Below are 115,001 nucleotides of genomic sequence, written 5' to 3' on the forward strand. Positions count from 1 at the left end.
TGGATTACGGCACCGGCGCGGTTATGGCGGTCCCGACCCATGATCAGCGTGATTTCGAGTTCGCCCGCAAATACGATCTTCCCATGGTGGTCGTGATTCAGCCCGAGGGGCAGGAGTTGTCCCCTGAAAAGATGACTGAGGCCTGGACCGGCGAAGGAAAGCTTGTCAACTCAGATCAATTCAACGGAGTCGACAACGAAAGCGCCAAGGAAAAGATCGCTGATTTTCTTGAGCAGCAGAATATCGGACGCAAGACGGTCAACTACCGCCTTCGTGACTGGGGCGTTTCCCGCCAGCGTTACTGGGGAACCCCGATTCCGGTCATCTACTGCGAAAAATGCGGCACCGTGCCCGTTCCCCGCGAACAGCTGCCGGTGGTTCTGCCGACCGATGTCGAACTCAGCGGGGAGGGGGGAAGCCCTCTGGCCCGCCATGAGAACTTTTACCGTACAGAATGCCCCAACTGCGGCGCCGAAGCGCGGCGCGAAACGGATACCTTCGATACCTTCGTTGAAAGTTCCTGGTATTTTCTGCGTTACGCCTGTGCGGGATATGCCGAGGGTCCTGTCGAACGAGATTCCGTCGATTACTGGCTGCCTGTGGATCAGTATATCGGTGGCATCGAGCATGCGGTTATGCACCTGCTCTATGCGCGCTTTTTCACCAAAGTGCTGCGCGACCTCGGATTTGTCGGTCTCGATGAGCCCTTCGAAAACCTGTTGACCCAGGGCATGGTCTGTATGGAGACGCTCTCCTGCCCCGAGCACGGTTGGCTTTATCCCGAAGAAGTGCAGGACGGCAAATGCTGCAAGTGCGGCTCTGCAGCAAAGACCGGCCGCAATGAGAAAATGAGCAAATCGAAGAAAAACGTCATCGATCCAGACACCCTCATTTCGACCTACGGGGCCGATACCGCGCGTTTGTTCATTCTTTTTGCCGCGCCGCCGGAGAAAGACCTGGAATGGAGCGATCAGGCCGTCGAAGGATGTTTCCGTTTTCTCAATCGCGTCTGGCGAGCTGTTTACGACAACCTTGACCTGGTGCGCCAGGCCGTGGCGACCGAACCGGTTGAAGGGGCGGCTCGCGATCTGCGCCGCGTGACTCATCGCACCATCAAGAAGGTCACCGAGGACATCGACGGGCGTTTCCATTTCAACACCGCTATCGCTGCGGTGATGGAGCTGGTCAACGCGGTCTATGGTTTCGATGAGAAACAGAAGTATCCCTGGGTATTGCGCGAAGCACTGGAAACCATCGTGCGACTTTTGGCGCCGTTTGTCCCGCATGTCAGCGAGGAACTCTGGGCCTGCCTCGGGAACGAGACGACCGTTGAGCAGCAGGGGTGGCCGGCATGGGACCCCGAGGCGTTGGTCCAGGATGAAGTCACCATCGTTGTTCAGGTCAACGGCAAGGTCAGAGGCAAGGTCAATGTCGCGGCGGATGCAGACGAGGCGCAGGTGCGGGAAACAGCCCTCTCAAGCCCCAATGTGAGCCGCTTTCTTGAAGGAGTGACCGTGCGAAAAGTGATTGTGATTCCCGGACGGCTTGTCAACGTAGTGGCCAATTGAGATGAAACGCCTGATTCTTTTGGTTCACCTGATCCTGCTGCTGGCAGGCTGTGGCTATCACACTGTGGGGCAAGGTAGTTTCCCTGATGGGGTGCGCGCCATCCAGGTGTCGCTTTTCGAAAATCGCACCTATGAGCCGTTGCTCGAAGATATTGTTACGAATCAGGTCATCGAGGAGTTTTCACGGCGTCGCCCTTTAAATGTCGTCTCCCTGGAAAGCGACGCCGATGCCCGACTTGAAGGTGCGGTAACGAGATTTCAGGTCAGCGCCATTTCCTATGATCAGGATGATCGCATCGGGCAGTTTCGCGCAACCGTAGCGATTGAAGCGACCCTCAGGTCCTTTGACGATGGGCGCGTGCTGTGGAAGGGGGGGCTTTCCTGGTCTCAGCACTATCCCATTGACGCTGACAAGAGTGTGCAGGAGGAGAATGAGGCTGCGGCGATCAGGATGATCGCTGAACGTCTGGCCCAGAACCTCTATTACCGAATGCAGCAGAATTTCTAAACGGCAGCAGAGGGGAGGCGCATGACCCCTGCGGAATTGAACAAGGCGGTGGAGTCCGGTCGGATTCCACCGCTCATTTATCTCTACGGTGACGAACCTTTTCTGGTCGACCAGGCCTGGCAGCGCATTGTTGCCCAGGCTGTTCCGCCTGAAGGGCGCGACTTCAATCTGCAGGTCTTCAACGGCCGCGATTTAAAGCCCGAAGAGGTTCTTGACAGCTGTCGGACTTTTCCCGTTTTTGCACCGCGGCGAGTTGTGTCGGTTAAAGACGCCGGGCAACTCGATGCAGACTCTCTCTCCCGTTTCATCCCCTATCTGCGAGACCCCCTGCCGGAAACCATTCTTCTCTTCCATGGCGAAAAAATCGACGGGCGCCTGGCTTTCTTTAAAGAATTCAAGAAACGGGGATCCCTTGTAGAATTTAAAAAACTGCGTGGCGAGCAGGTCGCCAGTTTCGTTAAAAGCCACGCAAGATCAGTCGATAAGAATTTCACCGAGGAGGCTCTGGCTCTTTTCTGCCGCAGGGTGGATGGCTCACTGGGGGAGATTCAGGCTGAACTCAACAAATTATGTACCTATGCCGGGGACAAACCCCTGATTGACGTTGACGACGTCCAACAGGTTGTGACCGACACGCGCAATGAGAATATTTTCGCCCTGGTGAACGCCATCGGCAGACGACGTCCACCTGAAGCTCTCAGGATTCTCGATCGAATGATCCAGGATGGAGAGCCTCCACTGAGAATTCTTGCGATGATCGTCCGGCATTTTCGCATGATCTGGCAGGCGGCTGAAATGGAGCGCCTCGGCGTTTCGCGTCGGGAAATGGCTTCCAGGCTGAAGATCAATCCATATTTTGTGGAAGGATTGATCGGCCAGGGCAAACAGTTCAGCCGTTCGGAATATCGTCAGGCGTTTGTTCACTTCCAGGAAACAGATCTGGCCTTGAAGTCCAGTGGAGCGCATCCCTTTGCAATTATGGAACAGCTGCTGATGAGTCTTGCGGTCAGGTCTGGAGGGAATGGAGAATAAAAAAAGCCCTCCCGCAGGGGAGGGCATGGAATTAAGCAAGAGCGAACTAGATTCAGGCGAGTTCGTTCACCAGTTTGGTCAGACGGGAAATTTTGCGGCTGGCCGTCGCTTTGTGAATAACCCCCTTGCTGGCGGCCTTATTGATAAAAGGCACGGCCCGGTCAAGAGCATTTTTTGCAGTTTCGCCGTCCTTTTTGCCGGCAGCTTCGCGCACCTGCTTGACCAGGTTACGCATGGTCGAGCGGATGTGGCGGTTGCGGGCAGTGCGTTTTTCCGATTGACGGATTCTCTTCAGGGCAGATTTGTGATTGGCCAAAGTTTTTATCCTCCATGTTGCAGTAAAAGTTGTTTTTGAGTTGATGAAGCAATCTTTTAACATTAAACATTCCGACTCGTCAAGTTAGAAAAAATTTAATCTAAATTGTAACTAACTGAAAATGCGTGACGATTTCCCCTGTTTGAAGGGGATTAAAAATAAATAATCCCGGATTTTGCTCATGTCGGAGAAAAAAACCATCAGCCGCGCCACCGGAGTCCTGGGTGGAGCCACCCTGCTCAGCCGCATTACCGGTCTGGTGCGCGATATGGTTGTCGGCCGAATTTTCGGGGCAGGTTTCGCCACGGACGCCTTTTTTATGGCGTTTACTCTGCCCAATCTTCTGCGTCGCTTTTTCGCCGAAGGTTCGATGACGGCTGCCTTTGTCCCCACTTTTTCAGCCGTTCTGCACAACCAGGGGGTGGATGAAGCCCGGCGCGTCGCACGCATCTGCTTTACCGCCCTGGGGACGGTGCTGCTGCTGGTGACCCTGCTTGGGATTCTCGCTTCCCCCTGGGTTGTTGGCCTGATCGGTCATGGTTTCGGTGATACTGCAGGCAAGCTTCTTCTGACCGATTTGCTGAACCGGATTATGTTCCCGTATATCCTGTTCGCCGGTTTACTGGCCCTTGCCTCGGGGATTCTCAATGTCAACGATCATTATTTCACTCCGGCTGTTTCCCCTGTCCTTTTAAATCTTGCGATGATTGCCGGTGCGGCCTGGCTGTCTCCATTGTTCGACCCTCCCATTGTCGGGGTGGCCCTCGGCGTTCTATTGGGAGGTTTTCTGCAGGTGTTGATGCAGTGGCCGGTTCTGGCGCGAAGAGGGTATGGGCTCGGGCTTGATTTCAGCTTTCGCGACCCGACCCTGCGTCGTATTGCCGCTTTGATGGTTCCGGGGATCGCCGGGGTCGCTATCTATCAGATCAATGTTGTGATCACCCGGCTGCTCGCATCCTTTCTTCCTCAGGGCAGCGTTTCCTACCTGTATTACGGTCAGCGGCTGTTCGAGTTTCCCCAGGGGGTCTTCGTCGTTTCACTGGCTCAGGCCGTTCTGCCCGCCATGAGTCGCCAGGCCGCCGCCGAGGATCTTGAGGGTCTCAAGCAGTCACTCGACTTTGCTCTGAAGCTCATTACGGTGGTGACCCTCCCTGCGGCTCTCGGGCTTATGCTGTGCGCAACTCCGATCTACAGCGTTTTTTTCATGGGAGGCGCTTTTGATTATGCCGCTGTCGAGCAGACCTCTCTGGCACTGATCGCCTATGCGCCGGGGCTGTTTTTCCTGGGGCTGGCGCGCGTTGTCGCGCCGACCTTCTATGCTTTGCAGGATACCCGGACACCGGTGGTGATTTCATTCTGGACACTTGTGATCAATGCTCTGCTGGGGGTTGCGCTGATGCAGTTTTACGGTCACGCCGGTCTGGCATTGGCGTTGACTCTGGCGACCTGCTGTAATGCCTTTTTCCTGGTGTTGGCCCTTCGTCGCAAGATCGGTCCGATTGGCATAAAATCCCTTTTTTCCTGCTATGTTCGCGTACTTGTTCCTTTAGCGGTCATGGCTGTTGTGGTGTTTTATATGCTGAGGCTGGGGCAGTGGGGTGCGGCTGATGAGCGGCTCCGGAACGGGTTGGTGCTGGGACTGACTGTTTTCAGCGGCGCCCTGGTATACGCGGTATCCGGCCTGGTCTGCAAGGTGTCAGAAATAAACGAAGGATGGGCGTTACTTCGCTCCCGCCTGAGGAGAAAAAAAAGGAGATGATATGCCTTCCCGGGACAGCAGCGCCTATCGCCTGATGGAGACGCCGGTTCTTTTTCTGGCTGTTGCGGTCGGCCCCAGTGGGATAAAAGGGGTCACCATGGCGCCCGACCCGGAGAAGCTTGTGCGGCAGTTTGATCCCCGATGGATCAGGGCCGAAGCGGGGGAGAATCCTGTTCTGGATCTGGCGGTCTCACAGCTCGGAGAATACTTCAGTGGAAAGCGGCGCATATTTGATCTGCCCCTTGATCTTGGCGCAGTTACTCCTTTTCGACAGCGTGTTCTGACGCTCTTGCCCGAAACCGTGCCTTATGGGGGCACCTGCACTTATGCCGAACTGGCCCGGCGGTGCGGCAGTCCCGGTGCCGCACGGGGGGTCGGAGGGGCAATGGCTGCCAATCCTCTTCCCGTTATCATCCCCTGTCACCGGGTTGTTGGTGCGCACAACAGGCTTGTCGGTTATTCCGGCGGCCAGGGAATTGCGACCAAGCAATGGCTTCTTGACTTCGAGGAATACATCCTCGTCAGTAGCGGCGGATGTGGATGCGCCCCTCGTCGATCTGACGTTTGAGATAGTCACTGACGGTTTTTTTGAGCAGGTCGCGTGTTGCGGGAACCAGCAGTGAAAAGCCCAGGATGTCGGTGCAGAAGCCGGGCGTGAGCAGCAGCAGACCTCCAGCCAGAACCATGGCGGCGTCAATGAGTGGGGCTGCCGGTAATTGCCCCTGATTAAGCTCCCCCTGCATGCGGCGCACGACTTCAAACCCCTGGGTGCGGGCAAGGTATGCCCCCGCCACGCCGGTCAGAATAATCAGGCCGATTGTCGGCAGCGCTCCCAGCAGTTCGCCGACCTGGAGAATGACATAAATTTCCAAAACGGGGATCAAGGTAAAGAGCAACAGCAGCTTTATAAACATGGGATGTTATTTTCCTCGGTGCAGGCGCCGGATTCTGTGTGCTTCTGAGAGTGGTGTCTTCCATAATCCGGTCGGCGTTTTTAACTACTTGAAATAAAAAGAAAAGAAGAGTCTGTATATTTTTTGATCAGTATGCCGCCACGTCCGCTCGACTCGCCTTTCGCAGGATGTTTCCACACAGCTTTCAACAGCCTTTCCACAGTCGGTGTGGAAAGTGCGGCTAACCGCCTTTCCCCTCAGGGGTTTTGACGTATTGCTGTGATTGGTTCAGATATTGTCGCAAGACCTGCTCGCTGTCAATGCCCTCCTGGTGGGCCAGATCAACCAGGCTGCAAAGCGCTGCTGCAATCCGCTGCGATCGCGGCTGCTGTGAAGCGGGCTCCTGCAGAATAAGTTTTCTAAGCGATTGGGCCAGCTCTGAATCGGCTTCCACGCGCTTCTTTGAGATCAGCTTCTGGGCCCGCATCAAGCCGGGCAGGCTGGGGGGGACCTCTGCAGGGCCGCGACGAATCGATTTGGTTCCAGTACTTTTTTCCTCCCTCTTGATGGCCTCCCACTGGGCTTTGAGATCGTCTGCCGATTCATAGGAGATCCCTTCGAAGACATGAGGATGGCGGCGAATCATTTTCGAAGTAATGGCGTGTGTCACGTCGTCAATGGAGAACTCACCCTGTTCGCTGAAGATCTCCGTGATAAAGACGACCTGCAGCAGAAGGTCTCCGAGCTCCTCGCAGATCTCGTCCGGATGTCCCCGGTCGATGGCCTCGAGAACCTCATGTGTTTCTTCGAGAAGGTAGGGTTGCAGCGACTGCGGCGTCTGTTCCCTGTCCCACGGGCATCCATCAGGTGCCCGCAGGCGTTTCATAACCCCAACAAGGTCGCGAAGCCGGTAAGGCGATGCGTTTTTCATGATGATAGGCTCCTTCACGCAGGTTTTGATGTCTGGTTCTAAAACAGGGGCGAACGCAATGCAAGTTAATCCCTCCAGTGTTTTCTCTGCATTTCCCCCAATTATCCCTTGCAAAACGACTTCATAATGGGCTAATACAAGACGTCCCCGTTGCCCTGCGGATCCTGAGGCATTTATCCTTGACAAAAGGAGGGGTGTCTTTATACTAACCGTTTTCGAGTTTATGGATGGGGGAGTATTGCGTCTTCAGGCAGAGAAGTTAAAAGACGAGGAGCTCGCCCTCGACGTCGCGGAGAAGGCTGAAGAATTTCCTGCCCTGCACGAGCTTCAGGAACAGGGACAGTGCCGCTTCACCCGGGATATATCGGGTCGCCTGCGGGCCTTCAGGGCAGGTGACTATGTTGAGGTTCAGGGGACTGTCGCCACCAGCGTCATTTTTGCCTGCAGCCGGTGTCTGGAGGATGTGGAAATCCTTCTCGAGGTTGAGGTTGACCTGACCTTCGTTCCTCACAGCGAAGATGAGGACCGGGAAGAGGAGGAAGAGGTCGAGCTTGAGGCCGAAGACCTCGGCTTGATCTCCTACCATGATGACGAAATAGACCTGCACCATGCGTTGCAGGAGCAGGTGGTCATGGCGTTGCCCCTGCGGCCTCTGTGCAAAGAAGAATGCAAGGGGCTGTGCCCACGCTGCGGCGCCAATCGTAATGTCGAGGACTGTGATTGTGCCGCCCCGATCATGAATAGCAAGTTTGCGGCATTGAAAGATTTTAAAGTCGACCGTTAAGTGAAGCTCTCTCTCGCGCCGCTTTTTCACCACGAGCCACACCTAAGTAAAAAATATCAGGAGATGATTAACCATGGCTGTACCCAAGAAAAAAACCTCTAAGTCCAAAAGAGATATGCGCCGTTCCCATGATGCTCTGAGTGCCCCTGGGGTCAGTGTCTGCCCCCAGTGCAAGGAGCCCAAGCAGCCCCATCGGGTGTGCGGCACCTGCGGCACCTACAAGGGGCGGGAGATCGTTCCCACGGAAGAAATTTAAGGGGGCGGGTGGTTGAAAAATCACAGTATCGTCGCCGTTGATGCCATGGGGGGAGATTCCGCCCCCGCAGTCGAGGTCGAGGGAGCGGTTGCTGCTGCCCGGCAGTGGGGGATCGGCGTGATTCTGGTGGGTGATTCGGAGAGAATCGCCGCCGAGTTGAAAAAGCACGATACCTCAGGGCTTGATCTGAACGTCGTGCACGCCAGTCAGGTTGTCGGCATGCACGACAGCGCCTCCGACGCGGTTCGCAAGAAAAAGGATTCCTCCATTCGGGTCGCTTTCCGCCTCGTCAAGGAGGGGGAAGCACAGGCTGTGGTCAGTGCCGGCAATTCCGGTGCGACGATGGCTGCCGGCATGTTCGTTCTCAAGCGGGTCAAGGGAATCGACCGACCTGCCATCGCCACCATCATGCCGAACCTCAAAGGACAGACCCTGATCCTCGATGTCGGTGGCAATGTAGATTGCAAGCCCGCGCATCTTGCACAGTTTGCTGCGATGGGTGAGGTTTATGCCCGCCATGTCATGGGGAAGGTCGATCCACGGGTGGGGTTGCTTTCCAACGGCGAAGAAGAGAAGAAGGGCACCGAGCTGACACGCAGAACACACTTGTTGCTCAAGAACTCAGGCTTCAATTACGGCGGCTACGTTGAGGGGCGCGATATCTTCAACGGTTCGGTCGATGTGGTTGTGTGTGATGGGTTTGTCGGAAACGTGGTCTTGAAGGTTTCCGAAGGGATCGCGGATGCCATGACTAAAATGCTGCGGGCCGAATTCGGCGAGCGTCTGCTGGCTCGCATCGGCTATCTTCTGGCGCGTCCGGCTTTCAAGGCGTTCAAGAAAAAGGTCGATTATGCCGAAGTCGGCGGCGCTCCTCTGCTGGGAATCGAAGGCGTCGGAATGATCTGCCACGGTGGGTCAACTTCTATCGCCATCAAGAACGCCATTCGCATGGCTCATGACTTCGCCGCTCAGGATCTGAATCGAAAACTGACCCAGCATCTTGAAAAAATAGGTGATGTGCCGGAGGAACAACAGGCCCTGGATGCCTATGGAGAGCCAACCTCCCGTACTGTCGAAGCCTGAGAGTGAAATCTCTTAACAGCCCTTTTCATGTTTTAATGCGGTGTTAACCCCATTCAGATTGAAAAGGGTTCTGTTCAATCAGCCATCACACGGGAGTTCCAGGTGAAAAAAGCGCGAATAATCGGAACGGGATCTTACGCCCCTGACTCGATCCTGACCAATCAGGATCTGGAAAAGAGGATTGACACCACCAACGAATGGATTATCAGCCGCACCGGAATTAAACAGCGTCGTATTGCTGCCCCTGAACAATGCACTTCGGATCTGGCCTCCGAGGCAGCTCGCAGAGCTCTTGATATGGCCGGAGTCAAAGCCGAAGAGCTTGATTTTATCGTCATGGGGACCATCACAGGTGACTATCCCTGGCCGGCAACTGCCTGCCTGGTGCAGAAGAAAATCGGAGCGACCAATGCCTTCGCCTATGACCTTTCTGCGGCTTGCAGCGGATTTGTCTTCGCCTTGGATGCCGCTGCTAAGCAGATCGCGACCGGATCCGCCCAAAAAGTACTGGTGATCGGGGCTGAAATTCTCAGCCGCATCATTGATTGGGAAGATCGCAATACCTGTGTATTGTTTGGTGACGGTGCCGGTGCGGTCGTTCTTGAGGCGACCGAGGGCGATCACGGGGTTCTTTCGACTCATCTGCATTCCGATGGCAATTATTGGGAATTGCTCTACCAGGCCGGGTTCGGTTCCAAGCACAGCGCTTCCGCGGCCGGAATCGACGAACGACTGCCCTTTTTGAAAATGCAGGGCAACGATGTGTTTAAGGTTGCGGTACGCATGCTGACAGAGGTCGCTCATGAAGCCCTTGACCACAATGGCATGACTTCTTCCGATGTTAATCTCTTTATCCCCCACCAGGCCAACCGGCGAATTCTTGAAGCCGTTGCCAAGCGCCTTAAATTCAGTGACGACCAGGTCTATATCAACGTCGATTTCTTCGGCAATACTTCAGGCGCCTCCATTCCTCTCGCACTGGACGAGGCCAATCGCGCTGGACGCATTCAGAGTGGAGACATTCTGCTGTTCGATGCTTTCGGCGGCGGATTTACCTGGGGCTCGGCCCTGGTTCGCTGGTAGTTTTTTCCTACAGGATTTGACCGGAGATTTGTTCAATGCTCGCTTTTGTTTTTCCCGGACAGGGTTCGCAGTTTGCCGGTATGGGAAATGACCTTGCTCGTAATTTTCCCGTGGCGCGACAGGTTTTTGAGGAAGCTGATGAAGCTTTGGGGTTCTCTCTTTCACGTCTCTGTTTTGAAGGGCCCGAAGATGATTTGAAGTTGACTCAAAACACGCAACCCGCCATTCTTACTGTCAGCATTGCCGCGCTGCGGGTTTTGCAGCAGGAAAGTGACTTTGTTCCGGATTTCGTTGCGGGCCATTCCCTTGGTGAGTATTCTGCCCTGGTTTGCGCCGGTAGCCTGCAGTTTGCCGATGCCGTTCGCACGGTGCGCAGTCGGGGCGAGTTCATGCAGCAGGCTGTTCCTGTCGGCGCCGGCGGCATGGCAGCGATTATTGGCCTTGACTCAGTTGAGGTCGAAAAGGTATGCGTTGAAGCAGCTCAGGGTGAGGTTGTCTCTCCTGCTAATTTCAACGGCCCGGGGCAGGTTGTCATCGCAGGTCATGTCTCCGCAGTCGAAAGAGCATGTACGCTTGCTAAAGAAAAGGGAGCAAAAAGGGCTCTACCGCTTCCCGTCAGTGCACCCTTTCATTGTCCTCTCATGGTGCCTGCGGGCGAAAAACTTGCGGAGGTCCTTGAATCAATCAGCATTTCCGCACCTCAGGTTCCCGTCGTGACCAACGTTGAGGCGCAGCCCAACAATGATGCTGTGCGGGTTGGAGATCTTCTTGTACAGCAGGTCAGCGAGCCCGTTCGTTGGCAGGAGTCGGTGCAGTATATGGCAGATCAGGCCGTTGATCGATTCATCGAAATCGGTCCAGGCAAGGTTCTTTCCGGTCTGATCAAGCGCATCGCCAAGAAAAGTGAAATCGGCAATGTTGAAGATTGTGCCAGCCTGCAGAAACTGATCTGACCATTACCGTAGGGAGAATCGCGTGTTTAAGGATAAGGTGGTTGTCGTCACAGGGGCTTCTCGCGGGATCGGTCGCGAAATCGCACTTAAATTTGCTGATCAGGGAGCCTGCGTGGTTCTTTCAGCGCGTGGTGAGCAATCCGTTGCCGAGTTGGCCGAAGATATCAACCGTCGTGGCGGTCACGCGTTGCCCGTTAAGGGCGATGTTGCCAATGGCGCCGACGTCGATCATCTTTTTGCACAGGCAATCGAAACCTATGGACGGGTCGATGTTCTCGTCAATAATGCCGGCATTACCCGAGACGGGCTCCTGGTCCGCATGAAGGACGAGGATTGGGATGCGGTTCTCGATACCAACCTTAAGGGTGCTTTTCTCTGCACCCGGGCGGCCGCGAAGTTGATGAGCAAGCAGAAGTACGGCCGCATCGTTAACATCTCCTCCGTGGTGGGGGAAATGGGCAATGCCGGCCAGGCCAACTACTGCGCCAGCAAAGCCGGCCTGATTGGGCTGACCAAATCTGTCGCCCGCGAGTTGGCCCGCCGCAACGTGACGGTTAATGCCATTACGCCCGGTTTTATTGAAACGGAAATGACTGAGGTGCTGCCGCAAAAAACCCGTGAAAGTCTGCAGGCGCAGATTCCTATGGGGACTTTTGGCAAACCTTCCGATATTGCACAAGCCGTACTTTTTCTCAGTTCCGATGCTGCAGCATACATTACCGGGCAGGTGCTCGGCGTCAATGGCGGCATGTACATGTAACAGCAACCCGAAAAGCGGTCATAATGATCGCCTGATACTTACTTAAAAGACCAAGGAGGTGAAGCAGATGGCTTCTATCGACGAACGAGTTAAGCAGATTGTGGCGGAACAGTTGGGTGTTGAGGAGGATCAGGTCACCACGGAAGCTTCTTTCATGGAAGATCTTGGCGCCGATTCCCTTGATACGGTTGAACTGGTTATGGCGTTGGAGGAAGAATTCGATATCGAAATTTCCGATGAGGACGCCGAAAAAATCCAGACTGTTCAGGACGCCGTCGATTATATCAACGAGCATTCCTGAGAGTTCAGGTAAGGGGAGGGGGGGGCAGAACTGCTCCCTCTTCCGCCTTCTGACCGCATTTGCAAGTATCTCTCTTGTTGCGCAATAAGCAATAAAGTCTTTCATCCGGAGGACTCCCACAACCATGCGTAGAGTCGTTGTAACCGGGATCGGTACAGTTTCACCCCTGGGCACGGGTACGGAAAAGAATTTTGAAGCACTGTCCGAAGGACGTTCTGGCATCGATACGATCACACGTTTCGATGCCTCTGATCTACCTTCGCAGATTGCTGGTGAAGTCCGTGATTTCAATGCAGAGGATTACATTGAAAAAAAAGAGATCAAGAAAATGGATCTCTTTATCCAGTATGCATTGGGTGCGGCGGACATGGCCCTGAATGATTCGGGGTTTGAGATCAACGAACAGAATGCCGAGAAGGTCGGTGTTCTCGTGGGGGCCGGCCTGGGCGGTCTGCCGGCCATCGAGAAATACCACGAAGCCATGCTCAATGGCGGCTATCGGAAGATTTCACCGTTTTTCATCCCCATGCTGATCATCAATCTCGCTCCGGGCCACATTTCCATCCGTTACGGTGCCAAGGGGCCTAATGTCTCTTCTGTCTCAGCCTGCGCGACCGGTACTCATTCCATCGGCGATGCCTATCACATGATCGCCCGTGGCGATGCCGATGCCATGTTCGCCGGCGGAACCGAGTCTACCATCACGCCCCTGGGAATCGCCGGCTTCAGTGTCATGAAGGCCCTTTCAACCCGTAATGATGATCCGACAGCTGCGAGCCGTCCTTTCGATAAGGGCCGCGACGGTTTCGTCATGGCTGAAGGGGCAGGTATCCTTTTTCTTGAAGAGTACGAAAGTGCCCGCCGTCGCGGTGCGAAAATCTATGGCGAAGTTGCCGGCTATGGCCTTACGGGCGATGCTCACCATCTGACCGCCCCCGCACCGGGTGGCGAAGGCGCTGCGCGCTGCATGAAGATGGCGCTGAATAATGCCGGCGTATCCACGGAGCAGGTCGATTATATCAATGCTCACGGCACTTCAACTCCCTTTAATGATTTGTACGAGACGATGGCGATCAAGTCGGTATTTGGGGACCATGCCCGTAAGGTTATGATCAGTTCCACCAAGAGCATGACCGGTCATACGCTGGGAGCTGCTGGAGGCCTTGAAGCGGCTTATTGTCTTCTCGCCATGGAAAGAGGCCTTGTTCCGCCGACCATCAATTACCAGGAGCCTGACCCTGAGTGCGATCTTGACTATGTTCCCAATGAAGCGCGGCAGGCGAAGGTCGATTTCGCCTTGAGCAATTCTTTTGGTTTCGGCGGGACCAATGCCAGCCTGCTGTTTCGCAAAGTCTGAGGACACGGGGAGAAGAATCAATGATTGCAATCGGAAGTGACCACGGTGGTCTTGCTCTCAAAGAGGCCGTCATTGATCTGCTGCGCCGCCGCGGTCTTGAAGTGACCGATATTGGTACCAACAACCTTGATTCGGTTGACTATCCTGATTTCGGCGAAAAGGTGGCGCGCATGGTTTCCAGCGGCGAGGCCGAAAACGGAATTCTTATCTGCGGCACCGGGATTGGCATGTCCATCGTCGCCAATAAGTTTCCCCGGGTTCGTGCAGCCCTGGTGACCGATGAGTTTATGGCGCAAATGGCCCGGGAACACAACAACGCCAATATCCTGGTTCTCGGAGGTCGTGTGGTCGACCCTGACCTGGCTTGTCGTATGACGACCGCCTGGCTCGATGCCTCGTTCGAGGGGGGGCGGCATCAAAATCGCCTCGATAAGATCTCGCGAATCGAACGCGAAATCGCTGCGCCCGACACTGTCGGCACAAACTGAAAAAAGGATTCTTCGGGCGGGCACTTTGCCTGCCCGTTGTTTTTCCAAGTCTATCTCTAGCGGAGCAGATTAATGTCTCAAAATCTTAATCAGTTTGATCCCGAGATCGCACAGTCGATTCAGGCCGAAACCAGACGCCAGGAGTTCAGCCTGGAACTGATTGCCTCCGAGAACTTTGTCAGTGAACGTGTTCTTGAGGCTCAAGGCTCGGTCCTGACCAATAAATATGCTGAAGGCTATCCCGGCAAACGTTACTATGGTGGCTGCGAATTCGTGGATCAGGCTGAGCAGCTTGCCATCGATCGTGCCTGCGCGTTGTTTGGTGCTGAACATGCCAATGTCCAGGCCCACTCCGGCTCCCAGGCCAATATGGCGGTTTATTTTGAGGTTTGCCAACCGGGCGATACGGTCCTTGGTATGAACCTCGCCCACGGAGGACACCTGACTCACGGTTCTCCTGTCAATTTTTCCGGCAAATTGTTCAACATCGTGCCCTACGGGGTACGACAGGACACCGCCACCATCGATTATGACGAAGTGGCCTCTCTGGCCCGCGAGCATCGCCCGAAGTTGATTGTCGTCGGGGCCAGTGCCTATCCGCGCATCATTGATTTCGAAGCCTTTCGAGCCATTGCCGATGAAGTCGGAGCAATGGTGATGGTGGATATGGCTCACATTGCTGGCCTGGTGGCCGCCGGGGAGCATCCCAATCCCGTCCCCCATGCTGAATTCGTGACCAGTACGACTCACAAGACGCTGCGTGGACCTCGTGGGGGAATGATCCTGTGTCGGGAAGAATTCGCCAAGAAGCTCAACAGCAATATTTTCCCTGGTATTCAGGGCGGTCCCCTGATGCACGCCATTGCCGCCAAAGCTGTGGCCTTCAAGGAAGCCCAGACTGACGAATTCAAAGCCTACGCGGCACAGGTCGTCAAAAACGCCAAGGCTCTGGCGGATGCTTTGTCGGAGCGCAATTTCAACCTTGTTTCCGGCGGCACCGACAATCATCTGATGCTGCTTGACTTTACCGGTACTGAATTGACCGGCAAGGTGGCGGAAGCCACCCTGGAGCAGGCCGGAATCACGGTAAACAAGAACGCCGTGCCTTTTGACACCCGTTCTCCCTTTGTGACCAGCGGCGTGCGGATCGGAACCCCCGCGACCACGACTCGCGGTTTCAAAGAAGCGGAAATGGTCCAGATTGCCGATTGGATCCGGAGGGCCCTGGATAATATCGACAATGAGCAGCAGTTAAAATCCATCCGTAATGAAGTCGAGGACCTTTGCCGACAATTTCCTCTCTACGCCCACCGACTCGACTGAGAAGGGCCACTGATGGAAAGACCTTCCTGGACTCAGTACTTCATGGACATCACCCGCCTGGTGGCGAAGCGCTCAACCTGCCTTCGCCGCCAGGTCGGCGCTGTCATCGTCAAGGATAAAAATATTCTTGCGACGGGCTACAACGGCACGCCCTCCGGGATCACCCATTGTTCCCAGACCGGGTGTCTGCGCCAGAAAATGCAGGTCCCGTCGGGGGAACGTCATGAGCTGTGCCGCGGTCTCCATGCTGAGCAGAATGCCATCATTCAGGCGGCCAAGCACGGCGTCAACATTGCCGGTGGAACCCTCTTCTGCACCAACACCCCCTGTATTATCTGCAGTAAAATGATTATCAATGCCGGCCTGTCCCGCGTTGTTTTTGACGATGGTTATCCCGACCGGCTTTCTCTCGAGATGCTGGCCGAAGCGGGAATCAAAACCCTGCGGTTTGCCGATCTTCAGGAAGATGATGGAGTGTTCGGCCCGTGAAGTGCCCTTATTGTGGATTCAATGATACCCGGGTGATTGATTCGCGCCTGGGGAAGGAAGGCAACAACATACGTCGTCGCCGTGAATGCGTTCAGTGCGAACGTCGCTTTACGACTTACGAGCGTGTGGAAGAGGTATTGCCTCTTGTTATAAAAAAAGACGGCCGGCGCGAGCCCTTCGATCGCGCCAAAATCATCGCGGGGATTCAAAGAGCCTGCGAAAAGCGCCCTGTTTCTATCGATACCATCGAAAAATTCGTTGATCGCCTCGAGCTTGAGCTTCAGGAAACCGGTGAAAAGGAATTTCCTTCCGCGCGCATTGGCGAAATGGTGATGAATGCCCTGCATCGGATCGATGAAGTGGCTTATGTGCGATTCGCCTCGGTTTACCGGCAATTCAAGGATATCAATGAATTCATGTCTGAGCTCAAAGATCTCCTGGCTCACGGCGGTCGAATTCCCGACTGATTTTTATAACCACTCCGGTCTTGATCTCGTGTTTGTTTTTCGCGTACCCTTCAATGCGTACAATCATGCGGGGTACCTCTCATGACGCACAATCCTGAATTTTTCATGCACCGCGCCCTGGAACTTGCGCGCAGAGGGGAGGGGCGCACCCGGCCGAACCCCCCCGTGGGTGCCGTGATCGTTCGCGAGGGGCACATCGTCGGTGAAGGTTTTCACCCGCGTGCCGGTGAACCCCATGCGGAAATCTTCGCTTTGCGTGACGCCGGCCAGGCTGCAAAAGGCGCTGATCTTTACGTCACCCTCGAGCCCTGCTCACATCAGGGGCGCACCGGGCCCTGTGCCGATGCGGTGATCGCCGCGGGCATCAGGCGGGTGTTTATCGGGTGCCGGGATCCCAACCCCCGGGTGGCGGGTAACGGAATCAGACGGCTGCAGGCCGCAGGGCTTGATGTGGTTACCGGTGTGCTCGAACCTGACTGCCTCTGGCTGATTGGTCCGTTTGCCTGCCATGTTAAAACCGGGCGTCCCCTGGTCATGCTCAAATCCGCCATGACGCTCGACGGCAAAACCGCCACCGCTATCGGCGACAGCCAGTGGATCAGCAATGCACAGAGCCGAACCTTCGTACATAAGGTGCGCAACCGAATCGATGCGGTCATGGTCGGGATCGGAACCGTTCTTCGGGACGATCCCAGCCTCAATACCCGCTTGCCGGAGGGCGGCCGCGATGCGGTGCGTGTCGTTGTGGACAGTCAACTGCGCATCGCCGAACATGCGCGGGTGCTGACTCTCGATTCCTCAGCGCCCACGGTCATCGCCACCACGGAAAAAGCTTCCTACGGCAAGATCAGAAGGCTGCGCGATCTCGGTGCGCGTATTCTGGTCCTGCCTTCAAGTAATCAGCGTGTCGATCCCGGTGCCCTGTTGACTGCCCTCGGGGAGATGGATCTGCAAAGCGTCATGCTTGAGGGAGGCGCCGTTCTCAGCGGGGAACTATTGCGTGCCCGCCTGATCGATCGAGTGATGATCTTTGTCGCACCCCGGCTCATCGGCGGAGATGACGGAAAGGGAATCTTCGCCGGGCCCGGCGTGGTCAGCCTTGGCGACGCACCAACGGTGCGAAATCTTCGCTGGCGCCATTTCGGCGATGATATTCTGTGTGAAGGAGAGATCGAGTATGTTCACGGGGCTGGTTGAAACAGTCGGGACCCTACGTCAACTCCACAGGAGCAGTGATTCCTGCCGCCTGACAGTCGACAGCGATTTACCCGTGGATGAGCTGACCCTGGGAGAGAGCATCAGTGTCAACGGCATCTGTCTGACCGTGGTTGATTTCGGTGCCGGCTTCTTCACCGCAGACCTGTCGCCTGAAACCCTGCGGCGTTCGACCTTTGAGCATCTTGCGCGCGGCAGCCGGCTCAACCTTGAACGCGCTCTACGACTTGGCGACCGATTGGGAGGACACATTGTCACAGGTCACATCGATGGACAGGGACGTGTGACTCGCATCGAGAAAGCCTCCAATGCGTATTTTTTCCGCATCGATGCCGCCCCGGAACTGCTGCGCTATATTGTCGCCAAGGGATCAGTGGCACTCGACGGCATCAGCCTGACCGTCAACGAGGTCGATTCGTCAGGGTTTTCGCTGGCCATCATTCCCCACACCCTTGACCGTACCAATCTGCACGCTTTGCGAGTCGGGGATTCAGTCAACCTGGAAACCGATATCCTCGGAAAATATGTGGCTCGCCTGCTGGGCGGGTCAATTCCGGATTCCGGCAAAAGCCGCATAAATCTTGAATTTCTTGCCAATAATGGCTATCTGTGACATAGTTTTTCGTTCTAGAAGGAAGGCACGCTCATGCCCACAGCTAAAATCGAAGAAGCACTTGAAGACATCCGCAACGGTAAAATGGTCATCCTGGTCGATGATGAGGATCGCGAGAATGAGGGTGACCTGACCATGGCCGCCGAGATGGTGACCCCCGAAGCCATCAACTTCATGGCCCGTGAAGGGCGGGGGCTGATCTGCCTTTCCATGACGGAAGATCGCGCCGATCAGCTTGAACTGCCGCTTATGGTACAGGACAATACCTCGTCGTTCAACACGGCTTTTACCGTTTCCATCGAAGCCCGCCAGGGGGTGACCACCGGAATTTCCGCGGCGGATCGCGCCCAGACCATTCGTGTCGCCATCGACGATGCCACCAAGCCGATCGATCTTGCACGTCCCGGTCACATCTTCCCCCTGCGCGCCAAAAAGGGTGGAGTGCTGGTGCGGGCCGGACAGACGGAAGGCTCCGTGGATCTCGCCCGGTTGGCGGGATTGAGACCCGCCGGAGTGATCTGCGAAATCATGAATGACGACGGCACCATGTCGCGCATGCCTGATCTTCGCAAGTTTGCTAAAAAGCATGATCTCAAGATTGTCACCATTGCCGATCTTGTCGCCTATCGCATGTGCAAGGAAATGTTGGTGCGCCGGGCTGCCGAAACGGTAATTCCGACCCCTTACGGTGGCGAGTTCAAAGCCATTGTCTATGAAAACGACGTCGATCAGGCCCATCACATCGCGTTGTATAAAGGGGAAATCTCTCCGGAAAGTCCCGTGTTGGTTCGAGTCCACTCCGAATGTCTGACTGGTGACGTATTCCATTCGCTGCGCTGTGATTGCGGTGATCAGCTTCACAGCGCCATGGAGAAAATCAACCAGGAAGGTGCCGGGGTTGTTCTTTATATGCGCCAGGAAGGTCGCGGCATCGGCCTGATCAATAAACTCAAGGCTTACGCTTTGCAGGATCGCGGCCATGACACGGTGGAGGCCAATGAGGTCCTCGGATTCAAGGCCGATCTACGCGATTATGGGATCGGTGCGCAGATTCTGATTGATCTCGGTGTGCGCAAAATTCGACTGATGACCAATAATCCCAAGAAAATCATCGGGCTTGAAGGTTACGGCCTCGAAATTGTTGAACGTGTCCCTATTGAGGTGGAAGCCAACCGCTCCAATCTCAAATATCTCAAGACCAAGCGCGAAAAAATGGGGCATCTGCTGGAAAATATCTGAATTTTCGGGTAACTGTTCAAGGAGAAGGTTCATGGGAAATACAATAGAAGGGCGCCTTGATGCCTCCGGACTTAAAATCGGTCTGATCGTCAGCCGCTTCAATAGCTTTATTACCGACCGTCTGGTCGAAGGGGCACAGGATGCCCTGGTGCGCCATGGGGCTGCCGAACAGGATATCGATATTATCCGCGCTCCCGGGGCGTTCGAGATCCCGCTGGTTGCCAAAAAAGCTGCTGCTGCCGGTCGTTACGACGCCCTGATCTGCCTGGGAGCCGTGATTCGCGGGTCTACCCCACACTTCGACTATGTCAGTGCCGAGGTGTCCAAAGGGGTTGCTCATGTTGGTCTTGATGCAGGGCTTCCCGTTATTTTCGGGGTCCTGACGACCGATACCATCGAGCAGGCTATCGAGCGTGCCGGAACCAAGGCCGGCAACAAAGGCTTTGAGGCGGCGATGAGTGCTATTGAAATGGCCGATCTTCTGAAGAAACTGTAAATCATGGTTTGTGCTGCTGATACCCAAAATACCCCGGATCAGAATTCCCGGCCCCCTCGACGGACTACGGACAAGCGCGGCGCGCGGCGTGTCGCGCGCGAGCTGGCGCTCAAAGTGCTCTTCGATTTTCAGCGGGGGGCTGATGTTCGCCAGGTTCTGGATCAGTTCTGGGCCAACTTTCGTTTTGCCGAGGATGAACTGGGTGAGCCCCTTGAAGAGGCATCGCTGCCGGTTCCGTTTGAGATCCAATCTTTTGCTGAAAGCCTGGTGACGGGAGTTTTCTCCAAACTGGATCGCATCGATGAGATCCTCAAGCAGTACTCCGCCAACTGGACTCTCGAGCGTATGGCTCGCGTCGATCGGGCGATCTTGCGCATCGGCATTTATGAACTGCTTTACTGCCCACAGGTGCCCGCCAGTGTCGTGATCAATGAAGCGATAGAGATCGCAAAGCGTTTCGGCAGCAAAGAGACCCCGGGATTTGTCAACGGGATTCTCGACCAGGTGGCCCGCTTGCGTGAAACGTCTTCGTAAAGGTTTAAAAGGAGTTAGTTGTAATGAAAGAGATTAATGTTGGATTGATCGGTTTCGGTACCATCGGGACCGGTGTCGTTCATATTTTTCAGCAAAACGCCGATGTCATGGAACAGCGCCTCGGCGCACGCCTGAATCTGAAGAAAATAGCCGATCTCGATGTGATCACAGACCGTGGCGTTACCCTTGATCCGTCAATTCTGACCACCGATGCCAACGAGATTCTGCACGACCCCGAGATCGATATGGTCATCGAACTGGTCGGCGGATATGAACCCGCGCGCACTTTCGTGATGGAAGCCATCAGCCAGGGCAAGCACATTATTACCGCCAACAAAGCCCTGCTCGCGCTGCACGGAGATGAAATCCTCGCCGCGTCTGAGGAGAAAGGCGTCAGTGTGATGTTCGAGGCGGCAGTGGCCGGCGGCATCCCCGTCATTTCTCCCATCAAGGAGAATCTGTGCGCCAATCGTTTCCGCACGGTGCTCGGCATTCTCAACGGAACCTGCAACTATATCCTGACCCGCATGAGTCAGGAAGGCGATGATTTCGCCGATGTTCTTAAGGATGCGCAGGAAGCCGGCTTTGCCGAGGCAGATCCAACCTTCGATATCGAGGGCGTGGACACGGCCCACAAGCTGGCCATTCTCACCTCTCTTTGCTTCGGGACCAAGGTTGACTTCGACAGCATCTACACCGAGGGTATTTCCCGCCTGAGCAGTCTCGACCTCCAGTTCGCGCGCCAGTTTGGCTATGAAATCAAACTTCTGGCGATCGGTAAGATCGGCTATGGCAAGGTCGAGGCACGCGTGCATCCGACAATGATTCCCATCAGCCACCCTCTGGCCGAGGTGCATGGTGTTTTCAATGCCGTACGGCTGCTCGGAGATTTTGTCGGGCCTGTCATGCTGCACGGGCAGGGCGCAGGTATGGAGCCTACCGCCAGTGCCGTGATGGGCGATGTCATGTCCGTCGCACGCGATATCCTCCATGGCAGCCCTCTGCGCACCCCGGCCATGGGCTGCTCGCAGAAGAATTTTGAGGATCTGCCGGTGCGGCCGATGGAGGAACTGATCAGCCAGTATTATCTTCGTTTCGGCGCCCTGGACCGCCCCGGCGTACTGGCCCAGATTTCCGGAATCCTCGGCAACCACGATATCAGCATCTCATCCATGATCCAGCCCGACCGTCAGATCGGCGGCACGGTCTCCATCGTGATCATGACCCATGAAGCACCGGAAGCCAACATTCGCGCCGCCCTTGCAGAGATCGACGAGCTTGAGGTCATGCGCGAGAAGAGCCTGTTCATCCGCATCGAGAACGACCTCGGGTAACGGCCCTGCTGTTCTGGAAAAGTCCCTGTCCAGCAGGGACTGCGAATCTTGCAAAAAAAGGCGCCCTCTTCCATGGTGAAGGGGCGCCTTTTTTCTTGTGGTTGCCGGTATTGCCGTTGGTTATGACGATTTGTTCTTGTTTCTGTTTTTGCGCTCGTGCTTGTTTTTCTCCCAAGTCCCGAAAGAGGAGGCAGGGATTTCGGCCTCAACGGCGAAGCGTTTAATCTTGCGGGTGGTTGTTTTAGGCAGCTCTTCTTCGCGCAGGGTGAATTTTCTCACCCGCTTGAAGTCCGCCAGGCGCCGGCAGGCTTTGACCACCTCCTCGCGGATGATGGCTTCGACGTCCTTTTCGTTCAGTGGGAAGCTGTCCGTTTCATGGGCATGAGCGTCAAGGTTTTCCTGGTCAGGAACGATGATGGCATGCACATCTTCGGCTGAAGGTGAAATTTTGTGTCCGTAGACCATCGCTTCGGCGATGAACGGGCTCTTGGTCAGTTCGTTTTCCACTTCTTCCGGATAGACGTTTTTACCGTTGGGGGTAACGATCAGGTTTTTAACCCGTCCGCGGATCGACAGATAGCCTTCCTCATCGATACTTCCCAGGTCCCCGGTGTGATACCATCCATCGGTCAGAACCTCCTGGGTGGCACGCTCGTTGTTGTAGTAGCCCTGCATGACATTGGAGCCTTTGACCCATATCTCTCCAACCCCTTCCTTGTTCGGCGATTCGATGCGGACTTCGACCCCGGGCAGGGGGAGGCCGACTGTGCCGAGCTTCTGATGTCCCGGTCGTTCTGCCGCTACAATGGGGGAGGTTTCGGTAATGCCGTATCCCTGGTAGATGTCGACGCCGAGCTGCGCCATGCCGGCAGCTGTGTCCGGATCGAGCGCTGCCCCGCCACTGACGAAAATCGTACCGTCACCCAGCAGGCGGCGAACCTTTTTTGCGACAATGGAGCGGGTAGGGGAAAACCGGAACAGCAGGCGGGAAACCGATTTGTCGTTGATTTCTTTGAGAATGCGGGCGTGAAGTTTTTCAAACACCGCTGGAACGCCAAGCAAAAATGTCGGTTTGACCTCTGCCAGATTGCTGCCGAGTTTTTTAAGGCTTTCGGCAAAAGAGACCGTGCCGCCGACAGAGAGCGGCAGAAGAATTCCGCACACCAGCTCATAAACATGATTGATGGGCAGAAAGGAGAGGGTGCGCATATCCTCATTGAGGGCAAAGATGCTTCTTGCCGCCTGTATGTTGGAGGTGACGTTGGCGTGGCTGAGGATCGCTCCCTTGGAACGCCCGGTCGTGCCTGAGGTATAAAGAATCATGGCGGGATCATCCGCCTTGCGCAACGATTCGGTGCAAAGGTCATCGTGCATGAATTCAGACAGGGCAATGGTCTTCGACGACAGACCACGATCGGATTTACCGATGCGAGGCAAAAGGGACTTTTTGCGTCCTTTGCGTTGCCGGCCGGCCTGCTCCGCACCGGGAAGGCCTTCTTCGATTTTGCGCAGCAACTCCTGCAGTTCCTCGGTGTCTTTCTCCTCGATTTCGTAACGTTGGGCCAGGTCCGAGAGGGTGCGAACCAGGGCATCGAGATCCTCCTGGATTTCGAGCCGGTCGCTTTCGATTCTGGATTGGTGGCGGTCCGCTCGCAGGTAGATAATGTGCTCAAGGTCAGCAAGGGCCGGCAGCAGTTCTTCCAGGGGGTCGTTGAAGGCAGGCTCGGCAAACAGCACCCGGGCCCGGCAGTCTGTCAGAACATGCCTGATTTCGGTGGTTTTGAGTTCCTTGTCGACGGGGACGACAACTCCGCCGGCTTTGAGAATGCCGAGATAAGCGCTGATCCAGTAGCTTGACGGGGGGGCCAGGATAGCGGCAGGGGCTCCCGCTTCAAACCCTGTGGCCAACAGGCCGGCGCCAATACGTTCGGACTGATCTGCGAGCTGCTCATAGGATGTTTCAATCCAGGCGCCGTCCTGCTTTTCGCGCAGGGCTATTTTCCCCGCAAGCCGCTTGCAGGTCTGTTCGATCAGTTGGTCGATGGTTTCCAAAAAAAAGCTCCCAATGACGGTGTTTTAAAAATGTGCTATGTTAATGGTTCCGGCGTTTTTGGATCAAGGAAAAAGGTGTTAAATTGATTCATCGTTTAAAAGTGCTTGACACCACAGAATCAGTTTTGATACAAGTTACCGGCATTGCGGCTGTAGGCACGTAGCTCAGTGGGAGAGCACTACCTTGACACGGTAGGGGTCGGCGGTTCAATCCCGCCCGTGCCTACCATTTTAACCCAATACAACCGCACACTGACGCTTGAGGCATCTTCGGATGCCTCTTTTCATTCGCGGAGAACGTCATGAGCATGGTTCAGGTCGAACTTCCGGACGGGTCCACGAAAGAAGTTCCCGAAGGCAGTTCCCCCAAAGATATCGCTTCCTCCATCGGCGAGCGCCTTGCGCGTCAGTCCGTGGCCGCCCGGGTCGACGGAAAGCTGGTCGATGTCACCTACCCCCTGCATCAGAATTGCCGTCTGGAATTGATCACCTTGAACAGCCCCGAAGGGTTGGAGGTCTATCGCCATTCGGCCGCCCACCTGATGGCCCATGCGGTTAAGGAACTCTACGGTGAAGAGGTTCAGGTCACCATCGGCCCGGCCATCGAAAACGGCTTCTACTACGACTTTTACAGCGATACTCATAAGTTCACACCGGAAGAGTTCGACAAGATCGAAGCGAAAATGGCAGAACTGGCGAAAATGGATCTGCCTGTCGAGCGTGAAGATATGAGCCGTCAGAGCGCGATCGAGCTTTTCCGTTCCATGGGTGAACAGTACAAGGTCCAGTTGATTGAGGATCTGCCTGAAGAAACGGTTTCGATTTACCGTCAGGGATCCTTTGTCGACCTCTGCCGTGGACCTCATCTGCCGTCGACCGGTTTTCTCAAGGCGTTCAAACTGACCAGCGTCGCAGGTGCCTATTGGCGCGGCGATGAGCGCAACGCCATGCTGCAGCGTGTCTATGCCACCGCTTTCCCAGACAAGAAGGAATTGCGCGCCTACTTGCACAAACTGGAAGAAGCGCGCAAGCGTGACCACCGTAAACTCGGAAAAGAACTTGACCTGTTCTCCTTCAGCGAGGAGGCCGGCGCCGGCCTCGTGATCTGGCACCCCAAGGGAGCCCTGCTGCGGACTCTGCTCGAGGACTTCGAGAAGCGCGAGCACCTCAAGCGCGGCTACGACATCGTCATGGGCCCACAGATCCTGCGTACCGACCTTTGGAAGACCTCGGGGCATTACGATAACTATCGCGAGAACATGTACTTTACCGAGGTGGAAGGGCAGAGTTACGGCATCAAGCCGATGAACTGCCTGTCTCACATGCTGATTTACCGATCCCACATTCGCTCCTATCGCGATCTGCCCCTGCGATTCTTTGAGCTTGGAACGGTTCATCGCCACGAAAAATCAGGTGTTTTGCACGGCTTGACCCGTGTCCGTGGTTTCACTCAGGACGATGCCCATATTCTCTGCACCCCTGAACAACTCGACGGTGAAATTAAAGGGGTCCTTGAGTTTGTGCGCGACGTCATGGGCAAGTTCGGCTTCGAATATGAACTCGAAATTTCAACCCGCCCTGAAAAGGCTATCGGCAGCGACCAGGACTGGGATCGTGCGACCAACGCCCTGATGAGTGCCTTGAAGGACACGGGGCTGCCGTTTGAAATCAACGAGGGTGACGGGGCTTTCTACGGGCCGAAGATCGACGTCAAGCTCAAGGATGCTCTTGACAGGCGATGGCAGTGTGCTACAATCCAGTGCGATTTTACCCTGCCAGATCGCTTTGACCTGACCTATGTCGGGCGCGACGGTGAAAAACATCGCCCCGTCATGGTGCATCGGGTTATTCTCGGTTCGATCGAGCGGTTCATCGGTGTGCTTATTGAGCACTATGCCGGTAATTTCCCGCTATGGCTCTCCCCGGTTCAGGCGGTTGTCGTCAATGTGACCGATAATCAGGCCGAATATGCCGAGGAGATTTTTCGCCGTTTGAGAGCCGAGGGCGTTCGAGTCAAAAAAGATCTGCGCAACGAGAAGCTCGGCTTCAAAATCCGCGAAGCGCAGCTTGAGAAAATCCCTTACATGCTGGTCATCGGCGATAAGGAAGTTGAGCAGGGAACGGTGTCTCCGCGGCATCGCTCCGGCCAGAACCTGGATTCCATGACGCCGGAGGATTTCGTCGCCTTTGTACGCCGTGAATGTATGGAATATCAGTAATTTTTCGGCATGCCTGAATTCTCAGGATGCGGGTGTGCTGATTAGTTGCGAATATCATTGAAAAGGAGGTCGCATCATAGCTAAGCAAGAAACCAACATCAACCGAGCCATTCGAGCCCGCGAAGTTCGGGTCATTGACGATGCATCCGAGCAGCTGGGTATCATGAGTCTGGCCGACGCCTTGGCCGCTGCTGAACAACAGGGTTTGGACCTGGTGGAAGTCTCCCCCAATGCCAACCCGCCCGTATGTCGCATTATGGACTACGGAAAATTTAAATATCAGCAAAGCAAAAAAGCCGCCGAGGCCAAGAAGAAGATGGCCCGCGTTGAGGTTAAAGAAGTCAAGATGCGGCCAAAGACCGAGGAACACGACTTTCAGACGAAAGTGCGCAATGCGCGCCGTTTCCTCGAAGATGGCAACAAGGTTAAATTGACCATTATGTTCCGGGGACGAGAAGTCACCCATCCCGAATTCGGGAAGGCGCTGCTTGAACGGGCCGCCACTGAGGTCAGCGACATCGGCCAGATTGAAGGCCGCCCCAATATGCAGGGGCGTTTCATGTCGGTCATTGTTGCACCCATTAAAAAAACTGTCTAGGAGATTGTCGGACTCAGTAGCTTCTCCCGAAGTCCGGCAGCCCCCCCTTAATTAGATCTGAAGGAGCAGCACTCATGCCCAAGATGAAAACCAACCGCGGCGCCGCGAAACGTTTCCGCAAGACCGGCACTGGAAAGATCCGTCGGGGCAAGGCGTTCAGAAGCCACATCCTGACCAAGAAAAGCACCAAGCGTAAGCGCAACCTGCGCTCTGCGACCATCATCAGTGGCCGCGACGAGAAGAATGTCAGTCGTCTGATCCCTTACCTTTAAGGGGGGATAAAAATCGGCTTTCTTAAATCCGCGAACTGAGGGGTTATTGTCTCCCCCTTCAGATCCGGTAGCGGCTGCGGCCGCTTATTTATTTTTTCAAGGAGTTTTACAAAATGCCGAGAGTCAAAAGAGGATTCAAAGCGAGACGCAGAAGAAACAAAGTCTTGAAGCTGGCTAAAGGGTACCGGGGCGCACGCTCTAAGTTGTTCCGCAGTGCGACCGAGGCCGTCGATCGTGCCCTGAACTATGCGTATCGTGACCGTCGTGTCCGCAAGCGGGATTTCCGTGCCTTGTGGATTGCGCGTATCAACGCAGCTTCCCGCGAGAACGGCCTGTCTTACAGTCGTCTGATCCATGGCCTGAAAAAGGCCGAGGTCGGACTTGACCGCAAGATTCTTGCTCAGCTCGCGGTGGAGGATCCCAAGGGATTTTCCGGGGTGGTCGAAAAGGCTAAAGCCCAGCTTCAGTAAAAGGTGTTTGGCCGTAAAAAAAGAGATGGGGGCGACCTCATCTCTTTTTTTACGTTCCGGCCTGATTCTGAGCCGGATAGGCCGGAGGTTGCTGGTCGGACGACCAGGCAGCCTTTCCGGTCAACTTCATCCTGGTGACAAACACCGTTGTTGCATGAAATGAGGATTGGTCATGAAGGATAAATTGAGGCAGATTGCGGAACAGGGACGCGAAGCATTGGCTGCTGCCGGCAGTGAAGCCGAACTGCAGCAGGCCAAGGCGCGTTTTCTCGGCAAAAAAGGCGAATTGACCTCTCTGATGAAGGGGATCGGCTCTGTGCCTCCGGAAGAGCGCCCTGCCATCGGAACCCTGTTGAATACCTATAAGGACGAGCTTGAAGAACTGTTCCAGCAGCGGCTCAACCAGGTCAGGGACGCCGATATCAAGGCTCGGCTCGAACGGGAGAAAGTCGATGTGACCCTTCCCGGGAGGCAGCGCTTTACCGGCAGCAAACATCCCATTACCCTGGTGACCGAAGAGATCTGTTCCATTTTTGCTTCGCTCGGCTTCGGTGTTGCTGAAGGGCCCGAGGTCGAGATGGATTTTTATAACTTCGAGGCTCTTAATTTTCCCAAGGATCACCCTGCTCGGGACATGCAGGATACCTTTTTCGTCTCTGACGATGTCTTGCTGCGGACCCATACCTCCCCGGTGCAGGTACGGACCATGCTGCGCCACTCGCCGCCGGTGCGTATTATTGCTCCAGGGACCGTTTACCGCCGCGATTCCGACATTACCCACAGTCCCATGTTCCACCAGGTCGAAGGTTTTCTGGTCGATCATCACGTCACCTTCGGAGACCTTAAAGGTATCCTGACCGCCTTTATCAACCAGTTTTTCGGGGATGATATCGGTGTGCGCTTCCGGCCTTCTTTTTTCCCCTTCACGGAACCCTCCGCCGAGGTCGATATTCAGTGCGTGATCTGCAAAGGGCAGGGGTGCCGCGTCTGCAAGGGCAGCGGCTGGCTCGAAATTCTCGGAAGCGGCATGATCGATCCAGAAGTATTCAAGTCGGTCAACTACGACCCCGAGGTCTATTCTGGCTTTGCTTTCGGCATGGGTGTGGAAAGAATTGCCATGCTGAAATACGGAGTCAATGATCTGCGTCTGTTTTTCGAGAACGATGTGAGATTTCTCAAACAGTTCTAGGAATAACGGAAAAGCAGAGACTTAAAATGCTATTTTTGATAAAGGACGTGAAGAAATGATCGTCACCTATAACTGGCTTAAAGAGTTTGTAGATTGTGACCTTGCGCCTGATGAGCTCTCCCATCGTCTGACCATGGCCGGTCTTGAAGTCGATGCGATGGACGTACTCGGGGAAGGTCTCGATACTGTTGTCGTTGCCCGCCTGCTCAGCGTGGAATCACATCCCGATGCCGACCGTCTGACCCTGTGTCAGGTCGATGCCGGCGGTGGTGATCCGGTTCAGGTTGTGTGTGGTGCGACCAACCACAAGACGGGCGACCTGGTTGCGTTTGCGCAGGTTGGGACTGTCCTGCCCGGTGATTTCAAGATCAAGAAATCCAAGATCCGCGGACAGGTCTCCTTCGGCATGCTCTGCTCGGAAAAGGAACTCGGTCTGGCCGAAGAGGCCGAGGGCATTATGATCCTTCCTGCCGATCTGCCTTTGGGAAAGCCTGTTTTTGACGCCCTGGGGCTCAAGGACGTGCGCTTCGAGCTGGGGTTGACCCCAAACCGGGCGGACTGCCTCAGTGTTGTCGGCGTGGCGCGTGAGGTCGCTGCCATCTGCGGCAAACCCATGCGGCTGCCGCAGGTGAGCGTGAAGGAGGAAGGGGAGCCCATAGCAGAGCGCACCTCGGTGACCATCGAGGAGCCTGGCATGTGCCCGCGTTACGCAGCCCGCCTGATTCGCGACGTTCGCATAGGTTCCTCTCCCGCGTGGCTCGTTCGCCGTCTGGAGTCCGTCGGACAGCGCTCCATCAACAACGTTGTCGATGTGACCAACTATGTTCTGATGGAGTTGGGGCATCCTCTGCATGCTTTCGACTTCCGTCTCCTGCGCGGCGGGCGCATCGTTGTGCGCAGAGCAGGCGACAATCAAAAATTCACCACTCTCGACGGCCAGGAGCGCATCCTCAATTCGGGAGATCTGACCATCTGTGATGCCGATGGGCCGGTCGCGCTTGCCGGCATCATGGGTGGGGAAAATTCAGAGATTCAACCAGATACGGTCGATATTCTGCTGGAAAGTGCCTATTTCAATCCGCCCACCATCCGGCGCACCAGCAAGCGCCTTGGAATTCACAGCGAGTCGTCCCACCGTTTCGAGCGCGGCGCCGATGTGGATATGGTGCCCATTGCCCTCGACCGGGCGGCCGAATTGATTCGCGAAACGGCAGGCGGCGCAATCTCCCAGGGAGCGCTCGACGTTTATCCTGCGCCCATCGCTGAAAAGAGCTTGCGCATTCACACTGACAAGACCCAGCGGCTGCTGGGTGTGCGTATCGACACTCTTGAAATCAAACGCCTGCTTGAAACAATCGGCTTTTCCTGCCATCTTGAAGACGGCGCACCGGAAGGAATCGTTCACGTCAATGTGCCGAACTGCCGGCCGGACATTGAACGGGAAGTCGACCTGATTGAAGAGGTTGCGCGTCTTAACGGCTATGATCAGATTCCCACCACCATGCCGGCCGGTCGGGTCGTATGCCATCCTGATTCGCCGCTTCGGCGCATCGAGCAGGCCCTGCGCAACGCCATGGTGGCCTGTGGTTTCTCCGAGGTAATTAATTATTCTTTCAACGCTCCGGCGGCGCTTGACAGGATTGCCCTGCCCGAACAGGACGAACGCCGTTCCCAGGTCCGTCTGCTCAATCCCCTTACGGAAGAGCAGTCCGTCATGCGCACCACATTGGTGCCCAGTGTCCTACAGAACGTCGCCCAGAATCTTGCCCGTCGCAGCGCCGGCGATCTGCGCCTGTTTGAACTCAGGCCAGTCTTTCTTCCCGACGGTGGGGACGATCTGCCCCGCGAAGTGCCTCATCTGGTCTTTGCCCTGAGCGGCAGGCGCAGTCCATTGGGGTGGGCGCAGAGTTCGGAACCGGTCGATTTCTTCGATCTCAAAGGGGTCGTCGAAGAGCTCATGGAGCAGCTGCGCCTCGATTCGGTAGAATATTCTCCAGACCAGGGCGAGTCGTTCCTGCATCCCGGCAAGTCCTGCGCCTTGACCTGCAACCAGGTGGTTTTAGGGTTGCTGGGTGAAGTTCATCCGCAGGTCCTGAAGGAATTTGAGATCGAACAGCCGGTCTATATCTGCGATCTGGATCTCAGTGCGATTGCCGATGTGGCAGGCAATCCCGTTGTTTTTAAAGAGCTTTCCCGTTTTCCCGGAGTCGATCGCGACAGCGCCTTGCTGGTGGATGAAGAGATCGAAGCGCGCCGCATTCTGGATGCGGCGCTCAACGCCAGGGCGCGCGATGTGGAAGATGTCGTTCTCTTCGATGTCTATCGCGGCAAAGGGATTCCGCAGGGTAAAAAGAGCATTGCCATCCGCGTACGCTATCGCCGGGCGGATAAAACTTTGACTGATGAAGAGGTCGCCAAGTCTCATTCGCGCATCATCAAAGCCCTCGAAAATGAGTTAGGTGCCGAAATTCGTTGAATAATTGGTTGCGGCATTCGATTTTCCATGTTATAAAATCAATAAATTCAAGGACATGGATTTGAATGACTGGAGGTAATATGACCAAAGCGGATCTGATCGAGAGTGTTTATTTGAAGACCGGTTTCTCTAAGAAAGAATCCGCTGAAATTGTTGAACTGGTCTTTGATCTGATAAAAACCACGCTGGAAAAGGGCGAGAAGATCAAAATTGCCGGGTTCGGTAATTTCGTCGTGAAAGAGAAAGATTCGCGTCGCGGTCGCAACCCGCAGACCGGAGATGAGATTGAAATCTCTTCCCGACGCATTCTGACTTTCAAGCCCAGCCAGGTTCTCAAAGGCGCTATCAACGACAGCAACGCCTGAATCTGATGCGCTGGACCGGGCTGTTGCCCGGAGTTGGCCGGAGCATGGACATCGAAATTCCCGACAAATTGTATTTCAAGATCGGGGAAGTTTCCCGCATTACCGGCGTGAAGCCTCATGTTCTGCGCTATTGGGAGAGCGAATTCGGTGCTTTCAGCCCGAATAAGAGCCGCAGTCGGCAACGCCTCTACCAGCGCAAGGATATTGAGCTCATCCTGCGCCTGAAGCGGCTTCTGTACCAGGAAGGGTATACCATCTCCGGTGCGCGCCGCAAACTGCGTGAAAAAGATGCGGCGGTCAATGCAGAGCCTCGTACTATTGCAGAGCCTGATAACGTACCTGGTTCTGAAAAAGTAGCCGGTGATGAGCCGCATGATCTTCTTAGTGAGGTTCGTAAAGACCTCAGAAATTTGCGCGAATTGCTGCGTCGTGACCCCCCCCGCCGGGGATAACACTCCCCGCCAAACCGATCGTTAGGCGCCATTGTTTACACTGCTGACCAATGATGACGGCATTCACGCTCCCGGGTTGAACGCTCTGGCTGAGACCATGCAATCCGTGGCCGAAGTTGTGGTTGCCGCACCTGATCGTGAGCGAAGCGCCACCAGCCACTCTCTCACGCTGCATTCCCCCCTGCGAGCCGAAGAAATCCGCAGCGGCTTTTTTTCCATCGACGGCACCCCGACCGACTGTGTCAATCTCGGCATCCACGGCTTGTTCAAAAGGCGACCGGATATCGTGATCTCCGGAATCAACAGCGGTGCCAATATGGGCGATGACATCACTTATTCCGGGACGGTTGCTGCGGCAATGGAAGCAACCCTGATGGGCGTTCCTGCTTTCGCCATATCTCTTGCTCGCGAAGGTTCCAAACCCGCCGATTATCGGCCGGCGGCTCAGTTTGCCGTTAAGCTTGCCCAGTCTTTGTCCCGTAACCGTTTGCCCGCAGATACTTTCCTGAACGTCAATGTCCCCCAGGTAGAAGCCGGCAGTATTTCCGGCGTGCGTCTGACGCGGCAGGGCAAGCGTGTCTACGGCGACCTGGTGATAGAGAATATTGACCCGCGAGGTCGCAAGTATTACTGGATCGGTGCCGGCGATCTCCATTTCAAGGATGTTGAGGGGACCGATTTCCATGCCGTTCATCGCCATGCCATTTCCATTACTCCTCTTCATCTCGATTTGACCAACTATCGCTCCTTCGAAAATCTGGCGGGGTGGGATATCTTTCATCCCCGGTAACTGTTTTTTATACTGAATTTCTCTAATTTTGACGCACTCGCAGAAACTCACAGTTTGCGACGCCATCAATTTTCAAGTGTAAAAGGGCATAATCATGGACTTTGCCATCGCTCGCAGGCGCATGGTGGAAAAGCATATCAAGGGCCGCGGCGTCAATGACCCCCTGGTTCTCCAGGCCATGCTTGAGGTGCCGCGTCATCTGTTTGTCGAAGAAGCCCTGCAGAGTCAGGCCTACGGTGATTACCCCCTCCCGATCGGGAATAAGCAGACCATCTCCCAGCCGTATATGGTGGCCTACATGACCGAAGCCCTGCAACTCAAGGGAGGAGAAAACGTCCTCGAAATAGGGACTGGCTCAGGCTATCAGGCGGCCGTACTGGCACGAATCGCCGGCAAGGTTTTTACTGTGGAGCGCATCCCCGAACTGGCCCGCCGTGCGCGCCGAATCCTTGATCGCATCGGGGCGATCAACGTCAATATCAAGGTGACGGACGGCACAATCGGGTGGGAAGAGCAGGCACCTTTTGACGCCATTATCGTTACGGCAGGTGCTCCGGCCGTTCCCGAAAAGTATCTCGCACAGCTCGCTCCGGGCGGGCGGCTGGTCATTCCCGTCGGGGATATGTACAGCCAGGTTCTTAAACGCTTTATCAAGCAGGCAGACGGTCAGGTCACTGAAGAATCCCTTCTTGGGTGCCGTTTTGTGCCCCTGGTCGGCCGCAACGGTTGGCGTGAGGAAGGGGACTGACACAAGTGTTCGGACTGCGTCGTCTCTATGACTGGGTGCTCTCCTGGGCGCGCACCCCCTACGGGAGCATTGCTCTTTTTCTGCTCGCCTTTGCCGAGTCTTCCTTTTTCCCCATTCCCCCCGACGTACTGCTGATGGCGCTGGCGCTCTCCATCCCGGCCAGGGCTTTTCGCTATGCGCTCCTGGCTGCGGCAGGCTCGGTTCTGGGCGGGATCTTCGGCTATCTTCTCGGCTATGCGCTGTGGGGCGCGCTTGAATCTTTCTTCTACGCCTACGTCCCCGGGTTTAGCCCTGACGGTTTCGCCCAGGTTCAGGCTCTTTTTGCTCAATATGATTTCTGGGTGGTGTTTTCTGCCGGGTTTACCCCCATCCCCTATAAAATTATTACCGTCGGCTCCGGTGTCTTTCACGTCAATCCGGTGATTTTCGTTATCGCTTCCGCCGTCAGCCGCAGTCTGCGCTTTTTTCTTGTGGCCTGGTTTATTTATCATTTCGGCCCTCCGGTCCGGGTTTGGATCGAAAAATATTTCAATCTGTTGACGATTATTTTTTTGATCCTTCTAATTGGGGGGGTATGGGTGGTAAAATACCTTTTCTAGTGTCTCCGTGCGGTTAGTGTCCCGTGCGAGTCATCTTGCGTTGCTGGTCGAGTGACGAGGGGAAGCGTGACGGTGAGTGGCTTGGTCAAGGTTTTGATTGTGATATTGACCTGTTGGGGTCTTACGGCCTGCTCGTCTTCGAGTGGGGTTTACCATACCGTGCAGCCCGGGCAGACGCTCTACCGGATCGGCCAGTCCTACGGCGTGGATGAGCGTTACCTGGCCCGCATCAACGGGATCGAGGATCCCCGCCTTCTTCAGGCCGGCAAAAGGCTGTTTATCCCCGGGGCTTCCCGCCGCAAAACGGTTTCTTCTTCGGTTGCGAGCGCCCCACCGCCCAAATCGACCTCCAGGACTTCCACCGTTGCAACCCGACCTCGCTCATCGTCTCCCGCGCCTACCAGGACGCCCCCCCCTGCCTCGCGCACAAGGTCCCAAACGTCATCGCCGGCTGTCTCTTCCGCCACCCGCGGGACGTTCGGCTGGCCGCTCAGGGGAGATATCCTTAAAAAATTCGGACAGAAAAGCAGTGGCCCGAGTAAAGGCCTTGAGATCGCCGGACGCAGGGGACAGGAGATTCGCTCCGCAGGCGCCGGGCGAGTGATCTACAGCGATGACAAGATCAGAGGATACGGCAACCTCATCATTCTTAAACATGATGGCAACCTCTTCACTGTCTATGGATACAATGACCAGAACCTGGTAAAATCGGGCGCCGTGGTTCGCAAGGGCGATGCCATTGCCAGAGTCGGCACTCCTCCAGGTGGGGGGGCGCCACGCCTTTACTTTGAAGTGCGCCGCGGCAAACAGGCTGTCGACCCGCTTTTTTACTTGCCTTGAGGGCCCGGGGTTTTCTAGACTTTCCAAACCATCGAAAACCATTCATTGAGGATGAAGATGAACGAAGAAATCAATGATCTCGACGAGGTTGAGCTTGACAGCGAGGAAGACAGCGAAGAGAGCAAGCCTCGTAAAAACTCTACCGAGGAAGAGACCGACGAAACCCCGTCTGAGGAGGAAGAAGAGGAAGAGGAAGAGGAAGAGGAAGAGGAAGAGGAAGAGGAAGAAGCGTCGGCCAAGGCGCAGAGCGATCATTCCGACGATGCCATCAAGCTGTACCTGAAGGAGATCCAGAAAACCAACCTGCTCACGGCCGAGGAGGAACGCGAGCTGGCGCGTCGCATCTCGACCGGAGATATGGCTGCCCGGGACCGGATGATCGAATCCAACCTGAGGCTGGTGGTCAAGATCGCCAAGCGTTATATGAATCGTGGCCTGCCCTTTCTTGATCTGATCGAAGAGGGCAACATGGGCTTGATCAAGGCTGTGGAGCGCTTCAAGCTCAGCAAGGAATGCCGTTTTTCAACCTATGCCACCTGGTGGATCCGTCAATCCATCGAACGCGCCCTGGTCAACCAGAGCCGTACCATCCGTCTGCCGGTACATGTCTCCGATGATATCAACAAGTTGATCAAAATTAGCCGCGAGCTGCAGCAGAAGCTCAACCGGGAACCGCAGGTCAAGGAAGTGGCCGAAGCCATGGGGGTTGAGCCCCACTACGTGCGTCGCCTCATGGTGCTGGTGAAAAAAACCTACTCCATTGAACACCCCATGGGGGAGAACAGCGACTACAGTCTTATCGATACCATCGAAGACAACTCGGCCGTCAACCCCTCCGGTCTGATCGAAAACCTGGAGAAATTCAAGCGGGTGCAGACCTGGCTTGATACGCTGAGCGACAACGAGCGCGAAATCCTCAGCCTGCGTTTCGGTCTGGAAGACCGCGAACCGCAGACGCTGGACACCATCGGACGCAAATTCGGAGTTACCCGCGAGCGCATCCGTCAGATCGAAGCGAAAAGCCTGGAAAAGTTGCGCAAGATCATGGAAGAGGGTGAAGAAGCGGCTCGTTTCAGTCGGCAGGATTTTTAGCCCTGTTTTACCACCGGTTGCCGTTTATCTTTTGAAAACTCAGGAGCTGATCATAGTGGAAGATCTTAAAACCATTATCCGTGATATCCCGGATTTCCCTCAGAAAGGGGTCGTATTCAAAGATATTACGACTCTTCTGTCCGATGCCAAAAGCTACCACCGCATGGTCGACCTCATTGCTCATCGCTACTTCGGGCAGAAGATTGAGCAGGTCGTTGGCGTCGAGGCCCGTGGGTTTGTTCTGGGGGCGGCCCTGGCCTATAAACTCGGGGCTGGAGTCACGCTGGTGCGCAAGCCCGGCAAGCTCCCCTACAAAACCCGCAAGAAGTCCTACGAACTTGAATACGGCCAGGACACACTCGAAATCCACGAAGATGCCTTCGATAAAGGAACCCGTGTGATTATCGCCGATGATCTGCTGGCCACCGGCGGCACCATGGCCGCGGTTTATGATCTGGTGACGGAGTTGGGCGCCGAGGTGGTCGAGTGCGCTTTTCTGGCCGAGTTGAATTTTCTCAAAGGGCGGCAGCGCCTGCCCGACAACAAGGTTTACAGTCTACTGCAGTTTGACTGACCGCGGCGCCAAGGTTGCCCTCCAACCGGATATGTTGTATAAACAGACTCCTTTTCGGGGCCCTGTAGCTCAGCTGGATAGAGCAACCGCCTCCTAAGCGGTAGGTCTTGGGTTCGAATCCCGACAGGGCCGCCAATAAAAACAGCCACTTAGCTTCGTGCCAAGTGGCTGTTTCTGTGTTCGGGGTAGCTTTTGGGGTAACCCTTCGGAGAACTCTCCTGTTTGACCTATGCTGCGGTTTGCATTTTTTCTACTTTGAGCCCCTTGGCCTTCTTTTTCGCCTGCCAGAGGTCATAGTGCATCTGCTGAGTCAGCCAGCTTTCCGGGGTTGTGTCGAATGCGATAGAAAGACGCAGCGCCATTTCCGGACTAACCCCTGTCTTGCCATTCAGCAGCTCAGAGAGAGCTTTTCTCGACACGCCGAGTGCCTTGGCCGCATCGGTGACAGTCACACCGAGAGGTTCAAGGCAAAGCTCACGGATCACTTCACCTGGATGGGGTGGGTTGTGCATCATTTGTGAAACTCCTTATCAGTGATAGTCCAGGTAATCCACGTCGAAAACATCCGGTCCGTCGAAGCGAAAGATCACCCGCCAGTTTCCGCTCACGCTGACCGACCAGAAACCGGTAAGGTCGCCCGTCATCTGGTGCAGTCGCAAACCAGGAAGGTTCATGTCGCGAGGTTCGCGGGCGGCTTCGAGACGGGCAAGGACAAGTTTAAGCCTCTTCGCCTGGCTGGCGACAATCCCAGCCTTGCTTCCTGATTCGTAAAACTGCCTGAGGCCCTTGTGGCGGAAAGTCTGAATCATGGTTATACTGTAACCCGACAAGGGACAGGTGTCAATATCTTCTGCCGAGTGATCAGCCGAGTCTTAGCACAATGACTTTCTAAGCCCGTGTGCAGTCAGCCTTGGTTTCAAGGTTTAATCCAGGGTCTGCAAGGACCATAATCTGGACAATGTGGTGAACTGGGGATATGATAGGAACCCTTTTGAAATAGTTGTCAAGCGCCACCACACCGCAGCCCCTTTTACGCTTCAGGCCAACATGATCATGATTCCCTTCGAAGCTCTCATCACTTTTTTTATCGCCTCTGTTCTTCTCGGCCTTGCACCGGGTCCGGACAATATTTTTGTGCTTACCCAGTCGGCGCTGCATGGCAAAGGGGCAGGGCTGCTTGTGACCCTGGGCTTGTGCACGGGGCTGGTGGTGCATACTCTGGCGGTTGCTCTTGGAGTCGCAGTGATTTTTCAAGTCTCCGCCGCAGCCTTCACCGCGCTTAAGCTGGTGGGGGCCGCCTACCTGGTATACCTGGGATGGCAGGCCTTTCGTGCGGCTTCTGCACCGATTCCCATGACGGGCAATGCGTCGCCAAATCGCTTCAAGCTCTATCGGCGCGGCATTATCATGAATGTCACCAATCCCAAGGTGTCGATCTTCTTTCTTGCCTTTCTGCCGCAGTTTGCCGACCCTGCGCGCGGGTCTGTCCCCTTGCAGGTTGCCATGCTGGGCGGCGTCTTTATCCTTGCGACCCTCCTGGTCTTTGGGGCGGTCGCATTGCTGTCCGGCGCACTGGGAAGCTGGCTCAATCGCTCGGAGCGCATTCAACGCACTCTCAACCGGGTGGCCGGCACGGTCTTTTTCGGCCTGGCCCTGACTCTGGCTATGAGCCGCCGCTGATGGGATCTGCCTCGATGAAAGAATCTATTGCTTTCCCTTTCTCTGCACTGATTGGGCAGGAAGATCTGCGTACCGCTCTGCTTCTCAATGCTGTTGACCCGGCGATCGGCGGGGTGCTCATCCAGGGGCACAAAGGGGCCGGCAAATCCACGGCTGTTCGTGCCCTGGCCGCCCTGCTGCCCGATATGGAGGTGGTCGCGGATTGCCCCTATCACTGCCCGCCCGCTCCACTGGACGCCATGCACGATGAGTGTGCCGCGCGGGTCCTTGCCGGAGAGCCCCTGAAAACGGTGATGCGCCCCATGCCCCTGGTTGAGCTCCCTCTGGCCGCCACGGAGGATCGTGTCGTGGGATCCCTCCATCTGGAAAAAACGCTTGCCGGCGGGCAGCGTTATTTCGAGCCGGGTCTGCTTGCGGCGGCCAATCGCGGCATTCTGTATGTGGATGAAGTCAACCTGCTGCCCGACCACCTGGTGGATCTGCTGCTTGATGCTGCTGGGAGCGGCATCAACCGGGTGGAGCGCGAAGGGATCAGCGTGACTCACCCTGCGCGTTTTCTCCTGGTGGGGACCATGAATCCGGAAGAGGGGGAGCTGCGGCCCCAGTTTCTCGATCGCTTCGGGCTGTGTGTCACGGTGCGCGGCATCGAAAATATTGCGCAGCGGCGTGAGGTGATTCGCAGACGCATGGCCTTCGAGGAAAATCCGGAAGACTTTGTTAAAGCCTGGACTCAGGCTGAACAAGCCCTTCGCCAGCAGGTTGTCCGCGCCCGCCAAACCCTCGACAATGTCGCATTGCCGGACGAGATTCTTGACCGGGCCATCGGCATCAGTCTTGCCATGGGGGTTCAGGGGCATCGCAGCGATCTTGCAATTGTGCGTGCCGCGCGCGCCCTTTCCGCGCTTCTCGAACGTGACCGGGTCGGTGAAGAAGAAATTTTCGAGGCGGCCCTGCTGGTGCTTCCTCACCGCATCGGTGCCGAAGCGATGGAAGAACGAAGCGACCTGCGTGGCCGTTTGCAGAAAGCCTTTTCCGGTGAAAAAGTAAAACAGGGCGAAGACTCGAATATTCCCGAATCAGCAGAAGAGTTGGATGACTGGGAATCTTCCATGGAAGTTCCGGGCGCCACTGCTGCCGGCAGCCTGCTGTTTTCCTTTCTTAAAAAAAAAGTTCCGAACGCATCATAGAACCTTATAACCTGGCTGTGCCTGATCTGCCGCTCAGCATCACCCGCCTGCGGACCGTTCGTGATAGCGGCCGACGATTTCAGAACATCGGTCGCACCGGCGGTGTCATGCGCACCGTGCCGGACCACCTCAGCGGCGGCCACCGTGAGCTGGCCCTTGGCCGTACCCTGCGTGCGGCTGCCCTGGGTGGTGGGGGCGCTCTTAAAATCCGGGCCAGGGACGTTTACCGCACGATCCGCCGCCGGCGGCATGAAACCCTCGTGGTTTTTCTGGTGGATGCCTCCGATTCCATGGGGGAGGGGACAACCTCCCGCATCGCTTTGGCCAAAGGCGCTGTTCTGGCCCTGCTGCGGCGTGCCTACCTGAATCGCGACCGCGTGGCACTGGTGACCTTCCGGGATCAATCCGCCCAGGTGCAGCTGCCTCCCACCCGTAGCCGCACTCTCGCTCGACAGCGTCTGCGGCGTCTTGCCATTGGCGGCGCGACCCCCTTCGCCGCAGGGCTGCATGAGGCAAGGCGGCTGATTGAACTGGAGCGCCGCCGCGATCCCAGGTTGCAGGTGCTGCTGGTCATCCTTTCCGATGGTGAGGGCAATGTCGCACGCGAACGCGGCGCCGACCCACGGCAGGAGGTTTTATCCGGGGCGGCGGCACTGTGTCATAAACAGACTTCGGTCGTCCTGTTCGATACGGGATCGCAGAGCAAAGACAACCTTCTCCCTGACATCGCGAAGGTGTTTAAGGTGCCCTGCCATCTATTGCAGGGAGATAGTCTCGCGCGATTGGTGGAGCTGATAGAAGAGGGCAGGGGGAGCGGTCCTTGACGATGCGTCCAATGCGATATGCTATTGGGAAGACTGTTTTCGTACAGGATGCATCCCTGTCACAGTAATCGAGTTGATTTCATGGAGATACCGCTATGTTGACTGCTGTTGCTGCCGTTGTTTTCGGGTTGGCGCTGCTGGTCTGGAGTGCGGATCGTTTCGTCGAAGGGGCTGCAGCAACGGCGCGCCATTTCGGGATGCCCCCCCTGCTTATCGGCATGGTCATTGTGGGGTTCGGCACCTCGGCGCCGGAAATGGTCGTTTCCGCCATCTCCGCTCTGCAGGGCAACCCCGGCATCGCGCTCGGCAATGCCTACGGTTCCAATATCACCAACATCGCGTTGATCCTTGGCATCACTGCCCTGATCAGCCCCATTACGGTGCATTCCCAGGTCCTGCGCAAGGAACTGCCGCTTCTGACAGGCGTGACGATCTTCGCCGCCCTGCAACTGATTGACGGCCAGATCTCGCGCCGCGATGCCGTCGTGCTGCTTGCAGTTTTTGCCCTGTTGATGGGATGGACCATATATCAGGGGATGCAGAAAAAAGACGATCCCCTGGCTTCCGATGTGGAGCAGGAACTCGCCGCTCAGACGGTCCCCCTGCGCAGTGCTCTGCTGCGACTGATCGGCGGCCTGGTGCTGCTGGTTATCGCCTCGCGCGTGCTGGTGTGGGGCGCGGTCGATATCGCCCGCAGCTTCGGGGTGAGCGACATGATCATCGGGTTGACCATTGTCGCCATCGGCACATCGCTCCCGGAGCTGGCCTCCTCCGTTCTGGCCACCCGTAAAGGGGAGCACGATATTGCCCTGGGCAACGTGCTGGGCTCCAACCTCTTCAACACCCTGGCGGTCGTTGGTATCGCCGGCTCCATTCATCCCATGGCCGTCGGACCGGAGGTTCTTTCACGCGACGTGGTGGTGATGGGCGTTCTGACCCTGTCGCTGTTTGTGCTCGGCTACGGCATGCGGTCGAGGGCCGGGCGCATCAATCGCATCGAGGGTGCGCTGCTGCTGGCGGCTTATATCGGCTACACCGCCTACCTTGTGCGCAGCGTCTTCGCGGCTTGACCTTGACAATCCTGATAATGATGCCTACCTTGCCTTTCGAAATTATATCCACAAGGAGGATTCTGATCCATGTCCGAGAAAGAACAAGTCGAAAAAGGCACCATCTCCATTCATACCGAAAATATTTTCCCCATCATCAAGAAATGGCTCTACAGCGACCATGAAATTTTCCTGCGCGAGCTGGTCTCCAACGCGGTCGACGCCATTCATAAGCTGCAGCATGTCAATGTCATCGAAGGGCTGCAGATTGCCGACGATTACGCCATCGACATCAGCGTCGACAAGGACGCCGGCACCCTGACCGTCAAGGACAACGGCATCGGTATGACCGCCGATGAAATCCGCAAATACATCAACCAGATCGCCTTCTCCTCCGCCGAGGAGTTCGTGCAGAAGTTCAAGGATATCGAAGATAAGAATCAGATCATCGGCCATTTCGGCCTGGGGTTCTATTCCTCCTTCATGGTCGCAGACAAGGTGGAGATCCGTTCCCGTTCCTACCAGAAGGATGCAGCAGGCGCGCACTGGAGCTGCGACGGCACCACCAGCTACGAACTCGAAGAGGTCGACAAAGAGGATCGCGGCACCGAGGTCATCCTGCATCTCAGCAAAGACGAAAAGGACTATCTCGAACCTTCCCGCATCCGCGAGATTCTCAAGAAATACTGCAACTTCCTGCCGGTGCCCATCCGGCTTGCCGGCGACGTGGTCAACGACAGCGAGCCGCTGTGGATCCGCTCCGCCTCCGAAATCAAGGATGAGGAATACGTCGAGTTCTACCGCAAGCTCTACCCCCTATCGGATGACCCCCTGTTCTGGATTCACCTCAATATCGATTTCCCTTTCAATCTCAAAGGGATTCTGTATTTCCCCCGTCTCTCGACCGAATTCGATGTGACCAAGAGCCATATCAAGCTGTACTGCAACCAGGTGTTCGTTTCGGACAACTGCCCGGAACTTATCCCGGAATTTCTCACCCCGCTGCAGGGCTGTCTCGACGCTCCCGACCTGCCGCTCAACGTGTCGCGCAGCTACCTGCAGAACGAACCCCAGGTGCGCAAGATCCGCGAAGTGATCAGCGGGCGGGTGGCTTCCAAGATTGTCGATCTCGCCAAACAGGATCGCGACCAGTTCGCCGAGATCTGGGACAACATCCACACCTTCGTCAAATACGGCATGATGCGCGATGACAAGTTCTTCGACAAGGTCAAGGATCAGGTCATCTTTCGCACCACCGCAGAGAACAAGTACACGACCCTGCCCGAATATCTCGAGCGCAACAAGGAGCGCCACGAGAACAAGATGTTCTACGCCAACGATGAAGCCGCCCAGGCCACCTATCTCAGGATGTTCAAGAACCAGGGGCTTGAGGCGCTGATTCTCGATGCCATGATCGACAGCCACTTCATCCAGTTCCTCGAGATGAAACAAAAGGGGGTGACCTTCGAGCGGGTTGACGCCGATGTGACCCAGAACCTGATCGATGAGGACCAGGGGTCAAAGCTGGTGGAAGGCGAAGATGAAAAAACCGCCGACGAAAAAATCAAGACCGCCTTCGAGGAACTGCTTGGCGAGAAAAAGGGGATGACCGTACGGGTCGAAAGCCTCAAAGACCCCTCGGTGCCCGCCATGGTTCTGCTCTCAGAACACACACGCCGCTTCAAGGAGATGACCCGCATGATGGGCAAGGAGCTTGGCGATGCCATGGAGGAATACACCCTGCTGCTCAATAAAAACAATCCCGTTGTGAAGAAAATCCGCGCCATGAAGGAAGAGGGCAGGCAGGAAGACGCCCGCCTGCTCGGCCAGCAGATCTACGATCTGGCCATGCTCAGCCACAAGGCTTTCGATAAGGAGCAGATGGAGGATTTTCTGGAGCGCAGCAATAAAATTCTTGAAATGGTGGGTACAGCGGAAAAATAAACCTCCCAAATAAACATTGGCACCCAAAAGAGCAGGGCGGAAAAGCTATTTCTCCGCCCTGCTGCAGTTTCAGAGCACCTTTTAACAGTAAAGGTAGCAGGAGAAAGCGTTTCGTCAAGAACGGACGGAAAGAAAAAAGGTACTGAAATTACGAAGAAAAAAGTGGTTCATTAAGGAAAGGCTCTGTCCTGGTGTGATTCCTTTTATGTCAGAATGAAAAGTCATCACGAAAGTGTCACCTGTGAGCGACAGCACTCAAGCCGAGAGGGGGGGAAGGAAAAGATGCATCTGACAATGGAATGGAGAATTATTCTGTCTGCTGATAGCGACAAAAAGGGGAACCTGTTTCAGCGAAAGCTAATAATTAAGTGTGCGAAAAGCCGACAAAAATGTTGATTTGCCTATCATTCTAGAGTTAGTATTCACACGCAATTCAAAAAGTGGGTATAGCGTTCTGTAATTAGAAAATTTATTGTTTTTACGACGTTTTCAATCGCCTGAAATTACAAAGTAAATTCTGTCGCTATTTGAAGGGGGCGCGAAACTTACATATCTGATAGAAAGTTGGATTTGATTTTGCTATCAACTAGGGAGGTTTCAATTGCTGCCCACCACTCAGGGAGGAATCAAATTTTGCTTAAATTTGCACGTATTCAACCGGAGGATCATCCGGAGTGTTTTCGTGAGATTTTAAGGCTTCGATATAACGTTTATTGCCTTGAAAGAGGGTTTGAGAAAGTTTCGGATCATCCGGACGGCCTCGAAACCGATGTCTATGACAACAGATCGGTTCATTTTGCCGCGTTCTATGAATCAAATGGAGAAGTGGCCGGAACCGTTCGATTGATAAAAAACAGTCACCTCGGCTTCCCTGTTGAAAAACATTTTGGACTGGATCTTGATCGCATGGTCGGTTGCCGCGATCAGGTCTGTGAAATCTCCCGCCTGTCCGTTCCCAGAAAATACCGTTCAGATTATAACATTGTGAGGGGTCTTTTTGAATGTGTTGCCCTGGAGAGCAGGCGGCTCGGAGTGACGCACTGGTGTGCCGCGATGGCCCAGGGCCTGCCCCGCCTGTTGAGCAAGCAGGATATTCATCTCAAGAAAATAGGGCCGGAGATCGAGTTCCATGGCCCCAGGGCGCCGTATTTCGGCAGAATTGATGATATTGCTTCGCGCCACAATGCCTACGCTCTTTACCGCGGAGACCTGCAGGTCGGAAAGGTTGCTTCCAGCCTAGCCCTGTGATAGAGATCTGCGGATCATTCGCAGCGCAAACCAGGCTTTAAGCCTTTGCAGCGGATTGTTGCCTCCGCCCCACACTCGGGAAGTTTTGAACTTGCGCAGCATCAGGTCGATCTGGATGTAGTGGGGGACGGGTTTGACTTTGCCGCGTTGGCAGAGGATCTTCGCCACCTCTGCGGCGACAAGCGCCGAGGCCAGCGTGCAGGACGGCGCCACCGCCGGCCCTTTTTTCGCTTTGAAGCTGACTTTGGAGAGATCCATGTATTTTTTCTGATAGGGCCAGGGGGCCACTCCGACGGCAAAGGCCGCGATCTTCTCCTCGTAGCTCATCCCTTCGCGAATTCCGAAATACTGATCGAATGTCATCCCATCGGGGGCAAAAACCTGCAGAGTGCCTCCAAATCCCAGGGGCGCTGATGTCAGTGCGTAAATCCCCATTTCGCGCGAGGTGTTGAACAACAGACGCCTGATATCAAATTCAAAAAACTCCATTCCGTCGACATACAGGTCCGCCTCCTGCAGAAACTCGGTGACATTCTTTGTCGAGATCCCTTCCTTGTAGAGATGAACCTCCGCTTCGGGGTTAATGTCGCGGATCATTTCCCCAATCACCTCGGCTTTATGCCTTCCGACGGTACTCTGATAGGCTCCAAACTGGCGGCTGATGTTTTCGCGCTCAAATTCATCGAGATCAGCCAGGCTGAATTTTCCGATCCCCATGCGCGCCAGGGTCAGGGCATGAATGCCGCCCACGCCTCCGCAGCCTGCGATGGCAACATGCGATTGCAGCAGCTTCTGCATGTCGTTTTCGGAAAGAAGGCCGATATTGCGCGAAAATTCATGTGAAATCAGATCATTTACCTGCATTTGGAACCCCCGGAATAAAGTGAACTCAGGCATGGAATCTGCAAAAAGCATGCAAAAAATTAAAGTTTCATTACCCCAAAAGTGCTGCTACCCAGACAAATTAAAGTCAAAGAGAGATTTCATGGTCAAAATCACGGGAATCTGCTATGTCTGAAAATTCCTGATTCGCTAAATAAGGTTAAAATAAGGACTTTGGAGTCAAAAATGCGTCATCTTCGATTCAACTCGATCATAACAAAAGCTGCTATTGTTTTTACTGCCTTTTTGCTGGGAGGAGGCTTGACCAGCTTCGCCTCTGAAAGCCACCCTGCCGCAGGCTCCGAACTTTCCGGGCGTGAGCTGGCGCAAAGAGTTTATGATCGCCCCGTCGGCGAGGATATGACATCTCATGCCGTTATGGAGCTGATCTCAGCAAAAGGCTCGGTTCGCAAGCGCGAATTTCAGGTTTACGGCATGGATCAGAAGGGCCAGCGAAGCCAACTTATTCGTTTTACTTCGCCGGCCGATATCAGCGGGACCGGATTTCTGGTGTTTGAGAGAGGGCAGGGCGATACCGAGCAGTTTCTTTACCTGCCGGCCCTGCGGCGAACACGGCGCATTGTTTCGAGCCAGAAAGGTCACAGCTTCGTGAATAGCGATTTTTCCTACGAGGACATGGAGCGTCGCCCCGTAGATAGCTGGAGCCATAAGATTGCCGGCTCGGAAAAAATCGGACCGATGGTGACCCTTGTTTTGGAAAGCCGTCCGAAAGAAGACACCACCAGCAGCTATACCCTGGTCAAAAGCTGGGTCGCACCGGAGATCGATATGCCGCTGCGCGTCGAGTACTACCAAAGAAATGACCGTCTGGTCAAAACATACCAGGTCCTCAGCCTGGAGAATATTCAGGGGTACTGGACCGAAACCAAGGTCGTGATGGAAGATGCAGAAAGTGGCCATAAAACCATCATTGCCAATCTTGAAACGTCCTACGACACAGGCCTCTCCGATGACATTTTTACTCAAAGGTATCTTGAGAGCCAGTAACCCCGGCCGTCGAGTTTTTTTTGTCGCTCTGTGGTGTGCTGCAGTTGTTCTGGCGTCACAATCTTTTGCTGAGCCGGTCGATTCTGCCCCCGTGGACTCAGGACGAATACTGTTGTTTGACGATGGAAGCGAGGCGAAGCCTGAGGCTGTTGCTTCGGATCAACCCCCGGCTTTCGACCTTGGGGGAATGATCGAGCTCCGCGGCGGCACCGATCTGCACGACGACGATTTCAATGAACACGACAAGCTTGTGCGCGGCGTCGGACGTTTATGGCTCGAGTGGCCGGCGCAGGGGATGAAGCAGCTCGGGGGCTGGCGCTCCCGATTATACCTCTCAGTTGAAGCCGATTACCTCTACATGGGGAATGATCGCTCTCAGCGGGACTTCGATCTTGAGCTCTATGAAAACAAGCTCCTGCTGGCAAACGGCCCCTTTGAAATCGAACTCGGAAAGCAGATTGTCCGATGGGGAAAGTCCGATCAGCTCAGCCCCGTTGACAACCTCAATCCGCAGGACCTGCGCGAATTTATCGTTCCGGAACTCGAGGATCGCAAGCTCCCCGTATGGATGGCGCGCGCCCGCTGGTTTTTCGACGGATGGACGGCAGAGGGGGTTTTCATCCCCTGGCACGAGTCTGCCGATATGGACTATTTTGACAGCGACTGGGGGATTTACCGCCACGTTAAGGGCGATGTGAGGGATGCGGCCCTGCCGGAGGACTTGAAAGATTACCTCATGGGGCTGCGCGTCGCTGAAAACGACCCACCCAACACATTGAAAAACAGCGAGTTCGGTGCCCGGGTTACCACCACGATCGGACGTTGGGACTGGGGGGCGAGCATTTTTCACGGCCGTGAAGATCTGCCCTTTTTCGGAAAATTCCCCATAAAAAACCTGGCACTTCCCGGGTCGTTTTCTTCTCGGGGGGTTCTTCAGGCCCTCGATGATGCCGTCCTGACAGATGAGCGGATCGAGGTCTATTACCCGCGCCAGACCATTGTCGGCCTCGAATTTGAATCCACTCTCGGGGTCTTCGGGGTGCGCGGCGAATCAGCGTACATCGACCATACTTCATTCCTGCTCAATGATCTCACCTCGGATACCCGCCCGGTACTGCATACAGTTGTCGGGGGAGATTACACCGGTGTCTCCGGTTTTTACGGCAACCTTCAATTATCTCACCGCTATATCCACAATTACGACGACTCCATCATGTATTTCGACCGGCATAATGTTTCGCTGCTGGGAGAAGTCCGGCAGGAAGGGCTGCGCGGAACTGTCGAGGGCTACCTGCGGTTCAACTACGATCTGCACGACGGTGGGTATTACCTGGAACCCGGCATTGTTTACAGCGGTGTGAAAAATCTCGACCTCACCCTCGGCCTCAACATCTTCGGGGGTGATCAGGATACGTTCCTCGGCTATTACGACGATAACGACCAGGTGTTCCTCAAGGCCAAATACCATTTTTAAATTTCAGGGACAACAGACATGCTGAAAGAACTCGTCGGCAAAAATTGCGATCTGATTTTCCGCCACTCCCGCCTGTATCTTGCGTTTCTTATCCTGCTGACAGGTTTTTTCGGGTATTTCTACGCCAACCTGCCTGTCGAGACCTCTGTCGAATCACTGATTATCGAAAACGATCCCGACCTTGAGTTTTACGAGAGTTTCAAGGATCAATTCGGTGAAGATGAATTTCTGGTGGTGGGATACGAGAGCCCCCGCATGTTCACCGATGAATTTCTCGACCGGATTGATCTGCTGACGCTGGACCTGGAGAATATCTCCGGTGTGCGGGAAGTGGTCAGCATCACGAGCGTGGAGGATATTCTCGGCACCGAGACCGATTTTATCGTACAACCCCTCGTGCCTTCACGCCCGGAAGGCGAGCAGGAAATCCGGCATATCCTGGAGCGCATCGAGCGAAACCCCCTGATCAAGGGGAACGTCGTCTCCGAAGATCTGCAGGCCGGGTTGTTTCTGATTCGCACGACCGGCAGTGAGGACGATGGTTTTGACGCCCGCCTGGTGGCGGATGTCATGGCGTTTTTCAGCGAACATCCACAGCTTCCCGAGGGAATCGACTTTCATGTGGCCGGTTGGCTGGTCACCGATACCAGCATGGCCTCCTACATGAATCGGGATATGGCCTTTTTCATGCCCATCACCTATGTGCTGATCGCCGTGCTGCTGTGGGTTTTCCTGCGCAACCTGCCGGCCGTGACCATCTCCTTGATCAATATCAGTATCTGCCTGGTCTGGACCATGGCCTTTCTGTACTTTGCCGGTGGCGCCATGAGCCCCATGACCTCGATCCTGCCGCCTCTGATCATGGCGCTGGTGGTTTCCGACAGCATCCATATCCTGCAGAAGTTTCTGCAGACGCAAGGGGCCGATCTGCAGAAACGCATCAGGGACGCCATGCAGCGTCTTGCCGTTCCCTGTTTTCTCACCAGCCTGACGACCGCAATCGGTTTTTCCAGCCTCGGGCTCAGTGATATCCCCCCCATCCGTCATTTCGGGTTTGCCGCGGCGGGGGGAATGCTGGTCGAATTTTACCTCTCAATGACACTGATTCCCCTGGGGTTGTGGCTGTGGGGGAAAAAACGCCCGATCGCTGCTCAGAGCAAAACGGTTTTCAAGGGACTTGATCGTATCAGCGAGTGGACCGGGAGCCGGGTCACCCTCTGGTACAAACCAGTTCTTGCCGGCTCCATTGCGGTTCTGGCCCTCTTTGTATACGGGGCAACACAGTTGCAGGTGGAAACCAATCTGCTTGAATATTTCCGGTCGGGCAGTGAGATCCGCCAGGATACCGATTTTGTCGACAGCCGCCTCGGCGGGGTCAATACCCTTGAAATCTCACTGCGCAGCGATGAGCGGGAGTATTTCCTGGAGCCGCAGAACCTCGAAAAAATCGAGGCGATTTCTCGCTACCTTCAAGAGATAGAGGTCGTCTCAAAGACGACGTCCCTGGTCGACTTCCTGAAACAGATGAACCAGGCGTTTCATGCCGACCAGCTCGAGCATCACGTGCTGCCGCAAAGTCGCCAGCTCGCCGCCCAGTACCTGCTGCTCTACGATGGAGATGAGCTGCGTAACTTTGCCGACCTGGATTACAGCTGGGTGAGAATATCGGCACGCCTGACCGAACACAGCTCCCAGCGACTCAACCATATCATCTCCGATATCGACGAGTATCTCACGCGCACCATTGACGACCCCGCGATCGAGGTGAACATCACCGGTAAAACTTTCCTGGTCAACAAACTGGTCAAGAGCATTGTCGAGAGTCAGGTCAAAAGTCTCTCCACCGCGTTTGTCGTCATTTTCCTGGTGTTGTTCTTCGTGTTCCGTTCCTTCAAACTGGGGTGCCTGTCCATTATCCCCAATGCCCTGCCTATCATTATGAATCTTGGCGTCATGGGGTTGTTCGGCATCCCGCTCAATACCGCGACGGCCATAATCTCTGCCGTCGCCCTCGGCATCGCCGTCGATGATACCATCCATTTCCTGACCGAATACCAGCACCAGCGGGAAAGCGGCACGCCACGCGCCGAGGCCATCCGTGCCAGCATCAACGAAAAGTTCAGCCCGATCCTGTCGACGTCCCTGATCCTTGTCTTTGGTTTCGGGATTCTGGTCTTCTCCAGCTTTGTGCCGACCGTTCAGTTCGGTTTCCTCTGTGCGTTGATCATGCTTTTTGCGTTTGTCAGCGACCTGATCATTCTGCCTGCGGCCTTGATGGTGGGGGCGGTACGGAAATAAACGGTATGGGGTAGAAGAAGGGCGGGTGATTTGAGAATAAAAAAGCGCGGCCCGAAGGCCGCGCTTATGGAATCGAATTTTAAGATTGTATTTTTACTTACTTGCGGTTTTTGCGGCGCAGCATGATGCCGGTACCAAGCAGGCCTGCACCGAGAAGAATGATGGTGCTCGGCTCGGGGATCACGCCAACGCTGATGGAGGAATCGTGAGTTGAGAACACGATGAGGTTTCCGTCACCATCTTCTGTGATATTCAAAGAGGCGGGGTCGTTGTCGCCTGCGGTATAAGCAGTCACCCAGCGCTTGCCGACCAATTCGTCAGCAAGGTCTTCGCCCGTATCGGCGTTGTACCAGAAGTTATCAAGAATATAGGAAAATTCGCCGTTGATGATGTAGGAGCTGCCTGCGTTGCCGTTTGTGTCGAGCCGGTAGCTGCCGGAGGTCACATCAACGGTGGCCACACGGGCGCCATCAGCGAAGGAGGCGGGATTTTCCATGTTGGTGGCATAGGGGTCATAATCAATGTAGAAATCGAATGTCCCGGAAGTGTACAGCGCCTCAATGACGCCGTCGACATTGGAGGTGACAACGCCTTCCAGGTCGTCCCATACGAACGTGAATCCATAACCTGTGGCAGTAAGGAATCCTTCATCGTCGCCGGGGCTGTTACCCGAAACAAAGTTCAGACCGGTTGCTCTGGCCAGGCCGGCATCGGATACGAAGCCGGTGGCCGTAATTTCTGACGTTGTTTTGGCATAATAAGTGATCTCATTGAAGGCTTCTGTAATGCCATCGCCAGTACCAACAGGGAAAAAGGCATTGTCAACAGCATTCAGATCCCAATAGCTGTTGATAAAGGCCGCCGGTGCGCTAGTCGCTGCAAGCAAACTCATTGCAGCAAGGAGCAATAGGACTTTTTTCATTTTCAATCTCCTTCTTTTGGGGGTTAATGGAATTTATTTATTTCTGTTTTTTTCAAATCTGCGTTATTATTAATGCAATCACTTTGCCAACTTTTAAGTGGTTGAAATTTAACAATTTTATGGTTTATTTTCACTGAGAGGGAATTGTTGTGTAAAAAAAGCCGACGGATTTTTTAAAGAGATCTTTACAGATACCAGGGGCCGGTTTTTCAGAGCGGAAAGGACGGGAGGGATAGATGGGCTATTTTGAGTTTGAGGGTGGTTTGTACCCTGATGTCCCCGAGAATATCCGTACGGCTATTTTTCGCCTGCGCTATCAGGTGTATTGCCTGGAGTGGGGATTTGAAAAAGAAGAAGACCATCCCGGCGGAATTGAAGCCGACAAATTTGATTCTCACTCTGTTCAGATTGCGGCTCGAGTAAAAGGGGCTTCACCAGAGGATGTCATTGGCACAAGCCGCGTGATAGTTGGCTGCGAGGTGGATCGCTTTCCGATTGAATGTCATTGTTCTTTTTTTAGTGAATTCAAACCACCCCCGCGAGAGTTTTCAGGAGAAATATCTCGCCTTGCTGTCAGCAAACATTTCCGTCGCCGTGCGGTGGACAAGCTGATCTTTTCTCATGGCGATCCAGCGTATGAATCCGAGCAGGCTTTGTCCGCAGCATCAGCCCATGACCGTCGCAAAAGCGAAAACGAGATTGTTGCCGGTATCTATATGCACCTTTATGCTGAAAGCAAAAGACTTGGCATCACTCATTGGTACGCGGTTATGGCCAAAGGGCTCCATTTGCTCCTCAAGCGCTGGGGAGTTGTCTTTCACCCCATCGGCCCGGAATTGAACTACCACGGCTGGCGTGGTCCTTATCTGGCAGAAATTGCAGAAATTGAAAAAAATCTCGAAAGGCGCAACCCCGCTTTGATCGAGGGGGCTCGAAAAATTTTATGGCAATCCGATTCAAAACAAGAGGTGATATGAGTACTGTGGGTGAGATTCTTGTCATTGACGACGAGCCCAATGCGCTCAAAGTCATCTCCGCCATCCTGTCGGAATCCGGATATTCCGTTGAGGCGGTCATGGATGTGGACGGCGCCTGCCAGGCTGTTGCGGCGCGGGACTTTGATGCAGTTGTCACCGACATGAAGCTGCCTGACGGCACCGGGATGGACATATTCCATTACGTTAAAGAAAAACGCCCTGATATCCCTGTCATTTTTCTTACCGCCTACGGCACTGTGGAATCCGCTGTCGACGCCATGACCGGCGGTGCTTTCTACTATTTCATCAAGCCTCCGGATTACGTCAACCTTAAAGGGATCCTTTCCCGCGCAGTGGAGCAGCGCCGACTTAAACGCGAATTGTCGCAGCTTCGGCAGCGCCTGGCTCGTGGAAAAGAGACTTCGCGCATCATTGGCAACCACCCCAGCATTCTGCGGATTCAGGAAGTTGTTGAAGCGGTCAGCGATTCGGAGAGCAGTGTCCTGATCCAGGGTGAGACCGGAACCGGCAAGGAGATGATCGCTCGCGCCCTTCACGAGCAGTCCAGAAGTCGCCGCGACCACGAATTTGTGGCAGTTAACTGTGCCGCTATCCCCCATGAACTGATCGAAGCCGAGCTGTTTGGTTATGAGAAAGGGGCGTTCACCGGCGCGACTTCAAGGCGTATTGGTCGAATCGAGCAGGCAGACGGGGGGACACTTTTTCTCGACGAGATCGGAGAGCTGGACCACGCTGTACAGGCTAAATTGCTGCGCGTTCTTCAGGAAAAAGAGATTGAGCGCATCGGTGGTAACCAGAAGATCCACCTGGACTTCCGGCTGGTTTCTTCCACAAATCGTGACTTGGAAAGAGAGATTTCTAACGGTAATTTCCGTGAAGACCTCTATTATCGCCTTAACGTGGTGCAGATCAAAGTGCCCGCCTTGCGTGAGCGCCGCGAAGATATTCCGTTGCTTGTGTCTGAATTTGTCCGTGAATTCTGCGCTCGGGAAAATAAGATACTGGTTTTCGGAGACGAGGTCATGCCTCTCTTGTGCCGATATGATTGGCCCGGAAACATCCGCCAGCTGCGCAATGTCATCGAAAGCTGCGTGGTTCTCTCCCGTGGGGTTGAAATCTCCCCAGATCAGCTCCCTGCCGAGATAACCTCCAGATCAACATGCCGCAACGATAAAGCTTCATTGAAGTCCATCAAAGAGGTTGAGGCTGATGCTATATCGAATGCATTGCTCGAATGCAGGGGAAATAAATCCGAAGCGGCGCGTATCCTGGGTATTTCGCGCAAGGGCCTATACAAAAAAATAAAGGATTTTGGTTTGGGCGATACCTGAATATGAGGCTCACCGTTAAATGTGTCCCTGATTGAAACACTCACAAAGTTAATAAAAACAACGCCTTGAAAAGGCTGTCTCCAAAAGAGACAGCCTTTTTTTGTAAACTGTTTCTTTTGGAAGCATATTAAGCTGGAGTGCTTGATGTTCGTTCTTAAAAACTTGTTATATCAAATACTTAAGGAGTTGGCATTATACTGGCATTGGAGTTAAATCTGTGCTGACTTATGGCAAATCTCTTGAACAGGTGATCGGAGGGAAACCCGGTGGGTTTCTGAAGAATGAAAAAAAAGATTTTACTTGTTGACGACGACCATTTTTTCCGTATCTGCCAGGCCATCTTTTTACGTGAGGGTGTTGAAGTCGAATCACCTCTGGTCATGGAGCCTGAAAAGTGGGATCCAGGTCGTTACTCTCTGGTTATTGGCAGCTATCCCATGGCCGCTCCTTTTTTTCTTCGGATCAGTGAATGGAAAATCCCGGTGTTTATTCTTTCTGAAGGGCTTTCGCGCGAATTAATCAGTCTCATGAAGAAGATCCCCAACTCGCGTTTTTTTCTTAAACCCCTTGATTTCGACCATTTTCGTGGGATTGTTTGTAACGTTGTCCATAGTGAGTGATCTTGTTTTTATCTTTCGGCAGGGAGTGTGACATTGAAAATGAAAAAATTTCTTCTTCTTATCCTTCTACTTAATCTTGTTCTCATTGCTGCCTGTGGCTCGAAAAGTAAAGAAGAATTGCTCGAAGAAGGAGTGAGCAATCTTGAATCCGGAAATTACTCAGCAGCACTTGTCCTGCTGAATAACGCCCTTGAGAAAGATCCCAATTTTGTTCCCGCCCGCTATCAGCTCGGCAAGCTCTTCCTTGAGACTGAAAAGTACGACCGCGCCGAGAAGGAGTTTCAGAAGGTCGTTCGGCAGAACCCCGCCAATCTCAACGCAAGGCTTGATCTGGGGCAAGTCTATCTTGCCATGGACCAGCCGCAGAAGGCGATTGAAGAGGTCAACACCTATCTTTCTGAACATCCCGCGGACAGTGAAGCATATCTCGTGCTGGGTCGTATCTACTTTCATCAGCGTGAATGGCAGCGGAGCATGGCTGCTTTTGAAAAAGCCCTGGAGATCAACCCCGAAGGAGAAGATGCCCGCCTCGGCCTTGCCCGTGTAATGCTCGCACAGAATGACCTTGAAGGCGCCCGCCGCATAACGGATGCAATTCTGTCTTCAGGAACCAAAGTCAAAGACGCGGCCTATCTTGCGGCACGTATAGAGCGGCGGGCAGGTGATGTCGAAGCGTATAAAAATGCCTGGGAGGTGGTTCTCAAGGAAGATCCAAAGGACCCTGCCGCACTTTATCAACTCGGGCTGATCGCGTTGGAAGAGGGCGACATTGAGGCCGTTGAGGACTATGCCGCAAATCTTAAGCGCATTTATCCCAAAGGCGCAGAAGGGCATCAGCTTGAGGGATTTGTCCTTTACCAAAAGGATCAGTATGAGCCTGCCATTATCAGTCTTCAGGAATCCCTGCGAGTGAGTGAACATATTCAGACGCACCAGTATCTCGGTTTGAGTTATTTTCGCCTCAACAACTTTGAGTTGGCCCTGAATCATTTTCAGAAAATGCTCGACCTCGAGCCGGAAAACCTCCCCGCACGTATTCTGGTAGCCACGACCCTGCTGCGCCAGAAACGTCCCCAGGAAGCTGTCTACGAGGCAGAAAAAGCCATCGTCCTGGCGCCTGGAAACCCTGTGCCGCATAACCTGCTGGGCAGCGCTCTCGCAGCGCAGGGGAAATATGAAGAAGCGATGAAGGCATTTGATGTCGCCATCGACCTGGACCCCTCCCAATCCATGCTTTATGTCAAAAAAGGCCTTGTCGAATTCGGCCAGGGAGACATCGTCGGTGGTGAGGAGTCTCTGCGGCAGGCGGTTGATGTCAGTCCTGACGTCGTCGGGTCGCGGTTGCTGCTGGCCGGTTTTCTGCAGCGCAAAGGGGAACTCGACAAGGCGCTTGCTGTTCTTGAAGAGGGCTTGAATGATGAAGAAAAAGATGCCCTCTACCTCAATCGCATGGCGCAGATTCACCTGCGCTCAGGCAACACCGATAAAGTGATTGAGGTTCTTGAGATGGCAAAAAAAGTGTTCCCCTCGTTTGAGCCCTCCTACCTGAACCTGGCAAACCTCTATGTTCGCATGGGTGAGCCGGAGAAAGCTCTGGATGAGACACGGGTACTTCTTTCCGTCGATGCGGACAACCTCCGTGGACGTCTTCTCGAAGGAGCGCTGCTCGAAGGGCTCGGCCGTGATGACGAAGCGGAAAATGCTTATCGCAAGGCTCTCGACAGCAGGAATCCTGAAGCATTCCGAGCGTTGGCGACCTATCTTGTTCGAAAAGGAGAAAAAGCTCAGGCGCTGGAAGTTGTCGAAGCAGGCCTGAACATCGCACGTGAAGAGGCGACGCTTCTTGAGCTCGCCGGTCGTCTCAGCAGTGACCTGGGCCGGAAAGCTCAGGCGATCAAATACTTTGAACGTCTCTTTGAATCCAGTCCGGATCGCGGCGGGGCGCTGTTGGCTGCCGCTTATGTCGCCAATGACCAGAACGATAAAGCCCTGAGTCTCGGCGAGCAGCGGATTTCCAGAAACCCCGGCGCGCCAGCTGGTTATCTTCTTCTGGCTGCCATTCATCGCCAGGGCGGAAATCTCGATGCAGCCCATGAAACACTTGACAAAGGGATTGAGAGAAGTTCTGAGCCTCAAAACCTCTATCTGCAGAAAAGCAGTCTCCTTGTGCAGCAGGATAAACGCGATCAGGCAATGAGACTACTGGATCAGCTCATTAAAGAATATCCGGGATTTTCTCGTGGTCTTTTTGCCAAAGCTTCGCTGCTGCAGATCGAGGGACAGGTCGATCAGGCGGTTGATGTTTATGAGGAGCTTCTGGCGCAAAATCCGATGCATGGTCCCTCATTGAACAATCTGGCCTACCTCTACCTTGACCAGCCTGAAAAGCGCCAGGAGGCCCTTCAGTTGGCATATCGTGCCTACCGCCTTTCCCCGACCGAATCTGCGGTCCTCGACACTCTCGGGTATGCTCTGCTTCACAACGGAGAAACTGAACAGGCACGCAAAGTTCTTGAAGCCGCCGCCGCCCGTCTTGACCACCCTTCGGTTCACTATCATCTCGCTTTGGCTTACGACGCATCGGGGGAAAAACAACAGGCCCGCCAATCCCTCCAGAGAGCGTTGCAGCACGACTCCTTCCCCGAAAGGGACGCTGCACAGCAATTGATGCAGCAGTTGAACTAAAAGACTTGAAGAGGATTAAAGGATGCGCAAGCCCCTGATTATTCTGCTGTCTGGTGATTTTCTTCTGGCCTGTCTGTCCCTGGCTCTGGGCATACTTGTGCGCTTTGGCACATTGACCGGGAGCGAGGCCTCGGAAATTGGCGGATGGCAACTGGCGTTTTTCGCGGCTGTGCTTCTTTTTTCCGGTTTTTTTGTCGAACTTTACAGCGCCTCCAGCGACTACCGCAAAACCGAATTGACGGTACGCGTATTCATCGGTCTGTGCCTGGCTTTTCTTATCCTCTCCGCTTCATATTACATCTTCCCGTCATTGCTGATCGGCCGTGGTGTGCTGCTCTCGGCCCTGGTGATATTCGGAATCGGCCAAATCGTCTGGCACAGCGCTTCACCCATGCTGAATGTCGTACCCGGTTTCGCACAAAAGGTCGTTATTCTCGGTAACGGAGCGCTCGGCAAACAGATCGAGGATCTTATCCCCAGAGAGCGCAATAACTTTGTCTTTGCCGGGTACATCAAGGCCGCAGCGGAAGGCCCCATGGGACCAGACAAAAATGTTGTCGGAACCATGGATAATATTTTTGAAACTGTCAGCCGGATCAAGCCCAACAAAATTATCGTCTCCCTGGCTGAGCGTCGTGGTGTGCTGCCGGTAAAGGAAATTCTCAAGTGCAAACTTTCAGGTATCGAGGTCATCGATGCATTGAATTTCTACGAACGGTTGACCGGAAAGCTGCTGGTTGAGAATATCAACCCGAGTTGGTTTATCTTTTCCAGCGGTTTTCGCGTCACCCGCTTCATGTGTTTTTACAAGCGGGTTCTTGATGTTGCGCTCAGCCTGACGGGGATCATTCTGGCTTCCCCTCTAATGCCCCTGATCGCACTGGCGGTACGACTGGACTCCCCCGGGCCGGTGTTTTTCAAGCAGGAGCGCGTCGGCAAAGGCGAACAGGCCTTCACGCTCATCAAATTTCGAACCATGCGCAATGACGCTGAGAAAAATGGCGCTGTCTGGGCATGCAAAAACGACCCGCGCGTAACCAGAGTGGGACATATCCTGCGCAAGACCCGACTGGATGAAATCCCCCAGCTGTTCAATGTACTGCGCGGCGACATGAGTTTCGTCGGGCCGCGCCCCGAGCGTCCTGAATTTGTCGAAACCCTAAAGGAAAAGATCCCCTATTACTCCAAGCGACATTTCGTTAAACCGGGAGTCACCGGCTGGGCCCAGGTGCGCTATCCCTATGGTGCCTCCGTCGAAGACAGCCTGGAAAAACTGCGCTACGACCTGTATTACATCAAGAATTTCTCAGTTTTTCTGGATATATTGATCATTTTCGAAACAATCAAGGTCGTTTTGTTCGGACGCGGTGCACGGTGAGAATGGTTATGGGGCGCGGGGAGGGGCGCACATCGGTGCGCCCCTACATATAATTTGAAACAGGAGACATTATGAAACGTCTGTGCGTACTGCTGGTTTTATTGTCCTTTCTCGTGCCGTCATTTGCCATGGCGGAAACTGAAAGCGACTATGTCATCGGTGACGGCGATGGTTTGAGCATTTTGGTCTGGGGTGCTGAAGAGCTTTCCAGCCAGGTTACGGTGCGTCCTGATGGCAAGATAACCCTGCCTGCCGCAGGCGATGTCACTGCAACAGGATTCACCCCGGAACAACTGAGTAAAGAGCTCGCCGAAAAACTCGAGGATTTCGTTAAAAACCCCATCGTCACAGTTTCGGTAACCGGCATTACCAACAACAAAGTCTATGTCTTTGGTGGCGGCGCATCCTCCGGAGCTTTTGATCTGCCCCGGCGTACCACGCTACTCAAATTTCTAGCCACCCTGGGCGGCATCGAAAAAGCCGACCTCGAACGCGCTTATATCATGCGTGACGGCAACAGGCTCGACATCGATTTCTACGATCTTTACATCAATGGCCAGCTCGAACGAGATGTCCCCCTTCAATCGGAAGACCTGATTTATATCCCGGACAATGAGCTGATGAAGATCTACGTTATGGGTGCGGTGGAGAATCCGCAATACATCTTCTATCGCGACGGTATCCGCGTTCTCGACGCCATTCTCGAATGCGGCGGATTCACCAAATTCGCCAAAGAAAGCAAAGTTCTGATCCTGCGTGAAGTTGATGACGAAATGGCTGAATTGAGAGTTAATGCCAAAGATTTGATGAAAGACGGAGATCTTAGCCAGAACATTGAACTCCAACGTGGTGATTTAGTCATCGTGCAGGAAGGCCTGTTTTAAAAACAGGATAAATAGAAAATTTTAACAGGAAGTGATACATGGATAATCCTCTCAAAGAAGTAAAAAGATACCTGCTGGTTGTTTACAAAAAAAGGTTTATATTTTTGTCCGTCGCCCTCATCGTGACATTGATGATCATCGTCGGCAGCTTTTTCATGACCAAAAAGTATGAAGCGACCAGTACCGTATTTATAGAACGCAACATGATCGATAGCCTGATGAAGGGGATTACCATCACACCCTCCATGAATGATCGAATCCGTGTGCTGCGGTACTATATGCTCAGCCGCGATATGGTGACAAGAACCCTCAAAGATCTGGACATGGACCTGAAAGCAGAAAGTTCCGAGGCTTTTGACGCCATGGTGCAGAAATACCGCAATGCAACCAATATCAACATAAGGGGTGGAGATCTTTTCATCGTCTCCTTGAAGGACACAAATCCTGTTTTTGCCCGGGATTTCATCAATACCCTTGTAAACAAATATGTTGAGGAAAACGTCTCTGATAAACGGGAGGAAGCCTATGGCGCAGACCGCTTCATTGGTGAGCAACTCGGGTTTTTCAAAAATAAGCTTGATGACGCACAGAATGAAATTATCGCTTTCCGCCGCGAAAAAGGGATTTATTCCTCGGTTGATGAAGCGACCCTGATTGAGAACATAAAAAACAATGAGGAAGAGCTTGAGTGGTTGAAAAGCCAGAAAAATGAGATGCTTGCCACCATCTCCACGATCAGGCAGCAGTTGGAAATGATGAAAGGCCTGTCTGGTAATAATCCCATGGATTTTTCAATTGAAGAAACCTCCGGCGATCAGGGGGGGCGCATCGCTCAGCTTGAAGCGCGCCTTGAGCAGCTTCTCTACAATTACAATGAACAATATCCGGAAGTCGTGCGAATTAAAGCCCAGATCGAAGAATTGCGCCGCGCCCAAGAGGAGAAAGCCCCTGAAGCCGAACCCTCGCCGACTCAACATGCCGCCCAGACTGTCGATTCCTTTAATCCCCTGGAAGATCCCATTTACGTCGATCTGAAAATGCGACTCAATGCCAAGGAGTCCGAGTTGCAGGCACTTGAGGCTCGCTTACGCGAAGTTCAATCAACAATCACGGCCAATAAGGATAAGCTTGAGAATTATCCTCATGATATGAAAGTTCTGGCCGACCTTGAACGCACTAAAAGAACCTATCAGAATCTCTATGAGCAGCTCCTGCAGAGACAGGGTGTAACAGAAGTGTCCAAACAGATGGAAGTTGCCGACAAGACCACAACTTTCCGTATTGTCGACCCTGCTATCATCCCGACTCAACCCGTCAGTATCGATCGATTTAAGGTCATGGTTATGGGAATCTTTGCTGGTTTCGCTGCCGGGCTCGGTCTGGTGATTCTGATTGAGAAGCTTGACGGTAAATTTAAGGATCCTGAGCATCTCCGGGCACTCGGGGTTCCGATCCTGGTCGAAATCCCGACAATTAACAACCCGATCGAAACTGCCCGGATAAAACGGAGAAACAGCTTTAAATACCTGGCGGCCCTCAGCGGATATGCCTTGGTCGGCTGCTTTCTGGTGCATGATCTTCTGAATCTGGGAGTGATCGACCGGTTTATTTCCGACACGCACCTGGACCGATTTGTTTCTCAATTCATCAATTTCTGAAATGAAGGTATCTCATGAGCCGTATAGAGAAAGCATTGGAAAAAGCTGCCAAGCAGCGTGAGAGCAGCGATCAAAAAAAAGACCATAAGGTCCGGGAAATCCCGACTCTGCGGAAAGAAGCTCCCGGTAAAGACTTCAGCGCTTTTGACGCGGTGCCGCACCCCCAGATTCAAAATCCATATCTGGTGACCGCCAATGACCGACACTCGCCGATCTCCGAACAGTACCGCAAGCTTAAATCCCTGCTTGTCAAAACCGCTAAAGGGCAGGACGGCCGGAATTCTCTTTTGATCACCAGCACCGTAGGGGGGGAGGGCAAGACGATCACCGCCCTTAATCTCGGCATCGCCCTGGCGCAGGAATATGATCACACCGTACTTCTGATTGAAGCCGACCTGCGGCGCCCGTCTATCATGAGCTATCTTGGCCTCGAAGGTGGAGTGGGCTTAACGGATTGCGTGCTCGACGGCATCGATGTAGGCAGTGCGCTGGTTAAGACCGGCATCGGCAAACTTGTTGTGCTGTCGGCCGGCCGGCCGGTTGAGGATCCTGTCGAGGTATTCTCCTCCTCACGCATGGCCGCAATTCTCGAAGAAGTCAAAAAGCGCTACAGCGACCGTTTTGTCATTGTCGACTCGACCCCGCTGCTGCCTTTCGCAGAAGGCTACATTCTGGCTAACCTGGTCGATTATGTGATGTTTGTCGCACGGCAGGACTACACTCCCTTTGACAAACTCAAGGAAGCGCTGGCTTCTCTCAAAAGCAACAATCTGCTTGGAGTCGTTTGCAATGACGTTGACAGCACCCTGGTCGGTAACGGGTATTACGGTTATTACGGCTACTATAATTACGCTAAAAAAGCGTAATTGACTGGTTTGTAGGGGCAACCCGCCGGGTTGCCCTGCTCGGGAAACGCGTTCCGCTCCACTGTTCCATTGACGAAGGATTGATATGCAGATGAAATTATGGATCCGTTTTTTTGCCTTGTCTCTTCTGCTGGCTTCAATGGCTTTGCCGTCAATTGTAAAAGCGGAATTTCGTCTGACGCCGTCACTCCTTGTCGGCGAAGAATACAATGACAATATCTATCTTGACGCGGAGGACGAAGAAAGCGATTTCATCACGACGATCAATCCCAGCCTCAACTTCTTCTGGAGCACTAAGGTCGTTGATCTGAATCTCGATTGGGGCCTTCGTTTTCGCTACTACCTGAAAAACAGCGAAGAAAATGAGGACAGCCTCGATCAATCGCAGAGGGCGCGGCTCGATGCTCGCTTCAAGCTCATGCGCGATGTGCTCTTTCTGCACGTCTCAGATACCTACGAGCGTGTCACCATTGACGAAAGTGAAAAAGGGGCAATCGGCAACGACCTGGTCAACCTGACGGACTCCAACACCCTGCGTGTCAATCCCTATCTTCAGCTCGAGCCTTGGCGAACTGTCACCACCCGGCTGGACTATATCTATGAGAATATCTGGTATGACGACCCTGAAGGGATCGACTCCGAAAGGCATGTCGCGCGGCTGACGGTTTCGAAAGAAATTTCCGCCAGAATAACAGGGCGCATCACCGGATCTCATACCCTTTATCGGCCCAAATCCCGCGACGAAAGATATTTCGACGATTTTGATGACGCTCAGAAATATGACCGCAACGACGCGACTGTCGGCCTGACTTATCGCGTCACCGACCGGTTGACTCTCGACGGTCATTACGGCAAAGCCTGGATCGAGTACAAAGACGTGGATGATCCGGTTCTTGATCCTGGCGGCGACAGAGATCCGCGCAATGGGGATGTTCTGGATGGCAGCTTGAGGGATTTTGGCGACCAGGAACTTGACCTTTGGGGTATCAACGCCCGCTACCAGCTGACAGAAGAAGTTTCGTTCGGGGGCGGCTACAACGTCACCACAAGCCACACCGTCAGCGAAGGGATGATCGAAACCGAAGGCGCCGACGCCTTTCTGCAGTACGCCCGTCGCAACCGCATCGCACTGCGTGCTCACGCAACGACCAGCGATTACCTCACCCAGGAGCGCAAAGACGACTCCTGGGGCATAGCCGTCGACGGCGACATCCCCTGGACCAACCGCATGGGGTTCGACTACCAACTGGCCTACACGGATTACGACAACGAAGACGCGATTGAAGGCGATGAACAATACAAGCGCTACGGCCTTCGCCTGGGATTTTATCGCGATATGAAGCTGGGACGCTTCCGCACGGGATATACCTACAACGAAAACGTCTCCGATGACGACGACAACGACTACACCAACAATATCGTCTACGTGGAGATGCGGTTTACATTCTAGAAATTATTACGCCACTAAGACTCGAAGATCGCAAAGAAAATCATATATTTTAAAAAGTGCCACTAAGACACAAAGGCACAAAGAACAACTCAAATGTGGGAGCGGCTTCAGCCGCGAAAAGGTTCTTTGATTGCTCAACCCTGAAGTGCCTTTGTTTTTCTCGGAGTCTTCGAAACTTAGTGGCTTTATACAAGTGTTCAGAATTTTTAGACTTTTAGCATTTCTTGGTGTTCTTAGAGTCTTAGTGGCTCGTTGAAATAAGGTTTTTATGTACGAAAAATTCTTCAATTTTGATTGCAAACCCTTCGATCTGGTTCCCAACCCCCGGTTCCTCTTTCTGAGCCAGTCGCATCGTAAAGCGATCAATTACATGCGCTACGGGATTCAGGAGCGAGCGGGGTTTATCCTGTTTACCGGCGAGGTCGGCTCCGGCAAGACCACCATCCTGCGCGATCTGATTCACAACATCGATCCTGATATGTTGGTCTCCATGGTCTTCAATACCCGGGTCGATGCCCAGCAGCTGCTCGGCATGATCAACGAGGATTTCGGGCTCGATGTTGATGGAAGGGACAAACGCACCCTTCTTCGGGATCTCAACGATTTTCTCATTGAACAGCATGCAAACAATATGCGTCCCATCATCATCATCGATGAAGCGCAGAATCTGTGCTCCGAGGCCCTTGAAGAAATCCGCCTCATCTCCAATCTCGAAACCGAAAATCACAAACTGGTGCAGATCATCCTGGTCGGCCAACCCGAACTCAGAGCGTTGATCAACAATCCGGCCCTGCGCCAGCTCCGCCAGCGTATCGGGGTCAACTGCCACCTCAATCCACTGACACGCGAAGAAACCGAGGCCTACGTCTTTCACCGCCTTGAAGTGGCCGGCAACCGTGACGCCGTGAGCTTTCACGACGAAGCTTTCGATGTCATTTACTTCTACAGCAAGGGGATTCCGCGCCTGGTCAATGTTTTCTGCGATTTCATCCTGCTGGCCGCCTATGTCGAGGAAACCCGCGACATGACCCGCGAGCTGGTCGAAGACGTCGTCGGCGACGTGGCCTGGAAGGAGAATGTAGCCGCTCCGCAGGAGACGAATCATTCAATTGAAACCTCCGGGAACTCTGTCGCCGGCGAAGTGTTTCGCAAGCTTTCCCTCATCGAGAACAATATCCTCAAGATCAGCCGTGCGACAGATGATCTTTCCGCCATGCATAAAAAAGGGCAGACCTTCTCCGGCATGTTTCAGGAGATGGAAAAACAGGGACGGCAGCTTGAACAGCTTCAGGAATGCATGAATCGCATCGAAAAAATTCTGGCGGACGATGCTGAAGATGTTTCACAGATCGCAGCAGAGCAAAAAAGTAAGGTCGTCAATTTCAAACAGCCTGAAAAGCAAGGGCTGTTTTCCAGGATTTTTGGGTAAGCCATGGCTATCGCGAATTATCTCAGCATCGATGTCGAGGATTATTTCCAGGTCAGCGCCTTCGAACGGGTTTCGCCGCCGGACAACTGGCACAACCAGCCGTTCCGTGCCGAGCGCAACACGTCGCTGGTGCTGGATATCCTGGCTGAAAAGCAAACCCGCGCGACCTTTTTCGTCCTTGGCTGGATCGCCCGCAAGTGCCCCTCACTGGTCAAAAAAATATCCGCCGCCGGGCATGAAATCGCCAGTCACGGTTTTGGCCACCGTCGCGTTTCAACCCAGGATCGCACCGTTTTTCGCAAGGATGTGCGTGACAGCAAAAAGATCCTGGAAGATCTGTCCGGGCAGCAGGTGCTGGGCTATCGCGCACCCAGTTATTCCATCAGCCACAAAACCCTGTGGGCCTACGATGAGCTGCATGAGGCCGGGTATGTCTATGACTCCAGCGTGTTCCCCGTCCAGCACGATTTTTACGGCATTCCCGACTGGCCGCGTTTTGCTTTTGAGGTCGGAAAACAGGCCGACGGCGACTGGTGCCCCCTGGAATCGCAGATCGAAACACAAACCGGGATGAAGGAATTCCCTATCTCTACCCTGCGCATCGGAAAACGCAACCTGCCCATCGCAGGCGGCGGCTACTTTCGCCTGTTCCCTTACGCGGTAACCCGATGGGGCCTGCAGCGCATCAATAAATCCGAAAAAAAACCCTTCGTTTTCTACCTTCACCCCTGGGAGTTCGACCCCCAGCAACCCCGCATGAACGGGGCGGGGTGGAAAAGCAACTTCAGGCACTACCTCAATCTGCACAAGACCGAAGGGCGTTTTCGGCGGCTGCTCGATGATTTCAAATTCTGTCCGATAGGGGATGAGATAAAGGCACTTTAAAATCAAAAGCATTTGCCTCGAAGACACGAAGAAGAGACAAAAGGCAAGGCTCAAAAAAACAAAACTTCTGGTGTTTTTCTTAGCGGACTTTGTGTCTCAGTGGCAAACTGCATGATTTTAGCCAGACTTTTCTGGGTTTTCTTGGTGAACTTCGAGTCTTAGTGGCAAACAAAAGGCTTTATGAATATCAGAACATACCAAAATACAGACCGCCAACCCTGGGACGACTACGTTATGTCCCACCCCAACGGCACCGTCTTTCACCTGACGCAATGGAAACAGGTCGTCGAAGAAGCCTTCGGGCATCCGAGTTTTTACCTGCTCGCCGAAAACGGGCAGGGGGGGATTGTCGGTATTCTGCCCATGTTCCAGATCAAAAGCCGACTGTTCGGCAACTTCATGGTCTCCGTACCCTTTGCTGAACTCGGCGGTCCACTGGCGGATTCGCCCTTTGTCCTTGATCGCTTGCTCGACCAAGCGCAATCCGTCGCCAGAGACCAGGGTGTCGATTATCTCGAAATGAAAAACGCCGACTCAGCCGGCGACTACCCGACCAAGGATCTCTATTTCAACTTCAGCAAAGAGCTTGACCCCGATCCTGAGGTCAACATGGCCGCTATCCCCCGCAAGCAGCGTGCCATGGTGCGAAAGGGGATCAAGAGCGGCCTCACGCACGAACTCGGCCACCATCTGCTGCCCGAGTTCTACGAATTGATGGCCCGCAGCTACCACAGCCTCGGCACGCCCATTTTCCCGCAGCACTTCTTCGGCAAGTTTCTCGAAGTCTTCGGGGATAAGTCGGATCTGCTGGTTGTGCGCAGCTCCGAAAAGGAGCCCGTCGCAGGGGTGCTGACCTTCTATTACAAAGACCGGGTCATGCCCTTTTACGCCGGCTCCCGCATCGAAGCCCGCGCCCTCGCGCCCAACGACTACATGTACTGGCAGCTCATGAAAGACGGTTGCGAACGCGGCTACAAGGTGTTCGACTACGGCCGCAGCAAAGCCGACACCGGCTCATTCAGCTTCAAAAAGCACTGGGGCTTCGAACCCCGCCAGCTCGCATACCAGTATGTGCTGATCAAGGCCCAGGAAATGCCGAACCTCAGCCCGACCAACCCGAAGTATCATAAGAAGATCGAACTCTGGCGCAAAATGCCGTACCCGATGACAAAAATCCTCGGGCCGCCTTTGGCGAAGTACCTGGCATAAAAGCGACAGGATTAACAGGATTTACAGGATGAAATGATAATGGAATTTTCTGATATTACTGAGGAAATTATAGGATGTGCATATAGAGTTTACTCTGTTTTGGGGTTCGGATTTCTGGAAAGTGTATATGAAAAGTCACTTGCTGTTGAATTTGACAAAGTCGGTCTGAAAGCAAATTTTCAAAAACCTATTGATGTTTTTTACAAAGGTCAGAATGTTGGAAACTTTATCGCCGATGTGTTGGTCGAGGATAACGTGATTGTGGAATTGAAGTCTGTCAGAGGATTGACTAAAAGCCATGAAGTGCAAATTGTCAATTATCTTGCAGCCACACAAAAGCCTGTGGGGCTACTGATCAATTTCGGCGAAAATCGTGTTGACATAAAACGAAAGGTTTGGAAATTGCCAAAATTCTCTGATTTCCATCCAGTCAATCCTGTTAATCCTGTCAGAGGTTTTGAGGTTTGAAGATCTTATATATCTGCCATCGCATCCCATACCCCCCCAACAAGGGCGACAAGATCCGGTCGTTCAACGAGGTCAAATACCTCGCCGAAAACCACGACCTCTACCTTGCCTTTCTGGTCGACGATCCGGCGGACGTCAAGAATGTCGATCCGCTGCGGAAATATTGCGTCGATCTGGCCTGGGAGGAGGTCGATCCGCGGCAGCAGAAAATTAAAGCCGCGCCTCACATGTTGCTCGGTAAACCATTGAGTCTTCCGTACTTTTACTCTTCAAGTCTTCAGCGGAAGATTGATCAATGGGCTGGCGCCGTCGACTTTGATGCCGTCGTCTGTTTTTCCGGCCCCATGGCGGAGTATGTGTTCAAGAGCAACACTCTCAAAAGAGAATCAGGCAAAGCGCCGCGTCTCGTCATGGACTTCTGCGATGTCGACTCCGACAAATGGGGACAGTTTTCCAGGGAAGGCAAATTTCCCATGAACATCGTCTACGGGCTGGAGCAGAAGCGCCTGCTGGCCTACGAGGCGAAGGTCAACCGAGAATTTGACTGCAGCATTCTCGTCACCGAAAACGAAGCGCACCTGTTCAAAACCCTTGTCCCCGAAGCCCGCAATGTCGAGGTCGTCGGCAACGGCGTCGATTTCAAATTTTTCAACCCGGAGGCTGTCCCCGGCAATACCGTCGACACCACCATCGATGGCCCTACATCGGCGTCCCCCCAGACGGGTGATCACCGGGATGACGCCCCCCGTACGGAACCCATGCATCTCGTTTTCACCGGTGCCATGGACTACCACGCCAACGTCGACGCCGTGACCTGGTTCTGCCGCGACATTCTGCCGATCATCCGTGAATCCGGCATCGATGTGGAATTCTACATCGTCGGCGGCCGTCCCACCCCGGCGGTGAAGGCACTTGAACAGGTTCCCGGGGTCACGGTGACCGGCTTTGTCGACGATATCCGCACCTGGTATGCCCAGGCCGATGTCTGTGTTCTCCCCATGCGCCTTGGGCGCGGCGTTCAGAACAAGGTCCTTGAAGCCATGGCCATGCAGCGCCCCGTCGTCACCACCACCAAGGCCGCCGAAGGCGTCAGCGCAAAAGATCTGCAGCATCTTCTGGTCGCCGACAGCCCCGAAGATATCGCCAGATCCGTCATCGAACTCTGCAAAAACCCCAACGCCCGCACTCAACTGGGAGAGGCGGGGAGAACGTTCGTGACGGAGAATTTCGACTGGAAACGCAATATGGAAAAGCTGGAAGAGCTTTTGAAATGAAAAATCGACAGGATGAACAGGATATTTTAAAAGAACAGACTTTTTGGTTTTTGGTCTTATCCAGTCAATCCTGTTAATCCCGTCAGAGGTTTTTTTGATTATGGCGATGTTTGAAAGTTTTGAATCGACAGGATTTACAGGATGAACAGGATTATGGCTCAGGTTTTATTCGGGAAATTCAGTCAAATGATTTTGAGGTTGTTATGAAAATTCTATGTGTTGTCGGTGCGCGTCCTAATTTCATGAAGATCGCGCCCATTATTGATGAACTCAAAAGCCGCAATATCGACTACGTCCTGGTGCATACCGGCCAGCACTACGACGAGAAGATGAGCCAGTTCTTCTTCGTCGACCTCGGCATGCCCAAACCTCACGTCGATCTCGGCGTCGGTTCCGGCAGTCACGCGAAGCAGACCGGTGAAGTGCTGATGCGCATCGAGCCGATCATGGAACAGGAGCAGCCCGATGTAGTGGTCGTTGTCGGCGATGTCAATTCGACTCTGGCCGCGACTCTTGCCGCCGCCAAACTGGGTATCCCCGTCGCCCACGTCGAAGCCGGGCTGCGCAGCTTCGACCGCAGCATGCCCGAAGAGATCAACCGCCTCATGACCGACAGCGTGGCTGACTACCTTTTCACCACCGAAGAATTGGCTGGAGAACACCTGCGGCGCGAAGGGATCGACGATGAAAAAATCTTCTTCGTCGGCAACACCATGATCGACAGCCTGTTCAAACATGTTAAACGCGCCGATGAATCGAAAATTCTGGATCAGCTCGGCGTCGCACCGAAGAAATACGGCGTGGTCACCCTGCATCGCCCGTCCAATGTCGATCAGCCGGAAAGCCTGCGCGGCATCCTTGAAGCCTTGAGCACCATCGCCCGCGATCTGCCCCTGGTGTTCCCCATTCATCCGCGCACCCGCAAGCGCATCAGCGAATTCGGACTCGATTCACTGCTTGAGCAGGGTTTTATTCTCAGCGAACCCCTTGGCTATCTCGATTTCCTCAGGCTTAACAAAGACGCCCGCCTCGTCCTGACCGACTCCGGCGGCATCCAGGAGGAAACCACCGTCCTCGGCGTGCCCTGCATCACCCTGCGCTACAACACCGAGCGCCCCATTACCGTCACCGCCGGCACCAACCAGCTGGTCGGCGCGGACAAACAGCAGATCCTTGCCGCCGCCCTGAAAGTCCTCAGCGGAGAAGCAGAAAAAAAACAGATCCCCCCGCTGTGGGACGGACAAGCCGCGAAACGTATCGTGGACGTTTTGCAACAAACATTGTAGGGGCGAGGCGCTGCCTCGCCCAGGGCGACCCAGCGGGTCGCCCCTACGGTGGCCGAACTGGATTTCTGGAAAATTTCGGGAATTTACAGTCGAACCTGTTAATCCCGTCAAAGGGGTTTAAATGAAGATTCTCCACATCCTCGATCACAGTCTCCCGCTGCACAGCGGCTACACCTTCCGCAGCCAGAACATTCTGCGTGCGCAGCGCCGGATGGAGTTCGATCCGGTTGTTGTCACTTCACCCAAACATGAAGAAGGCACCGGTGAAGACGGGCCGACCATCGAGCAGATCAACGACTTCATCTATTACCGCACCGGCGGAGCGCGCACCTTCCCCGTTCCCCTGGCAAGCGAAGCCTGGCTCATGCACAAGCTTTCGCGCCGCATCATTGAAGTCGCGCGCATCGAGCAACCCGATATCCTCCATGCGCACTCGCCCATTCTCAACGCCATCCCTGCCTTGTGGGCCGGGCGCAAACTGGAACTGCCTGTGGTGTATGAAATCCGCGCATTCTGGGAAGATGCCGCCGTCGATCACGGCACCTACGCCGAAGGATCGTGGAAATATAAATTGACGCAATCTCTGGAAACCATGGTCTGCACCCGCGCCGACCAGGTCGCCATTCTCTGCAACGGTCTCAAGGAGGATCTGGTGCGACGCTGCATCCCCAGTGACAAAATCACTCCCGTCTTCAATGGAGTCGATCCGCAGGATTTTAAATCTTCCCCGCCCGATGCCGAATACCAGCAGCAGTGGGGGCTTGCCGGCAAAACCGTGATCGGCTTTATCGGCTCCTTTTATCGCTATGAAGGCCTCGATCTGCTGGTGCGCGCCTTTGCCGATGCCTGTCGGGAGCGTGAAGACGCCGTTCTTCTGCTGGTCGGCGGCGGCGAAACCGAGAACGAATTGAAAAAACTCGTGGAAGAACTCGGAATCGGTGACCGGGTGATCATGCCCGGCCGCATCCCCCATGAGCGCATCCCCGGCGTGTATGCCCTGGTCGACGTCCTGGCCTATCCGCGCAACCCCATGCGATTGACCGAGCTGGTCACGCCCCTGAAGCCCCTCGAAGCCATGGCCATGGGTAAAGTGCTGATCGCCAGCGATGTCGGCGGCCACCGCGAGCTGATCCAACACGGCCAGAACGGCCTGCTTTTTCCCGCCGGCAACGGCGACGCCCTGGCCCAGGCCCTGAGCGACGTCCTCAGCGATACGCAGCTCTGCGACCACATCCGGGCCCATGCTCCGGAATGGGTGGTAAAATATCACAGCTGGCAGAAGACGACGGCGGTGTACAGGGATATTTACGCCAAGGCGCTGCATACAGAAAAAATTCTTGAACCACAGAGCGCACAGGGGAAGAGCTGAGAAACCATAAGGCTGGAAAGGCTTTTAACACGAAGACACGAAGGAAAAGGACATAGGCGTATTGTCCACGGAAAACACGGAAAGCACGGAATTAGAACCAAAAGAAGGGGCATGAGAGGTTAATAATCCATGAATTTATGCTTCCCTTCGTGCCTTCGTCTTAAGAAAAGATTGGGTTTTCTGATTTTGAATTTTTTTCCGTGTCTACCGTGCTTTCCGTGGACCAGAAAAAGATTGTGATGTTGTGTTCTTTCTCAGTGGTGAAAAAACATTGACAGGATTAACAGGAATGACAGGATTTTAAAACCACAACCGATTTTGATTGATCCTGTCCATCCTGTAAATCCAGTCGGATTTTGCTTTTCAGTTTTGCACAGGCGTATTTTCCGTCCCGTTGATTAGTTTGTGATGTGTTTTCTTTTGTGGTACAGTATTCAGTACATGTACAAAAAGGAGGTCAGCACATGGAAGCTATTTCGTACACCAACGCAAGAAGCAACTTAGCAAAAACAATGGAAAAAGTCTGCGAAGACCATGATCCTGTCATTATCACACGCCGGAACGAAAGCTCGGTTGTTATGATGTCTCTTGAAGATTACCAAGCTCTTGAAGAGACTGCGTATTTGCTGAGAAGCCCTAAAAATGCTCGACGTCTTTTGGAGTCGATTGCTCAGTTAGAGTCTGGTGACGGTGCTGAGCGGGAGCTTACTCGGTGAAGCTCATATTTTCCGAAAATGCTTGGGATGACTACCAGTATTGGATAAAAACCGATAAGAAGATCCTCAAGCGGGTGAACGCATTGATTCAGGATATACAGCGTTCACCTTTTTCTGGTACCGGGAAGCCCGAACCATTGAAACATGGTCTTTCCGGCTATTGGTCCAGGCGAATTAACGATGAACACAGAATCGTTTATAAAGCTACGGATGACTCCATTTTCATTGCTCAGGTCCGCTACCACTATTGATTTTCGCACGTAACAAGGAATTAGAACCAAAAAAAAAGAATTCTGATTTTCCAGATTTTGAATTTTTCCGTGATTTCCGTGATTTCCGTGATTTCCGTGATTTCCGTGATTTCCGTGATTTCCGTGATTTCCGTGATTTCCGTGGACCAGAAAAAGATTTTCCAGGATTGGAGATATTATGCCAGTAACAGCCAAAGAAAAAATGACCGAAGTGATCCAATCACAACCCGACGATGCCTCTTATGATGAGATTTTGCGGGAACTGGCCTTTGAACGCATGGTTGACCGCGGCATGTCAGATTTTCGTAACGGTCATGTTGTCACGAATGAAGAAATGGAACACAGGATTCGAACATGGCAAAAATAATTTGGACGTCCGAAGCCGAACGTTGGCTAAGGGACATCTACGATTATATTGCCGAAGATAATCCACAAGCGGCCAAAAAGGTAGTCAACGGTATATTTCAAAAAGCGCAGATATTGTTGACATTTTCCGAGACAGGTCACAGATATCGAACCGAATCTGAGGGTGAAGTCAGGATTCTCCTGTACGGTCACTATCGGATTGCGTATTTGTGGTCGTCGGGAAAGGATGTTGTTGTCTTGGGAGTATTCCATGGAGCTTTGGACATCAACCGGTATCTGATTTGAGTGGTGAGAAGACTTCAGGTTTTTGACTATATTCCGTGCTTTCCGTGCTTTCCGTGCTTTCCGTGGACCAGAAAAACAACATGAAACCTGACAAAATGATCGACATCATCAACCGCACCCTGGCCGACTTCCCCGAAGTGCGCTTCTGCACTCTGTTCGGGTCCGCCGCCCAGGGGCGTCTGACCGCACACAGCGATATCGATATCGCCGTCGCAGCACAGCGGAAATTAACACCGGAATACAAGGTCCGGTTATCCCATACACTCTCTTCCGCGTTGAAAAGAGAAGTCGACCTCGTCGATCTGCAGGAAGTGTCCGGCCTGATCCTCGAACAGGCTCTGTGCAAAGCGGTTATCGTCAAAAATGATGATCACGAACTCTACGCCCGTTTACTCAAACGCCTCTGGTACAACCAGTCCGACATGATGCCGTATGTCAAACAGATCCTCGAGCAAAGGAGCAGCAATTGGCTTCAATGATCCTCCTGACCAAACTCGACGCATTGCAGCGGTGCCTGGCGCGTGTCAAAGCTAAAACGCCTGAAAACGCCGCCATCTTGCAGCAGGATCTCGACCTTCAGGATATTATCTCCGTCAACCTGGAGCGTGCCGTACAATCCTGCGTCGACATTGCAGCACACGTGATCGCACAGCACAACACGACAGCACCGAGTACCATGGCAGAGAGTTTCAATCGATTGCACGACCTGGGAGTGATTTCAGAGAATACGGCAGAAAGAATGAAAAACGCCGTCGGCTTCCGCAACATCTCGGTGCATGAGTACCAGAAAATCGACTGGAATATTGTCTATCGCATTATCACCGAGCATCTTGACGATTTTAAGGATTTTGCCCGGCAAGTGCTGAAATGGGCTGATGAACATGAATCGAAATAAGATTTGCCACCAAGGCACGAAAAAAAGTAAAGGACAGGTCGCGAAGAAAACCTTTGACAGGATTAACAGGAAATACAGGATTTTATAACCACAATCGATTTTGATTGATCCTGTTCATCCTGTTAATCCCGTCGCTTTGAGGATAGATTTTCAACCGCTGCGTCTTGCTCTTAAATCTCCGCGCCTTCGCGTTGAAAAGATTTTCTTGGTGCCTTGGAGCATCCTTGGTGCCTTGGTGTTAAAAGGTTTTCTCCGCGCCCTCCGTGGTGAAAGCTTTAAAAACGAATACTCTCCATTTTGAGAGGAACAAAAAATGAAAATCCTCGAAGTTGAAAAAATGAATAAAACTGAACGATTGCAGGCCATGGAAGAGCTTTGGGATTCATTTTTGCGGGAAGAAAATGAATTAGATTCCCCCCAATGGCATCAAGACATCCTGGAGAAGCGCAATTTTATCTGCGATCTCCGCGGTGAAAACATAGACAGGATTAACAAGAATTACAGGATTTTAAAATTACAATCGATTTTGATCAATCCTGTTCATCCTGTAAATCCTGTCGCTTAGGGGTTTTCGATTGTGAAATTTTCAGTGTCTTCCGTGTTTTCTGTGGACAATAAAAAGATATTCTTGGTGCCTTGGAGCCTCTTTGGTGCCTTGGTGTTAAAAAGATTCTAAAAAAAGACTCACGTAAAGCCGCAAAGACTTCAAAAGATATGAAAACTTTTTCTCAGAATTTTTTGTGTTTTCTTCGCGTCTTAAGAGAGCGCAGCGAACGGGCGTGAGATGATTTTATTTTTTTCCGAGGGGTTAAATGTATTTTGAAATTATCGGGGCAATAAAAAATTCAAAAACAATTGCAATTGGTTCAAAAATCAGGGAGTTGCCCAGGCTTAAGAAAGCTTACGGCCCTGGCCGGTGGAGAAAGCGTAAAGGGATTGCTCAAATCCGCCTTGTTGATGGAAGCATTGTATCAGCAGAAATTCACTGGTACGAGGCAAGCGGGATCGGAAGGAAGGAATTTAAAATCAAGCGGTATTTGGAGAACGGTTATGATTAACACCAAGATAAAAGAACATTTTTTTGCCGTTTGCATACAAAATGATGGTTTCCCTGCGTCCCTTGAGAAGATGAAAATTTATGAAATTATTCCCGACGAAATCGCCAGGAAGCACAATCAATACAGGGTTGTTGACGAATCCGGCGAAGATTACCTCTATCCTGATGAGCTTTTCGTCGTGATTGATCTTCCTGAAGCTGTCGAAAAAGCTGTCCAGGGTTGAATGGAAAATACAGTGGATGACCTTAAACCCAGACTCACGCAAAGCCGCAAAGGCGCAAAGAGGTCAAAAGACTTGGAACCTTTTTTCGAGATTTCTTAGCGTCTTCGCGTCTTAAGAGAGCGCAGCGAACGGGCGTGAGATGATTTTGAATTTTTTCCGTGCTTTCCGTGGACCAGAAAAAGATTGTGATGTTGTGTTCTTTCTCAGTGGTGAAAAAACATTGACAGGATTAACAGGAAATACAGGATTTCAGAAACCACAATCGATTTTGATTGATCCTGTTCATCCTGTAAATCCCGTCGCTTTAGGGTTTTGACATAAAAAGGTGGCTTACCTTCGTGTTTTCTTAGCGTCTTGGCGTCTTAAGAGAGCGCAGCGAACGGGCGTGAGATGATTTTGAATTTTTCCGTGATTTCCGTGCTTTCCGTGGACCAGAAAAGATTTTGATGTTGTGTTCTTTCTCAGTGGTGAAAAAACATTGACAGGATTAACAGGAAATACAGGATTTCAGAAACCACAATCGATTTTGATTGATCCTGTTCATCCTGTAAATCCCGTCGCTTTAGGGTTTTGACATAAAAAGGTGGCTTACCTTCGTGCTTTCTTAGCGTCTTCGCGTCTTAAGAGAGCGCAGCGAACGGGCGTGAGATGATTTTGAATTTTTCCGTGCTTTCCGTGGACCAGAAAAAGATTGTGATGTTGTGTTCTTTCTCAGTGGTGAAAAAACATTGACAGGATTAACAGGAAATACAGGATTTCAGAAACCACAATCGATTTTGATTGATCCTGTTCATCCTGTAAATCCCGTCGCTTTAGGGTTTTGACATAAAAAGGTGGCTTACCTTCGTGTTTTCTTAGCGTCTTCGCGTCTTAAGAGAGCGCAGCGAACGGGCGTGAGATGATTTTGAATTTTTTCCGTGCTTTCCGTGGACCAGAAAAAGATTGTGATGTTGGTTTCTTTCTCAGCGGTGAAAATCAAGGTTTAATTTTTCAGGGTGAAGCTCATGGGAAAAAAATGCATGACTCGAAAAGAGATCACACATTTTCTTCAAACCCATAAAAAGGAAATGGCGCGGCGATTCGGGATTCAATCCATCGGGTTATTTGGCAGCTACGCTCGCGACGAGGCCCGTGAAGACAGCGACATCGATATTGTCGTCATGCTTAATAGCGAGCATCTAGCCGATGATTATTTCGGTGTCCTGCATTACCTCGAGGACCACTTACAGCACAAAATTGATTTGGGGCTCGAATCCAATCTTCGCCCCGAAATCCGCAATCGGATCAAGGAGGAGATTATCTATGTCTGACAGAGATACTCTTCTTTTTCTGCGGGATATCCTGGATTCAATATCAGCAATAGAGTCGTTTCTTGAAGGGATTGATCGCGAAGAGTTTGCCGCTGATCGGAAAACATTTTCCGCAACGATCCGGGAGTTGGAAATCATCGGGGAGGCATCCGGAAAAATCCCCGACGACATCAAATCCAAATATCCAGATGTTCCCTGGAGAATGCTGAAAGATTTCAGAAATGTCCTTGCTCACCATTATTTCGGCATCAATGTCGATATTGTTTGGGATATTGTTCAGCGTAAGCTCCCGGATTTGAAACGGCAGGTCGAGCATATTGCAGGGAAAGCGCTATGAAACACGAAGATAAGGATAAAAGCCTATTGTCCACGGAAAACACGGAAGGAAAAACATAAACAAGAATTTTGATTTTCCCGATTTTGAATTTTTTCCGTGACTTCCGTGTCTTCCGTGGACCAGAAAAGATTGTGATGTTGTGTTCTTTCTGCAGTGGTGAAAAAACATTGACAGGATTAACAGGAAATACAGGATTTCAGAAACCACAATCGATTTTGATTGATCCTGTTCATCCTGTAAATCCCGTCGCTTTAGGGTTTTGACATAAAAAGGTGGCTTACCTTCGTGTTTTCTTAGCGTCTTCGCGTCTTAAGAGAGCGCAGCGAACGGGCGTGAGATGATTTTGAATTTTTCCGTGATTTCCGTGCTTTCCGTGGACCAGAAAAAGATTGTGATGTTGTGTTCTTTCTGCAGTGGTGAAAAAACATTGACAGGATTAACAGGAAATACAGGATTTCAGAAACCACAATCGATTTTGATTGATCCTGTTCATCCTGTAAATCCCGTCGCTTTAGGGTTTTGACATAAAAAGGTGGCTTACCTTCGTGTTTTCTTAGCGTCTTCGCGTCTTAAGAGAGCGCAGCGAACGGGCGTGAGATGATTTTGAATTTTTCCGTGATTTCCGTGCTTTCCGTGGACTGAAAGAGGTTTTGATTATGCTTTGAAATAAAAAAAAGTTTCTGTGTCAATTTACTCAGAACTCAGCACTCAGCACTGGTTATAATTATGCCCACACGCACCCTCCCAACATTGCTCCTGCTCCTCCTCATCGCCTTCCCGGCAGGTGCGGTGACGCCGTCCCAGGTGCTGGTTCTCTACAACGCCGATTGGCGCGAGGATCATCCTCTGACCGAACCCGGGCAGGATTCCAGGGAGATCGCCGAGCATTATGTGCGCATGCATACCGACCCCGAAAGTGGCGAAAAGCCCTACATCCTCGGGCTGAGCTGCAACCATGGCATCAAAGTCCTCGACGAAGCGCGCCATCTGAACGAATCACACCTCCCGGAGAAAAGCAACGACAACACCGCCGGCGTCGAGTTGACCAAACGGCGCTGGCTGGTGAGCGATGACGCTGCCGACCATGCCCTGCGCGACAGCCGCCTGGTTGAATTCACCCTGCCCGGCGGCCCCGAAGGATGGAACCGCGAGACCCTGCAGCTCGAAATCGACCCTGACGACGGCGAAACGATCCCCATCGTCGCCAACGGGCTCATCCTCGCCGAAGGACAGGTCGCCGGAAACAGCGGCAAAGACTGGACCATCCGCCTCAACGCCCAGAGTTTTGTGCGCGGCGGTCTGGTCGTCAAAGCCTCCTGCGAAGACGTCGAAGGCAAACGCCACAATTGGAGCGCCCGCTACCTCGACATTGCCGACGTCCGGTACAGCCGAACCGGCAGCGACGGCGTGCGCGACGACCAGCATTTTCTCGAAGATGTCGCCATCCCCGTCAAAGCTTTTCTCGAAGATCCTGACAATGCCCTCCCGGACGGCACTCTCTTAAAAGACCATATCCTCTACATCGTTGTTTCCTACGGTCTGCCGCGTACCGCCGTTGCCCGTTACGGTATCTCCCGCGGGGTGACGAACAAGCTGAACGACCATGGCTATATCATCGATTTCGGCCAGCGTCTGCAGCTGCTTTATTATGATGAAGAAGAGGTGATGGGCGCTGCGCCTAAACCTTATCGCTTTGCCGGCAAGGGGCCATTTGCCGATTTCTTTTTACGCGCTCCGCAGGCCTGGCCCTTGTACGGTCAAGAAGCAAATCCTTTTTTGCACCCCCAGGTTTACCAGAAGAACAAGGGGGACTTAGATTCACTTCAAAACCCCCTGGCGTTCACTGGCGAAAATCGCAAAAAACAGTCGCCGGCGAAATTCCTCTATTTTTCCATGCGAATCGATGGCGCAGATGCGGCTCAGGCCAAAGCATTGATTGATAAGGCGGTCTATGCTTCAACCAACGGCATGCCCCGGGTTGATGATAACGCACCGGTTCCAAAAGAACTGGCTGGAAGCAAGGTTGCGCGATTTCTTTGGGCTAAGGGGTATCGTCATATTCATCCGCCCAAGGGGCGGGGCGGGCATCGGATGCAGTTCGGCACTGTTGAAGAGAACGGCAAGCGGACATTCCTGCCGGGGGGGATTGCCCGCCAGGTGATATCGCACAATGCGCTCGACAGTGAAGGGGCCGAAGTCTATACCTTTTTGTCCCAGGGCGTGACAATGACAGCCGCAGCCGCAAAATTATATCGAGGAGCGCCGCATATCCACGATAAAAGCTGGTGGGACGATGAGATTCTCTACCCGCTTATGGCGCAGGGGCAAAATGTCGGGAGTGCCTTGCTGGCAAATCAGATTCATCTCGGCTGGATTACATCATTCATTGGTGATCCGTTATTGCAGATTGACAACGCAAACTGAGGAGTTTACGCAAACATGCAGCATCAGACTGTTATCGAGCCACAAAAAGGCTGGAAATTCATCGACTGGAAAGAGTTGGTCGAATACCGCGACCTGTTCTACTTCCTGGTCTGGCGCAGTATTCGTGTCCGCTATGCCCAGTCGATGCTCGGCGTCGGTTGGGCGTTAATACAGCCGTTCTTTTCCATGATCGTTTTCACGATTGTATTCGGCAATCTCGCCAAGGTCGGTTCCGATGGCGCTCCTTACGCCCTGTTCAGCTTTGCCGCCCTGGTGCCCTGGACCTATTTTTCCAACGCCGTGACCGAGAGCACCAACAGCCTGGTTGCTGAAGCGAACATGATCAGCAAGGTCTATTTCCCGCGCATCATTCTGCCGATGTCGGCAGTGTTGGCCAAACTTGTTGATTTTGTCATAGCTTTCATTTTGCTCTGTGTTCTGATGCTGTTTTTTCTCCAGCCGCCGACCTGGGGCGTTTTGGCGTTACCCTTGCTCATAGTCGTGATGATGCTGACAGCTGCCGGCATTGGTACATGGCTGACCGCATTGGCCATACAGTATCGCGACATCAAATACGCCATGAACTTTGTTGTGCAATTACTCATGTATGCCGCTCCGGTTGTTTATCCCGCCAGCCTCATCCCCGATGGATGGCGCTGGCTGTACGCGCTCAATCCGATGGTGGGCGTGATCGAGGGTTTTCGCTCCGCGCTTTTGGGCACAAACCCGATGCCCTGGGGCTATATTGCCATTGGTTTGATCATGTCGTTGATTCTGTCAGTGACTGGCGCATTATATTTTCGTTTCAAGGAAAAAATATTTGCCGATGTTGCGTAAAGGCAGACAAGCTATTTATCCACGGAAGTCACGGAAACCACGGAAGAAATACAAAAGCGAGGATTTATAGTTTAAAAATCAAAAATTTAAATTTTTTTCCGCGTTTTCCGTGATTTCCGTGGACAATAAAGATTTTGATGGAGAGAAATAAAAATGTCCGATGTTGCCATAAAGGTTGAAAATCTTCATAAGCTCTACCGCCTCGGCCTCAAAGATGATGAAAACGACACCCTCATCCAAACCGCCCTGTCGTGGATCACAGCGCCGAAAAAGAATTTCACCAATCTGCGCAAACTGACCACCATGGATTTGAATTCCACGGACGATCCCGATGTGCTCCATGCCCTCAACGATATCTCTTTTGAGGTTAAGCATGGTGAGGTGCTGGGCATTATCGGGCGCAATGGGGCGGGCAAGAGTACCTTGCTCAAGGTTCTGTCGCGTATTACTGAACCGACTGCGGGGCGGGTGACGATTAACGGGCGGGTAGCCAGTTTGCTGGAAGTGGGGACCGGGTTTCACCCGGAGTTGACCGGACGCGAGAATATCTACATGAACGGTACCATTCTGGGAATGAGCAAAAAGGAGATTGACCGAAAGTTTGATGAGATTGTCGATTTTTCGGGGGTGGAACGGTTTTTGGATACACCGGTAAAGCGCTATTCCTCCGGTATGAAGGTGCGCTTGGCGTTCTCTGTGGCCGCGCATCTGGATCCGGAGATTCTTATTATCGATGAAGTGCTCGCGGTGGGGGATGTGGATTTTCAGAAGAAGTGTCTGGGGAAGATGCAGGATGTTTCCAGTGGGGGGCGCACCGTGCTGTTTGTCAGCCACAATATGGGAGCGATTCAGACGCTTTGTCCGCGGAGTCTTCTGCTGCGGCAGGGGCAGATGGTTGATGATGGGGAGTCGGACCAGGTTGTTCGAAGCTACTTGAGCCGAATGAAAAAGAATCGCAGTGAGATTTTTACTCTGGACAATGCGGATCGAACAAATACAGGCGTCTTGAGGCTTACTGATGCTTTCGTTTTGGATAATGATGGTCAAGAGACAGAAAACATTATTGCGGGTGAAGATATCACGTTCAAATTTAGTTATGAAAGTAATCAAGACCTAAGTAATCTAACGATTATTTTTACTGTTCTAGATGATGTTGGTAAGCCAGTGACGCATATTCGCAGTGACCTGAAAGGAACAGTTTTCAAAAGCCCAAGTCGAAGGGGCGTGTTTAATTGCTCTGTCCCCCAAAATCCTTTCGCTATTGGGGACTATCGGGTTGCGGTCGCAGTTTTTGCAGATGATGTGCAACTTGATCATATTTCTGCAGCGATCCACTTCGCGGTTGTTGATTCGATCTATTTTGGGTCAGCGAAAGTCCCACCGAGACAATATTGTACGGTTTATGTTGATCATAGCTGGACGTTAGAGAATGTTTGATATGACTTGTTGTAAAAATATAGGCCTGATTCCGTGAGATGTCTTCCCGCTTTCCGGTTTTCTCGTCCCAAGTGGCGAAAATGGGGGGCGAGAATGTCGCTCAGTTGAAAATCCGGCTCTCTGAAGGGCCTCAGCAAGCTTCGATCTTTGACAGATTGCCCGCAAAGTGCCAATCAAGGCGATTCCAGGACGAGTTCGATCATGAACACCGCAAGTGCCCGGGTTTTGTCATCTTCTTTTTTGGTCGGCCCCTAGCCTATCCGTAGGCCAAGCGTTGATAAAGGCCGGCGAACGCTTGGAAAGACGCGCCGCTATGGCGACTGAAGCGTAAATACAACCGTCGGCCGGTCTCGATCATGCGTGCCGCCAGACACATCAGTTTCTGGATGACCGTCTTGATGCGCCGGCGCTTGGCCGGGTGTCGCACTGGCGTTTTCTCGCCGAGCAAGCCGATCTGCCCGATGAAGCGCAGGATGTTGTAGGCCAGTGCGGCACAGGTCATCACCAAGTTGTTGACCTCGCTTAAATTACCCAGAAGAAAACGAACAGGTGGCTGCAATCGGTTACGTTATAAAGTGATATTTTTTTGAAAAGCGTTTAAAGAAATACACATGTTATTTTCCTTGGAAGATTCGCAAATCAATGAAATTAACCTGATTTAGTGTTGCGACTCATGCCACTCGTTTTAGTCTGTGAATTATTTAATGAAATAAACACTTAAGGGTCAGTTATGAAAGAGAATGTGCACCTTAAGCATCAATATGTTTATCACTCTTGTATTGAAAGAATGTAGACATGAAGATTTTAATAGATAACAGTGGCTATGACATTTTGAATGTTGGAGATACTGTAATGTTGCGCGTAGCGTTGGCTCGTATCAAAAAGATTCTCCCACATGCTAAACTGTCGATATTAACAAGAGCCCCAGAAGTGATATTGAGGAGTTTTCCTGGTGTATCTCCTTTGCCACCATTATCAAAACTGGACTTAAATATTATTCGGCGTCCGAATCAGCGATTTTATAAATGGCTGCCATGGAGAATTTCAGTCAGGATTAGCGATTTTGAAGAACAATTGTGGCTTAATAAGACTAATTGGGGTTTAAGTAATTATGGTGCTATTTATGGGAGCGAAACTTTGAAATGCCTTGATGATTTCGATGCTGTAATTGGTACAGGCGGTGGGTATTTGAATTCTACTTTTGAAGGCCACGCAATATCGGTATTAACTCTCATAGCAACAGCGCAACGTTTGGGAAAGCCAACATTTCTTGTTGGGCAGGGTATCGGGCCAATAAAATCAAAGCGACTTGCGCTTACTATGGAGAAAGTTTTAAATCAGTTAGATCTTATATGTATACGTGAAAAAAATAGTAGTTATAAAGTTTTGGAAGAATTATGTGTAGATAGTACTCGCATTCGAGTTACTGGTGATGACGCAATTGAATTAGCTTTTAATAGCCGACCTAATACTTTAGGTGATTTTGTCGGTCTTAACTTCAGAAAGGCCTCTTATTCGGCAATAGATGAGAAATTTGCTTGCGATATATCTGAAACAATATGTGATGTCGTTGAAAATTTGAACTCAAAAATTATTCCAATTCCAATATCGTTATCAGGTTTAGATGATGATGAAAAGGCGACTGTGAATGCTGTTGCGAATAAAAAACTTTTAGTCAATTTTGAAAACAACTCAGATATCATGGGAGATTCAGCTATTTCTGCAGTTGGAAATTGCCGAGTTGTTGTGACTGCTAGTTATCATGCTGGATTGTTTGCATTATCTCAAGGTGTGTCGGTTCTAGGAATTGCAAAAAACCAATACTATGCCGATAAGTTTAATGGTTTGGCTGATATGTTTGGTAATGTTGGATGTACTGTGTGGCATGCAGATAGAATGCACAAAGACAGATTGCGTGAAATATTATTAGAGTTATGGAGCAATGCTGATCTCGCTAGAGATATTTTATTGGAAAAGGCATTAGAGCAAATAAATTTAGGTGATGAGGCATATTTGGAGGTTTGCAATATTTTAGATACTTCTAACAGGAGTTAATTCAAATGAAATATAAAGTTAGTGTGGTTATGCCTGTATATAATTCTGAGAAATACCTAAGACCTTCTGTTGAAAGCATTTTAAACCAAACATTCCAAGATTTTGAATTTATCATTATCAATGATGGTTCAACTGACTCGTCTGGTACAATACTTAAAGAATATTCCAAATCAGATCAAAGGATTAAATTGATTGAGCAGGAGAATAAAGGGATTGTGTCGGCTTTAAATTTTGGTTTTGAGATGTCAGATAGTGAATATGTTATACGTATGGATAGTGATGATATTTCTATGCCCTACCGTATTGAACATCAACTTAAGTTTATGGATTCTCATCCAGGAGTGGGGGCCTCTTCTTCAGTCTTTGAGGTAATAGATGAATTCGGCGAACTTGTTGTGACTGATAAAGGGGAATTATTTTCTCATTGCTCATCTGAAATGTTGGCTTGGTCATCTTTGTTCACAACGGTTTTGTGCCATCCCGGGTCAATAATAAGAAAGGATGTTTTTTCTGAAATTGGGGGTTATAGGAAAGAATTTCAGTACATTGAAGATCATGACCTCTGGTTGCGCATTAGCAGTATTTCAAAACTTGCTATTACATCTGAACCACTTATTAAATATAGGCATCATGGTAACAACCTTAGTACTATATATGGGAAGGACAGTAAAAATAAAAATTTACATGCCGCTTGTTTATATGACTTTCTCAAAAAAAATGATTTAAATAGTTACAGTTTTGAAGATTGTATGTGGTTATGGCATATTTATTACCATAAGAGAGGAAGTAATCTGGTCGAAGAAAACCCACATATTGTGAACAGCTTAGCTAGAAAGATTATTTTGCTGTATAAGTGGTTCGTTGAAAACCATAATGATAAAATAAAAGATATAAAAGAAGATGTTGTTAAAATTATTTTTGGACTTATGAAAAGTTCCAGTAGGTGCAGTTATTATGAAAAGGCAAAATTGTTATCTATTTTTTTAAGATTCAAACTTTCACATGCATTTTAACCCAATATACCTTTAAAAAAACTTGGTTGTATCTTGAATGCTTTAATTTGCTGTTATTGTGATCTACGGTTTGGTGGTGGTGGAGCAACTCTTGCGCGTAATGTTGCTATTTCTCTCAAACGTGCTGGTTTTGAAGTTTTAATATTGTCGCATTCGAATAGAGAAGTAATTCGCGATTCTGTGGAGAATATACCTGTCGAGTACCATTACGTTAATTCGGGTTGGTCGTGGCGCTGGCCTCTTTTAGTGAGGGAGCGAAAATTAGCAGCTTATCTAAAAAAAACAATAAAATGCCCCGACGTCTTTTTTTCCGTTTCTCCATTTTATGTCAATGCCGCGAAAAAAGCCTGGCCCGAGGTCCGAATTGTTTATTTGTTCCCCTGTTTGCTATGGCGTTGTCTGCCATTTGTTTCAGGGGGGGGGGCGCGGAGTTTTACCGACCGATTTAATCACTGGCTGATTGGCAGGTCTGAAAAAAAAGCGCTTATGTCCAGTGATCTAACGATTCTTCAGGGGCCTTCAGTTGTTGAAGATGTTCTGGATTTCGTAGATGTTCCACGTGAGAAGTTGGTGGTTGCTCCAACTGGGGTGGACGATATGCAGCAACTTCTGAAAAAGTCGCGAAACGAAGTTCGCAGATATTGGAACACCCCTTTTTCATCGCGTGTTTTTGTGACAGTCGGTTCACTGGACCGCAATAAAAATCAGTCTGCGATTATAGAAGCATTTAGTCGATTGAGTGACGAGAGCGCATACCTATGGATTGTTGGTACGGGTGTTATGGCTGCAGATTGGGAACACTACTCTGCAGAGTTGGGGGTAGCTGAGCGGGTCCGTTTTATGGGAAATCGGAATGATCTGGCAGATATTTATACGGCTGCGGATGTCTATGTGCACGCTGCCTGGTATGATAATTTTCCAAATGTTTATTTAGAGGCAATGGTGTGTGGCTTGCCGCTTATTGGCCCGCGAGGGGAATTTCCCGATGTAATAAGTCCTTTGGATGGAATTATTGAGGAAAAAGTGCATGGTGTATCCTACTCGTTGCGCCAGCGCGATGGGCTTGAGGGTGCCATGAAGTACATGCTTGACAGGCCAGAGGAAGAGTTGACTGAAATGGGGCGGCGTGCGCGCGTATTGGCCTTAGATGCTTTTTCTTGGGAAAAATATCAGTCACAGCTTTTACAGGCAGTTTCCATGCGCAATGCTGAGGTAATCTATGAATCCTGATTGTATTTTTTTTAACGGCGACCGCCCCTGCAAGCCGCACAAAAAATTTTCCTATACCTGTCCAACCTGCCCCGAATACACTCCCATAACCTCCCATATCCTCATCATCAAGCTCGATGCCGTCGGCGACGTTGAGCGTACAACCGGTTTGCTCCAGCCTCTGCTCCAGAAGTACCCCGGCGCGGCCATCACCTGGGTTACAAAGAAAAATGCTCTGCCGTTATTCAAAAACAACCCCCATGTCTACAAGGTCATTGAATATGGCCCCGAGGCACAGCTCAACTTGCTGACCAGTACCTACGATCTGGCTATCAACCTCGATGCCGCGGAAGACAGCTGTCGGCTGATGACAATTGCCGCTGCAGAGAAGAAAATCGGTTACACATGGAACCCCAAAGGCTACGCCGAACCGCTGAACCCCGAAGCCGAGGACTGGTTCGAGATGGGCCTGTGGGATGATGTCAAAAAAGCCAATCAGCGCACCTATCAGGACATCATGATGGAGATCTGCGGGCTTGAAGGCAGGATGACACGGCCCGTATTCGTACTGGATGATAAGGAGCGGGCTTTTGCCGATGAATTCGCGTTTCGAAAACAGGTCAATAGAAACGCCCCGGTTTTCGGTTTGAACACCGGAGCCGGTGGTCGTTGGGTGCATAAGAAGTGGACCATGGAAGGCTACCAGAGCCTGATTGAACGGCTGGAAGAGCTTTATCCGGAGTCTTCAATTCTGCTTTATGGCGGACCTGAAGAGGTGGAACGCAATGCTGAGTTGGCCAGGGCCGGAAAAAATGTGATTGACACAGGTTGCGACAACGATCTTCGCCAGTTCGGCGCATTGGTGAGCCTCTGCGACCTGATGGTGACCGGCGATACCCTCGCCATGCACATCGGCCTTGCCCTGGAGAAGAGAATGGTGGTTCTTTTCGGGCCCACTTCGCTCGCGGAAATTGACCTGTATGGCTCCGGGATCAAGATTGCCCCAGAAGGCATGGATTGCCTCTGTTGTTATCGACCGGACTGCGATGTGCGGCCCACATGCATGGAGCGAATATCGGTCGAAGAAGTTCTGACTGCAATCCGGGAGCAATTGTGAGACAGAGAACAAGAATCACAATAGGAGTGGATGCCCGAACGGTTTTTTGCCCTGAAAGACGTGGCACAGGTAAAAACCTGGTCGATCTGTATCCTCGCATCGCTGAGTTAAGGCCTGATTGGCAATTTGTTATGTATTACGAGCAGGAGGGATTTGCTGATCCTTTCTCCGGTATTGCTAACATCAGTAAAAAAAGAATACGAATGAAGGGTGCACGGTGGAACCTGTGGGAGAATTTGCGTCTGCCACTTGCTGCCCGTTCTGACAAGGTCGACCTTCTTCACTGTCCTGCCCAGAGCATGCCGAGATTAAAACTTATCCCGATCATCGCGACGATTCACGATATTATCCCACTCCGCTTTGATGCCGGGGGTGGGGGTAATGCATTCAAAAAGTCCGAGCGGGTCATCCGAAACAGTTTATTGCGCTCAGATGCGGTTTTGACGGTTTCACATTTCAGCAAATCCGACATGTCTGACTATTTCCGGGTAAATGGTGAAAATATTCATGTGTTGACCTGGGCTCCCGATAGCCAGCTGTGTATTGCAACCACAGGAGAGATTGAGCAGGTCAGGAAGAAGTATGGCATCAACAAGCCTTATCTGTTTACTTTTGGTGCGACAGACCCTCGCAAAAACACCTTTCGCGTTATCGAGGCTTTTGCTCGAATGAAACAAAATGATGTTGACGGGCAATTGGTAATTAGTGGTATTCGTGACGACCGTTCGGCAGTCTATCGGCAGAAGGCTATAGCTTTTGGTGTTGAGGACGATGTGGTTTTTTGTGGCTTTGCACCGGACAGTGAGATCCCCGCATTATTGTGCGGGGCAGAGGGGTTGGTATTTGCTTCTCTCTACGAAGGATTCGGCCTGCCCCTGATTGATGCTATGGCATGCAATACTCCTGCTTTGGCCTCCAATGTCACTTCGCTCCCGGAAGTTGCTGGTGACGCAGTTCTCTACTGTGATCCTCTATCGGTCGATTCTATAGCTTGTGGCATGACAGAGATTATGACCTGCGAGAAAACTCGAGCCAGGCTGCGTGAACAAGGGGCTAAGAAAGTTAAGGAATATACCTGGGAGCGTACGGCAAAAACAGTTCTTAATGTATTTGAAAAAGTTCTCGAGGTCCATTCATGAAAATTTTATTGGTCAGTCATCGTTTCCCCTGGCCGCTTAGTCATGGAACCTATCTAAGGGTTCATGCCCTGGCAAAACGTTTTGTACAGTCAGCTGAGGTCTCTCTTTTTTCTTTTGGCGCAAACGATGAATTAGTGCAGAGGTATACAGATATGGGTGTGCGTTTTTGTGGAATGCACGACCCTCCTGTTGATGGCCGCCCACGTTTCGTTTTATCTCCTTTTCATCATGATGAACAATTCCAAAATTTATTATCGGAGGAACTGGAGAGAGGAGATTACGACGCCGCAATTCTGTTTGGTGCGAAAATGTTGCAGTATGCCGAGCTGTTCAAGGGAATGAAGGTTGTTGCAGATGTTGTTGATGATCCCGTGCTTGAATGGCGTAGGCTGCTCAAGGTGAATTGGTACAGGTCGGAAGGGCTCAGGCTTGGACGCTATCTGCTCGGCTGGTTTTTATATGAACGCCGTTATGCGCAGCATTTAGATCATGTGGTTTTTGTGTCGGAGACAGATTCAAAAAGTTTTGCTCTGCGGAACCGCAAGGTGTCAGCACAGACCATCGTCAATGGTGTTGATCTCGATTTTTTCAGGCCGATGACCAATCTCTCTTCAGAGAAGAGTGTCGTTTTTACCGGAAATATGGCTCATCAGCCGAATCTGGATGCAGCACTCTATTTGTTAAAAGAAATAGCGCCCAGAGTCTGGGAAAATGACCCTGATATTCGTTTTGTCGTCTGCGGTGCCAACACTCCCACTAAACTTACAGAATTGGCCACTGAGCGGGTTCAGGTTCTTGGTTGGGTCGACGACATACGTGAGCCGATTGCTCGGGCTGGTGTGGTTATCCTGCCGATGATTTCTGGAACAGGGATCAAAAACAAATTGTTAGAGGCGTGGGCTATGGAAAAGCCGGTCGTGATGACAACTCTGTCCTGCCAGGGGGTTAATGCTTTGGCTGGAGAGAACTGTGAAATTGCTGATACCGCAGAGACATTGGCACGTGTGGTGTTGAGTCTGTTTGAGTCGAGCAGCCAGGCGGAGAAGATAGCTGTGGCAGGACGTCAATGTGTCGAGACTTTTCATAATTGGGACCGTCTGGCGGCGGATTACACAGATCTTCTTGTGGAAAAGGATTAAACGTTGGGAATACGTGATCTCATTCTGACAGTCCTTGGTTGGGGCTGTGTTCCTCTTGCCTTGACAAATGCCTATTATGGTCTGCTTGGCTATGTCTGGCTGTCGGTGATGAAACCGCAATCATTGGTCTGGTCTGCTTCGGTTATAGAAGCACGGATGGCCTTTTTTGTCATGATTGCTCTGCTTTTAAAGCATTTTGCAACCGAAGGCCCTAAGTTCCGTGTTGCTGGCCCGATGATTGGGATATTAGCCTTGTGGGCCTGGTTTGCCGTGTGCACCCTGACGTCCAGTTATTTTGATGCTTCGCTCGATACTCTCATCAAATTTAGCAAGGTTATTCTGGGGCCTTTAATTGTGACCGCAATTATAGATACCCCTGCTCGGTTTAAAGTTTTTCTGGCTTTGCTTGCCGCTTGTCCTGGTTTGTACGGCTTGAAGCTTGGTTTGTTCGGGTTGATGGGTGGGACGACCCACCACGGAGGCCCGATTGGGTTGGATAATAACGATACGGCGTTGTTTATTGCCATGGGAATTCCACTGCTTTTTTACGTAGCTTTAACTTTTAAAGAAAAATGGTTAAGGTGCATCTATCTCCTGGCTTTTTTTCTTTCCGGCCCGGCTGTTATAGCGACCACTTCCCGTGGCGGTATGTTGTCGATGGCGGCAGCATATACTGCCATCTTTTGGATTCGCTATCGAACAATCAAGACTGTTTTGCTTGTTGTTATGCTTGGTTTTTCCCTTTACGCGGTCGTTCCTGAGGACACGATGAATCGGTATTACACTATCACTGAGTATGAAGAAGATGCTTCAGCTATGGGGCGTATTGCTGCCTGGAAAACGGCCTGGAATATGGCGATAGATAATCCCGTTTGGGGAGGAGGCCTTGGTTTGGGGGCCTTTATGCGGAATTACCCTTATTATCAGGAATACGAGATTGATAGGCCGCGGGCGACTCATAGTGTTTGGTTTCAGCTCCTTGGAGAGAGTGGTTTTGTTGGACTGGGGATATTTTTACTAACAATTTTTTCAACCTTGAAAATGGGTTTTCTGCTGAGGAATCGTGCCAAGACAGATTTGTCAGGGCACCGTTTGGAGAAGTTTGCCGAACCTCTTCTGGTTACAGTCGTGGTCTATTTGGTTGGTGGTACTTTTTTAAGCCAAGTGAGGTTTGAGTTTTTTTACTATATCATCACTGCTTTGTGTGCTTTGTTTCTGATATGCAAACGGAATGAAATGTTTACGGGGGCTGCTAGTGATTGATAAAAAATACACTGTTCTAATGACAGGGCCTGTAGAGTCCAACTCTGGTGGCATGGCTGCTGTTATAAAAAACTTATCACAAGTCGATTTTTGCAAATTGAATGTTTTGGATACGGGGAAGAATACATCGGAAAATAGAAGTTTTTTAGCTGCATATATTTCTCAATTTCGTATTCTTTATAAACTTATAAATATTTATTTTCTCGCAAAAAGTCAAAATACTACATATCCATACCTACAGTGGTTTCACGTTTTGGCGCGACTGTTTACACTTACTGGTCGCGAAATGTATACGGATAAAAATAGTTTTCACTACATTTTTAAGGCAGATAGCCGGGTGAAGCAATTTCAGGTTGTACAGGATCGGTTTGATCGGGTCGAAATTCGCCTGGTGACAGATAACAAAATCAGACTCGATAATGAGGGCATGGTTGAAAAGCGCATATGCCAGGAGTTTGAAGAAGTGATCGAACTTGTTTTTAATTTCGTGGATACGATCGAGCCGGAAAAGTCGGGAAAATATCGCCGGCTTGTCTGCCGGGTAGCGACATGAAGGTATTGCATGTCGTTGAGAACTTCGGTGCGGCTGGGCTTGAAAACGTAGTTAGGAACCTTGTCCTTAATCACAATATGGAAGAGCCTCCCCAGGTCTGTGTTCTCAATGAGCTTGGTTGTAATGGAGAGTTGCTTCGTAGTAAGGGATTCAAAGTTTGGTCTCTTGATTGGAAGAAACAGGCAAAATCCAGCTTTAGGTTAGTCCGTGAACTTCGGAAAATTATAAAGCAAGAAGGTATCGATACCATACATGCTCACAACTTCTCCCCTTTTTATTTTTGCTCGTTTGCTGCGCTTTGCACTTTCAAGCCGTTGTTTGTTACCTTCCATGGTTTTATAAACTGGCGTAGGCCCTATACTCAGGTATACGCAATTTTGTCCTTGTTTGCTCGAAAGATCGTGGTCGTCTCTGATGCGATGCTGGAACATTATCGTCCGCTGCTTGGTGGAGAAAAGAAGTTGGAGACGGTATACAACGGTATTGATCTTGAACGATTTACATCTGCCAATGCAGTTTCACTTCGTACCGAACTGGGGATAGATGAAAGCGATTTTGTTCTTGGCAGCATAGGGCGTATTAGCCCAGTCAAAAACTATCCTGCACAAATTCGTCTTGTGGCTGCTCTCAAGGATAAAATTCCCAACCTTAAACTTGTTTTAGTCACCAGCCCCAGCCCCGATTCGAGTAACTTGGAAAATGAGTTGCGCATTCTTTCTGATGAATTGGGGGTTGCGGACAGAGTCGTTTTTGCCGGTTTCCGTTCTGATGTGGAAAATGTTTTACATTCTATCGATATTTTTTTGATGACGTCTTTCAGTGAAGGGACATCGATGGCGATTCTGGAAGCTTTTGCCGCAGGAGTCCCAGTCGTTGCTAGCGATGTTGGCGGGAATGTCTCATTGATTGAGCATGATAAAAATGGATTTTTATTTGATTTGAATGACCTGAATCAGTTGAAAAAACATATTCTCGCTCTTTGGGCGGACGGGAAGAAGTTAGAGTCGATGTCCCAACAGGCACGTGAATCCTCTGCTAAATTTTCGATTCGAGGTATGATTAGTAGCTACGAGTCCTTATATGCCGTAAACAGAGCATTGTCTTCCCCGGATGGGTAGGATGGTTTTTTCCGAAACTATCAAATCCAAACCGAAAGAAGACAATGCTGATTAACACAAACATCGGGGGTCAGGCCTGTCAAATGGGTAAAAGTCGGCATCGAGAGGTTCGGACATCGCATTCATGTCTTTTGTCCGAGGAGCGACCACCGTTATCTTTGTGGTTCAGGAGCGTATTCCGGAGAAAGTGGGCCAGTGCTCCTGACTTAAACTGGGCCACTGATTCCGGAGCAAAGTGGGCCACCTGTCAGCGCGAAGCGACGCTGGAGTCTTTTTGTAGACCGACTGCTCCGTTAGTCAATTCGGCAACGGCCTCGATCGTTACCAAAGTGTTGTTGAGGATGGTCTGAAAGAGGTGTATCGCATAGGAGTTCTAAGAGGCGCCAGGTTTATCGAAGAGGCTTTGTCCCAGGCCGAAGAGCCGGCCCGAAGGCGGGAGTTGCGGGTTAGCGGAGATTCACGCCGGAAGGAGCGGGGAGAGATGCATCAGAGCAAGCTTTGATTCCCCTTTTGTCAAGCCTGACCCCTCTGTGACCCCTCTGAACCCCAGGCTGCTTACCGCGAAGTAATGAGGTGATTTTTTGTTATGAGCGATTCTGTGCATTGTTGTTCGGTTTTAATGACAGGACCTGTGGGCGGCCAGGTCGGCGGGATGGCCTCGGTGGTCAGAAACCTGGAACAATCCCGGTTCTGCCGACTTGCCGTTCTGGATACAGGCAAGAATACGACCGATGGCCGCTCTTTTCTCCGTGGAGTTCTGGCGCAAATCGTGCTCCTGGGGCGCCTGGTTCGAATGATGCGGAACAATGAGACTGAAATTCTACATATTCACACCTGCAGTGGTTTTACCTTCTGGAGAGATTGCCTGCATTTTATAACCGGGAGGGTGATGGGCCGACGGGTTGTCTGGCATATCCATGGAGCCAATTTTGACCAGTTTCTCGATGGTAATCAGGGTTGGCGAAGAGCTCTCGCCAGATGGGCTCTTTCATCGGCTGATGGGGTTGTGGTGCTTAGCGATCAGTGGAGGCACTGTCTCGCTCCATACGCTCCCGAGGCTCGATGGTGCGTCATTCATAATAGTGTGTCTGTACCTTCAGAGAGTCGTGCAAAACGTGAGGGACCGACAACTTTTCTCTTTCTGGGGAACTTGGGACAGAGAAAAGGTGTATTGGACCTTGTTGAGGCCACTCGACGACTCCTGGAAACAGGAGAAGACTGTCGGGTCTGGATTGCCGGCAATGAAACCGAAGGCGGCGAGGTCGAAAGGCTTTTGACAACTGTTCAGCAGAATGGTCTCAGTTCTCACATTGATTATCTTGGGGTGATTAGTGGCTCGGCCAAAGATGAAACAATGAGATCAGCCGATGTTATTGTGTTGCCGAGTTACGCAGAGGGGTTGCCGATGGCGCTGTTGGAGGGGATGGCCTATGGGCTTGCGGTGCTTTCCACCAACGTTGGGGGTATCCCTGAACTTGTCAGTGAAGGCAGGGATGGTATTCTGATTGAACCCGGCGATATAGATGCCCTCGCCAGGGCGATGCATAAACTGTCCGCTGATAAGCTGCTGGCTGAACATATGGGACGTGCGGCTCGACAGAAAATTATTAACGAGTACGGTATGCCGGCAATGACTTCGAAGTTAAGTCAACTTTACCTCTCGTTTGGACATTGACTCGATGAATGCCTATATTCTGCGCAATATTCTGTTCCCGATTCATGAACGAATGCGTGGCCGCACGACGCTCTCTGAATTGCAGAAATTGGAGGCATGGCAGCGACTGACGAGCGATGATCTATTGACGCTTGCTGTTGGGCGGTGCCGAAAAATTTTACATCATGCCGGACAAGAGGTGCCTTATTGGAGCGCGCTCTTCACTGAGGCCGGGTTCTCATCCGAAGACTTTACTTCTTTCGATGATCTGAAAAAGCTCCCGGTGATGACCAAGGCTGATGTGCGCGCTAACCAGGAAACAATGCTCGTTCCCGGCTGGAAAGAGCGCATGGTGATTAACCACACGGGGGGATCGACCGGGCACCCTCTGACTTTTTATTGCTCTCGCGAGCGGGAGACTGTTCAGAATGCCGCTAAGTTACGCTCGCGCCACTGGTGGGGGTGGCAGATCGGAGAGAAAAGTCTGGATATCTGGGGACAGCCTTTGGCTCTCACACCGCGGGAGCGGCTGCGGCGCACAAAGGACCGGATTTTCCTCAACCAGAGATACCTTTCGGCCTTTTCTATGTCGCTCTCGCAGAGTCAGGATTATGTCAAGATTATTAATGACTATCGGCCTGCCTTGATTTATGGCTATGCGACGGCCATTTACCAATTGGCCTTGCTTATTAAAGATAATCCGGCTCTGCAGCCGACTGTCGCCCCGAAAGTTATTATTACAACCGCAGAGATGCTGCATGATTACCAGCGTGAAATGATTCAATACGCTTTTGGGTGCCCTGTGGCAGAGGAATATGGTGCTCATGACGGGGGGTTGATGGCACATCGCTGCCCATCGGGTGGATATCATATTTTGTCGGATCTTGTGTACCTGGAAACCGATGAAGATGGTTCCGCCTTAGTGACCAGCTTTGACAGTTTCGGTATGCCGTTTATTCGGTACAGGATAGGCGACAGGGTCGTTCTGTCCGGGCGTAAATGTCCTTGTGGATTGCCTTTCCCTCTTCTTGAGGAAGTTTGCGGCCGCGAATACGATATGGTTGTCAGTTCAAACGGTAAAAAGATCCACGGGGCATTTTTCCACTATATGTTCAAGTCCGATTCCCGGGTGAGGCAGTTTCAGGTCATACAGAATCACTATGATCAACTGGAAATTCGGATCGTCACGGATGAGAGCACCCCTTTTAATGGCGAAGACAGGCTTCGCGAGAGGATTTGCCATGAGTTTGAGACCCCACTTGAAATTACCTTCCGGTATGTTGATGCCATAGAACCTGAGAGCTCCGGCAAATATCGATGGATTATCTGCAAAGTAAGGGGCTGATTTTTTATGATGAGAAAAAAGGTTCTGGTCTATCTTCTTGCTGCGGTCGTTTTGTTTGGGTTTATTTTAGTCGCAGGCTCGTTTAGTGAGATTACAGAGAAGGTTACGTTTCTTTACAGCAAGCGGGGCGAGGTTTCTGACCGCCTGCGCCTCGCCGTTGATCAGGTTTTGCTGCCGGAGGCCCCTGTAGAATATCTTCCGGAGATTGAAAAAATAAAATTTCATCCGCATCCCCGCATTACCCCGCCAACGGTAAGTAATATCCCTGATGAAATACCCGATTGGGCTCTGGATTTTTCTGAAAAATGGGCACGAGGCGGGGTGAGCAAATATCACAGATTAGCCGGGGTTGCGCTCGCAACCGGCGATGAGCGGCTTTTCTCCCGGATAAAGGAACTGGTTTATAAAGATTCTTTGTACAACATGACCCAGCAGGTGGGTTATGGGATACAGGTGCGTTTTTTCGACTGGTTTTATGATCGATGGACAGAGGAAGAGAAGGCTCAAATCCTGCGGCTCCTCCATAAACGGGCAAAAGCCTTTAAGCGCCATTACGAAGAGACTCGCTACAGCCCTTACAATGCCATGGCCTACAAACGCCTTCAGGCTTCCTGGCTTGAGCTTGCCCTGGTTATTTACCCGGACCTGCCTGAAGCTGAGCCCTACTTCAATTGGGCGAAGAATATTTTGTTCCAGGTGTTCATTCCTGCCTGGCATCAGGTTTCGGGAAAGGATGGAGGCGGCTGGCATGAGGGGATGAACTATTTCTGCCGCGATTTTCACCTGGTTCTTCTTGATTCGTTTGATGCCTGGGAATCGGCGACAGGAGAGGATTTATACAAAAAGTTCCCCTGGGTGGAAAATTTTATTTATTACCCCATTTATTTTGCCCGCCCGGATTTGACTTCCAGCCGTTGGGCCCAGGTGGGATCTTCCGCGCATATTATTTCACCGTTGATTGAGCGCCTTGGGCGAGAGTACGACAACCCGTACGCCCTTTCTTATGCACAATCCTACGCAAAGGAACCCGTCGTCATTGATGGTAAATCCTGGAAGGATCTGCCTCTGGTAAGGCATTTCGATGGCCTGGGGATGGTGGTCATGCGTAGTAGCTGGGAGGAGGATGCCACCTATATTACATTTAAGGCTGGTGACCATTACTGGAGTCACAGCAATATGGACAGTGGCGCCTTTACTTTATATAAAAAGGGCGCCCTTGCAATTGATAGCGGATTATGGACAGGCTCTTATTCACCACATGATATTAACTATAGCATGCAGGCGATTGCTCATAATGTGATCACTGTCAAAGACCCGGAAGAACCTACGCCTGAGTTACGCCCCGGCTTGAACGTTGCCAATGATGGAGGGCAGCGGCGGGTAGGTTCAGGTTTTAGCTGGCCGCCGTCGCCTGACCACTTGAACCACTGGCAAAAATATATTGATGATTACGAGATGGGCGATATCGTGGCTTTCCAGTATGGAGACGATTATGTCTTCATTGCTGGTGATATTACGGCCGCTTATACAAATAAAAAGACAGGGGATGGTTCAATTCACAACAGGAACAAAAGGGTAGAAAAATGGATTCGCCAATTGATCTATCTTCCTCCGAATGAGCTTTTAATTTACGACACGGTAGTTTCTACAAAAAAAGAATTTGAAAAAAGGTGGCTTTTACATACCATTAATAAGCCAAGTGAGAAAGACGGATTTTGCCTTATAAAAAGAAAAGAACTTGGTAAAAGTAGATACCCTTTGGCTGTCACTGGCCTTTACTCAAGAAACCCTGATTCAAAAATTTATCAATATGATGCAACTGCATCTGTGAAAATTTTATTGCCTGAAAATTCTGTGACAAACGTTGTTGGAGGGCCTGGTCGGGAATTTTTTGTCGATGGGGAAAACTACGATAATAATGGAAAAATAAAAGTCGATAATCGAAGTATAACTATTGAGCCTGGGGCATGGCGGGTCGAGGTCAGCCCGAAGGAAAAGGCCAGAAAAGATAATTTTTTAGTTTATATTCATGCCGATGATGAAGCAACTCCAGAAGTTGAGATGTCTGCCTCTGAAAAACTCATAAGTCTTAAAATGGGCAATAAAAACAAAGATCGTATCTTGCTTGACTTATTTAAAGACGGCCTTGGAGGCAAGTTGACTTTTTCTGATGGTCGCAAGGTGGATTTGGAAAATGTGATTATGCCTAATCCAAGTTATTGAATTTTGATTCTTCCTGTAAGCAAACGAATGGTTGGGTTGCCGCCCTACGGGGACCGCCGATAATTGCACCGATTGTAGGGGCGCACTGCCGTGCGCCCTGGTGAATTACGGCACCCCGGTGAATGGGACTAACCCCGGCGGGAACGAACGATGCCATTTTGGGAAACGGGATGGATGACGGTAACAGGGCGACCCAGCGGGTCGCCCCTACGAAAATACATTTGATTGATTTTTTTTGTGGAGGGGGGAAATGGTGTTCCATCCGGATTTGCATCGGCGTCGGTCGATGCGATTGCGGGATTATGATTATGTCGGTGCCGGGGCGTATTTCGTGACGGTGTGTGCCTGGCGGCGGGAATGTTTGTTTGGGGATGGGGTTGATGGTGGAGTTTTGTTGAATGATGTTGGGGTGGTGGTCCGGGATGAATGGTTGCGAACGGCGGTGATTCGCCCCAATATCAAATTGGATGAATTTGTTGTCATGCCGAACCATTTTCACGCCATTTTTTGGATCACCGACCCCGTAGGGGCGACCCGCTGGGTCGCCCATGACCGTGATGCCTGGTCACAAACCAGGGCGACCCAACGGGTCGCCCCTACGGCGGGGCCTCGATCGGGGTCTGTTGGTGCGATTATCGGGCAATTCAAATCCGCCGCCACCAAACGCATCAATACATTGCGGCACGATATCGACAATCCAGTCTGGCAACGCAATTATCATGAACATGTGATCCGCGGTGATCGGGATTTGCAGGCGGTTCGGCAATATATTGTTGATAATCCAGCGAAATGGGAACTGGATGTTAATCATCCGGATCGGGTTTGATGATGCCCCCCCGGGGGACCGTTGGCAATGCATCCGCGATGTAGGGGCGACCCGATGGGTCGCCCTGGTTGAACACGGTACCCCGGCGAATGGAAACAAATCCCGGTTACGGGGACGGATGATGCCACGCCTGGAACGGGATGCATGACGGTGGCAGGGCGACCCAGCGGGTCGCCCCTACGGGGACCGTCGGCAATGCATCCGCGATGTAGGGGCGACCCGGTGGGTCGCCCTGGTTGAATATGGTACCCCGGCTCCCCAAAAGGGGACGTTCTTGATAAATTGATTAAAAATCTCAGCCGCAGCCTTTGTTTGGCTCCCCAAAAGGGGACGTTCTTGATAAATTGATTAAAAATCTCAGCCGCAGCCTTTGTTTGGGTTGTAGAGCCTACTTTTTTCCGGTTATGGATGCGAACTCCGTTGCAGAGGGGATCACGGTGAAACCTTCAGCGTCCGCTGCATCGCGCAGCCGCTGATCGAGGCAGACAAAAACCGCTCCCTGTGGTTTATTTTCGCACCAGACCAGGCCAGCGGCCAACTGCAGAGAATCGGCAGCAGATAGGGGGTGTCTCCGGAGTAGGAGTCGCGCTGTATCGCGAACCTCATTAGCTGGCGCCATTTCGTTCCAGTTCTCTGCTGCCGCATCGAGCTGTTCGCGGACTTTTCTCTCTTCGTCGTGACTGATTTTCCCAGTACGACGCGCTTTTGCAACAGCCGAGGTGCACTCAACCGATGTGCCCCACCAAACGATCATGGACCTGTCTTCTGCGAATATCCGGCGTGCTGTGGTCGAAAATCCCTCCTCCACCAACAACGGGATGATCGCACAACTATCCCAAAATCTCACCTCTCATCCCTCTCTTCAATCAGCGCTGTACGTACAGCCCCTTCCGGGTCGGCAGGCCCCTTTTGTTCCCAAAAGTCAGCTTGGAAGCCTTTGCCCACCCGTGCCAAACCGGCGGCTTCCAGTTTCGCCATATTCGTACCTTCGTCGGCCTCGTCTCGTCGCAACGGGACGATCTTTGCGAATGGATGTCCACGATCCGTCAACAGGATTTCCTCTCCCGATTTGACCTTCCTGAAATATCCACTCGGAGATTTTTTCAATTCGCTCACCGATGCACTTTCCATTGTGTTCACCTCCTTGTGCTAGTGACCATTGTGGTCTTATCGAAAAGACCTGTCAATAGCCCTTCATTGAATTTATGTTTGCTTTATGCTAACATTGCTTACAAAACATCGGGGGGTCAGGCCTGACAAATGGGTAAAAGTCGGCATCGAGAGGTTCGGACATCGCATTCATGTCTTTTGTCCGATGAGCGACCACCATTATCTTTGTGGTTCAGGAGCGTATTCCGGAGAAAATGGGCCAGTGCTCCTGATTTAAACTGGGCCACTGATTCCGGAGCAAAGTGGGCCACCTGTCAGCGCGAAGCGACGCTGGAGTCTTTTTGTAGACCGACTGCTCCCTTGGTCAATTCGGCAACAGCCTCGATCGTTACCAAAGTGTTGTTGAGGATGGTCTGAAAGAGGTGTATCGCATAGGAGTTCTGAGAGGCGCCAGGTTTATCGAAGAGGCTTTGTCCCAGGCCGAAGAGCCGGCCCGAAGGCGGGAGTTGCGGGTTAGCGGAGATTCACGCCGGAAGGAGCGGGGAGAGATGCATCAGAGCAAGCTTTGATTCCCCAGTTGTCAAGCCTGACCCCTCGTTCCTGACGTTGTCAAGCCTGACCCCTCGTTCCTGACCCCTCGTTCCCGATTGCGCGATTTGCTTTTTCTGAAAGCTGATTGGATTCGGACAGATACCAGATTAACGCATGGGTGTCGAGATAAAGCGCCATTATGCTTTCTCATCGCGGGGAAAATGTTCCCAGCTTTCTTGGCGCAATTTTTTGATTTCGCTTGCGGTGATGTGAATGGAAAAGCCCCTCCATAAACCTTTGAGTTCCTCTGATTTGTGGCTGGAGGATCGTTTTTTCAGGAACTCAATGAAGTCAACAACTTCTGTTTTTTCTCCGGGGGCAGGGACCGGAAGGACTCGAGGACTTTTTTTTCTTCGATTGATTCCTGTGCCATAATCAAAGCTCCGTCGCTGATTTTTCTTGAAATTTACCATTTGTACAGAGGCGCGTCAAAAGCAAAACTGGAGCGCCTGATCAACGTCAAGAACGGATCCTGCCCGGGTGGAGCAGGCGCTCAGAGGTCAGGGCGATCACTATGCCTATTGCGCGTCACAAAATCCTCAAATGATTTTCCTGAAAACTTCTCCAGAATCCCGAATCGCTGTGCCGTAATTTTTGGAACTCCTCCGGCGTGTAGACAAGGATGTCAATAGGAATGCCGAGATCCAGAAGATCGAAAAACTGACGTGGCCGTTCAATGAACGATTGCTGGCTTTCTGTCACGATCAGCAGATCAAGGTCGGACCACATAGTCAGCTTGTTTTGGGCATACGACCCGAAGATATAAGCCTCTTTGACACCATGGCGAATAAGCTTTTCGCGGAGAAAATCTTCAATTTCCTGCTTGGAGCAATCGAGGATGCTTTTGGCGGGGCGACTCTGATCAAGAATTTTCGTTGTCATTCTGCAGTCGCTTTCCAATGGCACTGAAAATTTCCTGAGCAGAGTTTAGGGCTCTCTGAGCTTGCTCCTCGGTCAGGATTTCAAAAGGAGCTCCAGAGGGGAAAGCATCGGGGTATCGCGCGGAGATATAATAGAGATCGAGTTCACGGCAATTTTTTTCAAGGTCTCCATTTTCGTCGAGACTTTTGACGATCTGGAAAAGGGAATGCGTCCGAACAGTATCGAAGCCTTTATGGAAGCAATAGGCTTTGAGTGCTTTTTCGCTGGCCTGTTGGGCGATAAAACACGTTTGAGCATAGAACTTTCCGTTTAAGCTATGCTCAGCCCATAAAAGATCGTTTTCGGCTTGGCGAAGCCAATCAATGTGCCTGTTCATCTTCTTGAAATCCCTTGGTTTCAGTTAGATTCTAAATCTACTTGAACTCCCGGCCGTTGTCAAAGAGACTGGACAAAAACGATAACCCGGTGAATTTGGGACAACCTTGGTACGGAAACGGATGATGCCACCATCTGGAAGCGGGGTGCATGACGGAGACAGGGCGCACATCGGTGCGCCCCTACGGGGACCGTCGGCAATGCATTGATAACGTACCCCGGTGTTTGGCAACAGGCTGTCGTAGGTCGACGGGATTCATCCTCCACACAGCCATTTCCACACAGGGCGCACATGAATAGTGCCTGTCGCAGCGGAAATGGTTTCTTCGTGATCGGAGGTGAGCAGAAAACTCTGCTTCAGCTTGAGACTGGTCATGGCCTCTTCGAGGGCGCGAATTTCTCTGTGGCGGGTTTCGGGTTTTTCCAGAGTGACGCTGACGTTGTAGAGGTTGCCAAGGGCGAAAAAATCCACCTCGTACTGTTGTTTGACATAGTAGATGTCGCGGGTTTGCCGACGCAGGTGCAGAAAAACCAGGTTTTCTAAAAGTTTTCCCAGATCCTGGTTGGTAAAGGCGTCGTAGAGGCGTTTGTAGCCGTTGTCGATGATATAGACCTTTTTGGGGTTGCGCTGTTCCTCTTGAATGGAATCTCGGAAAATCGGAATGCTGAAGGCCGCATAGGCGTCGTTGAGGTAGGAGAAATAGTCGGCCAGGGTGTCCCTGGAAAGTTTGAAGCCCTGCGAGCGAAAGTCGTTGTAGAGCTTGTTGAAGCTGACAAGGGTTGCAGGATTGGCAAATAGATATTTGATCAGATGTTTCAGCAGGGCACGATTGGTGACACCGAAGCGATCGATGATGTCGCGGTAGACGATCAGGTCGAGGTAATCGCGCAGGATTCGTCTTTCGAGGTCATCGCTCTGCTCGAAACACTCCGCGAAGCCGCCATGGCGTAAATAGTGTTCGAAATGGTGCTTGATCCAACTGCATGAATCAGAGGAATGCAGGTTGATTCGGATGTCGTGGTAGCGCAGGTATTCGGTAAAGGAGAACGGAAAAATTTCGTACGCGATGGTTCGTCCGCGCAAGCTTGTCGCGAGTTCACTGCTGAGCAGTTTAGCCGATGAGCCGGTGATGAAAATCTGGCTTTTTTCTGTGTCGTGCATGCGCCGGATAAATTTTTCCCAGCTTTGGATGTTTTGTATTTCATCAAAAAACCAATAGGTCTTCTCCTGCCGTTGATCTGGGTAAAGTTCGTAATAGGCTTCGAGAATAAAGACCAGATCGTCAATGCCCAGGCTGTCAAGTCGGTCATCCTCAAAGTTGAGGTAAACAATCCGGCGGGAGTCAATGGTGTTTCTGAGCTGTGTGATGGCATGCTGAAGCACAGAGGTTTTCCCGGCACGGCGTACGCCGATGAGGGAGATGATTTTATGACTGTCCAGGGGGAATTCGAGATCGCGAGGCACACGTTCTGGAAGGGTGCGTTCCTGAAAGTCGACAATGAGGCGTTTGAGGGTTTTTTTCAATTCGTCCTCCTTGAGGGCGGCATATATGTTTCATTATTGCCTTTTTGAAAAGGCAAAAACAAGAGAAATCGAAATGAAGCGAGGATTTTAAATACGGGACGCAGATCAGATCGGAGAACGGCGGGATCCAAGCAGATAGAGAGAACATCGGATTCCCCTGTTGTCAAGCCTGACCCCTCGTTCGTGACCTGTCTTTTTGTCAGCCCCGGATAAATTTACAGAAACGATGATGCACTAACCAATAAAAATCACAAATAATGACTCATATATAAGTCATAGATACATAATATGCTTTTTTTATGAGTCACTCTTCTTGACAGGCCCATCCTCTTTCAGCATAGTCTTACAAAACAGGTGCATAACTGAACGACTACCACCAGAAACCCGGGTTGAGAAAAACGATGACTCAGGTACGTGCTTTTTCGAAATACACCATGGAAGCTGTCAAGCTGCTCGGAAAACAGATCCAGCTTAGTCGCAAGCAACGTCGCTGGTCGGAAGCTGAGCTTGCTGAGCGAGCCGGGATTGCGAGGGCAACCCTGCAGCGGATTGAAAAAGGAGACATGGCCTGCAAGATCGGGCTGGTCTTTGAAGTCGCGACACTTGTCGGAATCAAACTTTTTGATGCGGACAGCGAAACACTAAGAGGGCGAATCCATGAAACCGACGAGCGGATCGCTCTGCTTCCCAAGCATATTCACCCCAGAAGAAAACCGGTCGATGATGAGTTCTAAACCAGAAAAGCACATAGAAGCTTACGTCTGGATCTGGTTGCCGGGCGAGGTCGACCCGGTCGTCGCCGGAAAACTGACGGCAGAAGGGGATACGCTGGTTTTCAACTACGGCAAAAGTTATCTCGAACGAGGCAACGCCATCTCCATCTATGACCGTGAACTTCCTTTACGATCAGGGGTGCTTCCCCTGCCAAAAGGCCTGACCATCCCCGGCTGCATCCGTGATAGCGCCCCGGATGCCTGGGGGCGACGCGTTTTACTGAACAGACTGCTTGGACGCAAAGGGGGCAATGCCGATGTCTCTCAACTCGATGAACTGACCTACCTTCTCGAATCCGGCTCCGACCGTATCGGCGCACTCGATTTCCAGCTCTCACCAGTCGAATATGTGCCACGCTCCCCGGTCAACGCCCCTCTTGAGGAGTTGCTTCGATCTGCTGAACGTGTTGAGAAAGGCGTCCCCCTGAATCCAGACATTGACGAAGCTTTGCACCATGGCAGCTCGATCGGAGGGGCCCGCCCCAAGGCGCTTATCGAACATCAGTACAAAAAATACATTGCAAAATTTTCTTCGACCACAGACCTGTACAGTGTCGTCAAAGCTGAATTTATCGCCATGCGTCTCGCAAAACTGAGCGGGCTCAATGTTGCTGAGGTGGTTCTGACCTCAGCTCTGGGCAAGGACATCTTACTGATTGAGCGCTTTGACCGTATCTGGTGTGATAAGGGCTGGCAACGCCGGGTCATGCTTTCAGCGCTGACATTACTTAGTCTGGACGAAATGATGGCCCGCTACGCCAGTTACCAGGATCTTGCAGAGATTATCCGGCATAAATTCAGCGAACCTCAGCCCACACTGAAGGAGCTATTTTCCCGCATCGTCTTCAACATCCTCGTCGGAAACACCGACGACCATGCCCGGAATCATGCGGCATTCTGGGATGGTGAAATTCTCTCCATCACTCCCGCTTATGATGTCTGTCCGCAAGGACGCAGCGGAAACGAGGCGACTCAGGCCATGTTGATCAGGGGCGACAATCGAATGAGCCGCATCTCCTCATGTTTCGAAGCCGCGCATCAGTTTTTTTTGTCCCCAAGTGAAGCAAGAGCCATTGTCAGCCATCAACTCACAATGATTGGTGATTGCTGGGATGAGGTCTGCAGTCAGGCAGAACTGAGCGAGACCGATCGCAGATTGTTATGGGGAAGGCAGTTTCTCAACCCCTTCGCGTTCAGTGATCTGACTGGCGACAATGCTGCTCTCAGGTCGCTTGCGGACGAAATTTTCAAGAAAAACACACTCTGAGGCATAATCTTTAAAAAAAAGAACATCGAGGGTCAGGCCTGACAAATGAAAGAACATCGAGGGTCAGGCCTGACAAATGGGTAAAAGTCCTTAAAATCACACATACTCAGAAAACCTTGAATTCATTTCTTGTGGTTCAGGTGCGTATTCCGGAGAAACTGACTAAGGGTAGCCCACCGAGGCGTCAATACGCTGATACTTGAATACGTGCATTTGGCGGAGCAACCTGAAGATTTGAGAGAACCGGCTTCATGCACTTTCTGGCGACAGGAAAGGGCAATATGCCATCTCAATTCATGCTCAATGGCGCATCTGCTTTCGTTTCGAAGACGGTAACGCGTACGACGTTGAAATCTGCGAAATCACAATTTCCTTTTTGCCTTCCCTTGAAGCAATTCCAATTTTACCTTGCAGGACCGTCGAACCTAATTTAGACTGAATTCAGTATTTATCTTTGGGAGGTCTGACCATGAAACTCAGCGAATCGGTGAAACCTATTACTTATTTTAAGGCCCATGCATCTGAGGTCCTTGAGAAGCTTAACCAGGACGGAAACTCCATGGTCATCACCCAGAACGGTGAGGCAAAAGCAGTGGTCATGGGAATTCGGGAATACGAGCGCCTGAAGGATGGTGTTTCGCTGATGCAGTTGGTGGCACAAGGCGAACGCAGTATCCGGGAAGGCCAGGGAAGAAGCCTGGGAGAGGGGTTCGAGGAGCTTTGGGAGAAGATTGATCGTGAGGAAGATGAGGGATGAAAAAGTATAGGGTTGTGTTGGCTCCCGACTTTTTGACTGATCTTTTCGAAGTTTATCAATATGTGGTCTTCAAAGATGGCAAGGAGAGGGCCAGGTCTTTAGTTAAAATTTTGGAAAAGGCTGCACGGCGCCTGGAGAAGTTTCCGGATCGGGGACATGTCTTGCCAGAATTGGCTCCCATGGGAATCAAAGATGTGCAGGAAATCACGAACGGCCCTTATCGAATTATTTATAGGGTACTCGATGACGCCGTCCACGTGGTGGCCTGTATTGATGGCCGGCGGGATGTGGAGCAGGTTTTAATTCAGCGGTCTTTGCGAGAATCCTAGATTGCGTATTCCGGTGAAAGTGGGCCGCTGAGAGAGGAGATCGAAAATGAAACTCAGTGATGAGGAGCTGCTGAAGCGCGATGCGCATCGCAATATCGGCGAAGAACTTCTGGGGCTGCCAAATCATTGATTGCCATTGCCATTAAACGCCCTGATGTCTTGAAGGAAATCCTGGCTGGTCAGAAAAATCATCTATCCGCTGCATGAAAAGGTCTTTGGGCGCAAAACCTTTGCCTACCTCGACGAATTGGAAGAGCAGCAGTGGTGGAGCCGCGCCCAGTTGGAGGAGCTGCGCTTTCTCAAGCTGCGAAAGTTGCTGCTGCATGCACAGGCCAATACCCCATTCTATGCTGAGCGCTTCAAGGGGGCCGGTTTCGATCCGAAGCGTATGCAGGATGTGGATGATCTTAAAAAAATACCGGTTCTTTCCAAGGCTGAAATCAAGCGTAATCTTGACAAAATGACTTGGTCGGCTTGCCCTGGCGGACTTCATCGGTACAATACAGGGGGGTCTTCCGGAGAGCCGTTGATTTTTTATTTTGACCGACGACGGCAGGCGATGGACAAGGCTGCGCGTATGATGACCCATCGTTGGTGGGGATGCGATGTGGGCGATCCGGAGCTTTACCTGTGGGGATCGCCGCTGGAAGTCAAGAAGCAGGACCGCTTGAAAGATCTTCGAGACAAGTTGACCAATGAAATGTTGATCAGCGCTTTTGAGATTTCGCCTCAGAAAGTTCCGGAAATTTATTCCTCCTTTGAGAAATTCCGTCCTAAAAGCGTCTTCGGCTATCCAAGCACGATCGCTTTGTTTGCTGACATGGCTGCGCAACAGGGGCTTGATCTCAAGCGCCTGGGGGTGCAGGTGGTGTTTTCCACGGCCGAGGTTCTTTACGATCATCAGCGGGATGCGATTTCCGGCGGGTTCGGGAAAATTCCAGTGGTGGACAGCTACGGCAGCCGCGAAGGCGGATTCGTCAGCCATCAGTGCCGCGAAGGGCGTCATCACCTGATGGATCCCAATTATGTGATCGAGTTTGTGCAGGACGGCCGCACGGTGGGCGAAGGCGAGGACGGTGAAATTGTTCTGACGCATCTCGACAACTGGGGCATGCCTTTTATCCGCTATCAGACTGGCGATGTGGCCCAGCGCGGCCCTGCGGGGTGTCAATGCGGCCGGGGGCTGGCCACCATGGAAAAGATCCAGGGACGTACTACCGATTTTATCGTTACGCCGGATGGCCGCTGGCAGCATGCGCTCTCCATCATCTACGTGGTGCGTGATATCGAAGGAGTGGAGCAGTTCAAGATCCTGCAGGAGGCGGTGGATGATGTCCGGGTTCTACTGGTGACCAACGATATGTATCCAAGTGACGGCGACAAGCGCATCGACGCTGGTTTCAAAAAGCGTATGGGGGATGTGGTGCAGGTCCAGGTGGAGCATGTCGAGGACATCCCGCCTGAGGCGTCGGGGAAATTCCGGTATGTTGTTTCAAAGGTTGCCCGCCCGTAGGGAACCTCGGTAAATACACCGATTGTAGGGGCGACCCGCTGGGTCGCCCTGTTGAAATACGGCACCCCGGTGAATGGAAAAAACCGGTGCAGGGACAGGCGGTGCCAGACCTTGGAACGGGATGAATGACGGTGACAGGGCGACCCAGCGGGTCGCCCCTACGGTATCGAAGGAAGGTTCGATGAAAAACGCACTGTTTTTACTCCTCTTTTTGCTTCTCCTTCCCTGCTTCGCCCATGCCCTTCAACCCGCTGAAGTGGCCGTGGTGTGCAATAGTTTCGTCGAAGAGAGCATGTCTCTGGCTGAATACTACATGAAAGCGCGCGGCATCCCGTCAAAAAACCTGATCAAGATTCGACCGCCCCACAAAGAATCGGTTTCGCGCAGAGATTATGAACGTGACATCGCCGCCCCGATTCGCAAGGTGCTTGAGAACGAATTTTCGCCGGGAACTATCCGTGCCTTGGTCGTGATGTATGGCGTCCCCTTGCGGGTTGGAGCGCCACAGAGAACCGACGAGGAGGAAGAGCGACTCCAGCAATTGACAACCCGCAGAGATGAATTGCGCGCAAGCCTCAAAGGGGAAGATGTTTCTGAGGAAAAGCGCAGCGCGGCAGAGAAGCAGCTCAAGATCATCTCCAATGCATTGAAAGATCTGAGCAAAAAAGGGTACAGCGCGGCAGTCGATTCGGAACTGACGCTGGTTTTGGCGAACGATTATCCCCTGGCGGATTGGGTCGACAATCCCTTTTTTCTTGGAAATAAAGACAAGCTTTCATCCATGCCCGTCGGCCGTGATGATGTTCTGATGGTCAGTCGCCTGGATGGCCCAAGTCCTGCAATCGTCAGACGTATGATTGATGATTCACTGGCGGCGGAAGAGAAGGGGTTGCAAGGCAGGGCTTACTTTGATGCCCGCTGGAAGCGCCCTGCCGGCACGGATGTAAGCGGGTCGGGCTTTTATGACCTGTCGATTCACCTGGCCGCGGAGCGGGTGCGTAAAAGCGGTCGCATGCCGGTGGTCGTCAACGATGATGACACGCTTTTTCAACCGGGTGAGGCCCCTGAAGCGGCTTTGTACTGCGGCTGGTACAGCTTGGCCCGTTATGTCGATGCCTTTGAGTGGCGCCCTGGATCAATCGGAATCCACATTGCCAGCCAGGAGTGCCAGACACTGCGCAGCGGCAGCAGCAGGGTCTGGTGCAAGCGCATGCTAGAGGAGGGCGCTGCGGCGGTTGTCGGCCCGGTGGGTGAACCCTATCTGCAGGCGTATCCTGTGCCGGAGGCATTCTTCAGCATGCTGGTTGACGGATATTACACGCTGGTAGAGAGCTATATGTTAAGCCTGCCGTGGCTGTCCTGGAAAATGGTTCTGGTCGGCGATCCGTTGTATCGCCCGTTTGCAGCGAAATGACGTGGTTGGGGGCGAGGTGATCGCCGGAACGGGATGAATGACGGGGGCAGGGCGACCCACCGGGTCGCCCCTACATGGCAAAAAATTCCCCGGGTGTCAGGGCAGGGATGGTCGAGCCTGGGAAATCCTTGCTGTTGCGGGTGATGATAAAATCACAGGCTTTCTTTTCTGCTGATGCGCAAATGACAGCATCCTCAAAGTCGGAGAATTGTAAATTCCTGGCGCGGAGAAAAATTGCTTTGTCGGCCGGTATGACAGAAAAGTTCTGCAGCAGCCAGTCGATCAATTCATCTGCTTGGTGTTTGCCTGCGTATTTTTCAACGAGGTAGTGAAGGGTGGCCAGTGCATGTGCAGCGATGCAGCCGCAGTTTTTTTTTAACGCGAAATCAAGGATTTTGGCGGAAGCGTCATAGTGTGGCTGCCTTTTCTGGACAACATCGAGAAAAATATTGAGATCAAGCAGGAGCTTCATTGATGCTTATCCTCCATGGCCTCATGATATTCTTTGCGGGTATCGATTTCTGCGGGGATAATTCCGCTGAAGCGCAGAATATCCGGATGTATACCCCCTTCGGCTCCTCTGCGTAATTGTTTGAGGTAGCGATCGATGAGTTCAGTTAGCGTGATTCCGTGTTTTGATGCGTAATTTTTAGCAAATTCAACGTCTTCTTCCGGTAAACGTATGGTGAGTTTGCGTGTTGTCATCGGTGAACTCCTTTTATTGCAATGATACGGCTATTTTACGGTAAATGTACGGCTTGGTCAATTCTGTTGGATTCATGCTGTAGGGGCGACCCGCTGGGTCGCCCTGGTGAAACACGGTACCCCGGTAAAGGGAAACAAACCCCCGAACCCAACCACCTCAAAAAATGTTATCTAGAAGTGGAGGGCAGGAGTCTCATACATGAAATCAATCCGCATTAATTATCCCGCCGTACTGGCCGGGATCCTTTTTATTGCCGCTTTCTGGTTTGTCTTCGGCAGGGCGATTTCAGGCATGGTGTATGACTGGGAAGTGGATCCGAATTATTCCCATGGTTTTCTGATCCCGTTCATCTCCGGTTATCTTGTATGGCAGAAACGCGAGGCGCTTGCCCGCATCGAGGTTGATCGCTCCTGGTTCGGCCTGCTGGTGATTGCGGCCGGCCTGGGTTTGTTTTTGGTAGGTTCTGTGGCCGGTGAATCGTTCACCATGCGCTTTTCCATGCTGGTGGTGCTGGGCGGGACGCTGCTGTTTGCTTTTGGCTGGGGGATATTTCGTGAACTTGCTTTCCCTTATGCCTTTTTAATTTTCATGATTCCGCTGCCCTATATTCTCTATGATGCCATTGCCTTTCCCTTGAAGCTGATGATCACCGAATATTCCGTTGCGGTGCTGAAACTGTTCGGAGTGCCCGTGATGCGCGAGGGCAACATCATTCATCTGACCAGTACGACCCTTGAGGTGGCTGATGCCTGCAGCGGCATCCGTTCCATGATCTCGCTTCTGGCGCTCTCTACGGCGATGGCCTATTTTTTCCTGGCGCGCAGGTGGAAGCAGATTGTCCTGGTTGCCCTGGCGATTCCCATCGCCATGCTGGCCAATGCCATTCGCGTGATCGGGACCGGTCTTTTGGCGAGCCGCTACGGGGCTGGAGTTGCTCAAGGCTTTTTTCATGAATTTGCGGGCCTGGTGATTTTTGCCGTGGCGATGGTGATGCTGATGATCTCATCGGCAATTCTGAGCAAGATCGGAGGGGAAAAATGATTGCGCGATTGGTGATAGTCGCTCTGGCGCTCGGTATTTTTGGCTGGTACGTCCAGGGTCACTCATTCCATGAGAGGATGCCCCTGCAGGCGCCCTTGTATGAATTTCCCCGGCAAATGAATGGATGGCAGGGCAAAGATCATTTCTTCAGCGAAGGCATCCTTGACCAGCTGCAGGTGTCGGACTACATCATGCGGCTTTACCGTCATGATGACCGAGGCGTCTCTCTTTATCTCGGCTATTATGAGACTCAGGGCGAGGGGGCTCAGATTCATTCTCCAAGACACTGTCTACCGGGCGGGGGATGGTATGGCGAGTCTGATGAGGTGCGGCAGATCACTGTCGGAGACCGCGAGATCGACGTGGTGCAGGCGGTCTACCGCAAGGATGATTCCCAGGAGGTTTTTGTTTACTGGTATCAGATGAAAAATGCCACAATTACAAATGATTATATGTTGAAAGTTCAGATGGTTTTGAACTCTCTGAAGTATGGACGAAACGATGCGGCTTTCGTCCGTTTGTCTGCGCCTGTGACCAGTTCTGTGGAAGAGGCGGTGACGCGTATTGAGGATTTCATGGAAGACTTTGTGCCGCATCTTGATCGGTTTCTGCCGGAGTAACGGTGTGCCACTAAGACGCGAAGACGCTAAGAAAAGCTGAAAAGACTCAAAATCCATCAACACCAAGACACCAAGGAACCACCAAGGCACCAAAGGAAGGCTAGTGACAAGGTAACCAATGAAAAGAATCAAGGTCTTTTTGACAGGATTAACAGGATTGGCTGGATGACTGCATATTTTCAGTAAAGAAATAATCCTGTAAATCCTGTTAATCCTGTCGTTTTTTAAGCCTTTCTTGGTGTCTTGGTGTATCCTTCGTGACTTCGTGTTGAAATGGTTTTAAGATTTTGCTTATGACCCATCTTTCCTTCATCATCATTTCTGTCTCCCTGGCGGCGCTGTATGGCGCTTTTTTACTGTTTCGCAAGGGGGCGGCACTCTGGGTGGTCGGTCTGCTGCTGGCGTTTGTTGCCGCCGGCTGTCTTGAGGCGTTTGACTACCTGTCTCTCCTGCGCCCTGAGAAACTCTATCTCTATAAAAAATGGGCCCTGATTGCGGAATCCTTTCTGCCGTTGGGGTGGCTTTTCTATTCTCAGCGCTTTTCCCGTACCAACGGGATGTCGCGCATCCAGTGGCTTTTTCTTTTGATTGCCGTCATGCTGCCGGTTGCGGCGGTGACAATCCCATTGGAGCAGTTTTTCTACAGCCCCGATTTCGGCGAGGAAAAGCTGCTGTTTCTCGGCAATCCCGGGTATTTTTTCTACATCACCCTGATGGCTGTTCTGATCGTCTCTCTGGTGAATCTGGAGATTACCTTGATGAGCGCCCAGCGCGCCGACCGTTGGAAGATCAAGTATGAGGTCATCGGCGCTGGGGTCATTATCGGTTTTTTTATCGTTTATTACAGCCAGAGCCTGCTGTACCGCTCGATCGACATGGGCCTTGCACCGACGCGCGCCGCGATGCCGGCGGTGGGCATTGTGCTGATGGCCTTTTCCCGCCTGCGTCGCGGTGATGCCGGCGGGGTGAGGCTGTCGCCGGATATGGCGTATCGCTCGGTGGTGATTTTTGTCGTCGGGCTCTATTTCATCGGCATTGCACTGGTGGGCGAGGGGCTGAAGTATTTTGGCGAATCCGCTCAGCGCTCGGTGCTGACGGTGGTGGCCTTTGCCGGGTTTGCCCTCCTGATGGCCATCTTTCTGTCCGATCGGGTCAAACGGCGCATCAAGGTGACCCTGCACAAGCACTTTTACCGCTCCAAATACGATTACCGCCAGCAGTGGCTGGAGTTCACCAGCCGTATCGGCGCGGCACGCGACGGGGATGACCTGTCTCATAAAATCCTTTCTTTTTTCTGCGAGGTTTTCGGATTTCAGGGGGCCGGACTTTACCTCGAGGATCGGGAGCGGGGGCGCTACGTTCAAACGGCGCGCTATGAACGGTGTTCGCTGGCTGCGGAAATCGATTCGAAACATCCTTTGATGGAAAAGATGCGCGCACGGGAGTGGATTGTCGATCTGGAGGAGGATGACCCCGCCGGCATTCTGTCTGAGGCGAGTACTTCGCGCTGTTTCTACCTGGTGCCGTTGCGGACGGAGACGCAGCTGGAGGGGATGATCTCACTTGAAGGTGCGCTCAACCCATCGGAGAAGCTCACCTACGAAGACTACGATCTGATGAAGGCCCTGGGGCGGCAGGCACTGGCTGCGCTCATGAACGTGCGGCTGTCGCAGGAGCTGTCCGCCGCGCGCGAGATGGAGCTGATGGGGCGCGTGTCGGCCTTTGTCCTGCACGATCTCAAGAATCTCGTTTCCAACCTGGGGTTGGTGGTCGACAACGCGCGGGATTACATTGATGACCCCGAGTTCCAGCAGGACATGATGGAAACGCTTCAGGGCACGGTCGATAAGATGAAGGGGCTTATTCAGCGTCTGCGCAACCTGCAGGAGAAGCGCGACTTGCAGCGTGACTCAGTCGAACTTCGAGAACTTGTGGATGAAGCCCTGGGACAGGTATCTCATCCGGCTGTAGAGATTTCGGGTGCCGAGGTCGAGACGGAAGTGGATGCGGAAGAGATCCGCAAGGTGGTGCTCAACCTGGTTCTCAACGCCCTGGATGCCACCGGCAACAAGGGTCCGGTCCAGGTCGAGGTGGGACGAACCGCTTCTCCCTTCATCCGGGTCTCCGATGAAGGGGAGGGGATGTCGGAGGCGTTCATGCGCAGCCGCCTGTTCCGCCCTTTCGAGACGACCAAGAAGAAAGGCTTTGGTATCGGTCTCTATCAATGCCGCCAGATCGTTGAGGCGCATGGTGGGCGGATTGAGGTCGAGAGCGAGGAAGGCAGGGGGAGCACTTTTACCGTCTGGTTGCCCTGATCGGGCCAAGTCATTTACAGTTGCAGGCAATTGTGGAAGAATGCCCTGCAATTCGAACAACTGAAATAGAATAAACCTGTTACCAATCTTTATTGAGGAAAGAGCTTTGAAAAATCTACTCGTAACCGGCGGCTGCGGCTTTATCGGCGCCAACTTTATCCGTCTTGCCCTGCAGCAGAACTCGAACATTCGTATCATCAATCTCGATTGCCTGACCTATGCGGGCAACCCCAAAAATCTTGAAGGGATTGCGGAAGGGGAAAGTTACCGCTTTGTCAGGGGCGATATCTGCGACGCGGGTCTCGTGAATGATCTTTTTCAGGAAGAGCGGATCGACACGGTGGTTCATTTTGCCGCGGAAAGCCACGTGGATCGCAGCATCGAAGGGCCGGCGCAATTTATTCAGACCAACATCGTCGGCACCTTCAACCTGCTGGAAGCGGCCAGAAAGGCATGGGCGCAGGGTGCGTCTGATCACCGTTTTCTCCATGTCAGCACCGATGAGGTTTATGGATCCCTGGGCGAAACGGGTTACTTCACTGAAGTGACCCCCTATGATCCGCGCTCCCCGTATTCGGCCAGCAAGGCCTCTTCCGATCATCTGGCCAGCGCCTATTTTCATACCTACGGCCTGCCGGTGCTGATCACCAACTGTTCCAACAACTACGGCCCTTACCAGTTTCCGGAAAAGCTCATCCCCCTGATGATCAATAATGCTCTGAACGGCAAGAATCTTCCGGTTTACGGCGACGGCAGGAATGTGCGCGACTGGCTCTATGTCGAGGATCACTGCGAGGCCATTCTACGGGTTCTTGAGAAGGGGGTTTTGGGCGAGACGTACAACATCGGCGGCAACAACGAGCGGCAGAATATCCAGATCGTGGAAGCGGTCTGTGACCTGGTGGACGAGTTGGCCGACCCCCTTGCAGACGGTCGCAGCCGGCGCGAGTTGATCTCCTTTGTTAAAGACCGGCCCGGCCACGACCGCCGCTACGCCATTGACGCCTCGAAAATCCGTGACGAGCTGGGATGGGAGCCCAAAGTCGTTTTTGAGGAAGGCATCCGTCGCACCATCGGCTGGTATCTGGATAATCCGGCATGGGTTGAGAGTGTTCTTAACGGTAGCTATCGCGAATATTACGAGAAGATGTACGGGGGACGGTAAGCGATGATTCATGACGCATCCTCACCGCTTAAAACCGCCCTGATCGGAGCAAACGGCATGCTGGCGCAGATGGTGCGCCTGGAAGCCCCGAGGCAGTGGGATATTGTGCCGTTGGACCTTCCCGATTTCGATCTGACGGACAGGGAGCAGGTGCTGGAAACTCTGACTGAGCTGCAACCCGATGTGATCATCAACTGCGCAGCCTACACCAACGTGGACGGGTGCGAGAGCGAGCAGGATATTGCCTTCGCAGTCAACGGCGAAGGGCCTAAACATCTGGCTGAAGCTGCCTTGGCCTGTGATGCCACCCTGGTGCATATCTCGACCGATTACGTATTTTCAGGCGATAAGGACGAACCTTATACTGAAGAGGACGCTCCCTCCCCCAAATCGGTCTATGGCCAGTCGAAGCTCGCCGGCGAAAAAGCAATTGTGGAGAGCGGCCTGGATCGATTTTTCATTGTGCGCACCAGTTGGCTGTATGGCCCCGGAGGCAAGAACTTTGTCGAGACTGTTCTGCGCCTGACGGCAGAGCGCGAGGAATTGCGCATCGTGGCTGATCAGACCGGCAGCCCGACCATGACCCGGGATCTGGCCCAGGCTTTGTTCAATCTGCTGGCGACAGAGCGCTATGGAATCTATCATTTTTCAGACGAAGGTGCCTGCAGCTGGTATGATTTTGCGTGCGCCATTGTCGAATTGGCCAAAGTCAGTGGAATGCCCGTCAATGCGCGCAAAATCCATCCCATTCGCACAGAGGAGTTCCCCCTGCCTGCGCCGCGGCCCCGCTATTCGGTTTTTTCGAAAGAGAAATACCGGACGGTGACGCGGCAGGAGATCCCGCGCTGGCAGGACAGTTTGAAGGATTATTTTAAAATTCGGAGTCAAGTTGATGAATCATAACGGTATTAAAAAAGGAATTATTCTCGCCGGCGGGGCCGGGACTCGTCTGTATCCGCTGACGCTGGTGGCCAGCAAACAGCTTCAGCCGGTTTACGACA

General features: G+C 52.3%; 118 protein-coding genes, 2 tRNA genes and 2 pseudogenes (2 of these 122 running past the window's edge). 105 read left to right on the top strand and 17 right to left on the bottom strand.

What is annotated here, in order from left to right; genetic code table 11:
• The 3 genes in view from leuS to holA are tightly spaced (at most 21 nt apart) and all read left to right on the top strand, a layout consistent with a single transcriptional unit that may run on beyond the window.
• On the top strand, positions 1-1,568 hold the 3' portion of the coding sequence (gene leuS, locus GSUB_RS07600; RefSeq protein ID WP_040200052.1) for a leucine--tRNA ligase. The gene continues 988 nt to the left of window position 1, outside the view; only the last 1,568 of its 2,556 coding nucleotides appear in the window; the start codon falls outside the window, past its left edge; its stop codon occupies positions 1,566-1,568.
• 1 nt (position 1,569) lies between these two features.
• Entirely contained in the window at positions 1,570-2,076 is a 507-nt protein-coding gene (gene lptE, locus GSUB_RS07605; protein WP_040200053.1) for an LPS assembly lipoprotein LptE, read from the top strand.
• 21 nt (positions 2,077-2,097) lie between these two features.
• Complete coding sequence (gene holA, locus GSUB_RS07610) at positions 2,098-3,108, top strand: DNA polymerase III subunit delta (RefSeq protein ID WP_040200054.1); 1,011 nt, start codon at positions 2,098-2,100, stop codon at positions 3,106-3,108.
• A gap of 52 nt (positions 3,109-3,160) precedes the next feature.
• On the opposite strand, the gene rpsT is transcribed toward holA, so the two are convergent.
• Entirely contained in the window at positions 3,161-3,424 is a 264-nt protein-coding gene (gene rpsT, locus GSUB_RS07615) for a 30S ribosomal protein S20 (protein WP_040200055.1), read from the bottom strand.
• A gap of 181 nt (positions 3,425-3,605) precedes the next feature.
• On the opposite strand from rpsT, the gene murJ reads away from it, so the two are divergent.
• Both murJ and GSUB_RS07625 read left to right on the top strand, forming a co-directional pair.
• Positions 3,606-5,183, top strand: coding sequence for a murein biosynthesis integral membrane protein MurJ (gene murJ / locus GSUB_RS07620; protein ID WP_040200056.1), 1,578 nt, complete (start codon positions 3,606-3,608; stop codon positions 5,181-5,183).
• Between the two features lies 1 nt (position 5,184).
• A complete protein-coding gene (locus GSUB_RS07625; protein ID WP_052464742.1) occupies positions 5,185-5,751 on the top strand; it encodes a methylated-DNA--[protein]-cysteine S-methyltransferase in 567 nt (188 codons plus the stop codon).
• Here the strand turns inward: GSUB_RS07625 and GSUB_RS07630 are convergent.
• The gene (locus GSUB_RS07630; RefSeq protein WP_040200057.1) at positions 5,705-6,097 is read right to left on the bottom strand and encodes an FxsA family protein; all 393 of its coding nucleotides are present in this window, start codon (positions 6,095-6,097) and stop codon (positions 5,705-5,707) included. The two genes, GSUB_RS07625 and GSUB_RS07630, sit on opposite strands and share 47 nt — an antisense overlap.
• Before the next feature lie 220 nt (positions 6,098-6,317).
• On the bottom strand, positions 6,318-7,007 hold the full coding sequence (mazG, locus tag GSUB_RS07635; RefSeq protein ID WP_040200059.1) for a nucleoside triphosphate pyrophosphohydrolase: 690 nt from the start codon (positions 7,005-7,007) through the stop codon (positions 6,318-6,320).
• Positions 7,008-7,245: 238 nt separating this feature from the next.
• On the opposite strand from mazG, the gene GSUB_RS07640 reads away from it, so the two are divergent.
• The 18 genes from GSUB_RS07640 to GSUB_RS07725 all read left to right on the top strand — a co-directional run bounded on the left by GSUB_RS07640 (position 7,246) and on the right by GSUB_RS07725 (position 21,782).
• Positions 7,246-7,791 (top strand): YceD family protein, encoded by a 546-nt coding sequence (locus GSUB_RS07640; protein WP_040202257.1) that lies wholly within the window; start codon positions 7,246-7,248, stop codon positions 7,789-7,791.
• Between the two features lie 73 nt (positions 7,792-7,864).
• Positions 7,865-8,047, top strand: coding sequence for a 50S ribosomal protein L32 (rpmF, locus tag GSUB_RS07645; RefSeq protein WP_040200061.1), 183 nt, complete (start codon positions 7,865-7,867; stop codon positions 8,045-8,047).
• A 45-nt stretch (positions 8,048-8,092) separates the two neighbouring features.
• Positions 8,093-9,130 (top strand): phosphate acyltransferase PlsX, encoded by a 1,038-nt coding sequence (gene plsX, locus GSUB_RS07650; protein WP_052465066.1) that lies wholly within the window; start codon positions 8,093-8,095, stop codon positions 9,128-9,130.
• Positions 9,131-9,232: 102 nt separating this feature from the next.
• Positions 9,233-10,213 (top strand): beta-ketoacyl-ACP synthase III, encoded by a 981-nt coding sequence (locus GSUB_RS07655; protein WP_040200062.1) that lies wholly within the window; start codon positions 9,233-9,235, stop codon positions 10,211-10,213.
• 35 nt (positions 10,214-10,248) lie between these two features.
• Positions 10,249-11,166 carry an ACP S-malonyltransferase gene (gene fabD, locus GSUB_RS07660; protein WP_040200065.1) on the top strand — a complete coding sequence of 306 codons (918 nt, stop codon included), beginning with the start codon at positions 10,249-10,251 and terminating at the stop codon, positions 11,164-11,166.
• Between the two features lie 22 nt (positions 11,167-11,188).
• Positions 11,189-11,926: a 3-oxoacyl-[acyl-carrier-protein] reductase gene (gene fabG, locus GSUB_RS07665; protein WP_040200067.1), complete on the top strand. Its 738-nt coding sequence runs from the start codon at positions 11,189-11,191 to the stop codon at positions 11,924-11,926.
• A 67-nt stretch (positions 11,927-11,993) separates the two neighbouring features.
• Entirely contained in the window at positions 11,994-12,227 is a 234-nt protein-coding gene (acpP, locus tag GSUB_RS07670) for an acyl carrier protein (RefSeq protein ID WP_040200068.1), read from the top strand.
• 124 nt (positions 12,228-12,351) lie between these two features.
• Positions 12,352-13,584: a beta-ketoacyl-ACP synthase II gene (gene fabF / locus GSUB_RS07675; RefSeq protein WP_040200069.1), complete on the top strand. Its 1,233-nt coding sequence runs from the start codon at positions 12,352-12,354 to the stop codon at positions 13,582-13,584.
• A gap of 20 nt (positions 13,585-13,604) precedes the next feature.
• Entirely contained in the window at positions 13,605-14,072 is a 468-nt protein-coding gene (gene rpiB / locus GSUB_RS07680) for a ribose 5-phosphate isomerase B (RefSeq protein ID WP_040200070.1), read from the top strand.
• A 72-nt stretch (positions 14,073-14,144) separates the two neighbouring features.
• Complete coding sequence (gene glyA, locus GSUB_RS07685; RefSeq protein WP_040200072.1) at positions 14,145-15,395, top strand: serine hydroxymethyltransferase; 1,251 nt, start codon at positions 14,145-14,147, stop codon at positions 15,393-15,395.
• 12 nt (positions 15,396-15,407) lie between these two features.
• Positions 15,408-15,884 carry a deoxycytidylate deaminase gene (locus tag GSUB_RS07690; RefSeq protein ID WP_040200074.1) on the top strand — a complete coding sequence of 159 codons (477 nt, stop codon included), beginning with the start codon at positions 15,408-15,410 and terminating at the stop codon, positions 15,882-15,884.
• Complete coding sequence (gene nrdR / locus GSUB_RS07695; protein WP_040200075.1) at positions 15,881-16,351, top strand: transcriptional regulator NrdR; 471 nt, start codon at positions 15,881-15,883, stop codon at positions 16,349-16,351. Before GSUB_RS07690 ends, nrdR begins: the two co-directional genes overlap by 4 nt.
• Positions 16,352-16,432: 81 nt before the next feature.
• On the top strand, positions 16,433-17,548 hold the full coding sequence (ribD, locus tag GSUB_RS07700; RefSeq protein WP_040200077.1) for a bifunctional diaminohydroxyphosphoribosylaminopyrimidine deaminase/5-amino-6-(5-phosphoribosylamino)uracil reductase RibD: 1,116 nt from the start codon (positions 16,433-16,435) through the stop codon (positions 17,546-17,548).
• Entirely contained in the window at positions 17,529-18,179 is a 651-nt protein-coding gene (locus GSUB_RS07705; protein WP_040200078.1) for a riboflavin synthase, read from the top strand. Before ribD ends, GSUB_RS07705 begins: the two co-directional genes overlap by 20 nt.
• A gap of 33 nt (positions 18,180-18,212) precedes the next feature.
• Entirely contained in the window at positions 18,213-19,418 is a 1,206-nt protein-coding gene (locus GSUB_RS07710) for a bifunctional 3,4-dihydroxy-2-butanone-4-phosphate synthase/GTP cyclohydrolase II (protein ID WP_040200079.1), read from the top strand.
• 31 nt (positions 19,419-19,449) lie between these two features.
• Positions 19,450-19,914, top strand: coding sequence for a 6,7-dimethyl-8-ribityllumazine synthase (gene ribH / locus GSUB_RS07715; RefSeq protein WP_040200080.1), 465 nt, complete (start codon positions 19,450-19,452; stop codon positions 19,912-19,914).
• Between the two features lie 3 nt (positions 19,915-19,917).
• Positions 19,918-20,448 carry a transcription antitermination factor NusB gene (nusB, locus tag GSUB_RS07720; protein ID WP_084211852.1) on the top strand — a complete coding sequence of 177 codons (531 nt, stop codon included), beginning with the start codon at positions 19,918-19,920 and terminating at the stop codon, positions 20,446-20,448.
• A 23-nt stretch (positions 20,449-20,471) separates the two neighbouring features.
• Entirely contained in the window at positions 20,472-21,782 is a 1,311-nt protein-coding gene (locus tag GSUB_RS07725) for a homoserine dehydrogenase (RefSeq protein ID WP_040200081.1), read from the top strand.
• Between the two features lie 120 nt (positions 21,783-21,902).
• Here GSUB_RS07725 and GSUB_RS07730 read toward each other — a convergent pair whose 3' ends face one another.
• The gene (locus GSUB_RS07730) at positions 21,903-23,834 is read right to left on the bottom strand and encodes an AMP-dependent synthetase/ligase (RefSeq protein ID WP_084211854.1); all 1,932 of its coding nucleotides are present in this window, start codon (positions 23,832-23,834) and stop codon (positions 21,903-21,905) included.
• A 154-nt stretch (positions 23,835-23,988) separates the two neighbouring features.
• On the opposite strand from GSUB_RS07730, the gene GSUB_RS07735 reads away from it, so the two are divergent.
• The 16 genes from GSUB_RS07735 (at position 23,989) to GSUB_RS07815 (ending at position 36,653) form a co-directional block, all read left to right on the top strand.
• Positions 23,989-24,063 (top strand) — tRNA-Val (locus GSUB_RS07735).
• Positions 24,064-24,136: 73 nt separating this feature from the next.
• Entirely contained in the window at positions 24,137-26,053 is a 1,917-nt protein-coding gene (gene thrS / locus GSUB_RS07740; protein ID WP_040200082.1) for a threonine--tRNA ligase, read from the top strand.
• A gap of 76 nt (positions 26,054-26,129) precedes the next feature.
• Positions 26,130-26,651 carry a translation initiation factor IF-3 gene (gene infC / locus GSUB_RS07745; protein ID WP_040200083.1) on the top strand — a complete coding sequence of 174 codons (522 nt, stop codon included), beginning with the start codon at positions 26,130-26,132 and terminating at the stop codon, positions 26,649-26,651.
• 74 nt (positions 26,652-26,725) lie between these two features.
• Positions 26,726-26,923 (top strand): 50S ribosomal protein L35, encoded by a 198-nt coding sequence (gene rpmI, locus GSUB_RS07750; RefSeq protein ID WP_040200084.1) that lies wholly within the window; start codon positions 26,726-26,728, stop codon positions 26,921-26,923.
• Positions 26,924-27,036: 113 nt separating this feature from the next.
• Positions 27,037-27,393, top strand: a complete 357-nt coding sequence (rplT, locus tag GSUB_RS07755; RefSeq protein ID WP_040200086.1) for a 50S ribosomal protein L20 — start codon at positions 27,037-27,039, stop codon at positions 27,391-27,393.
• Between the two features lie 172 nt (positions 27,394-27,565).
• Entirely contained in the window at positions 27,566-28,582 is a 1,017-nt protein-coding gene (gene pheS / locus GSUB_RS07760) for a phenylalanine--tRNA ligase subunit alpha (RefSeq protein ID WP_040200087.1), read from the top strand.
• A 55-nt stretch (positions 28,583-28,637) separates the two neighbouring features.
• Positions 28,638-31,058, top strand: a complete 2,421-nt coding sequence (pheT, locus tag GSUB_RS07765) for a phenylalanine--tRNA ligase subunit beta (RefSeq protein WP_040200090.1) — start codon at positions 28,638-28,640, stop codon at positions 31,056-31,058.
• Between the two features lie 80 nt (positions 31,059-31,138).
• A complete protein-coding gene (locus GSUB_RS07770) occupies positions 31,139-31,423 on the top strand; it encodes an integration host factor subunit alpha (RefSeq protein WP_040200091.1) in 285 nt (94 codons plus the stop codon).
• Positions 31,424-31,467: 44 nt separating this feature from the next.
• Entirely contained in the window at positions 31,468-31,875 is a 408-nt protein-coding gene (locus tag GSUB_RS07775) for a MerR family transcriptional regulator (protein WP_040200092.1), read from the top strand.
• 31 nt (positions 31,876-31,906) lie between these two features.
• The gene (gene surE / locus GSUB_RS07780) at positions 31,907-32,665 is read left to right on the top strand and encodes a 5'/3'-nucleotidase SurE (RefSeq protein WP_040200094.1); all 759 of its coding nucleotides are present in this window, start codon (positions 31,907-31,909) and stop codon (positions 32,663-32,665) included.
• A gap of 94 nt (positions 32,666-32,759) precedes the next feature.
• Complete coding sequence (locus tag GSUB_RS07785; RefSeq protein WP_040200096.1) at positions 32,760-33,413, top strand: protein-L-isoaspartate(D-aspartate) O-methyltransferase; 654 nt, start codon at positions 32,760-32,762, stop codon at positions 33,411-33,413.
• Between the two features lie 5 nt (positions 33,414-33,418).
• Positions 33,419-34,012 (top strand): YqaA family protein, encoded by a 594-nt coding sequence (locus tag GSUB_RS07790; RefSeq protein WP_144401981.1) that lies wholly within the window; start codon positions 33,419-33,421, stop codon positions 34,010-34,012.
• A 72-nt stretch (positions 34,013-34,084) separates the two neighbouring features.
• Positions 34,085-34,852 (top strand): peptidoglycan DD-metalloendopeptidase family protein, encoded by a 768-nt coding sequence (locus tag GSUB_RS18565; protein WP_158414059.1) that lies wholly within the window; start codon positions 34,085-34,087, stop codon positions 34,850-34,852.
• 57 nt (positions 34,853-34,909) lie between these two features.
• Complete coding sequence (locus tag GSUB_RS07805) at positions 34,910-35,944, top strand: sigma-70 family RNA polymerase sigma factor (RefSeq protein ID WP_040200101.1); 1,035 nt, start codon at positions 34,910-34,912, stop codon at positions 35,942-35,944.
• A gap of 55 nt (positions 35,945-35,999) precedes the next feature.
• Positions 36,000-36,518, top strand: a complete 519-nt coding sequence (locus tag GSUB_RS07810; protein ID WP_040200102.1) for an adenine phosphoribosyltransferase — start codon at positions 36,000-36,002, stop codon at positions 36,516-36,518.
• Between the two features lie 58 nt (positions 36,519-36,576).
• Positions 36,577-36,653: transfer RNA gene (locus tag GSUB_RS07815), tRNA-Arg, on the top strand.
• 92 nt (positions 36,654-36,745) lie between these two features.
• Here the strand turns inward: GSUB_RS07815 and GSUB_RS07820 are convergent.
• Positions 36,746-37,033, bottom strand: a complete 288-nt coding sequence (locus GSUB_RS07820) for a HigA family addiction module antitoxin (protein WP_040200103.1) — start codon at positions 37,031-37,033, stop codon at positions 36,746-36,748.
• A gap of 15 nt (positions 37,034-37,048) precedes the next feature.
• Positions 37,049-37,327 (bottom strand): type II toxin-antitoxin system RelE/ParE family toxin, encoded by a 279-nt coding sequence (locus GSUB_RS07825; RefSeq protein WP_040200104.1) that lies wholly within the window; start codon positions 37,325-37,327, stop codon positions 37,049-37,051.
• A gap of 244 nt (positions 37,328-37,571) precedes the next feature.
• On the opposite strand from GSUB_RS07825, the gene GSUB_RS07830 reads away from it, so the two are divergent.
• From GSUB_RS07830 to GSUB_RS07855, 6 genes are all read left to right on the top strand, one after another.
• Entirely contained in the window at positions 37,572-38,198 is a 627-nt protein-coding gene (locus GSUB_RS07830) for a LysE family translocator (RefSeq protein ID WP_040202263.1), read from the top strand.
• A 14-nt stretch (positions 38,199-38,212) separates the two neighbouring features.
• The gene (locus GSUB_RS07835; RefSeq protein WP_040202264.1) at positions 38,213-39,385 is read left to right on the top strand and encodes a magnesium chelatase ATPase subunit I; all 1,173 of its coding nucleotides are present in this window, start codon (positions 38,213-38,215) and stop codon (positions 39,383-39,385) included.
• 17 nt (positions 39,386-39,402) lie between these two features.
• Positions 39,403-40,209, top strand: coding sequence for a VWA domain-containing protein (locus GSUB_RS07840; protein WP_040200105.1), 807 nt, complete (start codon positions 39,403-39,405; stop codon positions 40,207-40,209).
• 95 nt (positions 40,210-40,304) lie between these two features.
• A complete protein-coding gene (locus GSUB_RS07845; RefSeq protein WP_040200106.1) occupies positions 40,305-41,279 on the top strand; it encodes a calcium/sodium antiporter in 975 nt (324 codons plus the stop codon).
• 69 nt (positions 41,280-41,348) lie between these two features.
• Entirely contained in the window at positions 41,349-43,202 is a 1,854-nt protein-coding gene (gene htpG, locus GSUB_RS07850; RefSeq protein ID WP_040200107.1) for a molecular chaperone HtpG, read from the top strand.
• 564 nt (positions 43,203-43,766) lie between these two features.
• On the top strand, positions 43,767-44,450 hold the full coding sequence (locus GSUB_RS07855; RefSeq protein WP_158414060.1) for an N-acyl amino acid synthase FeeM domain-containing protein: 684 nt from the start codon (positions 43,767-43,769) through the stop codon (positions 44,448-44,450).
• Here the strand turns inward: GSUB_RS07855 and GSUB_RS07860 are convergent.
• Positions 44,439-45,314, bottom strand: a complete 876-nt coding sequence (locus tag GSUB_RS07860) for a ThiF family adenylyltransferase (protein WP_040200109.1) — start codon at positions 45,312-45,314, stop codon at positions 44,439-44,441. The two genes, GSUB_RS07855 and GSUB_RS07860, sit on opposite strands and share 12 nt — an antisense overlap.
• 279 nt (positions 45,315-45,593) lie before the next feature.
• Here GSUB_RS07860 and GSUB_RS07865 point away from each other — a divergent pair, with 279 nt between their 5' ends.
• The 3 genes from GSUB_RS07865 (at position 45,594) to GSUB_RS07875 (ending at position 50,112) form a co-directional block, all read left to right on the top strand.
• Positions 45,594-46,340 carry an outer membrane lipoprotein-sorting protein gene (locus GSUB_RS07865; RefSeq protein WP_040202265.1) on the top strand — a complete coding sequence of 249 codons (747 nt, stop codon included), beginning with the start codon at positions 45,594-45,596 and terminating at the stop codon, positions 46,338-46,340.
• A 112-nt stretch (positions 46,341-46,452) separates the two neighbouring features.
• The gene (locus GSUB_RS07870; RefSeq protein WP_040200110.1) at positions 46,453-47,814 is read left to right on the top strand and encodes a DUF1302 family protein; all 1,362 of its coding nucleotides are present in this window, start codon (positions 46,453-46,455) and stop codon (positions 47,812-47,814) included.
• Between the two features lie 18 nt (positions 47,815-47,832).
• Positions 47,833-50,112: an efflux RND transporter permease subunit gene (locus tag GSUB_RS07875; RefSeq protein ID WP_052464747.1), complete on the top strand. Its 2,280-nt coding sequence runs from the start codon at positions 47,833-47,835 to the stop codon at positions 50,110-50,112.
• Positions 50,113-50,209: 97 nt separating this feature from the next.
• Here GSUB_RS07875 and pepA read toward each other — a convergent pair whose 3' ends face one another.
• Positions 50,210-51,034 (bottom strand): flocculation-associated PEP-CTERM protein PepA, encoded by an 825-nt coding sequence (pepA, locus tag GSUB_RS07880; protein ID WP_040200111.1) that lies wholly within the window; start codon positions 51,032-51,034, stop codon positions 50,210-50,212.
• 236 nt (positions 51,035-51,270) lie between these two features.
• On the opposite strand from pepA, the gene GSUB_RS07885 reads away from it, so the two are divergent.
• From GSUB_RS07885 to GSUB_RS08035, 31 genes are all read left to right on the top strand, one after another.
• Positions 51,271-52,011, top strand: a complete 741-nt coding sequence (locus GSUB_RS07885; RefSeq protein WP_040200112.1) for a PEP-CTERM/exosortase system-associated acyltransferase — start codon at positions 51,271-51,273, stop codon at positions 52,009-52,011.
• Positions 52,008-53,363 carry a sigma-54-dependent transcriptional regulator gene (locus tag GSUB_RS07890; RefSeq protein ID WP_040200114.1) on the top strand — a complete coding sequence of 452 codons (1,356 nt, stop codon included), beginning with the start codon at positions 52,008-52,010 and terminating at the stop codon, positions 53,361-53,363. Before GSUB_RS07885 ends, GSUB_RS07890 begins: the two co-directional genes overlap by 4 nt.
• Before the next feature lie 281 nt (positions 53,364-53,644).
• On the top strand, positions 53,645-53,983 hold the full coding sequence (locus GSUB_RS07895; RefSeq protein WP_040200115.1) for a hypothetical protein: 339 nt from the start codon (positions 53,645-53,647) through the stop codon (positions 53,981-53,983).
• Positions 53,984-54,022: 39 nt separating this feature from the next.
• The gene (prsT, locus tag GSUB_RS07900; RefSeq protein ID WP_040200117.1) at positions 54,023-56,668 is read left to right on the top strand and encodes an XrtA/PEP-CTERM system TPR-repeat protein PrsT; all 2,646 of its coding nucleotides are present in this window, start codon (positions 54,023-54,025) and stop codon (positions 56,666-56,668) included.
• A gap of 22 nt (positions 56,669-56,690) precedes the next feature.
• On the top strand, positions 56,691-58,046 hold the full coding sequence (locus tag GSUB_RS07905) for a TIGR03013 family XrtA/PEP-CTERM system glycosyltransferase (protein ID WP_040200118.1): 1,356 nt from the start codon (positions 56,691-56,693) through the stop codon (positions 58,044-58,046).
• 71 nt (positions 58,047-58,117) lie between these two features.
• Positions 58,118-58,930, top strand: a complete 813-nt coding sequence (locus GSUB_RS07910; RefSeq protein ID WP_040200119.1) for a polysaccharide biosynthesis/export family protein — start codon at positions 58,118-58,120, stop codon at positions 58,928-58,930.
• A 38-nt stretch (positions 58,931-58,968) separates the two neighbouring features.
• A complete protein-coding gene (locus GSUB_RS07915; protein WP_040200121.1) occupies positions 58,969-60,588 on the top strand; it encodes an XrtA system polysaccharide chain length determinant in 1,620 nt (539 codons plus the stop codon).
• Positions 60,589-60,602: 14 nt separating this feature from the next.
• Positions 60,603-61,454 carry an XrtA-associated tyrosine autokinase gene (locus GSUB_RS07920; RefSeq protein ID WP_040200123.1) on the top strand — a complete coding sequence of 284 codons (852 nt, stop codon included), beginning with the start codon at positions 60,603-60,605 and terminating at the stop codon, positions 61,452-61,454.
• A gap of 91 nt (positions 61,455-61,545) precedes the next feature.
• Positions 61,546-62,904, top strand: a complete 1,359-nt coding sequence (locus GSUB_RS07925) for a TIGR03016 family PEP-CTERM system-associated outer membrane protein (protein ID WP_158414061.1) — start codon at positions 61,546-61,548, stop codon at positions 62,902-62,904.
• 268 nt (positions 62,905-63,172) lie between these two features.
• A complete protein-coding gene (locus GSUB_RS07930) occupies positions 63,173-64,333 on the top strand; it encodes an XrtA/PEP-CTERM system-associated ATPase (protein WP_084211860.1) in 1,161 nt (386 codons plus the stop codon).
• A 3-nt stretch (positions 64,334-64,336) separates the two neighbouring features.
• A complete protein-coding gene (locus GSUB_RS07935; protein ID WP_040200125.1) occupies positions 64,337-65,218 on the top strand; it encodes an XrtA system polysaccharide deacetylase in 882 nt (293 codons plus the stop codon).
• A gap of 180 nt (positions 65,219-65,398) precedes the next feature.
• Entirely contained in the window at positions 65,399-66,427 is a 1,029-nt protein-coding gene (locus GSUB_RS07940; RefSeq protein ID WP_040200126.1) for a FemAB family XrtA/PEP-CTERM system-associated protein, read from the top strand.
• Positions 66,428-66,466: 39 nt separating this feature from the next.
• On the top strand, positions 66,467-66,895 hold the full coding sequence (locus GSUB_RS07945; RefSeq protein ID WP_052464750.1) for a GxxExxY protein: 429 nt from the start codon (positions 66,467-66,469) through the stop codon (positions 66,893-66,895).
• Complete coding sequence (locus GSUB_RS07950) at positions 66,892-68,169, top strand: glycosyltransferase (protein WP_040200127.1); 1,278 nt, start codon at positions 66,892-66,894, stop codon at positions 68,167-68,169. Before GSUB_RS07945 ends, GSUB_RS07950 begins: the two co-directional genes overlap by 4 nt.
• A gap of 203 nt (positions 68,170-68,372) precedes the next feature.
• Positions 68,373-69,455 carry a non-hydrolyzing UDP-N-acetylglucosamine 2-epimerase gene (gene wecB, locus GSUB_RS07955; protein ID WP_040202273.1) on the top strand — a complete coding sequence of 361 codons (1,083 nt, stop codon included), beginning with the start codon at positions 68,373-68,375 and terminating at the stop codon, positions 69,453-69,455.
• Positions 69,456-69,576: 121 nt separating this feature from the next.
• Positions 69,577-70,824 carry a TIGR04063 family PEP-CTERM/XrtA system glycosyltransferase gene (locus GSUB_RS07960; RefSeq protein WP_040200128.1) on the top strand — a complete coding sequence of 416 codons (1,248 nt, stop codon included), beginning with the start codon at positions 69,577-69,579 and terminating at the stop codon, positions 70,822-70,824.
• Positions 70,825-71,288: 464 nt separating this feature from the next.
• Positions 71,289-71,540 (top strand): YoeB-YefM toxin-antitoxin system antitoxin YefM, encoded by a 252-nt coding sequence (gene yefM, locus GSUB_RS07965; protein ID WP_040200129.1) that lies wholly within the window; start codon positions 71,289-71,291, stop codon positions 71,538-71,540.
• Positions 71,537-71,791, top strand: a complete 255-nt coding sequence (locus GSUB_RS07970) for a Txe/YoeB family addiction module toxin (protein WP_040200130.1) — start codon at positions 71,537-71,539, stop codon at positions 71,789-71,791. The genes yefM and GSUB_RS07970 overlap by 4 nt, the downstream gene beginning before the upstream one ends.
• A gap of 178 nt (positions 71,792-71,969) precedes the next feature.
• Complete coding sequence (locus tag GSUB_RS07980) at positions 71,970-72,158, top strand: hypothetical protein (RefSeq protein ID WP_040200133.1); 189 nt, start codon at positions 71,970-71,972, stop codon at positions 72,156-72,158.
• Positions 72,146-72,442 (top strand): type II toxin-antitoxin system RelE/ParE family toxin, encoded by a 297-nt coding sequence (locus GSUB_RS07985; RefSeq protein WP_040200134.1) that lies wholly within the window; start codon positions 72,146-72,148, stop codon positions 72,440-72,442. The genes GSUB_RS07980 and GSUB_RS07985 overlap by 13 nt, the downstream gene beginning before the upstream one ends.
• 80 nt (positions 72,443-72,522) lie before the next feature.
• Positions 72,523-72,921 carry a type VII toxin-antitoxin system MntA family adenylyltransferase antitoxin gene (mntA, locus tag GSUB_RS07990; RefSeq protein WP_144401982.1) on the top strand — a complete coding sequence of 133 codons (399 nt, stop codon included), beginning with the start codon at positions 72,523-72,525 and terminating at the stop codon, positions 72,919-72,921.
• Positions 72,918-73,337 carry a type VII toxin-antitoxin system HepT family RNase toxin gene (gene hepT / locus GSUB_RS07995; RefSeq protein ID WP_040200135.1) on the top strand — a complete coding sequence of 140 codons (420 nt, stop codon included), beginning with the start codon at positions 72,918-72,920 and terminating at the stop codon, positions 73,335-73,337. The genes mntA and hepT overlap by 4 nt, the downstream gene beginning before the upstream one ends.
• Before the next feature lie 313 nt (positions 73,338-73,650).
• Entirely contained in the window at positions 73,651-73,902 is a 252-nt protein-coding gene (locus GSUB_RS08000) for an addiction module protein (protein WP_040200136.1), read from the top strand.
• A gap of 247 nt (positions 73,903-74,149) precedes the next feature.
• Complete coding sequence (locus tag GSUB_RS08005) at positions 74,150-74,395, top strand: hypothetical protein (protein WP_040200137.1); 246 nt, start codon at positions 74,150-74,152, stop codon at positions 74,393-74,395.
• Positions 74,388-74,618: a hypothetical protein gene (locus tag GSUB_RS08010; protein WP_040200138.1), complete on the top strand. Its 231-nt coding sequence runs from the start codon at positions 74,388-74,390 to the stop codon at positions 74,616-74,618. The genes GSUB_RS08005 and GSUB_RS08010 overlap by 8 nt, the downstream gene beginning before the upstream one ends.
• 145 nt (positions 74,619-74,763) lie before the next feature.
• Entirely contained in the window at positions 74,764-74,934 is a 171-nt protein-coding gene (locus GSUB_RS19390; RefSeq protein WP_158414062.1) for a hypothetical protein, read from the top strand.
• A 703-nt stretch (positions 74,935-75,637) separates the two neighbouring features.
• Positions 75,638-75,928 (top strand): nucleotidyltransferase family protein, encoded by a 291-nt coding sequence (locus tag GSUB_RS08015; protein WP_040202276.1) that lies wholly within the window; start codon positions 75,638-75,640, stop codon positions 75,926-75,928.
• Positions 75,921-76,265 carry a HepT-like ribonuclease domain-containing protein gene (locus GSUB_RS08020; protein ID WP_040200139.1) on the top strand — a complete coding sequence of 115 codons (345 nt, stop codon included), beginning with the start codon at positions 75,921-75,923 and terminating at the stop codon, positions 76,263-76,265. Before GSUB_RS08015 ends, GSUB_RS08020 begins: the two co-directional genes overlap by 8 nt.
• 726 nt (positions 76,266-76,991) lie before the next feature.
• Positions 76,992-78,689 (top strand): hypothetical protein, encoded by a 1,698-nt coding sequence (locus tag GSUB_RS08025; RefSeq protein ID WP_040200140.1) that lies wholly within the window; start codon positions 76,992-76,994, stop codon positions 78,687-78,689.
• A 15-nt stretch (positions 78,690-78,704) separates the two neighbouring features.
• Positions 78,705-79,526 carry an ABC transporter permease gene (locus GSUB_RS08030; protein WP_040200142.1) on the top strand — a complete coding sequence of 274 codons (822 nt, stop codon included), beginning with the start codon at positions 78,705-78,707 and terminating at the stop codon, positions 79,524-79,526.
• Positions 79,527-79,679: 153 nt separating this feature from the next.
• Positions 79,680-80,963: an ABC transporter ATP-binding protein gene (locus GSUB_RS08035; protein WP_040200143.1), complete on the top strand. Its 1,284-nt coding sequence runs from the start codon at positions 79,680-79,682 to the stop codon at positions 80,961-80,963.
• 256 nt (positions 80,964-81,219) lie between these two features.
• Here the strand turns inward: GSUB_RS08035 and GSUB_RS08040 are convergent.
• Positions 81,220-81,483 (bottom strand): annotated as a pseudogene (locus GSUB_RS08040) (IS1380 family transposase); the annotation flags it as partial.
• 275 nt (positions 81,484-81,758) lie between these two features.
• Here GSUB_RS08040 and GSUB_RS18570 point away from each other — a divergent pair.
• From GSUB_RS18570 to GSUB_RS08105, 13 genes are all read left to right on the top strand, one after another.
• Positions 81,759-83,018: a polysaccharide pyruvyl transferase family protein gene (locus GSUB_RS18570; RefSeq protein ID WP_084211872.1), complete on the top strand. Its 1,260-nt coding sequence runs from the start codon at positions 81,759-81,761 to the stop codon at positions 83,016-83,018.
• Positions 83,019-83,023: 5 nt separating this feature from the next.
• Positions 83,024-84,031, top strand: coding sequence for a glycosyltransferase family 2 protein (locus GSUB_RS08045; protein WP_052464758.1), 1,008 nt, complete (start codon positions 83,024-83,026; stop codon positions 84,029-84,031).
• Positions 84,032-84,064: 33 nt separating this feature from the next.
• Complete coding sequence (locus GSUB_RS18575) at positions 84,065-85,261, top strand: glycosyltransferase family 4 protein (RefSeq protein ID WP_084211874.1); 1,197 nt, start codon at positions 84,065-84,067, stop codon at positions 85,259-85,261.
• The gene (locus GSUB_RS08055) at positions 85,251-86,357 is read left to right on the top strand and encodes a glycosyltransferase family 9 protein (protein ID WP_040200145.1); all 1,107 of its coding nucleotides are present in this window, start codon (positions 85,251-85,253) and stop codon (positions 86,355-86,357) included. Before GSUB_RS18575 ends, GSUB_RS08055 begins: the two co-directional genes overlap by 11 nt.
• Positions 86,354-87,496, top strand: coding sequence for a glycosyltransferase family 4 protein (locus tag GSUB_RS19050; RefSeq protein ID WP_040200147.1), 1,143 nt, complete (start codon positions 86,354-86,356; stop codon positions 87,494-87,496). The genes GSUB_RS08055 and GSUB_RS19050 overlap by 4 nt, the downstream gene beginning before the upstream one ends.
• Positions 87,493-88,635 carry a glycosyltransferase gene (locus GSUB_RS08065; protein WP_084211876.1) on the top strand — a complete coding sequence of 381 codons (1,143 nt, stop codon included), beginning with the start codon at positions 87,493-87,495 and terminating at the stop codon, positions 88,633-88,635. Before GSUB_RS19050 ends, GSUB_RS08065 begins: the two co-directional genes overlap by 4 nt.
• 3 nt (positions 88,636-88,638) lie before the next feature.
• On the top strand, positions 88,639-89,898 hold the full coding sequence (locus GSUB_RS08070) for a putative O-glycosylation ligase, exosortase A system-associated (protein WP_040200151.1): 1,260 nt from the start codon (positions 88,639-88,641) through the stop codon (positions 89,896-89,898).
• Positions 89,891-90,451 (top strand): hypothetical protein, encoded by a 561-nt coding sequence (locus GSUB_RS19055; RefSeq protein WP_144401988.1) that lies wholly within the window; start codon positions 89,891-89,893, stop codon positions 90,449-90,451. Before GSUB_RS08070 ends, GSUB_RS19055 begins: the two co-directional genes overlap by 8 nt.
• Complete coding sequence (locus GSUB_RS08080; protein WP_040200153.1) at positions 90,448-91,569, top strand: glycosyltransferase; 1,122 nt, start codon at positions 90,448-90,450, stop codon at positions 91,567-91,569. Before GSUB_RS19055 ends, GSUB_RS08080 begins: the two co-directional genes overlap by 4 nt.
• Positions 91,570-92,155: 586 nt before the next feature.
• A complete protein-coding gene (locus tag GSUB_RS18585) occupies positions 92,156-93,244 on the top strand; it encodes a glycosyltransferase family 4 protein (RefSeq protein ID WP_084211878.1) in 1,089 nt (362 codons plus the stop codon).
• Between the two features lie 4 nt (positions 93,245-93,248).
• On the top strand, positions 93,249-94,568 hold the full coding sequence (locus GSUB_RS08095; protein ID WP_040200156.1) for a phenylacetate--CoA ligase family protein: 1,320 nt from the start codon (positions 93,249-93,251) through the stop codon (positions 94,566-94,568).
• Between the two features lie 6 nt (positions 94,569-94,574).
• Positions 94,575-96,791, top strand: a complete 2,217-nt coding sequence (locus GSUB_RS08100) for a heparinase II/III domain-containing protein (RefSeq protein ID WP_040200157.1) — start codon at positions 94,575-94,577, stop codon at positions 96,789-96,791.
• Positions 96,792-97,041: 250 nt separating this feature from the next.
• The gene (locus GSUB_RS08105) at positions 97,042-97,617 is read left to right on the top strand and encodes a transposase (protein ID WP_040200158.1); all 576 of its coding nucleotides are present in this window, start codon (positions 97,042-97,044) and stop codon (positions 97,615-97,617) included.
• Between the two features lie 388 nt (positions 97,618-98,005).
• Here GSUB_RS08105 and GSUB_RS08110 read toward each other — a convergent pair whose 3' ends face one another.
• The 6 genes from GSUB_RS08110 to GSUB_RS08135 form a co-directional block, all read right to left on the bottom strand.
• Positions 98,006-98,371 carry a type II toxin-antitoxin system VapC family toxin gene (locus GSUB_RS08110; RefSeq protein WP_144401989.1) on the bottom strand — a complete coding sequence of 122 codons (366 nt, stop codon included), beginning with the start codon at positions 98,369-98,371 and terminating at the stop codon, positions 98,006-98,008.
• Between the two features lie 89 nt (positions 98,372-98,460).
• The gene (locus GSUB_RS08115) at positions 98,461-98,748 is read right to left on the bottom strand and encodes a type II toxin-antitoxin system Phd/YefM family antitoxin (RefSeq protein WP_040200161.1); all 288 of its coding nucleotides are present in this window, start codon (positions 98,746-98,748) and stop codon (positions 98,461-98,463) included.
• Positions 98,749-99,455: 707 nt separating this feature from the next.
• The gene (locus tag GSUB_RS08120) at positions 99,456-99,731 is read right to left on the bottom strand and encodes a hypothetical protein (RefSeq protein ID WP_040200162.1); all 276 of its coding nucleotides are present in this window, start codon (positions 99,729-99,731) and stop codon (positions 99,456-99,458) included.
• A 115-nt stretch (positions 99,732-99,846) separates the two neighbouring features.
• Entirely contained in the window at positions 99,847-100,200 is a 354-nt protein-coding gene (locus GSUB_RS08125) for a nucleotidyltransferase domain-containing protein (protein ID WP_040200163.1), read from the bottom strand.
• Positions 100,181-100,576: a HEPN domain-containing protein gene (locus GSUB_RS08130; protein WP_040200165.1), complete on the bottom strand. Its 396-nt coding sequence runs from the start codon at positions 100,574-100,576 to the stop codon at positions 100,181-100,183. Before GSUB_RS08130 ends, GSUB_RS08125 begins: the two co-directional genes overlap by 20 nt.
• Before the next feature lie 255 nt (positions 100,577-100,831).
• Positions 100,832-102,100 carry an ATP-binding protein gene (locus GSUB_RS08135; protein ID WP_040200166.1) on the bottom strand — a complete coding sequence of 423 codons (1,269 nt, stop codon included), beginning with the start codon at positions 102,098-102,100 and terminating at the stop codon, positions 100,832-100,834.
• A 401-nt stretch (positions 102,101-102,501) separates the two neighbouring features.
• Between GSUB_RS08135 and GSUB_RS08140 the strand changes: the two genes are divergently transcribed.
• The 7 genes and pseudogenes from GSUB_RS08140 (at position 102,502) to GSUB_RS08165 (ending at position 108,153) form a co-directional block, all read left to right on the top strand.
• On the top strand, positions 102,502-102,834 hold the full coding sequence (locus GSUB_RS08140; RefSeq protein ID WP_040200168.1) for a helix-turn-helix transcriptional regulator: 333 nt from the start codon (positions 102,502-102,504) through the stop codon (positions 102,832-102,834).
• Positions 102,824-104,140, top strand: coding sequence for a type II toxin-antitoxin system HipA family toxin (locus tag GSUB_RS08145; protein ID WP_144402074.1), 1,317 nt, complete (start codon positions 102,824-102,826; stop codon positions 104,138-104,140). Before GSUB_RS08140 ends, GSUB_RS08145 begins: the two co-directional genes overlap by 11 nt.
• A 241-nt stretch (positions 104,141-104,381) precedes the next feature.
• A pseudogene (locus GSUB_RS20065) lies at positions 104,382-104,501 on the top strand (type II toxin-antitoxin system RelE/ParE family toxin); the annotation flags it as partial.
• 108 nt (positions 104,502-104,609) lie between these two features.
• Positions 104,610-104,897, top strand: a complete 288-nt coding sequence (locus GSUB_RS08150) for a type II toxin-antitoxin system Phd/YefM family antitoxin (protein WP_040200171.1) — start codon at positions 104,610-104,612, stop codon at positions 104,895-104,897.
• Positions 104,894-105,226: a type II toxin-antitoxin system RelE/ParE family toxin gene (locus GSUB_RS08155; RefSeq protein WP_040200172.1), complete on the top strand. Its 333-nt coding sequence runs from the start codon at positions 104,894-104,896 to the stop codon at positions 105,224-105,226. Before GSUB_RS08150 ends, GSUB_RS08155 begins: the two co-directional genes overlap by 4 nt.
• Positions 105,227-105,473: 247 nt before the next feature.
• Positions 105,474-106,739, top strand: a complete 1,266-nt coding sequence (locus tag GSUB_RS08160) for a phenylacetate--CoA ligase family protein (protein ID WP_144401990.1) — start codon at positions 105,474-105,476, stop codon at positions 106,737-106,739.
• A 181-nt stretch (positions 106,740-106,920) separates the two neighbouring features.
• Positions 106,921-108,153, top strand: coding sequence for a TIGR03790 family protein (locus GSUB_RS08165; RefSeq protein ID WP_040200175.1), 1,233 nt, complete (start codon positions 106,921-106,923; stop codon positions 108,151-108,153).
• A gap of 70 nt (positions 108,154-108,223) precedes the next feature.
• Here GSUB_RS08165 and GSUB_RS08170 read toward each other — a convergent pair whose 3' ends face one another.
• Together GSUB_RS08170 and GSUB_RS08175 are read right to left on the bottom strand one after the other, a co-directional pair.
• Positions 108,224-108,625 carry a type II toxin-antitoxin system VapC family toxin gene (locus GSUB_RS08170; RefSeq protein ID WP_040200176.1) on the bottom strand — a complete coding sequence of 134 codons (402 nt, stop codon included), beginning with the start codon at positions 108,623-108,625 and terminating at the stop codon, positions 108,224-108,226.
• Positions 108,622-108,858: a DUF6364 family protein gene (locus tag GSUB_RS08175; protein ID WP_040200177.1), complete on the bottom strand. Its 237-nt coding sequence runs from the start codon at positions 108,856-108,858 to the stop codon at positions 108,622-108,624. Before GSUB_RS08175 ends, GSUB_RS08170 begins: the two co-directional genes overlap by 4 nt.
• A gap of 199 nt (positions 108,859-109,057) precedes the next feature.
• On the opposite strand from GSUB_RS08175, the gene xrtA reads away from it, so the two are divergent.
• The 6 genes from xrtA to rfbA form a co-directional block, all read left to right on the top strand.
• Entirely contained in the window at positions 109,058-109,900 is an 843-nt protein-coding gene (gene xrtA, locus GSUB_RS08180; RefSeq protein WP_040200178.1) for an exosortase A, read from the top strand.
• On the top strand, positions 109,897-110,520 hold the full coding sequence (locus GSUB_RS08185) for an exosortase C-terminal domain/associated protein EpsI (RefSeq protein ID WP_040200179.1): 624 nt from the start codon (positions 109,897-109,899) through the stop codon (positions 110,518-110,520). Before xrtA ends, GSUB_RS08185 begins: the two co-directional genes overlap by 4 nt.
• Positions 110,521-110,813: 293 nt before the next feature.
• On the top strand, positions 110,814-112,835 hold the full coding sequence (gene prsK, locus GSUB_RS08190; RefSeq protein ID WP_040200180.1) for an XrtA/PEP-CTERM system histidine kinase PrsK: 2,022 nt from the start codon (positions 110,814-110,816) through the stop codon (positions 112,833-112,835).
• 106 nt (positions 112,836-112,941) lie between these two features.
• Positions 112,942-114,000, top strand: coding sequence for a dTDP-glucose 4,6-dehydratase (gene rfbB / locus GSUB_RS08195; protein WP_084211880.1), 1,059 nt, complete (start codon positions 112,942-112,944; stop codon positions 113,998-114,000).
• A 3-nt stretch (positions 114,001-114,003) separates the two neighbouring features.
• Positions 114,004-114,903 (top strand): dTDP-4-dehydrorhamnose reductase, encoded by a 900-nt coding sequence (gene rfbD, locus GSUB_RS08200; protein WP_040200182.1) that lies wholly within the window; start codon positions 114,004-114,006, stop codon positions 114,901-114,903.
• Positions 114,893-115,001, top strand: the start of a protein-coding gene (rfbA, locus tag GSUB_RS08205) for a glucose-1-phosphate thymidylyltransferase RfbA (RefSeq protein ID WP_040200183.1). The gene runs 785 nt beyond the window's last position; the window shows 109 of its 894 coding nt (coding positions 1-109); its start codon is at positions 114,893-114,895; its stop codon lies off the right edge, out of view. The genes rfbD and rfbA overlap by 11 nt, the downstream gene beginning before the upstream one ends.

It is taken from the genome of Geoalkalibacter subterraneus, assembly GCF_000827125.1.
GTDB classification, from domain to species: domain Bacteria; phylum Desulfobacterota; class Desulfuromonadia; order Desulfuromonadales; family Geoalkalibacteraceae; genus Geoalkalibacter_A; species Geoalkalibacter_A subterraneus.

Coding starts and splice junctions, on each gene's coding strand:
- lptE (WP_040200053.1), top strand. CDS start 1,570: ATGAAACGCCTGATTCTTTTGGTTCACCTGATCCTGCTGCTGGCAGGC.
- holA (WP_040200054.1), top strand. CDS start 2,098: ATGACCCCTGCGGAATTGAACAAGGCGGTGGAGTCCGGTCGGATTCCA.
- murJ (WP_040200056.1), top strand. CDS start 3,606: ATGTCGGAGAAAAAAACCATCAGCCGCGCCACCGGAGTCCTGGGTGGA.
- GSUB_RS07625 (WP_052464742.1), top strand. CDS start 5,185: ATGCCTTCCCGGGACAGCAGCGCCTATCGCCTGATGGAGACGCCGGTT.
- GSUB_RS07630 (WP_040200057.1), bottom strand. CDS start 6,097: ATGTTTATAAAGCTGCTGTTGCTCTTTACCTTGATCCCCGTTTTGGAA.
- mazG (WP_040200059.1), bottom strand. CDS start 7,007: ATGAAAAACGCATCGCCTTACCGGCTTCGCGACCTTGTTGGGGTTATG.
- rpmF (WP_040200061.1), top strand. CDS start 7,865: ATGGCTGTACCCAAGAAAAAAACCTCTAAGTCCAAAAGAGATATGCGC.
- plsX (WP_052465066.1), top strand. CDS start 8,093: ATGGGGGGAGATTCCGCCCCCGCAGTCGAGGTCGAGGGAGCGGTTGCT.
- fabD (WP_040200065.1), top strand. CDS start 10,249: ATGCTCGCTTTTGTTTTTCCCGGACAGGGTTCGCAGTTTGCCGGTATG.
- acpP (WP_040200068.1), top strand. CDS start 11,994: ATGGCTTCTATCGACGAACGAGTTAAGCAGATTGTGGCGGAACAGTTG.
- fabF (WP_040200069.1), top strand. CDS start 12,352: ATGCGTAGAGTCGTTGTAACCGGGATCGGTACAGTTTCACCCCTGGGC.
- rpiB (WP_040200070.1), top strand. CDS start 13,605: ATGATTGCAATCGGAAGTGACCACGGTGGTCTTGCTCTCAAAGAGGCC.
- glyA (WP_040200072.1), top strand. CDS start 14,145: ATGTCTCAAAATCTTAATCAGTTTGATCCCGAGATCGCACAGTCGATT.
- GSUB_RS07690 (WP_040200074.1), top strand. CDS start 15,408: ATGGAAAGACCTTCCTGGACTCAGTACTTCATGGACATCACCCGCCTG.
- ribD (WP_040200077.1), top strand. CDS start 16,433: ATGACGCACAATCCTGAATTTTTCATGCACCGCGCCCTGGAACTTGCG.
- GSUB_RS07705 (WP_040200078.1), top strand. CDS start 17,529: ATGTTCACGGGGCTGGTTGAAACAGTCGGGACCCTACGTCAACTCCAC.
- GSUB_RS07710 (WP_040200079.1), top strand. CDS start 18,213: ATGCCCACAGCTAAAATCGAAGAAGCACTTGAAGACATCCGCAACGGT.
- ribH (WP_040200080.1), top strand. CDS start 19,450: ATGGGAAATACAATAGAAGGGCGCCTTGATGCCTCCGGACTTAAAATC.
- nusB (WP_084211852.1), top strand. CDS start 19,918: ATGGTTTGTGCTGCTGATACCCAAAATACCCCGGATCAGAATTCCCGG.
- GSUB_RS07725 (WP_040200081.1), top strand. CDS start 20,472: ATGAAAGAGATTAATGTTGGATTGATCGGTTTCGGTACCATCGGGACC.
- thrS (WP_040200082.1), top strand. CDS start 24,137: ATGAGCATGGTTCAGGTCGAACTTCCGGACGGGTCCACGAAAGAAGTT.
- rpmI (WP_040200084.1), top strand. CDS start 26,726: ATGCCCAAGATGAAAACCAACCGCGGCGCCGCGAAACGTTTCCGCAAG.
- rplT (WP_040200086.1), top strand. CDS start 27,037: ATGCCGAGAGTCAAAAGAGGATTCAAAGCGAGACGCAGAAGAAACAAA.
- pheS (WP_040200087.1), top strand. CDS start 27,566: ATGAAGGATAAATTGAGGCAGATTGCGGAACAGGGACGCGAAGCATTG.
- pheT (WP_040200090.1), top strand. CDS start 28,638: ATGATCGTCACCTATAACTGGCTTAAAGAGTTTGTAGATTGTGACCTT.
- GSUB_RS07770 (WP_040200091.1), top strand. CDS start 31,139: ATGACCAAAGCGGATCTGATCGAGAGTGTTTATTTGAAGACCGGTTTC.
- GSUB_RS07775 (WP_040200092.1), top strand. CDS start 31,468: ATGGACATCGAAATTCCCGACAAATTGTATTTCAAGATCGGGGAAGTT.
- GSUB_RS07785 (WP_040200096.1), top strand. CDS start 32,760: ATGGACTTTGCCATCGCTCGCAGGCGCATGGTGGAAAAGCATATCAAG.
- GSUB_RS07805 (WP_040200101.1), top strand. CDS start 34,910: ATGAACGAAGAAATCAATGATCTCGACGAGGTTGAGCTTGACAGCGAG.
- GSUB_RS07820 (WP_040200103.1), bottom strand. CDS start 37,033: ATGATGCACAACCCACCCCATCCAGGTGAAGTGATCCGTGAGCTTTGC.
- GSUB_RS07825 (WP_040200104.1), bottom strand. CDS start 37,327: ATGATTCAGACTTTCCGCCACAAGGGCCTCAGGCAGTTTTACGAATCA.
- GSUB_RS07830 (WP_040202263.1), top strand. CDS start 37,572: ATGATTCCCTTCGAAGCTCTCATCACTTTTTTTATCGCCTCTGTTCTT.
- GSUB_RS07835 (WP_040202264.1), top strand. CDS start 38,213: ATGAAAGAATCTATTGCTTTCCCTTTCTCTGCACTGATTGGGCAGGAA.
- GSUB_RS07845 (WP_040200106.1), top strand. CDS start 40,305: ATGTTGACTGCTGTTGCTGCCGTTGTTTTCGGGTTGGCGCTGCTGGTC.
- htpG (WP_040200107.1), top strand. CDS start 41,349: ATGTCCGAGAAAGAACAAGTCGAAAAAGGCACCATCTCCATTCATACC.
- GSUB_RS07860 (WP_040200109.1), bottom strand. CDS start 45,314: ATGCAGGTAAATGATCTGATTTCACATGAATTTTCGCGCAATATCGGC.
- GSUB_RS07875 (WP_052464747.1), top strand. CDS start 47,833: ATGCTGAAAGAACTCGTCGGCAAAAATTGCGATCTGATTTTCCGCCAC.
- pepA (WP_040200111.1), bottom strand. CDS start 51,034: ATGAAAAAAGTCCTATTGCTCCTTGCTGCAATGAGTTTGCTTGCAGCG.
- GSUB_RS07885 (WP_040200112.1), top strand. CDS start 51,271: ATGGGCTATTTTGAGTTTGAGGGTGGTTTGTACCCTGATGTCCCCGAG.
- GSUB_RS07890 (WP_040200114.1), top strand. CDS start 52,008: ATGAGTACTGTGGGTGAGATTCTTGTCATTGACGACGAGCCCAATGCG.
- GSUB_RS07895 (WP_040200115.1), top strand. CDS start 53,645: ATGAAAAAAAAGATTTTACTTGTTGACGACGACCATTTTTTCCGTATC.
- prsT (WP_040200117.1), top strand. CDS start 54,023: ATGAAAAAATTTCTTCTTCTTATCCTTCTACTTAATCTTGTTCTCATT.
- GSUB_RS07905 (WP_040200118.1), top strand. CDS start 56,691: ATGCGCAAGCCCCTGATTATTCTGCTGTCTGGTGATTTTCTTCTGGCC.
- GSUB_RS07910 (WP_040200119.1), top strand. CDS start 58,118: ATGAAACGTCTGTGCGTACTGCTGGTTTTATTGTCCTTTCTCGTGCCG.
- GSUB_RS07915 (WP_040200121.1), top strand. CDS start 58,969: ATGGATAATCCTCTCAAAGAAGTAAAAAGATACCTGCTGGTTGTTTAC.
- GSUB_RS07920 (WP_040200123.1), top strand. CDS start 60,603: ATGAGCCGTATAGAGAAAGCATTGGAAAAAGCTGCCAAGCAGCGTGAG.
- GSUB_RS07925 (WP_158414061.1), top strand. CDS start 61,546: ATGAAATTATGGATCCGTTTTTTTGCCTTGTCTCTTCTGCTGGCTTCA.
- GSUB_RS07930 (WP_084211860.1), top strand. CDS start 63,173: ATGTACGAAAAATTCTTCAATTTTGATTGCAAACCCTTCGATCTGGTT.
- GSUB_RS07935 (WP_040200125.1), top strand. CDS start 64,337: ATGGCTATCGCGAATTATCTCAGCATCGATGTCGAGGATTATTTCCAG.
- GSUB_RS07940 (WP_040200126.1), top strand. CDS start 65,399: ATGAATATCAGAACATACCAAAATACAGACCGCCAACCCTGGGACGAC.
- GSUB_RS07945 (WP_052464750.1), top strand. CDS start 66,467: ATGGAATTTTCTGATATTACTGAGGAAATTATAGGATGTGCATATAGA.
- wecB (WP_040202273.1), top strand. CDS start 68,373: ATGAAAATTCTATGTGTTGTCGGTGCGCGTCCTAATTTCATGAAGATC.
- GSUB_RS07960 (WP_040200128.1), top strand. CDS start 69,577: ATGAAGATTCTCCACATCCTCGATCACAGTCTCCCGCTGCACAGCGGC.
- yefM (WP_040200129.1), top strand. CDS start 71,289: ATGGAAGCTATTTCGTACACCAACGCAAGAAGCAACTTAGCAAAAACA.
- GSUB_RS07980 (WP_040200133.1), top strand. CDS start 71,970: ATGCCAGTAACAGCCAAAGAAAAAATGACCGAAGTGATCCAATCACAA.
- GSUB_RS07985 (WP_040200134.1), top strand. CDS start 72,146: ATGGCAAAAATAATTTGGACGTCCGAAGCCGAACGTTGGCTAAGGGAC.
- mntA (WP_144401982.1), top strand. CDS start 72,523: ATGAAACCTGACAAAATGATCGACATCATCAACCGCACCCTGGCCGAC.
- hepT (WP_040200135.1), top strand. CDS start 72,918: ATGATCCTCCTGACCAAACTCGACGCATTGCAGCGGTGCCTGGCGCGT.
- GSUB_RS08000 (WP_040200136.1), top strand. CDS start 73,651: ATGAAAATCCTCGAAGTTGAAAAAATGAATAAAACTGAACGATTGCAG.
- GSUB_RS08005 (WP_040200137.1), top strand. CDS start 74,150: ATGTATTTTGAAATTATCGGGGCAATAAAAAATTCAAAAACAATTGCA.
- GSUB_RS08010 (WP_040200138.1), top strand. CDS start 74,388: ATGATTAACACCAAGATAAAAGAACATTTTTTTGCCGTTTGCATACAA.
- GSUB_RS08015 (WP_040202276.1), top strand. CDS start 75,638: ATGACTCGAAAAGAGATCACACATTTTCTTCAAACCCATAAAAAGGAA.
- GSUB_RS08020 (WP_040200139.1), top strand. CDS start 75,921: ATGTCTGACAGAGATACTCTTCTTTTTCTGCGGGATATCCTGGATTCA.
- GSUB_RS08025 (WP_040200140.1), top strand. CDS start 76,992: ATGCCCACACGCACCCTCCCAACATTGCTCCTGCTCCTCCTCATCGCC.
- GSUB_RS08030 (WP_040200142.1), top strand. CDS start 78,705: ATGCAGCATCAGACTGTTATCGAGCCACAAAAAGGCTGGAAATTCATC.
- GSUB_RS08035 (WP_040200143.1), top strand. CDS start 79,680: ATGTCCGATGTTGCCATAAAGGTTGAAAATCTTCATAAGCTCTACCGC.
- GSUB_RS18570 (WP_084211872.1), top strand. CDS start 81,759: ATGAAGATTTTAATAGATAACAGTGGCTATGACATTTTGAATGTTGGA.
- GSUB_RS08045 (WP_052464758.1), top strand. CDS start 83,024: ATGAAATATAAAGTTAGTGTGGTTATGCCTGTATATAATTCTGAGAAA.
- GSUB_RS08055 (WP_040200145.1), top strand. CDS start 85,251: ATGAATCCTGATTGTATTTTTTTTAACGGCGACCGCCCCTGCAAGCCG.
- GSUB_RS08065 (WP_084211876.1), top strand. CDS start 87,493: ATGAAAATTTTATTGGTCAGTCATCGTTTCCCCTGGCCGCTTAGTCAT.
- GSUB_RS08080 (WP_040200153.1), top strand. CDS start 90,448: ATGAAGGTATTGCATGTCGTTGAGAACTTCGGTGCGGCTGGGCTTGAA.
- GSUB_RS18585 (WP_084211878.1), top strand. CDS start 92,156: ATGAGCGATTCTGTGCATTGTTGTTCGGTTTTAATGACAGGACCTGTG.
- GSUB_RS08095 (WP_040200156.1), top strand. CDS start 93,249: ATGAATGCCTATATTCTGCGCAATATTCTGTTCCCGATTCATGAACGA.
- GSUB_RS08100 (WP_040200157.1), top strand. CDS start 94,575: ATGATGAGAAAAAAGGTTCTGGTCTATCTTCTTGCTGCGGTCGTTTTG.
- GSUB_RS08105 (WP_040200158.1), top strand. CDS start 97,042: ATGGTGTTCCATCCGGATTTGCATCGGCGTCGGTCGATGCGATTGCGG.
- GSUB_RS08110 (WP_144401989.1), bottom strand. CDS start 98,371: ATGATCGTTTGGTGGGGCACATCGGTTGAGTGCACCTCGGCTGTTGCA.
- GSUB_RS08115 (WP_040200161.1), bottom strand. CDS start 98,748: ATGGAAAGTGCATCGGTGAGCGAATTGAAAAAATCTCCGAGTGGATAT.
- GSUB_RS08120 (WP_040200162.1), bottom strand. CDS start 99,731: ATGGTAAATTTCAAGAAAAATCAGCGACGGAGCTTTGATTATGGCACA.
- GSUB_RS08125 (WP_040200163.1), bottom strand. CDS start 100,200: ATGACAACGAAAATTCTTGATCAGAGTCGCCCCGCCAAAAGCATCCTC.
- GSUB_RS08130 (WP_040200165.1), bottom strand. CDS start 100,576: ATGAACAGGCACATTGATTGGCTTCGCCAAGCCGAAAACGATCTTTTA.
- GSUB_RS08140 (WP_040200168.1), top strand. CDS start 102,502: ATGACTCAGGTACGTGCTTTTTCGAAATACACCATGGAAGCTGTCAAG.
- GSUB_RS08145 (WP_144402074.1), top strand. CDS start 102,824: ATGAGTTCTAAACCAGAAAAGCACATAGAAGCTTACGTCTGGATCTGG.
- GSUB_RS08150 (WP_040200171.1), top strand. CDS start 104,610: ATGAAACTCAGCGAATCGGTGAAACCTATTACTTATTTTAAGGCCCAT.
- GSUB_RS08155 (WP_040200172.1), top strand. CDS start 104,894: ATGAAAAAGTATAGGGTTGTGTTGGCTCCCGACTTTTTGACTGATCTT.
- GSUB_RS08165 (WP_040200175.1), top strand. CDS start 106,921: ATGAAAAACGCACTGTTTTTACTCCTCTTTTTGCTTCTCCTTCCCTGC.
- GSUB_RS08170 (WP_040200176.1), bottom strand. CDS start 108,625: ATGAAGCTCCTGCTTGATCTCAATATTTTTCTCGATGTTGTCCAGAAA.
- GSUB_RS08175 (WP_040200177.1), bottom strand. CDS start 108,858: ATGACAACACGCAAACTCACCATACGTTTACCGGAAGAAGACGTTGAA.
- xrtA (WP_040200178.1), top strand. CDS start 109,058: ATGAAATCAATCCGCATTAATTATCCCGCCGTACTGGCCGGGATCCTT.
- GSUB_RS08185 (WP_040200179.1), top strand. CDS start 109,897: ATGATTGCGCGATTGGTGATAGTCGCTCTGGCGCTCGGTATTTTTGGC.
- prsK (WP_040200180.1), top strand. CDS start 110,814: ATGACCCATCTTTCCTTCATCATCATTTCTGTCTCCCTGGCGGCGCTG.
- rfbD (WP_040200182.1), top strand. CDS start 114,004: ATGATTCATGACGCATCCTCACCGCTTAAAACCGCCCTGATCGGAGCA.